At 37.2% G+C, this 115,343-nt stretch carries 105 protein-coding genes, 1 pseudogene and 1 riboswitch (1 of these 107 running past the window's edge); of the genes and pseudogenes, 48 read left to right on the forward strand and 58 right to left on the reverse strand.

Annotated elements, in window-relative coordinates; translation table 11 throughout:
- Nucleotides 1-78 precede the first annotated feature (78 nt).
- From ACG9ZL_RS14025 to ACG9ZL_RS14050, 6 genes are all read right to left on the reverse strand, one after another.
- Nucleotides 79-1,008 (reverse strand): Ig-like domain-containing protein, encoded by a 930-nt coding sequence (locus ACG9ZL_RS14025; RefSeq protein WP_419360474.1) that lies wholly within the window; start codon nt 1,006-1,008, stop codon nt 79-81.
- A 609-nt stretch (nt 1,009-1,617) separates the two neighbouring features.
- Nucleotides 1,618-2,361: an LPS export ABC transporter ATP-binding protein gene (gene lptB / locus ACG9ZL_RS14030; protein WP_336953962.1), complete on the reverse strand. Its 744-nt coding sequence runs from the start codon at nt 2,359-2,361 to the stop codon at nt 1,618-1,620.
- On the reverse strand, nt 2,361-2,903 hold the full coding sequence (lptA, locus tag ACG9ZL_RS14035) for a lipopolysaccharide transport periplasmic protein LptA (protein ID WP_336953963.1): 543 nt from the start codon (nt 2,901-2,903) through the stop codon (nt 2,361-2,363). The genes lptB and lptA overlap by 1 nt, the downstream gene beginning before the upstream one ends.
- 10 nt (nt 2,904-2,913) lie before the next feature.
- Nucleotides 2,914-3,459 (reverse strand): LPS export ABC transporter periplasmic protein LptC, encoded by a 546-nt coding sequence (gene lptC, locus ACG9ZL_RS14040; protein ID WP_336953964.1) that lies wholly within the window; start codon nt 3,457-3,459, stop codon nt 2,914-2,916.
- 39 nt (nt 3,460-3,498) lie between these two features.
- A complete protein-coding gene (locus tag ACG9ZL_RS14045) occupies nt 3,499-4,038 on the reverse strand; it encodes a KdsC family phosphatase (protein ID WP_004822583.1) in 540 nt (179 codons plus the stop codon).
- A 3-nt stretch (nt 4,039-4,041) separates the two neighbouring features.
- Entirely contained in the window at nt 4,042-5,034 is a 993-nt protein-coding gene (locus tag ACG9ZL_RS14050) for a KpsF/GutQ family sugar-phosphate isomerase (protein ID WP_419327953.1), read from the reverse strand.
- A gap of 197 nt (nt 5,035-5,231) precedes the next feature.
- On the opposite strand from ACG9ZL_RS14050, the gene cysS reads away from it, so the two are divergent.
- Both cysS and ACG9ZL_RS14060 read left to right on the forward strand, forming a co-directional pair.
- Nucleotides 5,232-6,653 (forward strand): cysteine--tRNA ligase, encoded by a 1,422-nt coding sequence (gene cysS / locus ACG9ZL_RS14055; RefSeq protein ID WP_419360475.1) that lies wholly within the window; start codon nt 5,232-5,234, stop codon nt 6,651-6,653.
- 322 nt (nt 6,654-6,975) lie between these two features.
- Nucleotides 6,976-7,596 carry a TetR/AcrR family transcriptional regulator gene (locus tag ACG9ZL_RS14060; protein ID WP_004822589.1) on the forward strand — a complete coding sequence of 207 codons (621 nt, stop codon included), beginning with the start codon at nt 6,976-6,978 and terminating at the stop codon, nt 7,594-7,596.
- 457 nt (nt 7,597-8,053) lie between these two features.
- Here ACG9ZL_RS14060 and ACG9ZL_RS14065 read toward each other — a convergent pair whose 3' ends face one another.
- From ACG9ZL_RS14065 to ACG9ZL_RS14095, 7 genes are all read right to left on the reverse strand, one after another.
- A complete protein-coding gene (locus ACG9ZL_RS14065; protein ID WP_336953968.1) occupies nt 8,054-9,004 on the reverse strand; it encodes a LysR family transcriptional regulator in 951 nt (316 codons plus the stop codon).
- A 146-nt stretch (nt 9,005-9,150) separates the two neighbouring features.
- The gene (locus tag ACG9ZL_RS14070; RefSeq protein ID WP_336953969.1) at nt 9,151-9,978 is read right to left on the reverse strand and encodes an SDR family oxidoreductase; all 828 of its coding nucleotides are present in this window, start codon (nt 9,976-9,978) and stop codon (nt 9,151-9,153) included.
- Between the two features lie 182 nt (nt 9,979-10,160).
- Nucleotides 10,161-11,417 carry an acyl-CoA dehydrogenase family protein gene (locus tag ACG9ZL_RS14075; RefSeq protein ID WP_419327951.1) on the reverse strand — a complete coding sequence of 419 codons (1,257 nt, stop codon included), beginning with the start codon at nt 11,415-11,417 and terminating at the stop codon, nt 10,161-10,163.
- A 32-nt stretch (nt 11,418-11,449) separates the two neighbouring features.
- A complete protein-coding gene (locus ACG9ZL_RS14080) occupies nt 11,450-12,700 on the reverse strand; it encodes an SfnB family sulfur acquisition oxidoreductase (protein ID WP_419360477.1) in 1,251 nt (416 codons plus the stop codon).
- A gap of 329 nt (nt 12,701-13,029) precedes the next feature.
- A complete protein-coding gene (locus ACG9ZL_RS14085; RefSeq protein WP_336953973.1) occupies nt 13,030-14,421 on the reverse strand; it encodes an LLM class flavin-dependent oxidoreductase in 1,392 nt (463 codons plus the stop codon).
- A gap of 759 nt (nt 14,422-15,180) precedes the next feature.
- Entirely contained in the window at nt 15,181-16,089 is a 909-nt protein-coding gene (locus ACG9ZL_RS14090) for a DMT family transporter (protein WP_419360479.1), read from the reverse strand.
- 203 nt (nt 16,090-16,292) lie between these two features.
- Entirely contained in the window at nt 16,293-16,793 is a 501-nt protein-coding gene (locus ACG9ZL_RS14095; RefSeq protein WP_336953975.1) for a YaiI/YqxD family protein, read from the reverse strand.
- Nucleotides 16,794-17,038: 245 nt separating this feature from the next.
- On the opposite strand from ACG9ZL_RS14095, the gene ACG9ZL_RS14100 reads away from it, so the two are divergent.
- Complete coding sequence (locus ACG9ZL_RS14100; RefSeq protein WP_419360542.1) at nt 17,039-17,968, forward strand: hypothetical protein; 930 nt, start codon at nt 17,039-17,041, stop codon at nt 17,966-17,968.
- Nucleotides 17,969-18,838: 870 nt separating this feature from the next.
- Here ACG9ZL_RS14100 and serC read toward each other — a convergent pair.
- A complete protein-coding gene (gene serC / locus ACG9ZL_RS14105) occupies nt 18,839-19,918 on the reverse strand; it encodes a 3-phosphoserine/phosphohydroxythreonine transaminase (RefSeq protein WP_419360480.1) in 1,080 nt (359 codons plus the stop codon).
- 349 nt (nt 19,919-20,267) lie between these two features.
- On the opposite strand from serC, the gene ACG9ZL_RS14110 reads away from it, so the two are divergent.
- Complete coding sequence (locus ACG9ZL_RS14110; RefSeq protein WP_336953977.1) at nt 20,268-21,080, forward strand: AraC family transcriptional regulator; 813 nt, start codon at nt 20,268-20,270, stop codon at nt 21,078-21,080.
- Nucleotides 21,081-21,120: 40 nt separating this feature from the next.
- On the opposite strand, the gene ACG9ZL_RS14115 is transcribed toward ACG9ZL_RS14110, so the two are convergent.
- Both ACG9ZL_RS14115 and ACG9ZL_RS14120 read right to left on the reverse strand, forming a co-directional pair.
- Nucleotides 21,121-21,717, reverse strand: a complete 597-nt coding sequence (locus ACG9ZL_RS14115) for a LysE family translocator (protein ID WP_419360482.1) — start codon at nt 21,715-21,717, stop codon at nt 21,121-21,123.
- A gap of 85 nt (nt 21,718-21,802) precedes the next feature.
- Nucleotides 21,803-22,213, reverse strand: a complete 411-nt coding sequence (locus ACG9ZL_RS14120; RefSeq protein ID WP_336953979.1) for an SRPBCC domain-containing protein — start codon at nt 22,211-22,213, stop codon at nt 21,803-21,805.
- 197 nt (nt 22,214-22,410) lie between these two features.
- Between ACG9ZL_RS14120 and ACG9ZL_RS14125 the strand changes: the two genes are divergently transcribed.
- The 5 genes from ACG9ZL_RS14125 (at nt 22,411) to gltP (ending at nt 28,979) form a co-directional block, all read left to right on the forward strand.
- A complete protein-coding gene (locus ACG9ZL_RS14125; RefSeq protein ID WP_336953980.1) occupies nt 22,411-23,904 on the forward strand; it encodes a TolC family protein in 1,494 nt (497 codons plus the stop codon).
- Between the two features lie 13 nt (nt 23,905-23,917).
- Complete coding sequence (locus ACG9ZL_RS14130; protein WP_419360484.1) at nt 23,918-25,174, forward strand: HlyD family secretion protein; 1,257 nt, start codon at nt 23,918-23,920, stop codon at nt 25,172-25,174.
- A 2-nt stretch (nt 25,175-25,176) separates the two neighbouring features.
- Complete coding sequence (locus tag ACG9ZL_RS14135; RefSeq protein WP_419327942.1) at nt 25,177-26,310, forward strand: ABC transporter permease; 1,134 nt, start codon at nt 25,177-25,179, stop codon at nt 26,308-26,310.
- The gene (locus tag ACG9ZL_RS14140; protein ID WP_419327941.1) at nt 26,303-27,412 is read left to right on the forward strand and encodes an ABC transporter permease; all 1,110 of its coding nucleotides are present in this window, start codon (nt 26,303-26,305) and stop codon (nt 27,410-27,412) included. The genes ACG9ZL_RS14135 and ACG9ZL_RS14140 overlap by 8 nt, the downstream gene beginning before the upstream one ends.
- Before the next feature lie 277 nt (nt 27,413-27,689).
- Nucleotides 27,690-28,979, forward strand: a complete 1,290-nt coding sequence (gltP, locus tag ACG9ZL_RS14145) for a glutamate/aspartate:proton symporter GltP (RefSeq protein WP_262086234.1) — start codon at nt 27,690-27,692, stop codon at nt 28,977-28,979.
- A 138-nt stretch (nt 28,980-29,117) separates the two neighbouring features.
- On the opposite strand, the gene ACG9ZL_RS14150 is transcribed toward gltP, so the two are convergent.
- Nucleotides 29,118-29,438 carry a hypothetical protein gene (locus tag ACG9ZL_RS14150; RefSeq protein ID WP_419360486.1) on the reverse strand — a complete coding sequence of 107 codons (321 nt, stop codon included), beginning with the start codon at nt 29,436-29,438 and terminating at the stop codon, nt 29,118-29,120.
- A 271-nt stretch (nt 29,439-29,709) separates the two neighbouring features.
- Here ACG9ZL_RS14150 and ACG9ZL_RS14155 point away from each other — a divergent pair, with 271 nt between their 5' ends.
- On the forward strand, nt 29,710-29,997 hold the full coding sequence (locus ACG9ZL_RS14155) for a hypothetical protein (RefSeq protein ID WP_419360487.1): 288 nt from the start codon (nt 29,710-29,712) through the stop codon (nt 29,995-29,997).
- 152 nt (nt 29,998-30,149) lie between these two features.
- Here the strand turns inward: ACG9ZL_RS14155 and ACG9ZL_RS14160 are convergent, their stop codons facing one another.
- The 4 genes from ACG9ZL_RS14160 to ACG9ZL_RS14175 form a co-directional block, all read right to left on the reverse strand.
- A complete protein-coding gene (locus tag ACG9ZL_RS14160; RefSeq protein WP_336953986.1) occupies nt 30,150-30,275 on the reverse strand; it encodes a KGW motif small protein in 126 nt (41 codons plus the stop codon).
- A gap of 124 nt (nt 30,276-30,399) precedes the next feature.
- Nucleotides 30,400-30,924: a hypothetical protein gene (locus ACG9ZL_RS14165; protein WP_419360489.1), complete on the reverse strand. Its 525-nt coding sequence runs from the start codon at nt 30,922-30,924 to the stop codon at nt 30,400-30,402.
- Nucleotides 30,925-30,977: 53 nt separating this feature from the next.
- The gene (purL, locus tag ACG9ZL_RS14170; RefSeq protein ID WP_419360491.1) at nt 30,978-34,811 is read right to left on the reverse strand and encodes a phosphoribosylformylglycinamidine synthase; all 3,834 of its coding nucleotides are present in this window, start codon (nt 34,809-34,811) and stop codon (nt 30,978-30,980) included.
- Nucleotides 34,812-34,996: 185 nt separating this feature from the next.
- Complete coding sequence (locus tag ACG9ZL_RS14175) at nt 34,997-35,737, reverse strand: hypothetical protein (RefSeq protein ID WP_419360493.1); 741 nt, start codon at nt 35,735-35,737, stop codon at nt 34,997-34,999.
- Between the two features lie 491 nt (nt 35,738-36,228).
- On the opposite strand from ACG9ZL_RS14175, the gene ACG9ZL_RS14180 reads away from it, so the two are divergent.
- From ACG9ZL_RS14180 to ruvB, 4 genes are read left to right on the forward strand one after another with little or no spacing between them, the layout of a single operon-like run.
- Nucleotides 36,229-37,569, forward strand: a complete 1,341-nt coding sequence (locus tag ACG9ZL_RS14180) for a deoxyguanosinetriphosphate triphosphohydrolase (protein WP_004724400.1) — start codon at nt 36,229-36,231, stop codon at nt 37,567-37,569.
- Nucleotides 37,569-38,231: a hypothetical protein gene (locus ACG9ZL_RS14185; RefSeq protein WP_336953992.1), complete on the forward strand. Its 663-nt coding sequence runs from the start codon at nt 37,569-37,571 to the stop codon at nt 38,229-38,231. The genes ACG9ZL_RS14180 and ACG9ZL_RS14185 overlap by 1 nt, the downstream gene beginning before the upstream one ends.
- A 9-nt stretch (nt 38,232-38,240) precedes the next feature.
- Nucleotides 38,241-38,843 (forward strand): Holliday junction branch migration protein RuvA, encoded by a 603-nt coding sequence (gene ruvA / locus ACG9ZL_RS14190; RefSeq protein ID WP_004724404.1) that lies wholly within the window; start codon nt 38,241-38,243, stop codon nt 38,841-38,843.
- Nucleotides 38,844-38,860: 17 nt separating this feature from the next.
- Nucleotides 38,861-39,862: a Holliday junction branch migration DNA helicase RuvB gene (gene ruvB, locus ACG9ZL_RS14195; RefSeq protein ID WP_262086242.1), complete on the forward strand. Its 1,002-nt coding sequence runs from the start codon at nt 38,861-38,863 to the stop codon at nt 39,860-39,862.
- A gap of 224 nt (nt 39,863-40,086) precedes the next feature.
- Here ruvB and ACG9ZL_RS14200 read toward each other — a convergent pair whose 3' ends face one another.
- A complete protein-coding gene (locus ACG9ZL_RS14200) occupies nt 40,087-42,276 on the reverse strand; it encodes a TonB-dependent receptor domain-containing protein (protein ID WP_419327934.1) in 2,190 nt (729 codons plus the stop codon).
- Between the two features lie 920 nt (nt 42,277-43,196).
- Between ACG9ZL_RS14200 and ACG9ZL_RS14205 the strand changes: the two genes are divergently transcribed.
- From ACG9ZL_RS14205 to pal, 8 genes are all read left to right on the forward strand, one after another.
- A complete protein-coding gene (locus ACG9ZL_RS14205; protein WP_419327933.1) occupies nt 43,197-44,606 on the forward strand; it encodes a short-chain fatty acid transporter in 1,410 nt (469 codons plus the stop codon).
- 853 nt (nt 44,607-45,459) lie between these two features.
- Nucleotides 45,460-45,867 (forward strand): tol-pal system-associated acyl-CoA thioesterase, encoded by a 408-nt coding sequence (ybgC, locus tag ACG9ZL_RS14210; RefSeq protein ID WP_004724526.1) that lies wholly within the window; start codon nt 45,460-45,462, stop codon nt 45,865-45,867.
- 24 nt (nt 45,868-45,891) lie between these two features.
- Nucleotides 45,892-46,590, forward strand: coding sequence for a protein TolQ (tolQ, locus tag ACG9ZL_RS14215; protein WP_336953995.1), 699 nt, complete (start codon nt 45,892-45,894; stop codon nt 46,588-46,590).
- The gene (gene tolR / locus ACG9ZL_RS14220) at nt 46,590-47,039 is read left to right on the forward strand and encodes a protein TolR (protein ID WP_336953996.1); all 450 of its coding nucleotides are present in this window, start codon (nt 46,590-46,592) and stop codon (nt 47,037-47,039) included. Before tolQ ends, tolR begins: the two co-directional genes overlap by 1 nt.
- Before the next feature lie 3 nt (nt 47,040-47,042).
- On the forward strand, nt 47,043-48,473 hold the full coding sequence (gene tolA, locus ACG9ZL_RS14225) for a cell envelope integrity protein TolA (protein WP_419360495.1): 1,431 nt from the start codon (nt 47,043-47,045) through the stop codon (nt 48,471-48,473).
- Between the two features lie 67 nt (nt 48,474-48,540).
- The gene (locus ACG9ZL_RS14230) at nt 48,541-48,987 is read left to right on the forward strand and encodes a hypothetical protein (RefSeq protein WP_419360497.1); all 447 of its coding nucleotides are present in this window, start codon (nt 48,541-48,543) and stop codon (nt 48,985-48,987) included.
- A gap of 281 nt (nt 48,988-49,268) precedes the next feature.
- On the forward strand, nt 49,269-50,552 hold the full coding sequence (gene tolB / locus ACG9ZL_RS14235; RefSeq protein ID WP_419360499.1) for a Tol-Pal system beta propeller repeat protein TolB: 1,284 nt from the start codon (nt 49,269-49,271) through the stop codon (nt 50,550-50,552).
- A 51-nt stretch (nt 50,553-50,603) separates the two neighbouring features.
- Nucleotides 50,604-51,173: a peptidoglycan-associated lipoprotein Pal gene (pal, locus tag ACG9ZL_RS14240; RefSeq protein WP_004822680.1), complete on the forward strand. Its 570-nt coding sequence runs from the start codon at nt 50,604-50,606 to the stop codon at nt 51,171-51,173.
- Between the two features lie 162 nt (nt 51,174-51,335).
- Here pal and ACG9ZL_RS14245 read toward each other — a convergent pair whose 3' ends face one another.
- From ACG9ZL_RS14245 to ACG9ZL_RS14255, 3 genes are all read right to left on the reverse strand, one after another.
- Nucleotides 51,336-51,545: a hypothetical protein gene (locus ACG9ZL_RS14245; protein ID WP_419360501.1), complete on the reverse strand. Its 210-nt coding sequence runs from the start codon at nt 51,543-51,545 to the stop codon at nt 51,336-51,338.
- Nucleotides 51,520-51,936, reverse strand: coding sequence for an SMI1/KNR4 family protein (locus tag ACG9ZL_RS14250; protein ID WP_419360503.1), 417 nt, complete (start codon nt 51,934-51,936; stop codon nt 51,520-51,522). Before ACG9ZL_RS14250 ends, ACG9ZL_RS14245 begins: the two co-directional genes overlap by 26 nt.
- A 73-nt stretch (nt 51,937-52,009) precedes the next feature.
- Nucleotides 52,010-52,195 carry an NF038105 family protein gene (locus ACG9ZL_RS14255; protein WP_004724542.1) on the reverse strand — a complete coding sequence of 62 codons (186 nt, stop codon included), beginning with the start codon at nt 52,193-52,195 and terminating at the stop codon, nt 52,010-52,012.
- Between the two features lie 175 nt (nt 52,196-52,370).
- Here ACG9ZL_RS14255 and ACG9ZL_RS14260 point away from each other — a divergent pair, with 175 nt between their 5' ends.
- The 5 genes from ACG9ZL_RS14260 to ACG9ZL_RS14280 all read left to right on the forward strand — a co-directional run bounded on the left by ACG9ZL_RS14260 (nt 52,371) and on the right by ACG9ZL_RS14280 (nt 55,718).
- Nucleotides 52,371-53,345, forward strand: coding sequence for a class 1 fructose-bisphosphatase (locus ACG9ZL_RS14260; RefSeq protein ID WP_314338101.1), 975 nt, complete (start codon nt 52,371-52,373; stop codon nt 53,343-53,345).
- A gap of 110 nt (nt 53,346-53,455) precedes the next feature.
- Nucleotides 53,456-54,232 carry a TrmH family RNA methyltransferase gene (locus tag ACG9ZL_RS14265; RefSeq protein ID WP_336954000.1) on the forward strand — a complete coding sequence of 259 codons (777 nt, stop codon included), beginning with the start codon at nt 53,456-53,458 and terminating at the stop codon, nt 54,230-54,232.
- 155 nt (nt 54,233-54,387) lie between these two features.
- A complete protein-coding gene (locus tag ACG9ZL_RS14270) occupies nt 54,388-55,002 on the forward strand; it encodes an RNA polymerase sigma factor (RefSeq protein WP_336954070.1) in 615 nt (204 codons plus the stop codon).
- Nucleotides 54,995-55,321 (forward strand): hypothetical protein, encoded by a 327-nt coding sequence (locus ACG9ZL_RS14275; protein WP_336954001.1) that lies wholly within the window; start codon nt 54,995-54,997, stop codon nt 55,319-55,321. The genes ACG9ZL_RS14270 and ACG9ZL_RS14275 overlap by 8 nt, the downstream gene beginning before the upstream one ends.
- Nucleotides 55,311-55,718, forward strand: a complete 408-nt coding sequence (locus ACG9ZL_RS14280) for a DUF3106 domain-containing protein (RefSeq protein ID WP_336954003.1) — start codon at nt 55,311-55,313, stop codon at nt 55,716-55,718. Before ACG9ZL_RS14275 ends, ACG9ZL_RS14280 begins: the two co-directional genes overlap by 11 nt.
- A gap of 342 nt (nt 55,719-56,060) precedes the next feature.
- On the opposite strand, the gene glnA is transcribed toward ACG9ZL_RS14280, so the two are convergent.
- From glnA to ACG9ZL_RS14295, 3 genes are all read right to left on the reverse strand, one after another.
- Nucleotides 56,061-57,476: a type I glutamate--ammonia ligase gene (gene glnA, locus ACG9ZL_RS14285; protein WP_336954004.1), complete on the reverse strand. Its 1,416-nt coding sequence runs from the start codon at nt 57,474-57,476 to the stop codon at nt 56,061-56,063.
- Between the two features lie 433 nt (nt 57,477-57,909).
- Nucleotides 57,910-58,443 (reverse strand): GTP-binding protein, encoded by a 534-nt coding sequence (locus ACG9ZL_RS14290; RefSeq protein ID WP_336954005.1) that lies wholly within the window; start codon nt 58,441-58,443, stop codon nt 57,910-57,912.
- Nucleotides 58,444-58,577: 134 nt separating this feature from the next.
- Nucleotides 58,578-59,519, reverse strand: a complete 942-nt coding sequence (locus ACG9ZL_RS14295; protein WP_419360504.1) for a hypothetical protein — start codon at nt 59,517-59,519, stop codon at nt 58,578-58,580.
- A gap of 2,065 nt (nt 59,520-61,584) precedes the next feature.
- Here ACG9ZL_RS14295 and ACG9ZL_RS14300 point away from each other — a divergent pair.
- Nucleotides 61,585-61,968, forward strand: a complete 384-nt coding sequence (locus tag ACG9ZL_RS14300; RefSeq protein ID WP_419360505.1) for a hypothetical protein — start codon at nt 61,585-61,587, stop codon at nt 61,966-61,968.
- 313 nt (nt 61,969-62,281) lie between these two features.
- Here the strand turns inward: ACG9ZL_RS14300 and ACG9ZL_RS14305 are convergent, their stop codons facing one another.
- A complete protein-coding gene (locus tag ACG9ZL_RS14305; RefSeq protein WP_336954008.1) occupies nt 62,282-62,764 on the reverse strand; it encodes a hemerythrin domain-containing protein in 483 nt (160 codons plus the stop codon).
- 394 nt (nt 62,765-63,158) lie between these two features.
- Here ACG9ZL_RS14305 and ACG9ZL_RS14310 point away from each other — a divergent pair, with 394 nt between their 5' ends.
- The 9 genes from ACG9ZL_RS14310 to ACG9ZL_RS14350 all read left to right on the forward strand — a co-directional run bounded on the left by ACG9ZL_RS14310 (nt 63,159) and on the right by ACG9ZL_RS14350 (nt 70,568).
- Nucleotides 63,159-63,737 carry a TetR/AcrR family transcriptional regulator gene (locus ACG9ZL_RS14310; protein ID WP_336954010.1) on the forward strand — a complete coding sequence of 193 codons (579 nt, stop codon included), beginning with the start codon at nt 63,159-63,161 and terminating at the stop codon, nt 63,735-63,737.
- Entirely contained in the window at nt 63,734-64,639 is a 906-nt protein-coding gene (locus ACG9ZL_RS14315) for a DMT family transporter (RefSeq protein WP_336954011.1), read from the forward strand. The genes ACG9ZL_RS14310 and ACG9ZL_RS14315 overlap by 4 nt, the downstream gene beginning before the upstream one ends.
- A gap of 544 nt (nt 64,640-65,183) precedes the next feature.
- On the forward strand, nt 65,184-65,768 hold the full coding sequence (locus ACG9ZL_RS14320; protein WP_004724599.1) for an anthranilate synthase component II: 585 nt from the start codon (nt 65,184-65,186) through the stop codon (nt 65,766-65,768).
- Nucleotides 65,769-65,786: 18 nt separating this feature from the next.
- Complete coding sequence (gene trpD / locus ACG9ZL_RS14325; protein WP_004724601.1) at nt 65,787-66,833, forward strand: anthranilate phosphoribosyltransferase; 1,047 nt, start codon at nt 65,787-65,789, stop codon at nt 66,831-66,833.
- Between the two features lie 18 nt (nt 66,834-66,851).
- Nucleotides 66,852-67,658, forward strand: a complete 807-nt coding sequence (gene trpC / locus ACG9ZL_RS14330) for an indole-3-glycerol phosphate synthase TrpC (protein WP_262086256.1) — start codon at nt 66,852-66,854, stop codon at nt 67,656-67,658.
- Between the two features lie 192 nt (nt 67,659-67,850).
- A complete protein-coding gene (locus ACG9ZL_RS14335; RefSeq protein ID WP_419327842.1) occupies nt 67,851-68,552 on the forward strand; it encodes a Smr/MutS family protein in 702 nt (233 codons plus the stop codon).
- Nucleotides 68,553-68,678: 126 nt separating this feature from the next.
- Nucleotides 68,679-69,227, forward strand: coding sequence for a GTP cyclohydrolase I FolE (gene folE / locus ACG9ZL_RS14340; protein WP_171064926.1), 549 nt, complete (start codon nt 68,679-68,681; stop codon nt 69,225-69,227).
- A gap of 76 nt (nt 69,228-69,303) precedes the next feature.
- A complete protein-coding gene (locus ACG9ZL_RS14345) occupies nt 69,304-69,663 on the forward strand; it encodes a cupin domain-containing protein (protein WP_336954016.1) in 360 nt (119 codons plus the stop codon).
- A 158-nt stretch (nt 69,664-69,821) separates the two neighbouring features.
- Nucleotides 69,822-70,568, forward strand: coding sequence for a hypothetical protein (locus ACG9ZL_RS14350; protein WP_336954017.1), 747 nt, complete (start codon nt 69,822-69,824; stop codon nt 70,566-70,568).
- Between the two features lie 174 nt (nt 70,569-70,742).
- On the opposite strand, the gene ACG9ZL_RS14355 is transcribed toward ACG9ZL_RS14350, so the two are convergent.
- The 4 genes from ACG9ZL_RS14355 to eat form a co-directional block, all read right to left on the reverse strand.
- Complete coding sequence (locus ACG9ZL_RS14355) at nt 70,743-71,612, reverse strand: metal-dependent hydrolase (RefSeq protein WP_004724615.1); 870 nt, start codon at nt 71,610-71,612, stop codon at nt 70,743-70,745.
- Nucleotides 71,613-72,085: 473 nt separating this feature from the next.
- A complete protein-coding gene (gene eutC / locus ACG9ZL_RS14360; RefSeq protein ID WP_336954019.1) occupies nt 72,086-72,901 on the reverse strand; it encodes an ethanolamine ammonia-lyase subunit EutC in 816 nt (271 codons plus the stop codon).
- Between the two features lie 15 nt (nt 72,902-72,916).
- Nucleotides 72,917-74,299, reverse strand: a complete 1,383-nt coding sequence (locus ACG9ZL_RS14365; RefSeq protein ID WP_419327840.1) for an ethanolamine ammonia-lyase subunit EutB — start codon at nt 74,297-74,299, stop codon at nt 72,917-72,919.
- Nucleotides 74,300-74,301: 2 nt separating this feature from the next.
- Complete coding sequence (gene eat, locus ACG9ZL_RS14370; protein WP_336954022.1) at nt 74,302-75,732, reverse strand: ethanolamine permease; 1,431 nt, start codon at nt 75,730-75,732, stop codon at nt 74,302-74,304.
- A 662-nt stretch (nt 75,733-76,394) separates the two neighbouring features.
- On the opposite strand from eat, the gene ACG9ZL_RS14375 reads away from it, so the two are divergent.
- Entirely contained in the window at nt 76,395-76,871 is a 477-nt protein-coding gene (locus ACG9ZL_RS14375) for a hypothetical protein (protein WP_419360507.1), read from the forward strand.
- A 74-nt stretch (nt 76,872-76,945) separates the two neighbouring features.
- On the opposite strand, the gene ACG9ZL_RS14380 is transcribed toward ACG9ZL_RS14375, so the two are convergent.
- The 4 genes from ACG9ZL_RS14380 to hemE form a co-directional block, all read right to left on the reverse strand.
- The gene (locus ACG9ZL_RS14380) at nt 76,946-78,862 is read right to left on the reverse strand and encodes an Lnb N-terminal periplasmic domain-containing protein (protein ID WP_419360509.1); all 1,917 of its coding nucleotides are present in this window, start codon (nt 78,860-78,862) and stop codon (nt 76,946-76,948) included.
- 167 nt (nt 78,863-79,029) lie between these two features.
- Complete coding sequence (locus ACG9ZL_RS14385; protein WP_336954027.1) at nt 79,030-79,500, reverse strand: DUF3015 family protein; 471 nt, start codon at nt 79,498-79,500, stop codon at nt 79,030-79,032.
- A gap of 143 nt (nt 79,501-79,643) precedes the next feature.
- The gene (locus ACG9ZL_RS14390; protein ID WP_419327836.1) at nt 79,644-80,450 is read right to left on the reverse strand and encodes a DUF817 domain-containing protein; all 807 of its coding nucleotides are present in this window, start codon (nt 80,448-80,450) and stop codon (nt 79,644-79,646) included.
- A gap of 21 nt (nt 80,451-80,471) precedes the next feature.
- Nucleotides 80,472-81,545 (reverse strand): uroporphyrinogen decarboxylase, encoded by a 1,074-nt coding sequence (hemE, locus tag ACG9ZL_RS14395; RefSeq protein ID WP_336954030.1) that lies wholly within the window; start codon nt 81,543-81,545, stop codon nt 80,472-80,474.
- Nucleotides 81,546-82,154: 609 nt separating this feature from the next.
- Between hemE and ACG9ZL_RS14400 the strand changes: the two genes are divergently transcribed.
- Together ACG9ZL_RS14400 and ACG9ZL_RS14405 are read left to right on the forward strand one after the other, a co-directional pair.
- Nucleotides 82,155-83,384 carry a L,D-transpeptidase family protein gene (locus ACG9ZL_RS14400; RefSeq protein WP_336954031.1) on the forward strand — a complete coding sequence of 410 codons (1,230 nt, stop codon included), beginning with the start codon at nt 82,155-82,157 and terminating at the stop codon, nt 83,382-83,384.
- Between the two features lie 171 nt (nt 83,385-83,555).
- A complete protein-coding gene (locus ACG9ZL_RS14405) occupies nt 83,556-84,245 on the forward strand; it encodes a pirin family protein (protein ID WP_336954032.1) in 690 nt (229 codons plus the stop codon).
- 80 nt (nt 84,246-84,325) lie between these two features.
- Here the strand turns inward: ACG9ZL_RS14405 and ACG9ZL_RS14410 are convergent, their stop codons facing one another.
- The 10 genes and pseudogenes from ACG9ZL_RS14410 to ACG9ZL_RS14455 all read right to left on the reverse strand — a co-directional run bounded on the left by ACG9ZL_RS14410 (nt 84,326) and on the right by ACG9ZL_RS14455 (nt 93,239).
- Nucleotides 84,326-85,078, reverse strand: a complete 753-nt coding sequence (locus ACG9ZL_RS14410) for a class II aldolase/adducin family protein (RefSeq protein WP_336954033.1) — start codon at nt 85,076-85,078, stop codon at nt 84,326-84,328.
- A 326-nt stretch (nt 85,079-85,404) separates the two neighbouring features.
- Entirely contained in the window at nt 85,405-85,644 is a 240-nt protein-coding gene (locus ACG9ZL_RS14415) for a hypothetical protein (RefSeq protein WP_419360510.1), read from the reverse strand.
- Between the two features lie 471 nt (nt 85,645-86,115).
- On the reverse strand, nt 86,116-87,474 hold the full coding sequence (gene rutG, locus ACG9ZL_RS14420) for a pyrimidine utilization transport protein G (RefSeq protein WP_419360512.1): 1,359 nt from the start codon (nt 87,472-87,474) through the stop codon (nt 86,116-86,118).
- Nucleotides 87,475-87,498: 24 nt separating this feature from the next.
- Complete coding sequence (gene rutF / locus ACG9ZL_RS14425; protein ID WP_419360514.1) at nt 87,499-88,068, reverse strand: NADH-dependent FMN reductase RutF; 570 nt, start codon at nt 88,066-88,068, stop codon at nt 87,499-87,501.
- 92 nt (nt 88,069-88,160) lie between these two features.
- A complete protein-coding gene (gene rutC / locus ACG9ZL_RS14430; protein ID WP_336954038.1) occupies nt 88,161-88,544 on the reverse strand; it encodes a pyrimidine utilization protein C in 384 nt (127 codons plus the stop codon).
- 82 nt (nt 88,545-88,626) lie between these two features.
- Entirely contained in the window at nt 88,627-89,388 is a 762-nt protein-coding gene (rutB, locus tag ACG9ZL_RS14435) for a pyrimidine utilization protein B (protein WP_419327956.1), read from the reverse strand.
- Nucleotides 89,389-89,408: 20 nt separating this feature from the next.
- Nucleotides 89,409-90,524, reverse strand: coding sequence for a pyrimidine utilization protein A (gene rutA / locus ACG9ZL_RS14440; RefSeq protein WP_419360516.1), 1,116 nt, complete (start codon nt 90,522-90,524; stop codon nt 89,409-89,411).
- 371 nt (nt 90,525-90,895) lie between these two features.
- Nucleotides 90,896-91,482: pseudogene (locus tag ACG9ZL_RS14445) on the reverse strand (malonic semialdehyde reductase).
- Nucleotides 91,479-92,279: a pyrimidine utilization protein D gene (gene rutD, locus ACG9ZL_RS14450; RefSeq protein WP_336954042.1), complete on the reverse strand. Its 801-nt coding sequence runs from the start codon at nt 92,277-92,279 to the stop codon at nt 91,479-91,481. The pseudogene ACG9ZL_RS14445 and the gene rutD overlap by 4 nt, the downstream one beginning before the upstream one ends.
- 348 nt (nt 92,280-92,627) lie before the next feature.
- A complete protein-coding gene (locus ACG9ZL_RS14455; protein ID WP_336954043.1) occupies nt 92,628-93,239 on the reverse strand; it encodes a LexA family protein in 612 nt (203 codons plus the stop codon).
- A 277-nt stretch (nt 93,240-93,516) separates the two neighbouring features.
- Between ACG9ZL_RS14455 and ACG9ZL_RS14460 the strand changes: the two genes are divergently transcribed.
- The 6 genes from ACG9ZL_RS14460 to ACG9ZL_RS14485 all read left to right on the forward strand — a co-directional run bounded on the left by ACG9ZL_RS14460 (nt 93,517) and on the right by ACG9ZL_RS14485 (nt 98,336).
- Complete coding sequence (locus ACG9ZL_RS14460) at nt 93,517-93,750, forward strand: hypothetical protein (RefSeq protein ID WP_004724652.1); 234 nt, start codon at nt 93,517-93,519, stop codon at nt 93,748-93,750.
- A 444-nt stretch (nt 93,751-94,194) separates the two neighbouring features.
- Nucleotides 94,195-95,139: an ABC transporter permease gene (locus ACG9ZL_RS14465; RefSeq protein WP_336954044.1), complete on the forward strand. Its 945-nt coding sequence runs from the start codon at nt 94,195-94,197 to the stop codon at nt 95,137-95,139.
- Nucleotides 95,139-96,020 (forward strand): ABC transporter ATP-binding protein, encoded by an 882-nt coding sequence (locus ACG9ZL_RS14470; protein WP_419327833.1) that lies wholly within the window; start codon nt 95,139-95,141, stop codon nt 96,018-96,020. Before ACG9ZL_RS14465 ends, ACG9ZL_RS14470 begins: the two co-directional genes overlap by 1 nt.
- 78 nt (nt 96,021-96,098) lie before the next feature.
- A complete protein-coding gene (locus ACG9ZL_RS14475) occupies nt 96,099-97,103 on the forward strand; it encodes an isopenicillin N synthase family dioxygenase (protein ID WP_419360518.1) in 1,005 nt (334 codons plus the stop codon).
- The gene (locus ACG9ZL_RS14480) at nt 97,100-97,987 is read left to right on the forward strand and encodes a hypothetical protein (RefSeq protein WP_336954047.1); all 888 of its coding nucleotides are present in this window, start codon (nt 97,100-97,102) and stop codon (nt 97,985-97,987) included. Before ACG9ZL_RS14475 ends, ACG9ZL_RS14480 begins: the two co-directional genes overlap by 4 nt.
- A 16-nt stretch (nt 97,988-98,003) precedes the next feature.
- Nucleotides 98,004-98,336, forward strand: a complete 333-nt coding sequence (locus tag ACG9ZL_RS14485; protein WP_336954048.1) for a DMT family transporter — start codon at nt 98,004-98,006, stop codon at nt 98,334-98,336.
- A 610-nt stretch (nt 98,337-98,946) separates the two neighbouring features.
- Here the strand turns inward: ACG9ZL_RS14485 and ACG9ZL_RS14490 are convergent.
- The 8 genes from ACG9ZL_RS14490 to ACG9ZL_RS14525 all read right to left on the reverse strand — a co-directional run bounded on the left by ACG9ZL_RS14490 (nt 98,947) and on the right by ACG9ZL_RS14525 (nt 109,231).
- Nucleotides 98,947-99,969 carry an ABC transporter substrate-binding protein gene (locus ACG9ZL_RS14490; RefSeq protein ID WP_336954049.1) on the reverse strand — a complete coding sequence of 341 codons (1,023 nt, stop codon included), beginning with the start codon at nt 99,967-99,969 and terminating at the stop codon, nt 98,947-98,949.
- Nucleotides 99,966-101,777, reverse strand: coding sequence for an allophanate hydrolase (atzF, locus tag ACG9ZL_RS14495; RefSeq protein WP_419360521.1), 1,812 nt, complete (start codon nt 101,775-101,777; stop codon nt 99,966-99,968). The genes ACG9ZL_RS14490 and atzF overlap by 4 nt, the downstream gene beginning before the upstream one ends.
- A 12-nt stretch (nt 101,778-101,789) precedes the next feature.
- The gene (locus ACG9ZL_RS14500; protein ID WP_336954051.1) at nt 101,790-102,224 is read right to left on the reverse strand and encodes a CopG family ribbon-helix-helix protein; all 435 of its coding nucleotides are present in this window, start codon (nt 102,222-102,224) and stop codon (nt 101,790-101,792) included.
- A 4-nt stretch (nt 102,225-102,228) separates the two neighbouring features.
- Complete coding sequence (locus ACG9ZL_RS14505; protein WP_419360523.1) at nt 102,229-102,354, reverse strand: hypothetical protein; 126 nt, start codon at nt 102,352-102,354, stop codon at nt 102,229-102,231.
- Nucleotides 102,355-102,674: 320 nt separating this feature from the next.
- Nucleotides 102,675-106,280 (reverse strand): urea carboxylase, encoded by a 3,606-nt coding sequence (gene uca, locus ACG9ZL_RS14510; protein WP_419360525.1) that lies wholly within the window; start codon nt 106,278-106,280, stop codon nt 102,675-102,677.
- Between the two features lie 2 nt (nt 106,281-106,282).
- Entirely contained in the window at nt 106,283-106,951 is a 669-nt protein-coding gene (locus ACG9ZL_RS14515) for an urea amidolyase associated protein UAAP2 (protein WP_419312842.1), read from the reverse strand.
- 11 nt (nt 106,952-106,962) lie between these two features.
- Nucleotides 106,963-107,718 (reverse strand): urea amidolyase associated protein UAAP1, encoded by a 756-nt coding sequence (locus ACG9ZL_RS14520; RefSeq protein ID WP_419360527.1) that lies wholly within the window; start codon nt 107,716-107,718, stop codon nt 106,963-106,965.
- 30 nt (nt 107,719-107,748) lie between these two features.
- Nucleotides 107,749-107,850: riboswitch (guanidine-I (ykkC/yxkD leader) on the reverse strand.
- 466 nt (nt 107,851-108,316) lie between these two features.
- Nucleotides 108,317-109,231 carry a LysR family transcriptional regulator gene (locus ACG9ZL_RS14525; protein ID WP_336954055.1) on the reverse strand — a complete coding sequence of 305 codons (915 nt, stop codon included), beginning with the start codon at nt 109,229-109,231 and terminating at the stop codon, nt 108,317-108,319.
- Between the two features lie 377 nt (nt 109,232-109,608).
- Here ACG9ZL_RS14525 and ACG9ZL_RS14530 point away from each other — a divergent pair, with 377 nt between their 5' ends.
- Entirely contained in the window at nt 109,609-110,271 is a 663-nt protein-coding gene (locus tag ACG9ZL_RS14530) for an epoxyqueuosine reductase QueH (protein ID WP_419327826.1), read from the forward strand.
- A 22-nt stretch (nt 110,272-110,293) separates the two neighbouring features.
- On the opposite strand, the gene ACG9ZL_RS14535 is transcribed toward ACG9ZL_RS14530, so the two are convergent.
- The 3 genes from ACG9ZL_RS14535 to ACG9ZL_RS14545 form a co-directional block, all read right to left on the reverse strand.
- Nucleotides 110,294-111,682, reverse strand: a complete 1,389-nt coding sequence (locus ACG9ZL_RS14535; RefSeq protein ID WP_419360529.1) for a methylenetetrahydrofolate reductase C-terminal domain-containing protein — start codon at nt 111,680-111,682, stop codon at nt 110,294-110,296.
- A gap of 380 nt (nt 111,683-112,062) precedes the next feature.
- The gene (locus ACG9ZL_RS14540; protein ID WP_336954058.1) at nt 112,063-114,165 is read right to left on the reverse strand and encodes a TonB-dependent siderophore receptor; all 2,103 of its coding nucleotides are present in this window, start codon (nt 114,163-114,165) and stop codon (nt 112,063-112,065) included.
- Between the two features lie 211 nt (nt 114,166-114,376).
- The gene (locus ACG9ZL_RS14545) at nt 114,377-115,156 is read right to left on the reverse strand and encodes an AraC family transcriptional regulator (protein ID WP_419360530.1); all 780 of its coding nucleotides are present in this window, start codon (nt 115,154-115,156) and stop codon (nt 114,377-114,379) included.
- Nucleotides 115,157-115,252: 96 nt separating this feature from the next.
- Between ACG9ZL_RS14545 and ACG9ZL_RS14550 the strand changes: the two genes are divergently transcribed.
- Nucleotides 115,253-115,343, forward strand: partial view of a sulfite exporter TauE/SafE family protein gene (locus ACG9ZL_RS14550; RefSeq protein ID WP_419360532.1) — the 5' portion only. 728 nt of this gene lie beyond the right edge of the window; only the first 91 of its 819 coding nucleotides appear in the window; the start codon lies at nt 115,253-115,255; the stop codon falls past the right edge of the window.

Genomic DNA, 115,343 nt, shown 5'->3' on the forward strand with positions numbered 1-115,343 from the left:
TCAAAGTTAAGATGATGGTATGACAATTTTATATACTCCATAAACCCTTTAAATTAATTAGGTGGTTTATGTCGCACTTCAAGTTTTACTCTGCCCTTTTTCTGTTTGATTACCTGCTGCATCAATAACATCAACAATAACCTTACTACCGTCATTTAAAGGTGTGTTTAAATCAACTGTTAATTTTCCATCAGCACCAATTACACCCTCAGCAATTGTTTGTCCAGCTTCATTTTTAATTATAACTTTACTACCAGGTTCATTTGAAGTGACTTGAATTGTGTCATTATCAACAATATTTACTTCAACATCAGGTTTTGTAACATCCCCAACATTTATTGTTTCAGTTGTTTTATTTCCCGCATTATCTGTTGCTGTAATTGTAATTTTTTCATTATCAACTAAAGGTCTTGTTAAACTAACTTCAAGCCCACCTGCTTGATTTAGTTGTCCTGATCCAATTATTTTACCACTCGCATCCACTATTGTAATTTTACTTGCTTCATCTGCAGTGATTTTGATTTTCTGATTATCTAAAATATCATAGCTTAGTTTTGGTCCTGTTTTATCACCACTTCCCGAATGACTTGAACTACCACTGCTCCCTGATGCGGCTGCAATACCGATTACTCCAGCTGCAGCTGCGACCCAAGCCCATGCTGGCACAGCAGAGTGTTCACCAACAAGGTATTCATGAAAATCAGCAATCCCCAAATAATCAATTTTAGTTACTGTACCACTTGCATCAAACTCAAGAAAGTTAAGTAAATAATGCTTTCCATCTGAAGTTTCTATTGTAAATTCTTTTGGTTTTTCACCAATAAAGAAATCCTCAATAACGACTTTTTCTCCATTTTGTAAATAAACCTCCAAATTATTATTAACTTTTACAATTTTGGCTATTTCTGCGCTATCAAGATTTACTTTATACACTGAGTAGTGTTTATTAACTAAATCCTGAGTAAGAACCTTAGCCGTTCCTTTTTCATAAATAGTGATATTTTTCATAATATTTTTTCCGTCTTATAATTTACTGTTATGCAAAAAAGATAAATAAGTGAGATAAATTTCACAAGTGTATATTTTTGATATTAAAATCAGATAAGCATATAAAAAACAGCATTTGTCTATAATGGCTAAATGATTGGTCTTTTTAAAACCATTAATTTGTGATGTAATTATCATTTAATTAAAATCATACTTGTTTATTTTACTAAATTATTTCGATTCAATTTAATTATCACTTTATATTCATTATTAATATTCATAATGATCAATTTTATAAATTTATTTAAATTTGTTTAATAATCCTGCCTATTTTAAAAACAATAAACTATTATTTTCATACCACTCATAGTATTTAAAAGTATGTAATTCCCATTTAAATTTTATGGGTATTATAGAAACTTAAGAATTTAGCTTAGATTAATTTTTAAACAAAACATGTAACACATTTCTTAATTAGTGATAGATGTCACATTAAAACTATGTTGTTAAATTTTAATGAAATAATAATTAATAAAATATTCAATCAAAACTGATCTTTTTTCAAATATACCGCACAAAAAGCAAAAAAAAATGAAGGAGTTCCTTCATCTTTTTAAAAAGGCTGAGTAGTTAGACGGTAAAATCATCACCTAAATATACTTGGCGCACGGTTTCATCTGCCAAAACATCTTCTGGTGTACCTTCCGCAATCACAGCGCCTTCGCTCACAATATAAGCATGCTCACAAATCGCTAAAGTTTCTCGAACATTATGGTCAGTAATCAAAACACCGATCCCACGATCTTTTAACTGGCGAATTATATCTTTAATATCACCTACAGAGATTGGATCGACACCTGCAAAAGGTTCATCCAAAAGCATGAATTTTGGATCTGCTGCAAGCGCACGTGCGATCTCAGCACGGCGACGCTCACCACCCGATACGCTCATTCCAAGTGAATCTTTAATATGGGTGATTTTAAAATCTTCCAATAATTCTTTAAGACGTTGCTGGCGCTGCTGTTTATCTAAGTCTTTTCGTGTTTCAAGAATCGCCATGATATTTTCAGCAATCGTTAACTTTCTGAAAATTGAAGCTTCCTGAGGAAGATAACCAATTCCTTTACGTGCTCGCTGATGCATAGCTAAATCAGAAATATCTTCATTATCTAGATGAATTTCTCCCTTATCCATTCGCACCAAACCAACGACCATATAAAAGCTGGTAGTTTTCCCTGCACCATTCGGCCCAAGCAAACCCACAATCTGTCCACTTTGCATACTAAATGAAACGTCTTTAACCACCCAGCGTTTACTATAAACTTTAGCTAAATGTTTAATACAAAGTACTTGAGGCTGATTTGATGCTGTCATTAATCACGCGCTCCAGGAAAAGACTTGGTACTATTTGGCGGGATAATAATTTGTACACGTCCTTTCGGTGAACCTGTGCTATTTGAACTACCGGAAGCTTCAATATCGCCTTTGTTCATACTATATTTTAATGAACTACTGCGAATACTTGCTCCATCTTGATATAAATAAGCATTACCAATTAAATTAATAATACCTGTTTCAGCATTATAAATAATTTTTTGTGCTTCCCCACGAGCAACACCCTTTGCCGTATCAACTTGTTGTTGAAACTTTGCTGGGCCCCCAGTGGCAGTAATGGTGCTAATTTGCTTATTTTTATTTAATTGAGCCACAATTGAAGCAGCTTGAAGCTTCATTGTACCTTGCTCAATGATGACATTACCAGTATATGTCGTTACACCCGCAGCTTCATTATAGGTTGCTTTATCTGCAACCAATGAGATTGGTTGATTACGATCTGATGGTAATGCAAATGCTGCTGCAGACAAGCCCATTAAACCGGCAGTGCAGATCGCTTTTATTAGGAAAGATTGTTTCATTAAAAAAGGCTTAGTTAGGTACATACTTTCCTCGAATATGTGCAAATTCATATTGACCTTGGTTTAAATCAGCTTTTAAACCCTGACTAATAAATTCTGCATCAGGTGCATTAACAGTCACTTGGTGAGTCGTTTCAAACTGACGTATTTTAGGATACCCCGTTAACTCGTCTGTCTGAAATTCCATGGTCCCTCGTTCACCAATCTTGGTCGCTTTAACTTGTCCAGATAAAACGACTTTTTCATTGTCATTAAATCCTCGTGCTTGTTTTGCAAAAAAAGTTGAATCAACTTTATTTTGATGAAACATCGAAGCATTGAGGTTACTCAGTGTTGAAGTTTTTCTTTGTAAATCTTGTTCTAAACGATCCACTTGAGCACGAACATAAAGATTGCCCTTTTCATCTGTTTGGACCAACTGGATACCCTCAGCAGTATACGTCATGCTTTTTGCTGAATTCGCATCCAACTTTTTGCTTTTCCCACTGTAATAGTAATAGCCACCACTGATTGCCGCGATGACAACTGCAGTCACATATAAAACCTTAGTATCCATAAATTACATTCAACATTTGATCAATCTGAATTTACGCTATTAATGCGGTATAGCTGTATATTTTTCAAGTAATTCTTGGTAAGTGCCTTTAGCCATCAGCAACATATCACAGACTTCACGCACAGCTCCACGCCCACCCATCGCCTGAGTGACTAAATCTGCTCGACGACGCACTTCAACATGCCCGTTGGGTACAGTGACTTTCATCCCTGCAATTGCAAAGGCTGAAAGATCTGGCCAATCATCACCCATATATAAACAGTCTTCAGGATCTAAATTGAATTGAGCACAAGCTTCTTTAAGTGCAGCACCTTTGTCTTCACGACCTTGAAAGACCAAATCCACGCCAAGATCAGCCATACGTTTTTCAACAATATTGCTTTTACGTCCTGTGATAATGATGACTTTAATTCCAGATTTTTGCACCAGTTTCATACCTAATCCGTCGCGAATATCAAAGGATTTAATTTCATCCCCTGTATTGGTCAATGTCACAAAACCATCACTCAAAATACCATCTACATCTAAAACCAATGCTTCAATATGACGCGCTTGTTCCAGTAAAACATAAGAAGCCATTGATTAATTTACTCCAGCTTGAATCAGGTCATGCATACTAATTACACCAATCACTTTATTGGCATCATCAACGACGATAAATTGACTAATTTTCTTTTCATTCATTTTTTCTAAAGCTTCAACTGCACGTGCTTCTTTTGAAATGGTTGAAGGGTTTTGAACCATGACCGCGGAAACAGGCAAGTTCACATCAAAACCTTGCTGTCTGTCAATTAAACGGCGTAAATCACCATCAGTAAATATGCCCAATAAGCTGTCATTTTCATCGACAACCGTGGTTAAACCTAAACGCTTATTGGAAATTTCGTACAAAACTTTATTCATTGGCGTATCAGGAAATACTTTTGGTAAATCAGTGCCTGTACGCATCAAATGTTTTACATGTAACAACAGACGTTTGCCTAATGCACCTGCAGGATGTGACATTGCAAAATCATCCGCAGTAAAACCACGTGCATCTAATAGCGCCACAGCCAGTGCATCGCCCAATACCAATGTTGCAGTAGTACTTGAGGTTGGCGCCAAACCTAATGGACATGCTTCTTTAATATTTCCAAGTGTCAACGCAACATCTGCATTTTGTGGCATAGGTCCTTTGTCATCACCACTGATGGTGATCAAAGGTACTTCCAAATACTTAATCAGTGGCATCAACATCATAATCTCATCACTCTTTCCTGAGTTTGAAATTGCAATCAACACGTCACCTTTGACCAACATACCTAAATCGCCATGCCCTGCTTCACCAGGATGCATAAAGAATGATGGTGTGCCTGTTGATGCGAAAGTTGCTGCCATTTTTCGCCCAATATGCCCAGATTTCCCCATACCCGTAATCACTAAACGACCTTGGCACTGTAAAATAATTTCACATGCGCGCGTAAAACGCTCATCAATTTGAGTCGCTAAAATCTCTATGGCATGTTCTTCAATGCGTAAAGTTTCAAGTGCAACTTTTTGAAAATCAACTTGATTTGATTTATTTTCAGGATTCAAAATGGGCTAACCTTAACTCTATAAAGAGTTTTGAATATCGAATGGAATATTTTTGCTATTTTAGCATAGCAATACAATAGGCTGCTTTCCTAAATGTATAAATTTCATTTTCTTAGAAAAATAACGTATAAAACTTTATGAAATATGGAGCTTAGGTTAAGATTAATCATCATTTTGTTGAAGCCTTTAGAAAACCTATGCAACCATTTGTTCTTTACAACTCTGAGCAACGAAAAAAAGTTGAATTTGTTCCCCGTAAAGAAGGACATATCGACATGTATGTGTGCGGTATGACAGTTTATGATTACTGTCATATAGGCCATGCTCGGGTGATGGTTGCTTTTGACTACATTATTCGTTTTTTACGTAGTCAAGGTTGGAATGTTAAATACGTTCGTAACATCACAGATATCGATGACAAAATTATTGCGCGTGCCAATGAAAATAGTGAAAGCATTACAGCTTTGACCGATCGTTTTATCAAGGCGATGAATGATGATGCCGAAAATTTAGGATGCTTAGCACCCGATGAGGCACCCCGCGCAACAGATTATATCGATCAAATGCAGAATATGATTGGCAACCTTGTCAATAAAGGCACGGCTTACCCTTCTGCAAATGGCGATGTCTATTTTGAAGTTGAAAAATTTAAGAACTATGGCCGACTTTCAGGACGTAAACTTGCCGATATGCAAGCTGGCGCTTCTGAACGTGTTGATGTTGAAGTTGAGAAGAAACATCCATTTGACTTTGTGCTATGGAAACATGCTAAAGAAAATGAGCCTTCATGGGCTTCACCTTGGGGCAATGGCCGTCCAGGTTGGCATATTGAATGCTCAGCAATGTCAACTTGCTGCTTAGGCAATCATTTCGATATTCATGGGGGCGGTTCAGATCTTTTATTCCCACATCATGAAAATGAAATCGCGCAATCAGAAGCTGCAACAGATGAACAATATGTAAACTACTGGATGCATGTTGGCTTTATCAATGTCGATGGCGAAAAAATGTCTAAATCTTTAGGCAACTTTTTTACCATTCGTGATGTGATGGAGAAATTTCATCCTGAAGTGATTCGTTATTTTATTGTGTCATCACACTATCGTAGCCCTGTAAACTTTTCGGATTTTGCACTAAAAGAAGCAAAAACTACGCTTTCTCGTTTTTATCATGCATTTAAAGCGTATCAACAAGTCTATGGCGATAAAACCACAGACCTGTTAGATGAAACGCTAGTCGAGCGCTTTAATTCAGCAATGCGTGATGACTTCAATACATCTGAAGCAATTGCAGTTTTATTCGAAATTATTAAAGAATTGAATCGTGCGGTTAAAGAAGAGAATGCAGCGCAATCTACGCTTTATTATTCTACGTTACGCCACTTGACCAATATCCTTGGCTTGGTTCAATACAATGTAGATGACTTTTTAAAATCAGATATTGGTCAAGAAGCACTTGGCTTATCTCAAACGGATATTGAGGATTTCATTCAACAACGTGTTGATGCCAAGAAAAATAAAGACTTTGCCCGTGCAGATGAAATCCGTCAGTCTTTGCTTGCTCAAGGTGTAGTACTGGAAGATACACGTCAAGGTACCATTTGGCGCCGCGCAGATTAATCTCTAAGAGCTTTATTAAAAAGAAAAACCTGATCAAACGATCAGGTTTTTCTTTTTAAAGTCGTTGCTAACTAAATATGTTTTAAACGGTATATCTCTTGCCATTTTTTTAGTCGTAGTGTGACCTTACTTAAGTTTAGTTTTATAAATGGTTCATTAAAATTTTTAACATCGCTAATTTGCTTATATAAAATCTAAATTATTAAATATATTGAAAAAATAAATATTTTATTGAATATGATGGACTATAGTTTTATTGAATCAGCGAAATAGCTGATATACTCTGAGTCCAGTTCTTCATCAGCAGTTTTGGATCAATAGAATGAGTTCAGTGCGCCAACAGAATTTTCTTCTTCGCAAAGAGAAAATTTTAGCAATGGCAGAAACCTTATTGCTTGATAATAATCAGGATATTACGTTAAGTGAGCTTGCTGCTGAACTTGATATCGCAAAAGGAACGATCTATAAACATTTTAAAAGTAAAAACCAACTGTATCTTGAACTGATTATTTTGAATGAAAAACGACTTTTAGATATTTCTAAAGCCTACCATCACGATATTAAAATCTATGTATCTGAATACATGTTATATAACATGTTAAATTCGAATCGAACAATTTTACTGCATGTGATTGAAGAGCGTCTAACCAATAATGAACGTAAACTCAAAGACTTATTCGAAGAACTTTATAGCATACGTGAACAACGTATTTTAGAAATTAAAGATCTTTTCGGAGCACATCTCAAAGCCTTAAACAGTAGTATGTCTATCCGTGATTACTTGTCCTATATCTGGACAGTGACTTATGGCGCATCATTATTGTTAAATTCTACGCACTATCAAAAATCCATTGGTTCACGTGAACGCTTAATCAAACTCTATGTCAATCAAGCATTGATGACACCTGATAAGCTAACCGATTCAGAGCACCAAGCAAATTAATGTTAAAAGGATAACTGTTCTTAAGCTATTTAGTTTTAAAAAGTCCTTTTAAAATTTATTTTGATTTTTTTCTAAAAGCTACAGTTCTAAATTATTATCTAAAGACCGTTAAACAACAATTAATTACACTTTTAAGTTGATACTGTTGAACTGGTGATAGCTCTTCTAAGTCACAATATAGCTGTTTAAAAAATGATATACGTCATACACTTTCGTCATATAACTCGAGTTCAATACATCAAGATAAGCTTGAACAACTTGATGGGAAAAATGACCTAATTGCAAAAGATATTCCGCTTTCCTGTGCATATTGTTTATACACACATCCATTCAACTGCTGACCTGCGTATAAATCTCGTTTAAACTTTCTGAATCAAAAATATTAAGCTTTTTCATCAATAATATTTTATCAAGTTGTTGATACCAATCATTCTGGATGTATCAATTCGAGAAACCCTTAAACTTCTGGCTGATCAGCATAGTTCAATAACTGACTGGGTAAAGGCATTGAATTCACCTGACTAAAAATCTCATAACACATATGTCTTAACCACTGATGGCTAGTTTTATGATGACATGACATATGCCAATACTGCTTAATCGAATAAGTCGGAAACGAAATGGGTGCTGGGAAAATTTGTAAGTTTCCTCGTGACAACAAGACTTCACTCAAATAATAAGGAACGGTTGCAATCGAGTCAGTATCTTGCACCACCAATCCAACGCCTAGATAACTCGGGATACGCATCAACACATTACGTTTTAAATCTAAATTTAACAGCTCATTGGCGATGTGGTAATGCCCAACACCTGCATCAATATCGATGTGTGATTCACTCAAATACTGTTCAACGGTCATGCTTTGTTGAGTTAATCGTGGATGATCTTTTGATGCAATCACCACATAAAATTGTTCGAATAATTTTTGTTGATAGAAACCATTTTCTAATTGCGGTAAAAACCCAATCGCCAAATCAATTTCACCATTTGCCATCTGATAACTGGTTTCAGAGGTGATGGCGCGAACATTTAATTTAACATGTGGTGCATGTGCTTTGAGATATTGAGAAATTTTAGGCAATAAAACTAAGTGAGAAACATCTGTCATCGCGACAGTAAACTGTTGCTGAGATGCTGTTTCATCAAAATCCACACTAAAATTATTAATAATTTCAACTTTGCTCAGCGCTTCACTGATCAAGGGATAAAGTTGTTTAGATAATTCTGTAGGCACCATTTCATTACCAATCCGTAAAAATAACGGATCGTTATAATGAACACGAATTTTATTTAGAATATTGCTTACTGTAGGTTGGCTCATCGCTAAATGATCTGCGGCAACAGAAACACTTTTAAACTTGTAGATATAGTAAAAAATACTGAGCAACTTACAATCTAACTCATACACGAAATTACATCTCACTCATTTTCTAGATTCAATATTATATCTTCTGCTTTTTTATAAAAATTTCCAATGTTTTAATGTACCGATTTTAAACAATCAACTCAGGATTTTAAAATCGGCACGGATTATTGGCGTGATCAGCTCAGCAATTATTCTTTAACAAACAAATCAACCATTAACTCATCCTCTGAATCAGCATAGCGATATTCATTAAAATCTGTAATACCATACTCTCGGAGGATTTCTTCATCAATCAATAAGCGTCCTGTTAAGGCGCGTTTTTCACTGTTTAAAATACGATAAGCGGCATCTGCCATAATGTTCGGTTTACGAGCTCTGCTAAATAATTGCTTACCGCCTAAAGAAAACTCAATTGCAGCTGTGGCAATAATCGTTCTCGGCCATAGTGAATTTACACTCACCCCATAACCGGAAAACTCTTGATTCATCCCTAAAGTCAACATACTCATGCCATATTTAGTAATGGTATACGGTGCATAGCTAGCAAACCATTTTTCATCCAAGTTTAACGGCGGTGAAAGATTTAAAATATGCGGATTGTCACTGTTTTTTAAATAAGGTAGTACAGCTTGACTACATACCATCACAGCACGTGTATTGATCTGATACATTAAATCGAAACGGTTTGGGTCAAGCGTCTCTACGCCAGACAGTTTAATCGCACCAGCATTGTTAATTAAAATATCAATTCCACCGAAATGCTTTGCTGCTTGTTTCATGGCAAGCGCAACCGCATCTTGATCACGTACATCCAGTTGAAGTGCTAAAGCTTGACCACCTACCGCCTCAACTTCTTGAGCAACAGTAAAAATCGAGCCCCCTAATTTAGGATGCTCTTGTGTAGATTTTGCAGCAATCACAATGTTCGCACCATCTTGTGCAGCTTTTAGTGCAATCTCTCGCCCTATTCCTCGGCTTGCACCGGTAATAAAAAGTGTTTTTCCTTTAAGCGACATGATTTCCTCGTTGTATTTGTTTTTTGCTGTACTAATCTACTTAACTTTGTTTTCACCTCATAGTACCAAATCTACCATTTTGTATACTCATGAGTACAATAATTATTATTCTTTATAGTCTTTATAAAAATCAAAAGCTTGCATAAGCAAGCCTTGGACTAAAGGTGGTGAAAATTTAAATTCTAGGCAGCACCAACTTTTGGACTTGTTCCAATTTGCCAAACAAAAGGCAATGGTTCACGATTAACTTCCCAATCACCAATCACTTTTTCCTTATATACGACTGGATTATGTGAAGATACGACCCGTGCATTGCGCCAGAAGCGATCAAGTTGTTTTGTGGTGGTACTTGCAGATGCACCAAGCGCATTAAATAACTTACTGGTTAACTCCAAGACTAAATCAGAAATAACCACCTGCCCTTGTGCTGCCTCTAATTCAGCATCATTATTTGCTTGAATATTTTTTACTTCGGATTCACTAAAGTGACTAATATATGCACGCTGCAAAGCTTCTGCTGTTTGCGTGGTGATACTTTGACTTGCATAGGCTTGTGCGGAAGCTTTACCAATCACCTGTAAAATCTGTGGATCATTACGTACTAAGTCAGCATTGCCATGACTAAAAATACGATCACGCTTTTGTACTTCATGAATAAATGTTGCAACTGCTGACTGTGCAATACCCGATAAGGTTGCCAAATGAATGACTTGGTAGAACGCAGTCTGATATTTAAAACGTTGCTCAAAAGGCAAAATATGGTCTGCTTCGATTGCAACATTGCTTAACGTTAGAGTGCCACTTCCCGTGGTTTTTTGACCAAAACCATCCCAATCATCCAGTACTTCAACACCAGAAGCATGTCGAGAAATCGCAGCAATAACATGCTGATCCGTACGTTCATCATAGGCAAATAAATCAACCCAATCCGCAAAGATTGTGCCTGTTGAATAGTACTTCTTCCCATTGACCAGCAATTGATTATTATTTTGAGTTACACGGGTAATCACATCACCAATTTTTACATGACCGATTTCAGTCCATGCATTCCCCACCAAATCACCTTGAACAAAGCGTTTAAACCATAATTCTTGATTCTTAAACTTATGTGCATTTAATCGATCTTCAACAAAAGCGAAATGTCCCCGCAATGCTTGCACAATATTTGAATCGGCCTTTGCAAGTTCAGTGAGCAATTGAAATAACTGAGGTAAAGACACCCCATCTCCACCAAACTTGACTGGCACACGTAATGCACCAAAACCCGCATTTTTTAGCCAATCTATTTGCTCATACGGCAATATACGCTGTTGCTCGCGTTCAACGACACCCTGTGAAATTTTTTCAAAAATTGCACGATATTTTGACGCAACCGTCTCATAGTCTGCTGAGATTGATAAATCTTCAATAAAACGGTTTTGAATATCTAAGTTACCCATTTTTTCTCTCCATCATTTGCTTATTTTTATTCTTAGCTCCACGCATGGCGTGGTAAGTGAATGTTATTGAGATAATAATTACCGACTAAATTAAATTTCCAACGTACAGGATCATGCAAAGTATGGGTACGTGCATTACGCCAATGGCGATCTAAATTTAATTCAGACAATGTTGAACGAGTACCTGATAATTCAAATAATTTGTTAGAAGCCAGAATGGCAATTTCAGTTGTTAATACCTTGGCTTCTGCAACCAGTAATGCCGCCTGATTAGCATTCTCTTCAGATGGATCGGCAATTGCTTGATCAATTGCATCACCAGCCAAGTCTAAAACGGCTTCGGCTGCACGTAATTTAATTTTTAACTCCCCTATACTTGCAATGGTATACGGATCATCGCTCGCTTTTTCTAAACCTGAGTCAATCCAAGGGCGTGAATGTAAGCGTACATATTGAATCGTTTCATCAATTGCACCACGCGCAATACCAGCATCCACAGCGGCTTGAATGAATTGAGAAATCGCACCTGCTGCTGTAGGTCTTTCAAAGGCTTTATGGATCGGCACAATATATTTTTCATCAACTTGAACTTGTTTTAGTACTACAGTTCCACTCGCTGTAGTTCTCTGTCCAAATCCAGACCAATCATTGACAATTTCCAGACCTGTACTTGTTCGTGGCGTTAAGGCAACCACAGGTAGCCCATCTTCATTCACTGCTACGACAGGTACCCAATGTGCCAATAGAGCCCCTGTAGCAAAGAATTTTTGACCATTAATTTCATAGCCTTGAGTTGTTTTATGTATTTTGGTTTCTAAGTCAGCAACGGTCTTGCTACCTTTTTCTGAAAAGGCATTACCCAGACGTCGACCTTTTAAAATTTCAGCAAAGAAAAATTGTTGCTGTTCAATACTGGCATCTAAACGGAGATGCTCTATAAAAGCCCAATGATTTTGCGCAATTTGTCCAAGTGAAGGATCTACACTAGAAATAGTTTTAACCACATCTGCTAATGTACGATATTTCACTTCAGCCCCACCAAAAGCATGTGGAATATTAATCCCCCATAAACCACTTTGTGAGTAGAGCTGTATCTCCTCAAGTGGCAAACGTCGTTCATAATCACGTTGTGATGCTTCTTTGGCAAACTCTTTGGCTAAATTTTTCGCTACTTGAATAGCTTCTTCATCCGATTGAATAACATGTGCATCATGATTCAATTCAAAAAATTGCAAAGGAACGGCCGTCTGAGAAGAAAAGTTTTTTTGGTTTAAATCAGTCATTGTTGTTACTCTTTTAAATAAGCATGGATTTAAACTAGCATTATTTTTTTATGCTATTTATACAAATAAATGCATTTATTATTCAAAACAAAATTATAAATTTATCACTAAAATTCATATCCATTAAAACCATAAAAAAAGCCCACATTATGTGGGCTACGTTCTGACTAACGAGCTAAATGATTATGAAATAAATGACTAATTTAAAAACCATTTAAAGATCAATTTTAAAACAATATCAATCAATACAACTCATATTGTTAGATAATGGCAATGTATGCTCTACAATCAGATGAATTAATATTTTATCTCAGAGTATAATTTTAAGATTAACTGGCTTGTGCCAATCTATCCGTATTCGCTTTGCGATATTGTGAGCCTCGATGATTCTTTGATAAATAAGCACCTTGTTCAAATAGTTTTTCTCGTAAAGTACCCTGACGATATTCTGTTTGATAAGCACCACGACGTTGTAGCTCAGGTACAATAAAATCTACAATATCTATAAAAGTTTGATGTGCCAAAATATAGGCTAAATTAAAGCCATCAACATCTGTATCTTCTGCCCATTGTTGTAACTCATCAGCAACCGTTTGTGCTGAACCGACCAACACAGGACCATTTCCCCCCACACTATTCCAATGGGCAATTTCTTCAATTGTCCAAATACGGTTAGGGTCCGCATTGACATAAGCATCTAACATCGATTGAATCGCATTGGTTTCAATATACTCAACCTTATCATGAGGTTGATACTGTGAAAAATCTACACCAGACCAACCAGACACTAAGGTCAAAGCACCGTTATAACTTCCATACGACTGATATTCTTTAAATTTTTCCTGAGCTCTTTTATCCGTTTCATCAGTTACAATTGACAATAAGGTGTAAATTTTAACAGAATAAGGGTCACGTCCTTCCTGTTTTAATTTTTCACGAATACTTTGAACAATTTTCTTGGCTGCTATTTTTGATGGTGGTGCAATAAAAATACATTCAGCATTTTGGCTTGCAAATGTTTGCCCTCGAGCAGAAGCACCTGCTTGATAGAGTACAGGTGTGCGCTGTGGTGAAGGTTCACAAATATGAATACCAGGAACTTTAAAGTATTTCCCTTCATGTAAAATGGGATGCACTTTTGTATGATCTGCAAAGATTCCAGCCTGTTTATCTCTTAAAACCGCATCATTTTCCCAAGATCCTTCCCACAACTTATATAGCACCTCTAAATACTCATCGGCAATATCATAGCGATCATCATGATTTAATTGCGTATTTAGTCCTAAGTTTTTAGAACCACTTTCCAAATAGGAGGTGACAATATTCCACCCCACTCGACCTTTGGTGAGATGATCTAATGTACTGATTCTTCGCGCAAAAGGATAAGGATGTTCAAAAGATATTGATGTTGTCACACCAAAACCTAAATGTCGGGTCACCGCAGCCATCGCTGGGATAATTTGCAAAGGATCATTGACTGGGACTTGCACTGCACCAGTCAATGCATGTTCTGCACTTTGGTGGTAAACATCATATATCCCAAGTACATCCGCAATAAAAATGCCATCAAATAGCCCGTTTTCCAAGATTTTAGCGAGGTCAGTCCAATATTCAATATCTTTATATTCTGTTGAGCGATCTGAAGGATGACGCCATAAACCAGGAGATTGATGTGCAATACAATTCATTTCAAAGGCATTAAAGCGGATCTGCTTAGTCATTTCTCTTCAACTCATCTTGAATATTATTTTTATCCTATGCCATTTATCTTTATTCTTTTATCTCAATATCTTCAATTATTATCATGATTGCTTTTATCTAAAATAATGAAATAAATATACTTTTTTATACAAATTGGTTTATTCACCATAATTATCGTCAAACTAACTAATTATTCATATAAGTGATTTTCATCAAATTCCTGATCATAAATGAAGCCTATCTTTTTGTATGCGCTTTATGGAACTGCTGGTTATCAATTCATTTTTTGTATTTTTGAATCAAAGATGGTGATCCTACCGTGAGGCGACAGAGAAGCCGCCATTAGGTGGGGGTAGAGGACGTCCCCCTCGCTCTACATGAGCAAAAACAAAGCAGAGTTTTGTTTGCAGCGCAAAGTTTGGCATCCCCCTACGAAATGTGTGGCATTGCCAACTTTTTATAACCAAATAACTTATCCGCCATGTATTTGATTTAATTTAAAATATTATTTGAGGGAAATTATATTCTTGTGTTTGAGTTTTTTGATAAGTTGGCTATATATTGGCTTTCATCAATCTGTAAGCATCGATTAACATTTTAAAAAATTAAAAACACATCTTCTTTAAAAAGCATCTACATAGCTTCAATGAGCTGTACAAATAAACTATGCAAAAGCCTGAATCTAAGCTTAGTTGAAGGTTAATCACTTAGCATAAAATCTAAAGAAAAAAGAAAAAAGAAAAAAGAAAAAAGAAAAAAGAAAAAAGAAAAATTCGATGCTAATTTTTAATCTTTTTGGCTAGCAATTGACGTGCTTTAAAATCTTTGTAAAAGTATAAAAATAACCCGAAAATCAAAACTACCGCGCCGATAAACACATTCATAGTTGGTTTTTCATTATTGAGCATCGCGCCTAAAAACATGGCAATCATTGGGGTCATCACTGTAGTCAATGATAAAGTTGTGGCTTTAATATTTTGAACCAATTTAAAATAACAAAACATTGCCAGCAATGAAGCCATAAATACGGTATAAATCAATGCCAATAGTGATTTAGTTTCTGGAATATGCGTAGGCGCATACTGCCAAATAAAAGGAATAATACACATTGCAGCCAACGTAGAAACCAAGATTGAACCTGTTGCTTGCGCCATTGGGACGACATCTGCATTCACTTTTTTTACCCAATAGATGGAAAAAGCATAAGTAAATACACTCATCAACATCAGCATAATTCCAACGGGATGCACATGTTGGCTGGCCCCGCTACTGGTACAAATAATAGCTAAACCGACAACAGCAACCAGCATGCCAAGCCATTGAATCCCATGTAATCTCTGACCAAAGCCAAAACGACCAATAAGTCCTGCCATAATCGGGGCTAATCCAAACATCAAAGCAATAATACCTGAACTTAAATAACTGGTTGCGGCATAGGTAAAAATTTGTGAACCAATCAGACTAAATGAACCAGCTAAATAACTATGTAAAGCAATTTTATTACACGGTAATTTAACTTTTAAAATCAGCAACAAAAATAAAGCAATCGGCAAGGCGATAAAAAACCGCAAAACCAAAGCCCACATCATATGTAAATCTGCCACACTCCATACAATTGCCAAAGGCGTACTTGCCCAAATGAAGACCAATAAAATATAGGTCGTCATCAGGTTGGATTTAGAGGGCATATGGATTCCTAAATGACTGCTGGGTGTGAATTAAATTGTTGGATTCAAAAATGAATTTTACATTGATCTTTGCAAATTCAATTAAATCTTAATCAAGCAACGGGAAGCTCTATTGATATAAATATCTATTGAAAAGCAAGTTCGATTAATTCAAAAGGTCGAAAAAATTCAGTTGCAGATGATTTTTAAATCAAGCATTAGACTTATATCGAAGTCTTACGTTTCTGCTTGAGAATCGTCTGGTCTAAGCTACTCGAAAACTCACGTTTATCACGCTCAGAAATCGGTGGCGGCCCACCCGTTTGTACACCAGCACCACGCAAGGTATCCATAAAATCACGCAAATGTAAACGAGCTTTGACATTGGCTGATGTATAAACCTCTCCACGTGGGTGAATTGCTACACCACCCTTTTCAATGACCTGTGCTGCCAAAGGAATATCCTGAGTAATCACAATATCATGCTCACTCATACGATCAACAATTTCTTGATCAGCTTGATCTGCACCCGACATTGCTTGAATTGAGTTGATCCGTACAGACGGTGTAATACCCACAGGCTGGTTTGCAACAAAAGTAACTTCTAATTGATAACGGTCTGATGCACGTAAGATCACTTCACGAAGAATTTTAGGTAAAGCATCTGCATCGACCCAAAGTTTAAATGGCAGCACACAACATCTCTGATAAAGATTTTTAAACATTTTAGCAAAATGCCGTTACGCTGTCCTATGCATATTCTTTTATTTATTGCGCAAATCTTTAACGACTTCGAAATCCAATCAAACTTTTCATCTGTATTTTGGTGATTAAAAGTACAATTTAAGGCGTAGTTGATGGCAATTGAGTTTAATATTCTGGTTTTTCTTATGATTTTACATTTCAGGACTTGAAATCTAGCAATCATCCTCGATTTAATAGCATAAGAGAGGCATTTAAAATCGTGAAAATGAACAATCAAAACAGACCTGAAACAATTATCATAGAAGATCAGAATTTTGGTAGCCATGTCGAACATTGGAGTCTATTGACAGAAAACCCAACGTCCGAAGTACCCAAATGGTTAGGTTTGGCTTTGGATGCACCAGTGATGCCCATGGGGCTTTGTTCAAAAGAATGTGATATGGATGTATCAACTTGGTTAATCCAAGGTCCAAACGGTTCTTCTGTACAGCTCTGTCAAGTGATTGATGTTGAGAATAACAAACCTAAAGCTGTAAAAACGGCTTTCCCCAGTTTTGAAAGTCCGTATCAATTAAATGCTTCTATCGACCGTATCATTACCTGCAAAACCAACACTCAAGCAGTGCTTAGCTTAAAAGTAGGTGAAAATAGTGTGGTCTATGCATTTGACAGTTTATACAGTGTAAATGGACACCAATATTCTCAAGATCAACAGTATAAAGTTCAACTGAATGCATGGGCTTATGAGCTCGAAAAAGTTTCAGACCATGAACAAATCATTGTTGATGATCCTGCTTCAATCAAACACCATCGTGCATTAAACGATATCCTTTCACAAAATAATGGTATTACGCCTGAAAATCTTCAAGAACAAATTGATGCATGGGAAGCGAAGTCAGAAGATGACAAAGCTCCTGTTACTGTTGATTTTTCTAAAATGGTGGCATACCTATACGGAGAAACTTTAGGACAAGAGGATGAAGCTTGGTTTCAAGGAAAAGTTGTTGGCAAAACTGAAATGCAATTTATGCAACAAAACTACACACTTTATGATGTCACTTTAATTCTTGAAGAGAACCAACCAGCAATCTTAATCCGTATTGCAACTAAAGATCCTGCTTTCAAAGATTTTGAAATTGGACAATATATTCGTGGCAATATTTGGATTCAAGCAAACATTTATTCAGCTGCTTGATTCAAAAACAGATTGATCAGCATGATGGAAAACCCATCATGCTTTTTTATTACATGTTTTGTAACATTTCTATTATATCTAAATACATCCCTGCAATTTTTATGTTTTTGAATTCAAATTTACTACTTATCCACAGTTTAAATTCAAAATCAAATAATCAGGTCTGTTTAAAACTATTTAAGCTGAAGAATATTGACTGTTTATTTAAATAATAAATACATTCCCCCTATTTAAAGAATCCCCAGAAAATAAATTTAAAAACAGAAGCTTAAACATAAAAATTAAACCAATAAATATCATGATCTTGTTAAAAAATAGACTCTATTTTTATACTTAATTCGGATTATTTTTCATATAAAGACTAAAAAATAGGCAAGTTATCCACAATGTACCCACAAAATCATAATTATAAATTCATAATATTTTTATTGATCGCGAGATAATAAATACCTCAACATATTAATAATGTAATTTAGCACTTTATTTAACCAGTCAATTATGTTAAAAATACGACGAACCAATAGGATTTAAACAATAATTTAAAAATCTAGGCTCAGTAATGAAAATTATACCTGAACAATCGACTAGTCTAATCAATCAAGTGAGTGGTTTTCACTTACGCTTGGATAAAGGAGCCTGCTGCTTTTTTGTTCTAGGTATGTTTTTAGCTGCAATGATGATCCATATATTAGGCATATTCCCGACGACTTAATGTTTTACCGCATTTATCTCATAAAAAAAATCCCTCACTCTGGAGGGATTTTTTTTATGTCTAGGGCTTTAATTCCCTCCTCCTCTGTTTACTCAATCAAGGGGGGGAAATTAAGGTTCTGATCGCACAACAAATCATTTAAATGTTTTGAAGTATGATTAGCCGTTACGTTGAGCAAAGTCATCCATAAAGTTGACAAGTGCTTGTACACCTTCTACAGGTACAGCGTTATAAATACTAGCTCGCATACCGCCTACTGAACGATGGCCGGCAAGATTGAGTAAATAATTTTCTTCAGCTTCTTTCAAGAATAATTTATCCAGTGCTTCATCTGCCAAAGTAAACGGCACATTCATGATTGAACGGTTTGGAAGTGCGATCGGATTGTTATAAAAATCACTAGAATCAATATAACCATATAGTAATTTAGATTTTTCAAGGTTGGTTCTATACATTGCGTTTACACCGCCCTGCTCAAGCAACCATTCAAAAACCAAACCAGACAAATACCAAGCATAAGTAGCGGGTGTATTCACCATAGAATCATTCTTCGCTTGCGAACCATATTTTAACAAGCTTGGAATTTCAGGTTTTGCTTGATCCAATAAATCATCACGCACGATCACAAGGGTTAAACCTGCAGGACCAATATTCTTTTGCGCTCCAGCATAGATCAAACCAAACTTAGATACATCTAGTGGCGCAGATAAAATACTTGATGAAAAATCAGAGACTAAAGGTTTATCTGTTTCTGGAATATTGGCAAATTGAATACCGCCAATTGTTTCATTTTCAGCATAATGGACATAAGCCGCGTCGTCTGACAAGTTCCAGGTACTTTGCTCAGAAATTGCAAGCTTTCCATTTATGCTTGTTGCCGCCTCAACGATATTGATATCGCCGTAGCGTTGCGCTTCTTTAGTGGCTTTTTCTGACCAAATTCCCGTATGGATATAATCAGCTTTGGAATTTTTACCCAATAAATTGAGCGGAATTGCAGAAAACTGAAGTGATGCACCACCTTGTAAGAACAATACTTTATAATTCTCTGGAATGTTCATCAATTTACGTAAATCTGCTTCTGCTTTTTCAGCGACAGCCACATAGTCTTTGCTACGATGGCTCATTTCCATGATGGATAAGCCTTTACCATGCCAATCCAATAACTCAGCCTGAGCTTTTTCTAAAACGGCAGTAGGTAATGCAGCAGGACCAGCACAGAAATTGTACGCGCGCATGATTTTTCCCTTTTTTAAAGTGAAACGAATGAAATAGGCGCATTTAACCACAAATCGACCTTTCTTGCAGTAGCTTTGTCAGTCAATATTTCAATATGTTTAAAGATTTAGAGTTGATAATTCTATTAACTATAGACAATTAGAGAAGCAAAATATTGTAGCTAGACTGCGCATTGATATTTTAATCATCATCCTGAAACAATGATTTATTGCCATTCTGATTTTATTACTGACTGCACAGGGCTAGAATATCCGTTACTCATATCCATATACGGATAAAAACTCAATTTATAAGCTTAACTCAGTTATAATTTATTCAGCTTAAACTTTATTCATTGGTAGATGGTAAATGCCAGCCTCAAATCATCAGGATTGGATTCGGACAGCATCAGAAACAGATCGATTTGAACGTATCGAAGCATTTTTTAATGATCATGCCTATGAACCGCATCGGCATGATACCTATGCCATTGGTCGCACCCTTTCAGGCGTTCAAAGTTTTCATTATCAAGGTGTCATGCAACATAGCCAGCAAGGTATGACAATGGTGCTGCATCCAGATGAAAAACATGATGGCGAATCAGGTACACAAGAAGGTTTCCGCTATCGCATGGTGTATATAGAACCTGCAAAAATTCAATCTATTTTAAAGGGTAAACCTCTACCCTTTATCGAACATGGGATCAGCACAGATCCTCGATTATTTAAAGCCACCAATACTTTTCTACAAAGTATTGAAAATCATATGGAAGTCTTGGAAGAAGAAGATGCGCTGTATGATCTGGCCATGGCTTTAAATGAAATTTCTTTTCAACCATTATCACAACGGCTAAGTTTTGATTATCGTGCAGCAGAAAAAGCCAGAGAATTTATTCATACATTATCTGAACGAAATATCAGCTTGGATGATTTAGAAAAAAATATTGGTCGCGACCGGTGGAGTTTATCACGCGACTTCCGTTTATTGTTTGGAACCAGCCCACATCGTTATTTAACCATGCGCAGGCTGGAAAAAGTTAAAATCAATTTAATCAAAGGGGCTTCTTTAGTTGCAGCTGCAACAGATGCAGGCTTTTATGATCAAAGCCATATGACTCGACATTTTAAACAAGCATTTGGACTCAGCCCTGCGCATTGGAAAAAGATCAATCATTTGCCTTAGGTGTAAAACACATACAGATTCAGTTCAAGATTTTGATTTATCAAAACAAATGCATTCCTATAATAAAATCTCGAAGCATTCCAAGTCCTGTAATAATCAGCATGATTGCCATAATTTTATTTAAATAATTAAACCATTTAGGATCAGAAATTTTATCCCCTAAAAATTTACCCGCCAAAGCATATACGAACGGCGCTCCAGCAGCACCAATAGAAATGATTAAAGATACAACGAAAATCATCACGCCAGTAATTTTAGCCGCAGGATACATAATTGTCGTGACGGGTAAAATCACCAGAATTCCTTTAGGATTAAATAATTGAATTAAGAAACCATTTAAGAAAGTCAGTTGGTATTCGGCTTTTTCAGTTGTTTCTAAATATACTGTCAACATTTTAACAGCGATATAAAAGGTATATACCGCCCCGACCAAAGAAATATAGTCTAGCCAATTGTGAGGAATAACAGCCTCACCAACATAGCCCAAGGTCAAAAATAGAAATAACATTGCACAACCCACCCCAATGAAAAAACCAATGGATTGTTTAAGCCGCCCAAGCAGTCCTGAATTCAATCCAATGAAATTTACAGGACCAGGGCTATACATCACACTCAAGGTATAAAGAAAGATTTCCACAACAACACTCAACTTTGATCTAGACGAATTTCAAAAGATCAAAGTAAGTCTGTGGAAATATTTTGTATTGTACGTTTGTGCAGAACTAGCTTTTATTTTCTACATAGCGTGCAAAATTATCTAAAATTGCTTGCCAACCTGCTTGCTGTTGTTCAATTGGATATACCGTTTCAGGATCAAAACTAATCCTCACCACAACAGCATCATTTTTCTGTTCAAAGTAAACTTCAGCATTTCGTTCGCCAAAAGAATAAGCAATTTTTTTAAGGGGAATAATTTCAGTATATGTACCCGAAAAATCAAAGCCCATACTTCCATCTTTAGCTTCCATACGATTTGAAAATTGACCATCCACACGTAGATCATTTTTAGAATTGACTGTGTGCCAATCTGCTGAAGCGGTATTCCATTGTTGTATATCCTCTGGATTATTATAAATATCCCAAACTAATTCGATTGGTGCTGTCACCACAGACTCAACGGTAATTCTTGCCATTTTTTTCTCCTTATATCTATTTTGAGATTCAATTTATTGATTGAATTATCATGGTTTTGATTATAATTTAATCACATCTATACTCATTATCGAAACTACAAAAACCACACATATTAAAGTATACATTTAGATTATTTATTCTAGTCATTCAAGGTTAGAATAGTCTCAAATTTAAACAAATGCTGATGATTTTTCAGATGAAATTTAGAACTTGCTATTCACTTAAAGCATTATCAAAATTGATACAAGTAAGCAGCTTTGTAGCCTTAAATACGGCCTTTGTATCCGTCACGTTTGCTGAAAATCTAAGCTATGTACAAGCAGAACAATATTTACTTGAAAACTCTTATACCACCCAAGCCAATCAAGCACTCAGTCAAGCTTCTAAACTTCAAGCAGAAGCCGTCAAAAATATTGGTCTACCTCGCATCGATTTAAATGTACGTGCCTATAAGTTTCATACTGAAACAGATATTCCACTAAATGGGGTCAAAAATAATCTAGAACAGACGCTTTCACAAGGGGTGAATGATCGGGTTGATCAATGGCAATCTGAACAGAACATTCCATCGAATATCACAGATCCTTTAAAACAAGGACTAAACCAAGGAATTCATAGTGGTATTGGCTTAATTCCAGATACAGCCAATGTTGTCCTTGAAGATCAAGTTGTTCGCCCTACAGTTTCTGTGATGATGCCAATTTATACTGGCGGGATTACCTCGACAACAAAGCAGATTGCCAATTTAAAAGTTGAACGTAGTCAACTCGATGCTAAACAACAGCAAGATACACAACGTTTTGAAGTGATTCAGGCGTATTTTAATGTGCAATTACAACAACAGCTATTCAATGCCAGTCAATTCAATCTGAGTGCAATGCAACAACACTATGACAATTCACTCAAACTTGAAAAACAGGGATTTATTAGCAAAGGACAACGCATGCAATTTGAAGTTGCGCGCAATAATGCCCAGCGTTCAGAACAAAATGCTTCGGCAAATTTACAAGCCAGTCAGTTCCAACTTCAAAATTTATTGCATAAATCCAAAATTGATCAATTGACGACACCTTTATTTGTCAATCGTCAGCAAAGCCAATCACTCAACCAACTCCTTGCTTCTTATCCTGAAACTTCAAGCCTAGTTCGAAAAATGCAAATGGATACACAGCTTGCCAATCAGAATGTCAAAATCCAGAGCGCCGCAAAAAAACCAACCCTTTTTGCGTTTGGAGAATATAGTTTAGATCAAAACCAAAATTGGATTGTGGGTGTTGCTGCTCGCTACAACCTATTTTCAGGGATTGATAAGAACAAAAATGTCCAAGCCGCTGAATTACAGAGATATGCAACAGAGCTTATGACAGCGCGCACCCAACAAGAGATTGAGAATATTATCTACAAATCCTATAGTGAGCTCGCCACAGCACAGCAGTCCAATCAATTACTACAACAAAATGAACAAGCAGTGTTAGAGAATTTAAGAATTCAACAATTATCATTTAAAGAAGATATGGGCACCGCCACTCAAGTCATCGATGCACAGAATCAACTCAGCCTACTCAAAACCGAAAAAGCACTCAATGCCTATAAATACGTGCTCTCCCTAGCAACTTTGCTACAAAGCCATGGTTCTATTGAACAATTCAAAGACTACGTCAATCAAACTAATACAGATTATATTCGTTAAGATGGAGCATAAAATGACAAAACAGCATGACCATCACAATGGACAAAATGATTCATCTTCAACTTCGCAAGCTGATGCAAACTCAGATATTTCATTAAATGAAAATTTAGTTCATCCAGAAATGAATACACAAAACAATACAGATCCGACCGCTTTATCTGATGCAACTGTAGCGCAACAACCTACAGCCGACCAAATTGAATCTGAAAAAGACACACCAATCAAAGATTCGGCACAGGAACAAAGTGCTGCGACAAACATCAACAACGATCAAAAACCTTCTAAAAAGAAAACTATTCTGGTCATTGGCGCAATAATTTTTATTCTATTATTGGGATTGATTGCGTTTGGTCTATGGAAAAGTTATCAGCCTAAAACAGTAGATGTTCAAGGACGTGTTGAAGCTGAAACATTACATGTCAGCACTAAAGTTCCGAGTCGGATAGAAGGCATCTTTGTCAGCGATGGTCAAAAAATTAAAAAAGGACAACTGTTAGTTACTCTAAGTAGTCCAGAAATTGCTGCAAAAAAACAACAAGCCCTGGCAAGTTTACAATCCGCCTTAGCCTTACAATCGACAGCAGACAGAGGTTCTCAACAAGAAAATATTGATACCTTATATGCCAATTGGCAAAGTGTAAAAGCGCAAGAAAATCTTGCAAAAATGACCTACCAACGTGGTGCTAACCTCTTTGCACAAGGGGTTATCTCGCGTCAACGACGTGATGAAATGCATGCCGCTGCACAATCAGCCACTCAAATGAGTGAAGCTGCTTATCAGCAATATGCACGTGCAAAACGCGGCAGTACCGCTGAACAAAAATCTGGGGCTGATGCACAAGTCGAGATCGCGAAAGCCGCTGTTGCGGAAGCCAATGCTTTAGATGCAGAAACCAAACTATACTCTCCTGTAAACGGCACTGTATCTAAAACTTACGGTAAACCCTCAGAACTGGTGGCTATTGGTGTTCCTGTTGTGAGTATTATTCAAGATGAAGAAAATTGGGTCAGTTTAAATGTCCGTGAAGATCAATACACCCAAGTTTATCAAGCAAAAAGCTTAGATGGTTTTATACCCGCACTCAATAAAACAGTGTCATTTAACATCAAAAATATAGATGCTGAAGGTGAGTTTGCAACCATTAAAACCACACGTCAGACAGGTGGTTATGATATTCGTAGTTTTAAAGTTAAGCTTACACCCGCTGAAGCCGTACCTGAATTAAAAGTAGGCATGAGTGTGATCTTTAAATTAAAAGAGAGCCAATAAGCATGTGGACGGGCATGTTAAGAGAGCTTCAATATTTGCTCAAGCATAAATGGGATTTATGCTTAGTCACACTTGCCCCGCTCTTTGTGATTATTTTATTCAGTAGTATGTTTTATGCAGGAAAAGCTGAACATTTACCGATTGCAATTATTGATCAAGATCAAAGTGAACTTAGTCGCAATATAGAAAAGTATCTTAGTCATAATCATACGGTTTCAATCTACACTGTATCAGATAATCCCAATGAAGTTGAGTATCTGCTCAATCAGACCAAGATTTGGGGATATGTGCATATTCCAGCAGGTGCTGAACAACGTCTGGTTCAAGCACAAGATTCACAGATCAGTATTGCTTTTAATCAGTCTTATTTTAGTATTGGCAATGGGATTTCTTCAGCGATGCTTCTCTCTACAGTTGAAGCGATTGCTGATTTTGCAAAGAATTCATATTTTGAAAATAAAATTCCTTATGCTGAACTTTCCACAGCAAATATAAAAATTTCTCCCCTGTTCAATCCCAATCTCAGTTATGAGTTCTATTTAGAACCCTTTATGATTCCAGCAATTTTGCACTTATTGCTGTGTTGTTGTGTGGCTTTTGCAGTGGGTCAAGAATTGAAATACGGCACATTAAATCAATGGGTTCAAGACAAATCTGTATTAAATGCACTTCTGGCAAAAAATATGGTCTATGTGTTAATTTTCTGTTTTTGGACTTGGGTATGGCTGTTTTGGCTGGTGGTAATCCGAGGTTGGTTCATTGCTGGTAGTCTATGGATGATTTTACTTGGACAGTTCTTACTTTATTCAGCCTATGCACTCATCAGTAGTAGCGTCGTTCTCGCAACTAAAAATTTATCTAAAACTTTTGGATTTATTGCAGTCTATGGTGGCTCTTCGCTAAGTTTTGCAGGTGTCACGCTTCCCTTAAATAATGCACCAATTTTTACCAAATTTTGGGCCAACATTATTCCCTATACACCTTATGCGAAATTACAAACTGAGCAATGGGTTGTTGGCAGTCCTAGTTTTATTTCGATGGTTCCTTTAGCCATCCTTGCTGCATATTGTATTTTCTATTTTGCATTATCAAGTTTACTCCTCAATAAAAATTTAAGGGGCGTAAAACATGATTAAATTCTTTAAAGAGCTCGCTCGATACTATGTAGACACTTTTAAAAATATTGGGAAAAACTCGTCTATTTTGACCACTATGGTGCTTTCAGTATTTTTTTATAGCATTTTTTATCCTACAGCCTATAAAGCGCAAACTGCTGAAAGTTTGCCGATTATTATTGTTGATGAAGAACAAAGCTATCTGAGTAATACCATCATTACTGAAGTTGCCAAAAGTCCCAATATAAAAATTACTGAAATCACTGGAAATTTTGAACAAGCAAAACGGATGGTTCAAGAGCAAAAAGCCGATGGTATTTTGTTATTACCTGAGAACCTATCCAATAGTGTGGTTCGAGGTGAGGCTGGTGGTATTGGTCTATATCTCAGTAGTGCTTATTTTCTTAAAACCAAACAGATTGGTTTAGGCTTAGCCACTGCAATTGAAAATGCCGTTGCAGAACAAGCCGAAAGGTTTGGCAAAATTTCACATTTCCAAGTCGCGCTTCCGATCCATCAAATTCCGCTGTTTAACACACTTTCAGGATATGGCAGTTATATCTTTCCTGCAATTGCGCCTCTGATCATTCACCAGACTATTGTTCTAGGATTGTGCATGTTGATTGCGGGGTATCGTGAAAGACGATGGCGAGCCACAACTACTGAGTTTTTGGGAATCTATTTAGCAGCACTCACGATTGGTTGCCTCGGCTGCTATTATCTATTTGGTTTCACTTACTGGATCAATGACTATCCGAGAGGCGGCAATTTTTGGGGCATGTTGTTTTCCGTTCCGATTTTTATTAGTTGCGTGATTGCAATGGCAATGCTTTTAGCCAGCTATCTAGATATTTCAGAACGTGCTGGACATCTGATCGTTTTCACCTCAATTCCATTGTTTTTACTGTCAGGTGCTGCTTGGCCCTTGCAAGCAATGCCAACTTGGATGCAGTATTTTGCTCATCTCTTCCCGTCCACTCAAGGAATTAATTTATTTATTCAGTTAAATCAAATGGGTGTGCCGATTCAGGTGGTTATTCCAAAGTTAATTTATCTCGTATGCTTAACAGGAATTTTGATGATATGGGCATATATACGCCTAATGCAAACATATAAAAAATAAAAATAGTTGTGTGAAATTTAATTTATATAATGAATTAAAATTAACAATAAAATCGAATCCTTTAATCAAACTGAACTATTTTTAATCATTTGAACGCATTTTTGATAAAAAAGTTAGTACTGCTGACGCAAATAGCGTCAGAATAGGCCATTTTCGAAATACTCTGAATACTCAGAATCTCCCACCCTAAGGCGCCCACATGCTTTAGCGGGATTTCTTTTGTGTTTTTTTGATAGAGTTTTCCTTTTCGCCAAAATCTGAATTTTAAGGGCTCAGTATGAAGAAAATGAGAATTAGCCTTGCTTGGCAAATTGTTATTGCGCTCTTCTTAGGTATTCTTGTTGGTGCTTTTTTGCACAACGCACCTGAAATTCGCGGTGACATCATTGCAAACTTTTTACAACCATTGGGTAAGATTTTCATCAATCTGATCAAAATGATTGTAATTCCACTTGTGCTTTCCATGCTGATTTTAGGAATTGCCAATGCGGGTGACAGTAAAAGTGTCGGTAAACTTGGCTTTAAAACCATTGTTTATTTTGAGATTATTACGACAGTTGCAATTATTGTAGGCTTAGTTGCTGCCAATGTATTCCAACCTGGTGCAGGCATTGATATGTCTACACTGACAACCTCTGATATTTCGCAATATAAAGAAACGACACAGGAAGTCAGCCATGAAGCTCATGGCTTAGTAAATACTGTTCTTTCACTTATCCCACCGAATATTTTTGCTGCAATGGGTGATGGGCACATGTTGCCGATTATTTTCTTTGCAGTCATTTTCGGTATTGGTCTAGGTTCATTGTCTAAAGAAACCAAGCAACCGTTGATTGACGTGTTAAAAGCTGTTTCTGAAACAATGTTCAAAGTAACTCACATGATCATGATGTTTGCACCATTTGGTGTATTCGGCTTGATCGCTGCGACTGTAGCAAACTTTGGTTTTAGTTCATTATTACCATTAATTAAACTTGCTGTTTTAGTTTATGGGGCAATCCTGTTCTTTATCTTTATTGTGCTTGGTTTTGTGGCTAGATTCTGTGGTTTTAGTATCTGGACAATTATCAAAATCTTAAAAGATGAACTTATTCTTGCCTACTCCACTGCAAGCTCTGAAACCGTTTTACCACGTATGATGGAAAAAATGGAAGCTTATGGTGCGCCAAAATCAATTACCAGTTTTGTTGTTCCTATCGGTTATTCATTTAACTTAGATGGTTCAACACTCTATCAAAGTATTGCTGCTATCTTTATTGCACAACTTTACGGTATTGATTTAACCATCACTCAACAGCTTGTTTTGGTCTTGACCCTGATGATTACCTCTAAGGGTATCGCAGGCGTTCCTGGTGTGTCTTTCGTGGTTCTATTGGCAACTTTAGGCAGCGTGGGTATCCCACTAGAAGGCTTAGCATTTATTGCGGGTATTGACCGTATTTTAGATATGGCTCGTACTGTATTAAATGTGATTGGTAATGCACTTGCTGTTCTTGTAATTAGTAAATGGGAAGGCAAATTCGATACTGAGAAACAAAAATCTTATAATTTTGATGCCACACATTAATTTTTTAAGATCAGAAAAACCACCTTCGGGTGGTTTTTTTGTACATGCTTAACTGAGATTACCTACCTTTTAGACTACTTTCAATTCCACTAATCGCTCCAAAAGATTGAATATATGATATGCAGAATAATTAACTTTCTAGCATTGATCAAGATACTGTTTTAATGGCGTTTTACCCTTCTTTAAAATGATTTTAATCTGCGCTTTTTTACCTACTTTGACAAATTCTTGGATGATATAACCATCTTTTTCAAGGCATAAATTCCAATCATAAACTTGCACCCCATGAATTACTAAGCTTTCAACTTTCCATTCGGCCTGTTTTTCAAAATTCACTATCCCCAATTTATTTGTGAATTTTTCATCGTATTGATCATCTATTTTTGCAGGATGTACTGATGTTACTAACACGATTTTTACATCAGGAATTGCTACTCCCTGCTCATTTACAACAGTCACAGTCACTTGAGGCTTCTGTGTTTTATATATCGGGTAACAGCTAGTTAAAGAAATCAGTATTGGTACTAGAAATATGCTTCTTTTCATGATCTCATCTATTTAAAAAAATTTTGATTTTTCTAAATCAATTCTCTCATATTAATAATTTTTTTATTTTCATCATCTGACATTTTTGTATTCCCATATAAGCTATCCAAATAAGGCGGCTTATATTTACTTTAAATTATTAAATAGTTACCTTTATATTTTAGATTTCATAGAAGAAAGACCAATGAGAAACAGCTATTTAATTGCAGTCATGCTATCAAACATATTTTTAAGTCAAGCACATGCTAAAAACGATGATGTAGCACAATCTTCTGAATATATTTCTAGTGGCGCAGAGGCTGGAATTGTATCTATTGATGCTATACAGGAAGCAGCTTTGGAAGCTGAAAATGTTGATTTTGACATATCAACAAGTACAGCTGCTTCAGATGCGGCGGCTGCAGCCGCTGATGCTGCAGAAGCTGCTGAACGAGAAGCACAAGCAACAGAAAAACCATCTAAATCAAAATGAATAGAAAGTGCTATTTGCAGTAAACATGCAAATAGCTTGCTCTTGTGTTTATCTCATGAACATATCTTTATCAGAGATAAAAACCACAATAAAGTGCCTTTTGTCATTAGCAACTAAAAACTCTCAATCAGAGAACGTACTCATTTCGTTAGCTACGCGATTAAATATGCACTGAGAATAATCAGCATTTGTATAGCTAAAATAACACTAAACCATTTCCAGCCTTTTTGGCGAAGGATGACCTTATCTGCTGTTGAATAATTGACTGTTCTTATCATTTTATCACCTCATTCTTGCTACATCATGGAACATCTTTGGGGCAAAACATCGGTCTTTTAATAGACAATTTATAACATGCAAAAAATAAACCAACCCTAAAAGTGTAACAAATTTCCAATACCTTCATTGATGTTCATTCGAGGCTTCCCAGTAAAATTTTTTTCCGAATGACAATGAGTTAATCAATTTTCTTTGTTGAATCCACTCAATATGAGGAAAACAATAACCATCCGATTCAGCAAAAAAACGCTGACCTTTTTGATCTATCAACTCGACTTGCACACAAAAATAATCCCCATATAACGTCGAGGGCTTTAAAAGATGACCGTGATCGAAGTCAATTTTAACCATGGCTAAACTTAAATCAGTAAGAAATTTATGATGGACACTTAAGTAATCAACTAAATATTTAGAAAATCTTTGATGGACTTTCTCTAAAAAATTATCGTTAATGTCATGGTGCTGATTCAATAATCTAAAAGTAAAACTAAAGGTATTTAAATGTCTTGCATGCGTATACAGTACGCCTATACCCCAAAAGCCATAATAATCATGATAGCGATTGCTAAACTTATCCAAAATAACTCTTGTCACATCCAATAATCTTTTTTTCATTTTTAGTAAGTATTCAATATTTTCAACCATCATAGATTAAAAAAGCCCCTTACGGGGCTTTTACAATTCATTGACCTAGGATTTAATTAACCAATAAACTTACGCGCATTACGGAACATACGTAACCATGCACCATCTTCCGTCCACTCTTCAGGCTTCCAAGAATGCTGAATTGCACGGAAATTACGTTCAGGATGCGGCATCATAATCGTTGCACGACCATCTTTTGAAGTCACCCCAGAAATCGCTTCAGGAGAGCCATTTGGGTTCAGTGGATATTGTTGAGTCGCATTACCCAAGCTGTCTACATAGCGTAAAATCACTTGATTACCTGCATTTAACGCAGCAAAGTTTTCAGCAGAAGTTTCTGCACGACCTTCACCATGTGCAACAGCGATTGGTAAAATAGAGCCTTCCATACCTTCTAAAAGAATCGATGGAGATTTCTCAACTTTCACATTCACAACACGGGCTTCAAATACTTCTGAAGTATTACGGCGGAAACGTGGCCAGTTGTCTGCACCCGGAATGAGTGGCGCAAGCTGAGCCAACATTTGACAACCATTACAAATACCTACAGAGAAAGTATTGTCCCGGTTAAAGAATTTCTCAAATTGATCACGAAGTTTAGGATTAAACAGCACAGACTTAGCCCAACCACCACCAGCACCTAAAACATCACCATAAGAGAATCCACCACAAGCAACCAGACCTTCAAAGTCGTCTAAATCTACACGACCTGAAAGTAAATCACTCATGTGAACATCAACAGTATTAAAACCAACTTTATCGAATGCCGCAGCCATTTCAACATGACCATTCACGCCTTGTTCACGTAAAATCATCATGTTTGGACGGCGTTCATTGATATAAGGAGCTTCAACAGGCTCATTTAAATCAAATGTTGGTAATGCAATTATACCTTTATGATTTTTATCACCAATTAATGCAAATTCTGAATCAGCTGTTTCTACATTATCACGTAAACGTTGAATTTGATGAGAAACTTCAGTCCAAGCTTGTTGCAATTCAGCGCGATCAAGTATCAAACCGTTCACTGACAATTTATCAGAATCATTGACAGTACCAACAACGCTAATCGCTTCTTTTAAACTTGAAGTTGCAACTTCATCTGTCAAACTTGCCCAGTCTGCTTTAGAAATTTGCAATACTGCACCAATTTCTTCGGCAAATAAGCTTTCAGTAGATTGATCTTCAAGTGCTACACCTAAGCGTGAAGCAAACATCATTTCAGCAACAGTTGCCAATAAGCCACCATCACCAATGTCATGATACGCCTTGATCAAACCGCGATTATTCCAATCTTGAACCAATGCAAAGAATGCTTTGAACTCATCAAAGTTATCAACATCAGGTGTAACAGAACCAATTGCCTTATACACTTGTGCAAGGATCGAACCGCCTAAACGGAACTGACCTTTAGATAAATCAATACGTACTAGAACTGAATCTTCATTTTTCAATTCAGGTGTCAATGTTTTACGAACATCCAACACAGGTGCAAATGCAGTGATGACACCAGACATTGGTGAAGTCACAGATTTATCTTCGCCTTCGTCATTCCAAGTCGTACGCATCGACAATGAGTCTTTACCCACTGGAATTGCGATACCCAATGCAGGACACATTTCCATACCGATGGCTTTTACACCTTCGAATAATGCTTGATCTTCACCTTTTTGACCTGCGGCCGCCATCCAGTTAGCAGACAGTTTAATATCACTGATCTGTTCAATATTGGCACACATGATATTGGTGATGGACTCAGCCACGGCCAAACGTGCAGAAGCAGCAGGATTTAACAATGCAACAGGAGGACGCTCACCCATTGCCATTGCTTCACCGGTATAGCCTTGTAAGCTTGTTGTGGTTACCGCAGCATCCGCAACTGGAACTTGCCAACGGCCCACCATCTGATCACGCGATACCATACCCGTGATTGAACGGTCACCAATGGTGATTAGGAATGATTTTGAAGCCACTGTCGGGTTTTTCAATACACGGAAGATTGCATCTTTTAAATCGACTTTAGATGCATCAAACTCATCACCTTTACGTTGAATCGTTTCGTATGTACGACTCATACGTGGCGTGCCACCAAGCATGACTTGCATTGGCATATCCACTGCTTTGTTTTCAAACAATGGATCGTTTACAGTCAATTGACGTGCTTCAGTCGCTTCTCCCAATACCGCAAATGGGCAACGTTCACGGGCACAAATCGATTCAAATAACTCTAATGATTCTGGTTTAATGGCAAGCACATAACGTTCTTGTGCTTCATTTGACCAGATTTCCATTGGTGACATGCCTGGTTCAAGCGATGGGATTTTACGAAGATCAAGAGTTGCACCCAATTCGTGATCATTCACAAGTTCAGGCATTGCATTGGAAACACCACCCGCCCCCACATCATGTACAGATACGATCGGGTTAAAGTCTTCCATTCTCCAACATGCATCAATCACTTCCTGACAACGACGCTCCATTTCTGGGTTTTCACGTTGTACAGAAGCAAAATCTAGGTTTTCACCTAATTTACCGCTATCTACAGAAGAAGCTGCACCACCGCCCAAACCAATGAGCATCGCAGGACCACCCAGTACAATCAGTAAATCGCCGGGCTGAATTGCATCTTTTTCAACATGGTCAGGACGAATATTTCCGTAACCACCCGCAATCATAATCGGTTTATGGAAACCTTTTACTTCGCCATTAACATTTTGCTCAAAAGTACGGAAGTAACCATTTAACGCAGGGCGACCAAACTCGTTGTTAAATGCTGCACCGCCTAAAGGACCATCAATCATGATCTGAAGTGGTGATGCCATACGAGATGGTTTACCGTAGTTTTCTTCCCAAGGCTGTTCAAAACCTGGAATATTAAGGTTAGAAACCGTAAAGCCTGTTAAACCTGCTTTTGGTTTACCACCACGGCCTGTTGCACCTTCATCACGAATTTCACCACCAGAACCTGTCGCAGCACCTGCAAATGGAGCAATTGCGGTTGGATGGTTGTGGGTTTCCACTTTCATAAGAATGTGGGCAGCTTGGCTCTTATATTTATAAATATGGTGACCCGTGGCTTCATCTTTTTTCGGATAGAAACGCTGTGTGTCAAAACCAACAATTACAGAAGCATTATCTTTATATGCTGACAAAACATCTGTAGGTGATTCTTTATAGGTATTTTTAATCATTTGGAACAATGATAATGGTTGTTTTTCACCATCAATTGTCCACTCTGAACCAAAGATTTTATGACGACAATGTTCTGAGTTTGCTTGAGCAAACATCATCAACTCGATGTCATGTGGGTTACGCCCCATCTTATTAAATGCTGCAGTTAAATAATCAATTTCTTCATCTGACAATGCAAAGCCAAACTCAGAGTTTGCTTTAACCAGTGCATCTTTACCTTGCCCCAAAATATCAATTGAGTTTAAAGGTTTAGGCTCAGTTTCAGAGAATAAAGCTGTTGCGTCATCAATTTTATTGAAAACGCTTTCTGTCATACGGTCATGTAAAATTTGTTTTACTTCATCAGAAATTTCAGAAATTCCCTTTAAAGTAAACAAAACACCGCGTTCTAAGCGGTGTACAGGTGTATTACAGTTGGCAAAAATATCGGTTGCCTTAGATGACCACGGTGAAATTGTACCGACACGTGGCGTGACTAAAATCTGGACTTCGTCACTTGCAGCCTGACGAACTTCAAACGATGCGCCATCGTTTAAAAGCTGTAAAGCAGATTGCTGTTGTTGCTCGTTGAGCGTTTGGTCGAAAAGGTAAACCCATTGGCTTTCTATTGATTGAACAGAACTGATCGACGCAAGGCGTGTTAATAGTTGTGTTTGCTTAAAAGAAGAGTGTGCAGGTGCACCGGCAACGATAAACATGCTGTTTTTGGCTCCACGGGCAGGTTTTGGCAACCCACCTCAATGTGACTTGAAGAGAGCGCATATTCTACTGTGAAAGCAAGATTTCAGCTAGTCATATCCCACTTAAAAAACGCTGAAATCTTGGTTTTAAATATCCGATTTACTTTGACTTTCGTCTTTAAACATGATTCGTAACAATTGAATTATTGAGCTGTATAATGAAACTCAGCCGTTTTAGGATCTTCTTTCGCAATGATTCCGCTTTTTTGATAAAAGACTTTCCCACAAGAAATCTCAGGATCGATTTCACCATCAATATCATAGGATAATCGGACATTGATATGTTCTAAATATGAGTTTTGGGATGCAGAGTCAATGAAAAATACATCTAAACTTTCCATGTTATAGCACACATAGATTTTTTCAGGATGCGAGTTTTTATTCAGATCAATTGTATAGGTATGATCCGCATTTTGAGTCATTCGATCAAGCTTGAGGGCCACCGCATTAACCAAATCGCCACTTTTATTAATCGCATACGCATAGTTTGCCGTATCATTTTTATAAGCTTCGTTGCAGTTTTTAGTTGGTTGCCCAATCTTTACCTTGCTAGGTGTAAGATCCTCTATTGTAAATTTAGCTTTTCCATTCAACATACTGCTCGGTAAGATACTCCAATACTGTTTATTTTGAGCATTTGGATCATCTGTCCAAATACAATTATTTGTCAGATGACCATCTGGCGTTTCTTGAAAAGCAAAAGTCGCGAAAGCTTGATCTACTGGTTCAGGCTTGGCAGGAATGCTTTCTTCGATTTCAGCTTTGCTCGCTTCATTTTTTTTCTGAGTTTCGATTTCTTTGTTTTGATTAGATAGATTTTTATCAGTTGGGCTACACCCTGCAAATAGAATAATCATAGTTAATAAGAAGAAATTTTTATTCATGCTTTACTCTTTTTTTAATGATACAAGGATAATGTTTATTCATTTTAATTGTTTATAGGGATAAACATATTAACTTTAATCATGGAAATTTTCCTAATGTTTGGACTATCTAGATTATAAATTGCTTTACAGATCATTCAAAAATTTACTGCTCAATATTTAGTGGATTGAAAAGATCAAAAATTAACAGGCGATTGTATTATTGGATAATTTTTAGATGATGGTGAACAGCTTTTAATTCGCCTTGATTCTGAAACACCTGATTATGGCTCTGTTGCTGTCGTGAATCCAATTACAGCGAGAGATGATTGGTTTAGTGTTGAAGCCAACTTTTATAACTTCATTATGAATTATTTTGGATATAAGGGTGAAAAATACTGGGAAAATATTTCTCAAATATAAACCGACCAAGACAACGTATGTCGCCCGCCCCTAGTACATTTTCAATAAATTTGGCATCATACGATTAACGAAAGAATGAATAATGATAAATGACTCAAATGCGTTGGTTAGAACTCCTTTCAACAGTTCGTTTAGGTAGTAAAAAGCAAAGTACAGAACAGGCACGAAGTCCATTTCATAAAGATTATGACCGCATTATATTTTCGCAAAGTTTTAGACAACTCAATCGTAAAACTCAAGTTCATCCACTGACCCAACATGATGGTATTCATACACGGCTCACGCACTCTTTAGAGGTGTCATGTATTGGCCGTTCTTTGGGAATGCTCGCTGCTGAAAAAATCAAAAATGAACTCCCCGTTTGGATCTCCCCAGCAGATGTAGGGGCAATTATTCAAGCTGCATGTTTGGCACATGATATTGGTAATCCACCCTTTGGGCATGCTGGTGAATATGCGATTCGTGAATGGTTTGATGATGCTGCACATACAAATTTTTTACAAGACCTGAGCCCTGAACAACAAGCAGATGTACGACAGTTCGAAGGTAATGCCCAAGGTTTAAGACTGCTTACTAAAATTGACTATCATCCTCATGATGGAGGTATGCGTCTTACTTACGCAACGTTAGGAGCTTACTTAAAGTATCCTTGGCTCTCTAAGACCATCGAATCTCAAGGAAATACTCCTGCAAGCAAACGGGCTAAATTTGGCTGTTATCAAGCTGAAAAAGAAATTCTTAAACAGATTGCAGATCAACTCGGTTTAATTCAATTGGGTGAGTATCATTGGTGTCGTCATCCGCTGACGTATTTACTAGAAGCTGCTGATGACATTTGTTATGCCTTAATTGATTTAGAAGACGGTATTATTCTCAATATGCTCAGCTATGAAGAAGTTGAACCTATTTTTCTTGATTTGTTAGGAGATTATGGCGTTCCCGCTGAACTTAGTATGCCGTATATGACTTGGCAACAAAAAATTGCCGCTTTGCGTGGTCGTGTTATGAAACGTTTGGTCGATGAAGTAACCACTGCTTTCGCAAAACAACATTATCAAATTTTGTCAGGCCAGCTAAAAGGTTCATTACTGCAATACTGCGCTGAGGATATTGAGATTGGGATTGATCGAGCAAAAAACCTTGCCCGTGAAAAAATATTTGAACACCCGCAAAAATCAGGTTTGGAAATTATTGCCCATCAGAGTTTACAGCATATTTTAGATGCCTTTATTCCCCTTACCACACCGAATAAAACATTAAGTTTTAAAGATGGTCGTTTACTGTCTATATTAGAACGGTTTGGTGCACGCTTTAGTGATCATCACTATGACAATATTATGCAAGTCTTAGATATTGTGAGTAAATTTTCAGACCATCAAGCCTATAACTTAGCGCAAGAACTTCAAGGTAATAAGGTTGGTTTTTTCTGATGAAACGGTTTGTAGATGATGGAATCACATTGAATAAATTTTCTCGGCAACCTATTTTAGTAGAATGTCCATTTTGTTTAAAAAATGCCACCGTCTATACGAAAAAAATTGATGATGTTGATTTTGAGCAACCCTTTTTTAGTTGCCAAAATTGTTGTAAATCATTTGACCAAAAAGCCAAACAAGAAAATAACTTAGGCTATTTCTCTGGGGTTTATTTAGATATTGAAGAAACTTGTCGTTGTAAACGTGGAAAATTTCAGTTTCATCAATACTATGCAAAAAAGAGTTTTGTTCCTCAATTTATTGAATTGAATTGCAACTTTTGCCCAATTTCCAAACGGATCTATCCTAACCAATTTGATATACGCAAACAATTTAATCGCGGCTTCAATACAGATCCTTATTTTGGTTATTGCCTAACACTATGTGTAGCAACAAGAAATGGACTTGTTTTCGCCTATAATCAAGAACATATTAACTGTTTAAAAGATTATATTTCTGCAAACCTTAGACAAAGAACTTATTTAAATACCAATAAAACCTATTTTAATCGTTTACCTGCTTGGATAAAATCTGCCCGAAATCGCAAAGAAATTCTTAAAGCAATTTTGCGTTTAGAGCAAATGGCATCTACTATTCAACCATTAACAAATAAGTGAACAAACTCAATGATCGGATGTCTTATTGGTGAAGTCTTAGCTTTAGAAGCACCTACCGTACTTTTAAATGTAAATGGCGTAGGTTATGAGATCGACACGCCACTCTCAACATTTTGCCAATTACAAAAAGGTCAAAAAGTTACCTTATGGACACATTTAGCCGTACGTGAAGATGCTCAATTGCTATATGGCTTCTCTAACGCTCAAGAAAAAACCATCTTTCGCACCCTGCTAAAAGTGAATGGTGTAGGTCCTAAAATGGCTTTAGGCATTCTCTCTACACTGAGTGTGGAAATGTTGGTACATACTGTTGAGAATGGTGATGTGAAAACTTTAGTTAAAGTCCCTGGCGTTGGTGCAAAAACAGCCGAACGTTTAATGATCGAGCTGCGTGATCGCTTTAAAGCCTTTGCTACAGGTACCACACCGAGTAATTCGACTTCAACTCAAATACAATTTACGGGCAATTCTGCTGTTGCTGAAGCTGAAGCGGCATTGCAATCTTTAGGTTATAAACCTTTGGAAGCACAAAAACTGATTAATGCCGTGAAAGCAGACTATACTGAAGCAAGCGACATTATCCGTGCTGCACTTAAATCCATGAATAAATAAGATAGATTAAGACACTCATGCAAGACCGTTTAATCAGTGGGGCTGAAAAACCCGAAGATCATTTTGATCGTGCCATTCGTCCAACCTCTTTGGATGATTATATAGGCCAACCTGTTGTACGAGAGCAAATGGAAATCTTCATTGGTGCTGCTCGTGGTCGTGGTGAAGCACTTGATCATACCTTGATCTTTGGCCCACCCGGTTTAGGTAAAACCACATTGGCCAATATTATTGCCCGTGAAATGGGGGGGAACCTTAAATCTACCTCTGGTCCTGTCCTAGAACGCGCAGGTGATTTAGCTGCAATGCTGACCAATCTTGAAGAAGGGGATGTGTTATTTATCGATGAAATTCATCGCCTCTCTCCAGTAATTGAAGAAATTCTTTATCCCGCGATGGAAGATTACCAACTCGACATCATGATTGGTGAAGGCCCTGGTGCACGTTCGATAAAATTAGACTTACCACCATTTACCTTGGTTGCTGCGACAACGCGTGCAGGTCTACTCACCTCACCTTTGCGTGATCGCTTTGGAATTGTGCAACGTTTAGAGTTTTATTCAGTAGAAGATTTAACTCATATTGTGGCGCGTTCAGCAACATTAATGAATGTTCCCACAACAGCAGATGGGGCAAAAGAAATAGCTCGTCGTGCACGTGGTACTCCCCGTATTGCTAACCGTTTGTTACGTCGTGTCCGTGACTATGCACAAGTTAAAGGTACTGGTGAAGTCACTCAACACATGGCACAACGTGCATTGGATATGTTAAATGTTGATAAAGATGGTTTAGATACTTTAGACCGTCGTTATTTATCGATGTTATTAGAACGTTTTGATGGCGGCCCTGCTGGTGTTGAAGCTTTAGCCGCAGCAATGGCTGAAGATTCAGGCACCTTAGAAGATGTGATTGAACCTTATTTGATTCAGCAGGGTTATGCTATGCGTACCGCTCGTGGGCGTATTGCAACCAACCAAGCCTATTTACAGTTTGGGATGACACCACCTGAGCCAAAATAATCAATAAATGGGAATATTCAATATTCCCATGTTCTTCTTATTTTTTCTAAAAGGCTTTAAGTTTTATAGAGAAATCTCTTCTCGTATATTTTTAGCATCTAACCCCTAACAATCTGTGTCGATTTATGTAAATATTTTTATAAAAATTAAATACATAAAAGAAGCTACATACAAAAACCCTATAAAAATAGGGCTTTTGTATTGCTACTCTAAGCTGAGATTTATTAGAATTTAAATGTTGTACTCAATTGAACACGACGCCCCTCTTGAGTATTGCTATATTGATTGTAATAAAGTGAACCTACTTTCTCATAATCAATAAAGTTTTTATCAAAAATATTATATAAAGCAACGCCAATATCCCACGCATCATTCACATTAAAATTTGACCCTATATGCATCAAACTATATGCCTTAAAATCACCCAATGCATCATAGACCCCTTTTTCTGTTGCAGACAAATTATTATATGTAGCGGCGTAACGAGCACGTTCACTACGATATTCACCACGAGCCCATAATTGGATATTATCATCAGCTTGCCATTTTAACGACGCGTTAACAATATGTTTAGGCGTATCGTTTAAAGGCGGATTACCCAGTGCATTATCCTGAATTTCTGTTTCGGTCCACGTATAGTTCAAACCAAATTTCCAAGTCGGTATAAATTCCCAATTTAAGCCTGTTTCAATACCATAGATATTTGCTTTTTGAGCATTGGTCGGACGTCTTACACTCCAGGCACGGGAGCCAGTATCTCCAGGTTGCATTAACCAAGGCGTACCCACACTTGCCATAAAATCTTCACAAGCTTTTTTGTCTTTAGAATCCTTGGCATCACATGTTCTTTCAATTGGGCCAGTGACTATTTTATCCTTCACCTGACTATAAAATGCTGTGATATTAGCATCAAAATTAGAATCATTATTAAAATAAGTACCTAATTCAAAGTTATTACTTGTTTCAGGTTTTAAATCTGGGTTACCAAAAAGAGGGGTTCGTCCTTGCCCACCTACGTTATAAATTCCATGGGTCAGGCGTTCTAAGCGAGGTGCTTTATAGCCTTCACTATAGCCACCTTTAAACGTCCAATTGTCATTTGCGTTCCAAACTAGATATGCTCTAGGGGTCCAAAACGTACCAAATGTATCATGATCATCAAATCGTAAACCCAACGTTAAAGCTAAATCAGGGCTAAGCGCCCATGTGTCTTCAGCGAAAAGACCCAATTGCTTAAACGAAACTTCTTTATTCACTCTTAATCCATCTTTAATGCTCGCATCCCACCATTGTCCACCAAAGGTAATATTGTGCCCATCAAGATATTGGGTTGCGAATTTAGTATCAAAAATCGTGTCTTCGCTTTCTAAACGACGGGGAGTCATCACATTTAAACCAGCTTGAGCACGTGATGGAATAAGGCGACCAACTGTTTCAGTTTGAGTATTACTAATACTGGATTCCAAGCTTCCTAATTTATTACGCCATGTATGTGCAAGCGTGAGTCGATCTCTATTATATTCTTGTGCATTATCATAGCCACCATTGGCCCCAAGCGTACCAAGTTGCCCTTTACTATTGTCATACCATTGCTCAGTTTTTTCATACTCTACGGAGAGATCATGTTGCTTAGTTGGTGTGAATGTTATGCGAGCCCCTATAGTTTCTAAATCCGATTTGGTTGGATTATTTCCCATACTCAGTTCTACTGAATTATTATTGTTATCAAGATAGCCTACATTGGATTGACTACGTTGCGCTTTTCGAGCACGAAGTTGTACTCCCAACAAATCTTGAACAATCGGACCGGTAATAAATGCATCAGCAGCACGTTGATTGCCAAAACTTGAGCTACTAGGGAGTAAAGTACCTTCTAATGTTATTGAGCCTGTCCATTCATTTGAAACTTTTTTTGTAATGATATTGACGACGCCACCCATTGCATCAGAACCGTACAATGTAGAAGCTGGTCCACGAATAATCTCAATTCGTTCAATTGCTGAAATTGGAGGAATAAAACTGTTATTTGATTCACCAAAACCATTTGGTGTGATGTCTCCTGTGCTGTTCTGACGACGACCATCAATCAAAACCAGAGAGTATTCAGAGTCCATCCCTCGAATACGTATATTTAAACCACCTGTTTTCCCAGCGCTAGGGCTAATATCGACACCCTCAACATCAGTTAAAGCGTCTGCAATTGAGTTTATTCGTTTGTCTTTTAAGTCTTTTTCTGTAATCACAGTAATACTTGCTGGTGCATCTTTAAGTTTTTGCTCATAACCCGCAGCAGAAACAACAATTGTAGCAAGTTGTTGTGCATCTGCAGATTCAGTATTGCGTTCAGCGAAAGCTGAAGTTGTTGTAATTCCTAAAAATGCAATTGAGATTGGATAAAGGTTAAACTTACTCATAAATAGAATTCCAATAGATGGACGAGATAAATAATTGACAAAATAAAAACAAATAACACAAATACTAATGATAAGAATTATCATTAGTAATAAAAAGCATACAAAAAATAACCTTCCCAGTAAAGACTTATTACACTTAAAATTAACTAAAACTTAATAAAATATTTATTGGTTTTCACAAAGCGATTTAACGACACAGATCCAATTAAAAATTTTACTATTTTATAAAATTCATCTTCGATAAGTCATTTTTACACAGCGCTAAATATAAACTTCTACTGTCAGATTAAATCTTCAAACAAGTCTTTTCTTAATTTCCATAACATGTTGTAAGGCTTATCAAAAACTTTAATGATTTAAATATATACTTATTGGTTATTTTAAAGAATTTCTTATTAATATTTTTAGAAAAATATAGTGTATCTTAATATTAGGCACTTATAAGTAGGCAAAAATAAAGGATCATATATATAACTTTTTTTAAACAATCAGAAAAAATATTTCAGGAATGAGCTGACAGTGTTGATAGTTGGAAAATATGGCATATACATTAGGTGCTCAAACGTTACTGCCTATAACCCGCTATTACAAATAAATATAAGCAAGCCATTTTGATTAATGAGTTTTTCTTATTGTATGTTTAAAACTTTAAATTTATAAAAAAGCTAATTCAATGTTAATAATTTAATAAAAGGATAGTTGAAGATTTTGACTGAGTAACACAAAAAGGGAATCAAATTAAGTGAACTTGCATGGAATGTAAGTTTAGAAAAATTTTAACAGTGCATATATCTAAAGCTCATCCGAGAGTCTTTTATACAAATATTCAAACTCACTGATAGTGATGGTTATCGCCCGAAAATCAATATTTTCAACATGGATGTGCTCGTTTCATAATCAAATAAATAGGATATTTAAATATGGATAACACCCAGAATATATTACAAAAATTTGCAATAAAAGTCAGTGATTGGTCAGAAAAATGGTTTCCTGATTCCTATATCTTTGCCCTGTTAGGTGTCATCATTGTCGCCATAGCTGCGATTGGAATAGGAGCATCTGTTCAAGATGTCGCAATTTCATTTGGCAATGGTTTCTGGAGCTTGATTCCATTTACGATGCAAATGTGTATGTTGATTGTCGTTGGTTATGTGGTTTCAGTATCTAAACCCGTCGAAATGCTCATTCAAAAAATGGCTCAGATTCCAACATCTGGAAGGAATGCTATTGTTTTTGTAGCGACGGTCAGCCTCTTTATTTCACTGGTTAATTGGGCCATGAGTACAGTTTTAACTGCCCTTTTGGTGATTGCACTATCCAAGCGTAAAGAGCTGAATATGGATTATCGTGCAGCTGCCGCAGCCGCTATTATTGGTATGGGAGCAACTTGGGCACTTGGCATTAGTTCTTCCGCTGCTCAGTTACAGGCAAACAAGGCGAGCTTACCAGAACCACTTTATAACTTAACTGGTATTATTCCTTTTACTGAAACGATCTTTTTACCACAGTCTATGATTATGACTGCAGTATTGATTATTGTGTCAATTGCCATTGCATTCTGGTCTGCACCTAAAGGCAATAGTATAAAAACCATTGATGAATTTGATATTCATTTTGAAGATAAAGAGACCGAAGTTCAAAGCAAAAAACGCCCAGGTGACTGGCTGGAAAACTCTCCAATTCTCAGTATCTTAATTGTAGTTTTAGGCCTGATCTGGATGTTTAATGAGTTTACAAAAAGCAATCCGATTATTGCGATTTCCAGTTTAAATACTTATAACTTTATCTTCTTAATGCTGGGTATTGCTTTACACGGAACTCCTCGAAATTTTTTAAATGCAGTATCTAAAGCTGTCCCTGCGGTTTCTGGCGTACTGATTCAGTTTCCACTCTATGGAAGTATTGCTTTTATTATGACAAGTGCAATGAACGCACAAGATTTATCTCTATCTCATTATATTGCTGAATTTTTTGTATCAATTGCATCTAAGGAAACTTTCGCAATTGTCATGGGGCTGTATTCAGCTATTTTAGGTTTCTTCATTCCGTCTGGTGGTGGTAAGTGGATTATTGAAGCACCTTATGTCATGCAGGCTGCACACGATCTGAAAGTACATTTGGGCTGGTCTGTTCAGATTTATAATGCAGCAGAAGCTTTACCTAACTTAATTAATCCCTTTTTTATGTTACCCATGCTGGGAATTTTAAAATTAAAAGCCAAAGATGTTATTGGATTTACAGTTACTCAGCTTGTCTTCCATTTACCCTTAGTTTTATTCTTATTGTGGATTCTTGGTCGTACTTTAACCTATATGCCACCTACTTTTTAGAATGTAATATCTTTTCCTTGCCCTCCTTCTAACTTTAAGCGTTTAGGGCAAGGATATCACTAAGCTATTGATATAAATAATCTAAAATTGCGTATAGTTGTAGTATGTTAATTTCAGGGAATATTATAGATTACTTATTATTTTCATAAATTTGCCCTCTATATTTATTATTCATGTTTAGATTTAAGCTCCAAATTATAATGGATAATTTCGTATCGCTCTCTTATTTAATATAAATTTTATTTAGATGAGCTAAAACACTAAAGTTCTCTCTATTCGATTTAATATAATGGTCATTATATGAAATACTTCTCACTCAATCTTTCTGCATCAACTACTTTATCATTGCGTGATATTCTATAATTTAACTTTTGAGTATGACAGTGAGGGTAATACAGTACTCACTGATGCCACTTCATTCAAAGAATCCTCAAGCTAATCTCTGTCAGCCCTTCTTAGCACATTCGGATTGTAATCTTGTGCCATTTGAGAAAGCATGCCTTGTGCTAAAATTCGCGCCAAAGTCAGTGTTAAACTCTTGTGCAAATTTATAAGTGGGTCAAATCGATTTAATTTTTCTACTATATAGCCTCTAAAGGCTATATACACGTACTGTTTAATCAACCAGGCCTCTGTTCATGTAGATTTCCGTTTCTCTCAAAAGATCTCACAGATGCTTTTGGCATAGTTGATAGGTTCCCTTATAAGTATTGTAAAATTCAATGAAGCAATCAGATCAGCGATATAAAGCTCATCTTCTTCCAACTGAATCATTTTAAATTGAAACAGCACAAGTGAATACTGGCAAGCAATTGATAGATATGCAATAAACAACACAGGAATGCATAGCAACATGAGTAATAAATTCGAATTCCAAATCCGTGTATATATCGAAGATACAGATGCTGGCGGTATCGTATACCATGCCAATCATATCCGCTTTATGGAACGTGCACGGACAGAATGGCTACGTGCATCTGGTATTGACCACTATTGGCATCAAAAAGATTACAATTTTGTCGTGCATAAAATTGCATTGAAATATTCTCGCCCTATACTCATGGACGATCTTATTACTGTTACAGCAAGTGTAGTTTCATGTAAAGCTTCGTCATTTGTGTTGCAACAGAATATATATCGTGGTGAAATCATGCTTGCTTCTGGCGAGGTAGAGTTGGCATGTTTAAGTACAGATATGAAACCTCGTAGAATTCCTGACGAAATCCGTGATTTAATTCTTCGAGAATTAGCTCACGAATAAAAAATACTTTTGGCACATGTAACTATGGCAACACAACTAGAATCTTCTTTACACATCTCTGATTTAATTTTACAAGCGAGCCCTGTGGTTCAATTGGTGATGCTAATCTTAGTACTCGCATCCGTTTTTAGTTGGTATTTGATTGCCAAGTTGCATATGGGCTATAAGAAAGCACATCAAGGCGATGAGCATTTCCAAAAAATCTTCTGGTCTGGTGCTGAACTCAATACCTTATATAACAATGCTCAGCTTAATTCTAAGCGAAACGGTTTAGAAGATATTTTCTATCAAGGTTTAAGTGAGTTTTTAAAACTTAAAAAACGCCATGCAGAAACTGCATCGATGATTGAAGGTACTGAACGTATCTTGCGTGTAGGACTCAGTCGTGATCAAGGCCGTTTAGAGCAAGGCTTAAGCTCTCTCGCCAGTATCGGCTCTGTCGCACCTTATATTGGTTTATTTGGTACTGTTTGGGGCATTATGAGTGCATTCATTGGCTTAGCTCAGGTTGAACAAGTTACCTTAGCCACTGTTGCACCAGGTATTGCTGAAGCATTAATTGCAACTGCGATTGGTTTATTCGCTGCAATACCAGCGGTATTAGCATTTAACCATTACACAGCAAAAGGCGAAGAAATTTATTCAGATCGAGCATTATTTGCAGAAGAAATGGTGGCGCTATTACAACGTCAGTCTGTGGGAACTACACAGGAAGATGAATAATGACAATCCAACGTTCTGGGCGTTTTGAACGCGTCAAAAAACCTTTAAAAAGTGATATGAATGTCGTTCCATATATCGATGTCATGTTGGTTTTATTGGTTATTTTTATGGTGACAGCACCCATGATTACCACGGGTGTTAAAGTTGACCTACCTCAAGCAAACAATAATCCGATTCAATCTGAAGACCGACCAGCCATCGTAACTTTAGAAGCAGATGGTTCGATTAAACTTGAAGACAAAAACCATAAAAATGAGGTTTTAACTTTAGATGAGTTGAAAACCGTACTTACAGAAAATCAGCAACAAGCTCAAGCAAATAACAAGCAATTGAGTGTCTTGATCAATGGTAGTGAATCACGCCCTTATGGTGAAGTCATGAAACTCATGTCTACACTGCAAGATGCTGGTTTAAGCCAAGTGGGTTTACTGACAGAGTCTGTAAAGTAAGTTATGAAAAATATTCAAAAGCCACAATCTAAAGAAAAAGCGATTGCACTTGGATTTACCCTAGGTATTCATGTGGTGGCGATTACTGGCTTACTTTTTCTCGGTTTAAGTCAACCACCTGAGCCACCCAAGCAAATTAAAACCATTTTAATTAAGCCTGAAGATTTACCACCACCTGAGCCCAAGCCCTTAGTCGAAACTGATGCCACTGAAACGGCAGATAGCAAGGTTGCAGAAAATACTCAGCAAACAGCAGAACCTGATCAAACAGCACCAGAAATTCCAACTGAAGCAAATAATCCCCCTGATACAAAGGCTATAGAAGCACAAAAAGCTGCCGAACAGGCCAAGGCAGCTGCATTAGAACAGCAATTGGCTATGGTAGCGGCTAAAGCAGCACAAGAAAAAGCCTTAAAACTTTCTCAAGCTAAAGCAGATGCTGCGGAAAAAGCCAAACATGAGGCAGCTGAAAAAGTAAAGCAGGCTAAAAATGCTGCTGAGAAAGCTAAGGCTGAGGCTGAAGCAAGATCTAAAGCAGATGCAGCAGCTAAGGCCAAGCAAGAGGCGCTTCAAAAAGCCAAAGCCGATGCTGTTGAAAAAGCTAGACTCGCAAGACTCAATGCCGAAGCAAAAAGCAAAGCAGAAGCTGCTGAAAAAGTCAGAAAAGAAGCCGCAGATAAGGCCCAACAGGCTAAAGTCGATGCTGCTGCAAAAGCCAAGGCAGATGCTGCTGAAAAAACCAGAGCGGATGCTAATGCAAAAGCTAAAGCAGACGCTGCTGCAAAGGCTAAAGCTGATGCTAATGCAAAAGCCAAAGCGGACGCTGCTGCAAAGGCTAAAGCGGATGCTAATGCAAAAGCCAAAGCGGACGCTGCTGCAAAGGCTAAAGCGGAGGCTAATGCAAAAGCCAAGGCAGATGCTGCTGAAAAAGCCAAAGCGGATGCAAAAGCTAAAGCAGATGCCGCTGCAAAAGCCAAAGCGGATGCTAATGCAAAAGCCAAGGCAGATGCTGCTGCAAAAGCCAAGGCAGATGCTGCTGCAAAAGCCAAAGCAGATGCGGACGCAAAACGTAAAGCTGATCTAGCACGTGAATTAGATGAAGAAAAAGCCTCTGCTGCTGAAAAAGCAAAAGAAGCTGCTGCAAATAAAAAGGCAGAAGCGAGAAAAGTTGCATCTTCTGCGAAAAAGGACTTCGAAAGTAAAGTTCGGAATGCTTGGCGTATGCCGGCTGGCTCAACAGGTCAAAAGGCATCAGCTCGTGTCACACTAACGGATAGCGGTTCTGTGGCCTCGATTATTGTCAATGCATCAGACCCAGATGTAAAAGCAAGTGTGGAACAAGCAGTTCGTAATGCTGCACCTTTCCCAATGCCATCTGATCCAGATGCAAGACGCGAAGCTCGAAGTTTTAGTGCAAATTTTACAGTGAAATAATCTTAAAATTACACCCTGTCTTGGCAGGGTGTAATTTAATGCAAAAACAATCACTCGGAAAAATCAAATGCGAGTTAAACCCATATTTGTAGCAATTTCATTATTTATTCCAACTGCATTTTTATTTGCAAATAAAATAGAACAACAAAAAATACTTGAAGTAAATACGCAACAACGCCCACCTTCTGCGTCATACGAAAAAAAACCGTCTGTACCAACAACGGAAGCATTACTTCAACAAAGTCAAATGGCTCAGCGGATAAATACCGCTAGAGTCAATCGAATTGTTAAAAAGTTAAGAAATTTAACAATTATCCAAGAAAATGCCAATGTTATTATTTACTTAGATGACAGCGGAAATGTAAAAAATATTTTAATCACAGGACAGTACAGCGAAGCTTTTTCAAACGCAATCAAAACAGCGATTCAACAAGCAGCGCCTTTTGAAGTGTCTAAACAGTCATCGCTCAATCAACTATTAAAAGTGATTCGCATCAAATTTCGTGTTGAATAAGTCCATATTCAGCATGAAATAATATATTTTAATGACAGGAACAATGACATTAGTTGTCAAGTCTTTTAAAAAAGCAATTTTTAAAGCTACACCATTTGCAATACCCAAAAAGATCAAGCCGAAATTCATTTATGTAATAAATTTGAATTTAATTTTTTTAGTAAATCTTTTCAATGATAATCTTTTGTTCACAATTACATGCTTTATATAGATTAAAATCATGTCTTTGTGCTACAAAGCTAAGCATAGTTAAAAATTGATATTTGAGTACATGAAGTCCAATGAAAATCATGCCTAAACATCTATTAGGATTCGCAATTATTGTTGCATTTAGTCCAGCATTGATTACAACATCATATGCACAATTGCAATTAGAAATTGCCAAAGCACCTGAGTCTGCGCCTAAAATTGCCATCATTCCATTTAGTAATGATCAATCTATCTACCCTATTGTTGAACAAGATTTAAATCGCTCTGGGCGCTTTACCAGTTCATCAAAAAATCTTCCTGCAACTGCAAACATAAATAATATAAATGCAGAAGCATGGAAAGCGGCTGGGGTTCCTTATGTGGTTTTAGGTGACTCTAAAACAAATGCAGATGGTTCATTGGCAGTACATTACCAACTCTATGATGTTGAAAAGCAGAAATTCCTATTAAATGAATTACTTTCAATCCCCTCATCACGTGTGCGTTCTGCGGCACATATGATCAGTGATGCAATTTATCAAGCGCTTACAGGGATTCAGGGTGACTTCACCGGACGTATTGCTTATGTGTTACGTAATCCTGCAACACCCGATAATCGTTATACCTTACAAATTGCAGATACCGATGGTGAGCAACCTAAAACAGTATTAAGTTCAAGAGACCCTATTCTCTCACCTGCTTGGACACCAGATGCGAAAAAAATTGCATATGTTTCATTTGAAACCAAGCGTCCTGCTATTTATATCCAAGATTTAGCGACAGGTGCACGTGAAAAACTCGCTGCATTTCGTGGTTTAAATGGTGCGCCAAGTTTCTCTCCAGATGGTAAATCAATGCTGTTTACTGCATCTATGCATGGAAATCCTGAAGTTTATCAAATGGATTTAGATTCACGCCAAGTGAAGCGCATGACCAACGATAGCGCAATTGACACAGAAGCACGTTATGCTCCGGATGGAAAATCATTTATTTTCACATCTGACCGTGGTGGATCAGCACAAATTTACCGTTATAGTTTTGATGATGGCTCTACTAAGCGTTTAACTTTCCGTGGTGCATTTAATGCACGTGGTACATTAAGTGCCGATGGTAAATATGTGGCTTTGGTACACCGCCCTTCTGGTAGTAACTACAAGGTTGCCATTCAAGAAATTTCTACAGGTATCACCAATATTTTGACACCAACAAGTTTAGATGAATCACCAAGCTTTTCTCCAAACGGGCAAATGGTGGTTTATGCAACACGTGAGGGTAATCGTGGCTTATTGGCAATCATGTCTACAGATGGTCGCTTCCGCATGAACCTACCAAGCGAACAAGGTGAAGTACGTGAACCTGCGTGGGCCCCTAAGTAATTTAATCAAGATGTAAATCACTTATTTAAAATTGAAATACCGGAGATCAACATGAAGTCAATTCAATATCTAGCTTTACCCTTATTAGCAGCAAGCTTGGTGATGACAGGTTGTGCAAGCCGTAAACCTGCTGCCACTGTAGAATCAGGAACCAATCCAAATAGTGCGACGACAGTAAATACCAGTGGTTTAAGTGAAGATGCTGCTTTAAATGCACAAAATTTAAATGGTGCTTCATCTAAAGGCGTGACTGAAGCCAATAAAGCATTTTTAGCAAAACGTGTGGTACATTTTGATTATGACAGTAGTGATCTTTCCAATGATGACTACCAAACACTACAAGCACATGCGCAGTTCTTAATTGCCAATGCCAACTCTAAAGTGGCATTAACAGGTCATACAGATGAACGTGGTACGCGTGAGTACAACATGGCTTTAGGTGAGCGTCGTGCTAAAGCTGTTGAAAGCTACCTGATCACCAATGGTGTTAAAGCAAACCAATTAGAAGCAGTAAGCTACGGTAAAGAAATGCCGATCAATGCTGGTCATGATGAAGCTGCTTGGAAAGAAAACCGCCGTGTTGAAATCAACTACGAAGCTGTTCCTCCTCTTTTGAAATAATGCCAAAGTTACATTATTAAAATAGACCATAAAAAATGCCCAATTGAATTGGGCATTTTTACCAGAAGTTATTCTTATTCAGCGCTTTCCCATTTCAAGATAAAGACCAGATTTAGTAAGGTAAATTAAGAAAACTTCTTACCATGTTCAAGGTGATTTATATTAATAACGCCATTTCTTAAGTATTTTCTCATTAAATAACACAATAAACCTTTCTTCTGCCCATTCATCCACTTCATCTGGATGCGCTTCAGCAAAAAACTCAGACTGCACTAAAATCAAACAACCTTTAATATAGTCATCCACGCAGTCCAGTATTCTACTTAAATAAGGCATATCATCATGATCAAAGAAATAGATTTCTTTGATCATGAAAGCAAAACATATTGCCATTACCAAGATAATCACTAAATGTAATCAGATGAGGTAAAACTGCTAAATCGACCTGACTAAATTCAGGCGCATATTGCGGCGCATTTGCCCAAATATCTTTTAAGTAGCCAATATCATCAAATTGCTGCAATTGTTCACCAATATCAGCAATCCCAAAGTGTTGATAGAAGATCTTTAAAGATTCAGGTAAGCGACAATTTAAACGCTGTTCAAGTTTTAAAATTTTCTCATCATCAATTGCAGGTGCGATCTCATCATTATTTAAATCAGCAAGAGATTCTAAAATTAGGTGAGTTTTAACTTCCCACCCCGGTTCACCAATTTTATTAAACGGAATGATAATGTCTGTTTTGTGATCAATCTCTATCATGAAGATTTATTGTTCGGAATGAATATGAAATAAATAGAAAAAGCGCTCATATCGCAATGAACGCTTTTATTGATTAAGCCTTTGACTCATCTGGCTTGGGGCTTTGCATAGATTCAATCATGTCATGCTTATTGAATTCCTTGAATTCAGGCTTAGCTTCGTAATTCTTCCATGCTTCTTTCACTTTTTCAGCACTAATATCTTTTAAATCAATGCTTTCATTTGGAGTCGGAGTCGCTTCAAACTTTGTCGTTGTCATGTCAGTGCTCCTATACGCTATTGTACGTATATTCAACATAACACTTTCTAAAATACTTTCAAGGGTAATTTCACGACAAATAACACAGGATAATTTCTATTTTGAGCTGAACTCATCTAAAATAGCCTCCATTATTTGGTTTGTAAAAATTTATCGCTTTTGGAGCACCTCTGATATGTCATATCGCACCCTATCCCAATATTTAGAACAACAACAAGGGAACCTAACACCTGAACTTGCCAATGTGATTGAAACAATTGCCAATACCTGCAAAACCATCGATCAGGCTTTACAGAAAGGTGCTTTAGCTGGTGTCTTGGGGAGTGCACAACATGAAAATGTACAAGGTGAAGAGCAAAAAAAACTTGATGTGATTTCAAATGATTATTTGATTGATGCTTTAAAAGCCAATCCAAATGTAGGTGGACTCGCATCTGAAGAATTAGATGAATTTACCCCAGCTCAAGAAAATGGTAAATATTTGGTTTTATTTGATCCATTAGATGGTTCAAGCAATATTGACATTAACATGTGTGTAGGAACAATTTTTTCTATCCTTCCTGCGCAAAATGCCGTAACGCAAGCTGAAGACTTCATGCAAGCAGGGATTCAACAAGTTTCAGCAGGTTATGTACTTTATGGCCCATCGACAATGATGGCTTTGACCGTTGGTGCGGGCGTTGTGTTCTTCACTTACGACCCTGAAGAAAAGCAATTCTTACTCACTTCTGAAAATATTCAAGTGGCTGCGGATACCAAAGAGTTTGCGATTAACTCTTCAAACCAACGTCATTGGGAAGCGCCTGTAAAACGTTATATCGATGAACTACAAGCAGGTAAAACATCTATACGTGAAAAAGATTTCAATATGCGTTGGGTGGCGTGTATGGTGGGTGATATTCATCGTATTTTATGTCGTAGCGGTATTTTCTTATATCCATACGATACTAAAGATCCTAAAAAAGCAGGTCGTCTACGTTTAATGTATGAAGCCAACCCAATGAGTATGTTAATGGAACAAGCTGGCGGCGCATCGACTACTGGTCGTACACGTATTTTAGAGATTCAACCGACTGAGTTACATCAACGTGTTCCTGTTATCATTGGTTCTAAGAATGAAGTTGAGCTTGTTACCAGCTACCACAACTAATTCTTCTCTTTTCTTACTCTCTATTTAGGGAGTAACGCCAGCTAGGGTCTGTTGCAATTTCTTTATAGAATGATCACAGACCCTACTTAATTTTTTGGACGTACTCTCCCATGCCTACAATTTTCCTTGAATCAAAAGATAATCCCAAAATTAAACATCTCAGAGGTTTAATTGAACAAAATACTTACCGTAAAAAACAAGGACAAACTGTACTTGAGGGAACGCACCTTACGCTTGCATGGTTAGAAAAAGGTCGAAAAATTAATTCAATTTTCACCACTGAACATGCCTTAGATCATGAAGATTTAGGTAGTATCCTTGACCAATATCAAGGTATTGTGTTTGTGGTCGGTGAATCTTTATACAAGGATTTAAGTACCCTTGGAACCAGCCTTGCATGTCTAGCCATTGTGGATTTACCGAGTTCAACTCAGGCACTGAACTTTACTGAAGACACGCTAATTCTTGAAAATGTCCAAGACCCAGGCAATGTAGGTACATTACTCAGATCAGCGGCCGCTGCGGGTATTGAACAAATTGTCTGTACCAAAGGTTCCGCATCATTATGGTCACCACGGGTATTACGTGCTGGTATGGGGGCTCATTTTTCATTACAAACTTATGAAAACGTGATCCTTGAAGACTTACTCAAGCAATTTAAAATTCCTGTGTATGTCACCAGTTCACATCAGGCAGAGAGTCTTTACACTAAAAACCTACGCAAACAATGTGTTTGGATTTTAGGTAACGAAGGTCAAGGCGTTTCAGATTTCGCCCTTAAACGCGCAGAAGCCGTATCTATTCCACAACCTGGTGGTCAAGAATCACTCAATGTTGCCGTTGCTGGATCGATTTGTTTCTTTGAAATGGTTAGACAACGACTATAAGGTTAATTTATTTTAAATATTGCCCGTTATTGGAAAAAATCATTTAAACTGAAAAAAATAATTGATTTACATGTCAACCCAAACCATTTTTTTAACGTTATATAGGTATGAAGTTAAAATAATGGTGGGTACCCATGACGGGATTTTCCATCTCTATGGACTTAGCACCAAAGAAGTCACAGTCTGAAACAGCAAGTGCTCAAACGAGTACGAGTGAACAGCGCCTGCGTTTTTTCATGCAGGACGTGACGGGTCGTGCCTTAGTGATGATGGAAAATGCAACCCAAGGTCACAATGGGATTGCGATGGATTTGGTTCAGGAAGCGTTTATTTCCTTACATAAAGCTTATGCAGATAAATCTACTGAAGAATGGTATCCACTGTTCTATACAATTTTAAATAACAAATTACAAGATTGGCGACGTAAGGAAGCACGACGTGCTTCTCCATTTTCGTTATTTCGAAAAATTGATTTAGATTCTGATGATGAAGAGGCCATGGAAATTGTGGATGAATCCACACCCAATCCACTTCAATTTCTAGATCAAGATGTCACCGTTGAGGAAATTCAAGAAGCCATTAGCCGCCTCCCGGTACGCCAGCAACAAGCATTTATGTTACGCGCTTGGGAAGGATTTGATACTCAAACCACTGCATCTATTATGAACTGTACAGAAGGTAGTGTAAAAACTCATTATCACAGAGCTATTCAAGGACTAAGAACTTCGCTCTCACATTTAAATCCGTATGGAGGTTCATCACATGAATAATGATGATTTCACCAAACAAGTGACGGCAAAATTGGATGAGGTTGCACGTAATCACCGCAATAAAGCAGTGGTGATGAATAATGTGCTTGACCATATTCAAGACAAGCAAACGTCACGTTTTGGTCACTGGAAAATGACAGGCTTTGCACTTGCTGCAGCTATTACTGGTTTTGTTGTGATTCCAAACGCTTTTGATATATCACCAGAATCGCAAGCCCCACAACAAGTGGTTATTAGTCCTAAACTTTCACCCCAAATGATGGAAGATTTAGATATGTTGTCTGTATTTGGTGAGGATAAAAATTCTCATGGCAGCTAGAAAATTAGCTTTGGCATTTTGTGCTATTGGTTTTCTACAAACAAGTTTTGCTGGATTTGAACGTTTTTGGATATTTTCTAAAGATGCAACTAGTCAAGTTAACGAAACATGGGATGCCCTTTCTGAGGAAGAACAAAAGGCATTGATTAAGCGCTATCAAAATTTAAAAGAAATTCCCACTGATCAAAGTGCAGCACTGCAACAGCGCATGGATTGGTTTACTCAGCTTCCTGAACAAGAAAAACAAAAAATGCGTGAAGTATGGCAGCAAATGAGTACATCTGAACGTAATGAGATGCGCAAAAAAATGCAAAAAGCATCGACCACTGATGAGCGCAATGAAATTCGTGAACAATATATGGTGAAGTATCAACAAAGTATAACGGGTTCACATTAAGCATTCTTTTTTATATTTTATTCATCGCCAGTTAAAGTTTAACTGGCTTTTTACCCTTTAAAATCCTCCTCAATCTCTGAAAAGAGAGGCATCACCTTCGCAAATTTATTCAAACTTTCTAAGCAAATATGGCATTGCAAACTTTTTATAATCAAATAATTTAATTTCTTCACCAATTGATTTAATTAAAAAAATATTCATTAAGAGAAATTATATTCTTATGTATGTGTTTTTTAACAGGTTGACTATTATCTGTTTACTAAAAACACTCCTATTTCTAATTTTCAGGCATAAAAAAACCTGCACAAGGCAGGTTTTTCATCACTTAAATTCGAAAACGAATTACAAGCTATAGTACATATCAAATTCAACTGGGTGAGTCGTTGTATTTAAACGACGTACATCTTCAGTTTTAAGTTCGATGTATGCATCCAACATTTCTTTTGTGAATACACCACCTTTAAGAAGGAACTCATGATCCGCTTGAAGTGCTTCAAGGGCCATATCAAGACTATGTGCAACTGTTGGGATTTTAGCTTCTTCTTCAGGAGGAAGATCATATAAGTTTTTATCAGCTGCTTCCCCTGGGTGGATCTTGTTTTGAATACCATCAAGACCAGCCATCAATAATGCCGCAAAACCTAAGTATGGGTTCATCATTGGATCTGGGAAACGTGCTTCAATACGTTTACCTTTAGGGCTAGAAACGTATGGAATACGAATCGAAGCAGAACGGTTACGTGCAGAATAAGCAAGCATAATTGGAGCTTCGAAGTGAGGAACCAAACGCTTATACGAGTTAGTAGAAGGGTTTGTGATCGCATTCAATGCACGAGCATGCTTGATGATACCACCGATAAAGTAAAGCGCCATTTCTGAAAGACCAGCATATTCATCACCAGCAAACAAGTTCTTGCCATCTTTAGAGATAGACATATGAACATGCATACCTGAACCGTTATCACCAACCATTGGTTTAGGCATAAACGTCGCAGTTTTTGCATATTGATGCGCAACGTTCCAAACAGCATATTTGAACTGTTGAACTTCGTCAGCTTTACGCACCATAGTATTGAAGCTTACACCAATTTCTAATTGGCAAGATGCAACTTCGTGATGGTGTACTTCTACACGGCCAGGGCCCATGATATCTTCAATACGAGCACACATTTCTGCACGCATATCTTGTGAAGAATCTACTGGAGGAACTGGGAAGTAACCACCTTTAACACGAGGACGGTGACCTGAGTTACCTGCTTCGTAGTCTTTACCTGTAGACCAAGCAGCCTCTTCAGCGATTAATGTATGGCGAGCGCCAGACATATCGATGTCCCATTTAACTTCATCAAAAACGAAGAATTCTGGCTCTGGACCAAAGAATGCAGTATCACCAATACCTGTTGATTTTAGGTATTCTTCCGCACGACGAGCAATCGAACGTGGATCACGGTCATAACCTTGACCAGTAGACGGTTCAATAACATCACAAGTAACGACGATGGTTGCTTCAGCAAAGAACGGATCAAGGAAAGCAGTTTCAGGATCTGGACGTAAAATCATGTCAGATGCTTCAATGCCTTTCCAACCAGCAATTGAAGAACCATCAAACATTTTACCATCTTCAAAAGTATCTTCATCGATAGTATCTGATGGGTAGCTTACGTGCTGCTCTTTACCCTTAGTATCAGTAAAGCGAAAATCGACCCATTTTGCGCCACTTTCTTGTATGAGTTGAAGGACCTTGTTCGCCATGCTCATTTTGCTCCAATGAATTTTTGTTGCACTTGTGAAGTGCGTGTTAGTAGTTGGTATTTATATAGCAAGTAGCATACCAACTTTTAAAATAATTGCTAAAATATTGAATTTCTTATCAGAAAATAAGCTTAGCAATACTTAAATTCCGTCTATTATACTGAGTGCAAATAGAATTGCACCATATTCAAACATACTTATCATTTTAAAATTATTACGCACAATTTAAACGCACTATTTTCGTGCAAACTAAATAAAATGTTTTATCTTGGTGCTTATATTGCGCGAACAACGCTTTTTATCGACTATTTTTTAAGATGATGACAATTTTTTATTTCAAAAGCATTAAAATAAGGCATATAAGGTAGCAATACGCCTTTAACATTTATCTATATCTCCCTCTATACAGCGATGTAATTATATTACCTACGATCTACAATTAGCCAAATTCTACTTCAGCTCTTGCAATGAGTGCTTCAACCATTACCAATACATCATCTTTTTTTCTGGCATCCACCGCAAAAATTGGCATGGTTAATTGATTTAATTGCATCCAATCTTTATAAGGTTTTAACAGATATTGAGGATTTTCATCTATATGGGTTATACCAACCACAATATTGTTTAAATGTTCCTTAAAACTTTGAAAATAAAATTTTAAATCTTCAAGTGCATCTTTTTGCGTATGGTCAATCAGCACAACTGCTCCGATTGCACCTTTACATATCACTGACCAAACAAAATCAAAGCGATTCTGCCCTGGCGTTCCATATAATCCAACAATAACGCCTTCATCTAATTTAATTTCACCATAGTCAATCCCGACAGTGGTCAATGCCTTATTATGTGCTTGCTCATCTGTATTTTGTGCTTCTGTAGATAAGACTGAAATTTCAGATAATGATTTTATTGCTTCTGTTTTACCTGCGCCCATTTTACCGCCAAAAACAATTTTATACTTTTGTAAGATCACATCATCACCTATTTGGAACTGATCACGGCATCATATAAACTGGTTATACATTTACTTATCGTGTCAGTATAAACAAACTTGATTAAAAGGTTAATTTTTAGAAGCCTTATTGGGTTCGCATACTCTTTACACAGTTAAAGCCCTAATTTTTTTCTTAACTTACCAAAAAAGCCACCTAAAATGCCTGAAGATGGTTTTTCTTCAGTAAGTAATTTTGCATCTTCCACTGCTATTTTTTTCAACGCATTGGTCATTATGCCAATTGAAACAAATTTAGCTAATTGCGCTTTGCTATAGCCTGTTTTCTGAGCCACCTGAGCAATACTTGCCCCCAATTCAAAACACGCTGCAATTTTAAAAACCATTTGGCGTTCATTTTGATGATTCGGTTGTGGCCAATCTACGAGTTTATAATAATCACTAGAACTGATTTGAATATTGACATCATCTGAATACCACAATAAATTCCATAACCATGATTTTAGCTCTACCCCTTGGAAAATACTGACAGACTGCGCCATTTGCATAGTGGCATAAGTAAAATTTAAAGAAACATCCGTCCCTTGAACTTTTCGTAGCGCGTCTACCCAAACTTGTTGTGTACGAATATTGACTAATGCGATGTTGCCTTTTGAGTCGAATACTTGAACGTTACCATTCCGTTCATTAGAAAGCTCAGCTACCACCTTGTTTAAATCAGCTTTTTTTGAAATTTGATTGACAATTTTGACGGTTTTTTCACTGACAGGTACGTGTAAATAACGGTCTTTAAACCATTTTCGAATTTCATCTGAAGCTGAAAAAGGTAGATATAGTTTATCTCCTTCGATTTGCCCTGATTTTTCGTTCTTATTAATCAGACGCAAGTATGGGACTTTCTTAACACCAATCAAATTCTGAATTGTTGGCGAACTAAAAAACATATCATTCACAAGAAGAATATCTAAATGAGGATCAGCAATATTCGCCCAACTTACTTGAAGTGAGTCATCATACATAGATCGTATCTTTTGCTTAATTGCATCAAGCACATTTAAACTTAAACCGAATATAGCGATTTTTACTTCTTCTTTCATTTAGCCCTCACGGCCTTATATAAAGTGTGAACAGTTTATCATTTTTATTAAAAAATAAAATATAAAACACTATAGATGCGGTAAAAAATATCTACAAATTTAATATACTATTAAGCGTATAAATTACAAGAATAGTTATTAAAAACATTTGAAGTAATCATGAAACTCAAGCAGTCAAGATAATATATAGTATTAAATTTCAATAGTTTAATTTAAAAATAGCTAAAAAAGTGACATCACGGGTTAGAAACAATTCCGATTAATTTTAATAAAACTAAATATTTTATTTAAAAATATTAATAACATTTGTATATTAATATCGAACTCATGCATAAATTGTGTTTTAATAAGTTAACCTTATTTCTTAAGCTACTCCATTTCCAAAAAGAGCAGTTAAATGAATATCAATGTATTCAACAGCACCAGCATATCTCACACTATTTAACGGGTGAATAAAGCCTAGACTCGTTAGGGCTTCAGTCGTTGTATTTGCTTGAATTGCTAGATTTTAAATATAATCATGATTATTATTATTTTTAATATCAGATTGATCAGGAATATAATAAGTGTTACTCGGATTGGAAGCGTGTAAATACTAGATTTATAAATACTGTTAAGATTTTAATGTGACGACGCAGTTATCCCACATGTTATGGCTGCATGAATTTAATTAGATACAAATAACAACATTAAAGCATCTATTATATTTTCACTTATTTACCTTTTTATAATTTTGCTCTTACTTATTCTTAATAAATAATTGAAAATAATATGTTTGAATATTTCAACTTTAGAAAATATCAATTAAATCTCCTTCAATTAATTAAAAATTTTCTATAATTTAACAATATATGACAAACAGAGAAGTTTCAAATTTTTAAGTATTAAAATGAGTAAAATAAACTTAATAAAATTTAAGAAATAGGTTTTTAAGCATAGTTATAAAAGAGTATTTAGCTAAACAGTAAATCTTATATATTGAACTTTATCAATTTTCATATACTAATTATAACGAGCACCTTTAAAATTTAGTAGTAAAAAGATGTCTAATCACCCTTTAAAACTATTTTCTTTTTAACTTGTCAGCTTATCAACCTTACCCTATACGTCCTGAAAGCTAAAATTTATGCGTCTTTACATTAATTAAGATTGAATGCGAAAAATAGCCATCACGTGGGCTTTTTTCTATAAGTTGACCGAATTTTCAAGCACTAACTGTTCATCTTTCCTAATCTTCAACAACAATTTAACATTTATGAATTGTCGTAGGCTGATATAAAAAAACCCACCTTTCAGTGGGTTCTCGGAGATAAAACATGAAGTGTGTGAGTCATACACATATATACTATAGCTGAATTTCATAGGCAGAAATCAAAAACAAATACGTTATAACGTAACAAAATAATTCCCTAAAATTAATTCAGAGTCTCTGTAAATGCGAAACTATAATTGCTGATAAATAATGATTCGACCAATCGAGAGAACTGATCAGAAATAATCTAAACCTAACACAATGGCCAATAAAATAGAGGAGAGAATCAAATAGGTATTAATAGTATTAAAGCTCTTAAGATAATTTAACATTCGTCATTTCCCATAAGAATTTAATAAAATACTACATAGATGACTGAATCAAAAAAGCTTAAGAAAAGAAAAATAGACAAAAAAACACTCAATGAAATTGTTCACTGCACTTATGAAACATTAAATCTGTTTGGATTAATTTGATCTTGTATAATTGAGATGTGACACATTCCCAGTACTGATATATAGCAACCAGTGTTACATATTTGACTTTATTGTACCAATTTGAAAGAGTTTGCATGAATATACCAAGCTGTCTTGCGATTTCTGAAGCATTTTCCTCATTTTTTCGATTAATTTTTATGTTTTCAGCTTAAACTCCACTGTATAAAACTTTTGTTTTGCTTATGGTAAACTCCTGATAAGTGTGTTTAGCTTATCAAGTTAAAGTCTTTATTTTTTAACAAAACACATCATTATTTTATAGATTCGCATAAATCATATTATATTAATTTTAGAAAAAGTTTAAATAACATAAATTATGAATGTAAAAATAATTATACTGCGCAATTTTCCTAATAATGACTTTTATGATAAATTATCATTTATAGGAATGTTGCATGAAGAAAAAATATGGGATATGGAGGAATATTGGCTTTTAGAATGGAGGATTTATAATCTTAAAAAAAATTCATCTGAAAAATTAGATTGGGAAGTTTTTAGGATTTATAGCTTTATTATGCTTTCCCTAAGCTCTCATTTAGATAAGAATGACTCCTTTAAAATAAGGAGTTTGGAACTAGCATTAATTTATGAATTTAGGGAAAGAATTCAACTAGTATTTGAGGGTTATTTCTCCCAAATAATGCCAAGGCAAAGCATTTTTGAAAAAACTAATCCTTTACTTGCTTTTACTTCAACATAATCAGTGTTAAATGAAACGTCCCTCACTTAAAGGATCATGCTTTACTCAATCTTTCAAGATCAGGTACATGTTCATCAGTTGTAAATCAAAAATTTATGTAAATCCAAGTGATTTCAAAGATCGAAAGTGATCTATGAGCCGAGATAAGCTGTCTAAGAAATTAATTTACTAAAAATTGGACGATTAAAGTTTATTAAATCTATTTCTAAACTGCCTATGTACCCGTGAACCGAAGCAACTGAGAAAAGAGCTAAACCAATTAATTTGATTTTTCATTTTCAAATCTGCCCTATCTAAATTTAATACGTTCAAATCATTGGTTTACTAAACTCATTTTGTCTTTATCAATATATTTATCGTATTCATGTTGATACTTTTTCGCTAAGCTTACTTTATCATCATCTTTTAAAATTTTGCCAGATTGCTGGAAAAATTTATGCTCTTCTTCATCTAAATGATGATGTACCAGCTTACGTAGCTGTTTTGCTATACGTAACCAACTGGGGTTATTGAATTCATTTTCAGTCAGTTGTTCAAGTAGCTCATCTATTTCATGATGCTCAGACAAAGCATGCCTTGTTATATTTAAACCTGCATCTGTCATCATAAGAGGTATGTAAAAATACCTGTCTTCAGCCACAGCATGTGCAAATAATTCATTTTTTAATAATGAAAAATAATGTTTTCTTTCTTCTGAGTTACCAGTGGTTTCAATTAACTTATCAGATAACTCTCTTTGTTTTTCATGACTAAATTTTAAGACATCAAATATGGTGAGTTGCTTACTATGGCTCATACTTTTATCCTATTGATGGAAAAATTAATTTCATATTCAATCTTAATGGATAAACTTATATTTATTATTTGATTCTTGTTTCAATAGTATTTTAATTGTAATTACTAATTATATAGTATGATCTATAAAATTTAAAAATCAATTAAAAAAACATCGACTTAAGGCTTTATTCTGCTCATCATTCAAAGTACTACACTCATTGTATGTCCAAACAGTATCAATGAGCCATAGCGTGATTTCGTTACCCTACCCTAATTCTAATTTTAAGAGTTTAGAGCAAGCCTGCCTTAAAAACCGCTTCGCTCTGCTCCCTAGGTCATATTCCCAAAATAAAAATGTTGAAATTAATTGCGACAAGTTTATATTAGGTATATCGGTCTACCTAATTTTTAATATGAAAACTAAATCTGCTAAAGAAAAAATCTTAGAAGCTGCAGCTACATTGTTTTATAACGATGGAATTGCTAACACAGGAATAAATACAATTACTGATAGGGCTGGTGTTGCGAAAATGTCACTGTATAACAACTTCCCAACTAAATCCGCTCTAATCTCTTCATACGTTGAATTTAGGCATCAAGAATGGCTGGATCTGTATCAGAAAAGGAATGCTCAAGCTAAATCTCCCCTCGAAAGTATTTTAGCTGTTTTCGATGCATATCAAGATCATGCTGAGTTTGCTTATGAAAAAGGATTTAGAGGATGTGGATTACTGAATGCAGCTGCTGAATTTCCTGCTAATAGTGTTGAAAGAAAGGCAATAAAATCACATAAAGATGAAATTGAAAATATTATTTTAAATCAACTCTCACTGCTTATTTCAAATCACGAAAAAGCTCATGAAATAGCATTAATGTTTTCTTTTATTTTAGAGGGTTCAATTGCGAGAGCTGGTTTGGAAGGTTCTAGTCAAAAAATTAAAGCAGCCAAAAAAATTGTAATTAGCATTCTAGAACAAGAGGCCATTCAATGAATCATTCAATTTCGAATTCTTCTAGTTATGGTTTTATTGCAGTTCTTTTAGCGGCATTTCTTTGGGGAACTACAGGTACAATAGCTACTTTTGCCCCAAATCTTAGTCCTCTTGCTATTGGTGCAGCAGCAATGGGCGGTGGTGGCCTTTTACAGGCAATTTTAGCTAGAAAGAACATTAAAAATAACATAACTCAGATAAATTCTAATTTAATCATTCTTTCCATAGGTGTCATTTCTGTTTTCATTTACCCATTAGCATTTTATTCTTCAATGCATCTAGCGGGAATTACAGTCGGGACAGTCGTTTCGATTGGCACAGCACCACTATTTACAGCTCTTTTAGAAAGATTTTTTGATCATAAAAAGCTTTCTATTAAGTGGTTTATTTGTTTTGTGTTGGGTATTAGTGGTGTAATTTTATTATCAATTGGAGAAAGTCATTCATCGATTTCGTCAAAACAGATTACAAATGATAGACAAATTCTAGGAATATTTTTAGGAGCTCTGGCAGGACTTACCTATGCGTTATATTCTTGGATTGCCAAAAAACTGATAGATAGAGGTATAGATTCAAAAGCCTCTATGGGCCTAATATTTGGTATTGGATCTCTATTTTTACTGCCAACATTATTTTTTACTGGTGCAAATTTGTTTGAGGAAAATATAAATATTTATGTGGTTGGCTATATGATGCTCATTCCAATGTTTTTAGGTTATGTCTTATTCGGATATGGATTAAAAACTGTCCCAGCAAGTAAAGCGATTACCTTAACGTTATTTGAGCCATTAGTTGCTGCCATATTAGCTATTGTTTTAGTTGGGGAAAAATTGGCACCCATTGGTTGGATTGGCATGATTTTTATTTCATTGTGCTTAGCGCTTCTTTCTAAAACTAAGTAGCCCTCAATCTAAGAGCCATGCTTCATCTAATTTTTCTTTATCAATTCGCTCTGTATCAGCTCGTTTCGTTCTGCCACTTTTGTATATCTCTTTATGTAATCAGTGATCAGCCAGCTGAATCGAATGATTTGCCAAGTGAAGTGGTTAATAGTTTGGGAGAAGTGGTGTAAATCAAACTAAACAATGTATATGGACTGAATATCTGGATGGTAAAGAAGGAAGGTTAATGGAAATTGATCGTCGTGTCCGAGAAAAGGTTTTTATTGATTACTTGGATATGGTCGCAAAAAGTTCTACTCTGAAATTAAGCAAGTAAATATCAAACAACCCAATCGAATTTCGGAAAAGATGTGTTCGGATATGACTCCTATGCAAAGTAAAAAGTGGAAGAATTTAAACAAGAATCTGATATCATAGCCTGCACCTAGCAGGCTTTTTTTATTTTGTGCTGTAACTAGGTACTTTTTTCAAAATGGGTAACCTAATGGGTATCCAAATTCATCAAACAAAATAAATTGATAAATTTCTATAGGTTAATATCAATATGCTTCTAATGATCGATAATTACGATAGCTTTACGTATAACATTGTCCAATATTTTGGCGAGTTAAACCAAGACGTTAAAGTTGTTCGCAATGATGCCGTGACCTTAGAGGATATCGAACGATGGCAACCAAAGTACTTAGTGATTGGTCCCGGTCCTTGCTCACCATCTGAAGCAGGAATTTCTATCCCTGCAATTCAGCATTTTGCAGGAAAAATTCCAACACTCGGTGTATGCCTAGGTCACCAAGCGATTGGTCAGGCTTTTGGCGGCGAAATTGTGCGTGCCAAAACAGTGATGCATGGTCGTTTATCTGACATGTACCATAGTGACCAAGGGATCTTCAGCAACTTACCTTCTCCATTTTCAGCAACACGTTATCATTCACTTGTGATTGATCAAGCCAGTGTGCCTGAATGTCTTGAAGTCACTTGCTGGACCAATGAAGCAGATGGCTCTATTGAAGAAATTATGGGTGTCAAACATAAGACATTGCCAATTGAAGGCGTGCAGTTCCATCCAGAATCCATTCTGAGTCAACATGGTCATCAGATCTTTAAAAACTTTTTAGAAATTTATGCTTAATGTGTGTAGTACAAGATAATGAATATTCAACAAGCTTTAAATAACATCACTAAAAATATCGAACTCACTCAACCTCAAATGGAAGAAGTGATGCGGACCATCATGCGTGGTGAAGCCACAGATGCCCAAATTGGTGCATTTATGATGGGACTTCGTTTAAAAGGTGAAAGTATTGACGAAATCACCGCTGCAGCACGTGTAATGCGTGAGTTTGCAATTAAAATTGATGTGGGTGATATCCCGCATTTAATTGATATTGTTGGTACGGGTGGTGATGGACAGAACCTATTTAACGTCTCTACTGCCTCTTCATTTGTTATTGCGGCAGCAGGTGCAACTATTGCAAAACATGGAAATCGTGGTGTTTCCTCTAAATCAGGCTCGTCTGATCTTTTAGAACAGGCCGGGATTAACCTTGATTTAAATATGCACCAGACAGAACGATGCATCCGTGAAATGGGGGTTGGTTTCTTATTTGCCCCAAATCATCACAAAGCAATGAAATATGCTGCTGGTCCACGTAAAGAATTGGGATTCCGCAGTATTTTTAATCTCCTTGGCCCGCTTACGAATCCGGCTGGGGTACGACGCTATGTGATTGGTGTATTTTCTACAGAATTGTGCCGTCCTTTAGCGGAAGTTCTAAAACAATTGGGTGCTGAACATGTCATGGTGGTTCATTCAAAAGATGGATTAGATGAAATCAGTTTAGCTTCATCAACCTATGTTGCCGAACTAAAAAATGGTGAAATCACGGAATGGATGATTCAACCTGAAGATGTAGATATTGAGTCTCAGACCTTAACTGGTCTTTCTGTTGATAGTGCTGCTGAGAGCCTAGCATTAATCAAAGATGCGCTCGGTAAGAAGAAATCAGCAAAAGGTGAAAAAGCAGCCAGTATGCTGGCATTAAATGCAGGTGCTGGAATCTATGTTTCAGGTCTGACCAAGAGTTATAAACAAGGTGTCGCTTTAGCGCATGATATTATCTATGGTGGGCAAGCTTTAGAAAAAATGGGCATTTTGTCTGAATTTACCAAAACACTCAAAGAGTATGAAGCTTAAGGATTAGAGGACGTTATCATGGTGGATATTGCCAATACAATGTTGGGTAAAATTGTTGATCGTAAATACGAAGAATTTGCTCAACGTTTAAAACAACGTAGTTTAAACGATGTAGAAGCGCTTGCCCAAGCTGCAACACCTGTGCGAGGTTTTGCAAAATCTTTATACAGTAAACGCCCAGGTGTGATTGCTGAAATTAAGAAAGCCTCACCATCAAAAGGAATAATTCGTGAAAATTTTAACCCTGCTGAAATTGCTCAACAATACCAGCAAGCTGGTGCAGCCTGCTTATCTGTTTTAACAGATTTAGATTTCTTTCAAGGTGCTGATGAAAATATTCAGATCGCACGTAGTCACTGTGAATTGCCTGCGCTACGTAAAGATTTTTTGATTAATCCTTACGGCGTTATCGAAGCGCGTGCTTTACATGCCGACTGTATTTTATTGATTGTGGCTTGTTTGTCAGATCAACAACTTGAAGAAATGTCAAAGACCGCATTTGAGCAGAACCTTGATGTTTTGGTCGAAGTTCATGATGAAGCTGAACTGGAACGTGCATTGCAACTTTCAGAGCGTTGTTTACTGGGTGTGAATAACCGTAATTTAAAAACCTTTGATGTCGATTTAAATACCTCATTGCGTTTGAAGAAGTTACTTCCACCATCACGTTTACTGATTACTGAAAGTGGTATTGCAACACCAGATGATGTGCGCATGATGCAAGAACACGATATTCATTCGTTCCTTGTGGGTGAAAGCTTTATGAAGCAACCACGCCCTGATCATGCATTTAATGCTTTATTTGGTCTGCCTGAAACAGTGTAATTAAAAGTCAAAGGGTGAGTTCGCTCACCCTGTTTTCATATTTCTCCCACTCCCCCTATAAATTTTTCAACTCCCAACATTCAGGTCATGATCAAAGCAGATATAACTGTGTGAATTCAATTCAGTTCAAATTTGACAAGATTCAGACTATACTGAGCGCCTAATACCGTCCATTTACTGTTTTTTGCAATTATGAGTAAATCTGATTCCACATTCTCTAAATCACAGCTTGATTTATTAAAACAATTCAAAAAACAAATCACTCCTCCTCACTCTTCAAAAGTTGCAGTGCAACCTGAAAGTAAGAATGCCCAAGTAACAGTACCTGAGGAGTTAGATGATGCTGATTTGTTTAAAACCGCACTTGGCGGTGTAACCAAACTTGATAACGGCAATATTGCAAAAATCGAGCGTAGTGATTTGCGCAAAAAACCTGATGCAAAAACCCTTGCCAAACGCGCGGCGGCTGAAGGTGCATTTGAAATTAATGATGCAGAATTGTCAGATACTCAAGCGATTTTAAATCCTGTTGCAAGTCAGGCGGCTTTAAGCTATCGCATCGCAACACTACAACATAAAGTTTTTGAAGACTTAAAAGCTGGTAATCTACGCTGGTTTGAAGCTGTTGATTTACATGGTTGTACTGTTGAAGAAGCGCGCTCTGCTGTATTGCAAATCATACAAATGGCAAAAGATGAAAACCAAAATGTCATTAAAATTGTCCATGGCAAAGGCCCAGAAGCCATACTCAAAACTTATGTGAACGGCTGGCTTCGTCAACATCGTGATGTTTTAGCTTTTGTAAGTGCTCCTGAAAAACAAGGTGGCACAGGCGCAGTTTTAGTTTTACTGAAACGTGCTGAAAGAAATCCAAAATTAAATGGAAATCCATGATCATTCGTTTTAAATGATCAAAACTCTCATAAGTGTCGGTTTATCTTGTAATTAGAAAATATTATTCATTTTTCTGATACAATGCCGTCCTTGTTCAAACCGTATAAGTGAACACGTTTTATGTCTATGCAGCAATCCTACGCGAATATTTTAACTGCCGTTGGCGAGGACTTAGACCGTCCTGGTCTGAAAGATACGCCTATGCGTGCGGCTAAAGCTTTTTCGTACTTGACGTCTGGCTATAGCAAAACGCTAGAAGAAGTGACCAATAATGCGGTCTTCCCTTCTGATAATGATGAAATGGTCTTGGTAAAGAATATTGAATTTTATTCTTTATGTGAGCATCATTTATTGCCTTTTCATGGTCGTGTACATATTGCCTATCTCCCTTCTGGCAATGTTTTAGGACTGTCTAAATTTGCCCGTATCACAGAAATGTTTGCTCGCCGTTTACAAATTCAAGAACAGTTGACCAAACAAATCGCAGATGCCGTGGCTGAAGTTACCCAAGCACGTGGTGTTGCTGTGGTCATTGATTCAGCGCACATGTGTATGATGATGCGTGGTGTCAGTAAACAAGAATCGACCACACGTACTGTGTCATTTGTTGGTGATTTTAAAACAGATAAAGAAGCACGTCGTGAATTTTTATCTGCCGTGCCTGAAGCACATTAAGACGGATCATTCAGTAAGCAATATAAATATCAAAGCCTCATTTTATTGAGGCTTTATTTTACGATAGGGTTTTACAATGTCTTTAATTTGGTTGGCAGGTCATGGTTTAACGCACAGTGAAACCAGTATCGACTATCCTCGTGCAGAACGGTTGGTTAAAGGAAATCCCAAACGACTCACGCAAAGTTTGTATGAACATCCCAATATGAATTGTGGTATTTGGCAATGCGAGGTTGGTGCATGGGATATTCAATTTGCAGACAATAAACAGGAATTTTTTCAGCTAATTGAAGGTATTGTTCGTTTGCACGATAAAAACACCTCATCATTTGTAGAAATTAAAGCTGGTGAAGCAGGAATTATCCCGCCTTCATTTATCGGTACATTTGAAGTTATTGAGGTAGTTAAAAAATATTTTGTTGTGGTTGAAGTTTGAGTCAGTAAAACTGGTGACTTTTTTTGATGATCAGTGCGTTCAAATATAAGCTTTTTTATATTTTTTGCTTTCCTATAACTTATATTTGTAAAACATTCGCTTATTGTCCACTTAAAACTATATGATTTAAATTATCTTAGCCTTATGCCATATTTTAAATGAAAAATTTACTGATCTTTATTTCAGCGTTAACTGCCACTAGCGCCTTTGCCGACAATCTAAATGCCAACGAATTAAAAGATGTGCAAAGTGTCATTAAATTATTTAAAAATAAAAATATCACCGCGATTTCAAATAACATTACCTATCCCTTACATCGTGAAGAACCCATCCCAAGTATTGCCAATGCAACTCAGATGAAACAACGCTTTAACCAAGTGTTTGATACTCAACTTATTCAAGAGATCGCCAACTCAAAACCATCACAATGGGAAAGTATGGGTTGGCGTGGTGTGATGCTCAATGGTGGCACACTATGGTTAGATGGTCATAAAATTAAAGCCATTAACTACAGTAGTGATGCTGAACAAAAATATAAAGCACAGCTGATTTCACAACAAAAAAATCAATTACATTCATCACTTAAAAATTTTAAAACACCTGAATTACAGTTTAAAACAGCCAAATTTCAAGTGCGTATAGATGCCATGCCCAATGGTAAATACCGTTATGCATCTTGGGGAACAAAACAGTCGCAAGCGACAAAACCTGATCTGATTTTAAATCAAGGTCGTGTTGAAATGGATGGTTCAGGCGGCGATCATCACTACATTTTTAACAGTGGTACATATCAATATGTAGTTTATCGTAATGTTTTAGGTACAAGTGAAACACCAGATGTCACATTAGAAGTCACTCAAAAAGGCAAAAAGATCCTTTCTCAAGCAGGCAAATTATTTAAATAGTTTGTATCAATGATTGAGCTGAATCATTTTTCTCAAGTTTTTTTAATTCATACAGATTTAAAGCTTATCGAGCAAATCACCATAATGAAATGAACTGCTCGATAAGCTGTTCAAAATCATGTGCTGTGCGATATATCACAAACACACAGCCAATCCTTTAAATATGATATTTGATTATTTTTTTTCAGCCAATTGATAAATCAATTGCTCCATTTGTTGCATGTATTGACGATTCTCATGGTCCCACGGATGGAAGTTTGGACGGAAATAATCGATATAATTTCCCAATTGCTTTCTTAATACGCCTATACCGCCAAAGGTATAATGATAGGTCTTTTTCCAGCTGGATAAATCGCTTAACTTCCCTTCTCCTTTAACAATGGTCAAAAATACAGGAATCACTAAGCCCCAGAACACAATCGTTGCGACCACCAATCCAAAACTACGAACAGCATAGGCATAAGGACCATGCCCCATTGCAGTATTCCATACATCAAAAGCTACAGCTTTATGTTCGGTTTCTTCAAAAGCATGCCAACGCCAAATATTGGCATAATGTTCTTCAGCGCCTTCAAATAACTCAGGTGTGCGTAATACAGAATCTGCCAATAAAGCGGTAAAATGTTCTAATGCAATTGTTCCACTGAGCCAAAAATATGCAGGTAAATGCTGTTTAAGCAGACCAAAAATCTCTAAAACCAATGCTTCAAATTTTGGTGCAATCGGTGAGCGTGCAAATAAGGCTTGGTTATATTCTTCATGCTCACGTCCATGCATCGCTTCTTGACCAATAAATGCAGTCACTGCTTTTTGTAATTCAGGGTCTTGGACTAAATCACGATGTGCCCTTACCGCATCAATAAAGAAACGCTCTCCAATCGGCAAGACGATAGAAAACGTATTTAGCAATGCGGTAAAAATTGGACCTGCGGCGGTATGCCAATCTGCGATTCGCTCCGCAGGTAAGTTAAATCTGACATCACGGCGAATAGGTAATGGCTCATGATATACACTCGATTTAATAAATTTTTTTAAAATGCCCATGGTTGATCCTGCCTCTGGCTGATTATCATTTTTTTAATTTAGCTGGTGCGCTTATTAGAATTTTACTTAACTGGGTATAATTCCATAGGTCATTTCGACTCATTTACATGTCATTGCATCTCTTTTTTTCTGATATTTCGATCGAATAAGTCTCTCGAAGTATGTCGATATATGCTTGCGATACCATCAACAGCATGATCTAAATTGTGTAAAAAGTTGTTCGTCCAAATGCCTTTTTCTGTTCAAAAATAGACTTTGCTAAAATGCCACATCAAGCATATTTAATAAAAATACTGAGTTATAACGTGGATTAGTTATGCAACATTTAAGTGAGATGCTTGCCATTATTCAGTTTATTTTTCTAAATTTGGCCATGTCCAAGAAGCTCACTCTTGAATAAATTTGTGCATTAAGAAAGCCATGCCTTATAAAACTAAAACATTGCTTTCCTGAAGGTATAAAGAATTTAACAATTAAAATAATAATTTTTTTAGATGCTCATCGCTTTGTAATGGAACCACATGGTCATCTTTTAAATCTACACCCGAAAGTTGTAATTTGAATGAATTACGCATCAATGCCATTAAACGCTGTGTGGCAATTTGAATACTCAGCCCCGCAGGTCTTACATTGGAAATACAGTTTCGGCTGGAATCCAAACAACCTTTTCTCGCTTTCCACGTATAATAGATACCCATACTATCAGGTGAACTTAAACCAGGCCGTTCACCAATTAACATAATTAGCAACGGCGCATTAAAACTTTGTGCCACTTCATCACCTAATGCCACACGGCTACCTGTCGCAATCACAATAGGGGCAAGTTTCCAACCCTCAGTATCAATATGTTCACGTAAAGAATTGATATAAGCAATCGCATTCTCCTCTATTGCTCGCGCAGATAAGCCATCACCAACCACGATACATACATCACATTGCTGTGGGTGCTGCTGCACATAAGTCTTGAGCTGAGTTTGAGCCTGTTCCGATAACTCACGTCCCAAATCGGGACGTTTTAAATATACTTCTTTGTCAGTTGCTTTACTTTCCACAATGAGACTTTCAAATTTTAAATCTCTAAGCCGAGCTTGCATGTTTTCAGTATCTAATTGGTGAAAAACAGCATCTTTGGCCTGTGCGTGAGAGAGTTGAAACTTAAGCAATTCTTGGGTTGGAATGCTACATCCTACTCTTCCCATCGCAATTCGGGCATCAGTATATTGTTTTAACTTATGCCAAGGATCTTCGTGAAAACCATTTGGAAAAGTTTCAAGTTTTGAGAGCTTCATGATTTACTCTCCTTTTTATGATAATAATTTAGCAAAGTTTTTTGGCATGCTACTAGGCCAATGAATTTGCCGTTGTTCTTGGTGCAAAATTCCTTGCTGATCTAACCAAGCCGAAAACTCAGGGGCAGGTTTTAATCCCATTAACTGACGTAAATATAATGCATCATGAAAAGATGTGGTTTGATAATTCAACATCACATCATCCGAACCTGGAATTCCCATGATAAAGTTAATTCCCGCAGCGCCAAACAAGGTGAGTAGTACGTCCATGTCATTTTGATCTGCATCAGCATGGTTGGTATAACAAATATCACAACCCATAGGTACACCCAGTAATTTGCCACAGAAGTGATCTTCTAATCCAGCACGAATAATCTGCTTACCATCATACAAATACTCTGGTCCAATAAACCCGACCACAGTATTAACCAATAATGGATTGTATTTACGTGCGACTGCATAGGCTCGCGCTTCGATAGTTTGCTGGTCAACACCATGATGTGCGTTACTGGATAAAGCACTGCCTTGTCCAGTCTCAAAGTACATCACATTTTGACCAATTGTGCCTCGATTGAGTGCTAAAGTGGCCTCATAACCTTCCTGAAGTAAATCTAAAGTAACTCCAAAACCTTCATTAGCCAGTTGCGTACCCGCAATAGATTGGAACATCAAATCAATTGGAATATTACGTTCTGCAAGTTGAATCCCTGAACTGATATGGGTTAACACGCAAGATTGCGTCGGAATTTCATATTCTTGAATAATATGGTCAAGTAACTTTAACAACTCTGACAAATTATGGAGATTGTCTGTGGCAGGATTAATCCCAATGACAGCATCACCATTGCCATACATCAGACCATCCAATAAGCTGGCTGAAATACCCAATATATCATCCGTTGGATGATTCGGTTGCAAACGAGTAGATAAATGACCTTTTAAACCAATTGTATTACGAAATTGGGTGACCACTTCGCATTTACTCGCAACCAGAATTAAATCTTGATTACGCATAATTTTACTCACAGCAGCAACCATTTCAGGGGTTAAACCCTTAGCTAAATTGGTCAATTTTTCGGAAGTTGCATCTTCACTCAGCAACCAATTTCGAAAATCACCCACAGTAAAGTGTGAAATCGGTGCAAATAAATCATCACAATGTTCATCAATAATTAAACGCGTAATATCATCTTTGTCATAGTCAATAACCGTTTCATTTAAAAAATTTTTTAAAGGGACTTCTGCCAAGGCCATCTGCGCTGCCACACGTTCTGTTGCATTACTGGCAGCAACACCAGCCAATTCATCTCCAGAACGTAATGGCGTTGCCTTTGCCATTAGGGTTTTTAAATCTTGAAAAATATATTGTTGCTGAGCAACGCTATAACGATAACTCATAATTATAATTCCTGTTCTGCTGCCTTAATGCTGGCAAATTCTGCTTCAGGTGTACCTGAAATCAGATGATGACGACTATAAACAAGAAAATAAACAATGAAGACCACATAAATACCCAAAGCAATAAACCAGACTTTAGGATCGACAAGAAAACCTGCAACCACCGCGACAATTGATAAGATCAACGCAATACTTGAGGTAAAAATACCACCTGGTGTTCGATATGGACGATATACATCAGGCTGTGAAATACGTAATTTGATATGTGCCATCATCATTAAAACATAAGAAATCGTCGCACCAAATACCGCAATCAAAATCAGTAAGTCACCCTGTTTAGTCAATGATAATATGAAGCCAATAATCCCTGGAATAATCACGGCTAAATACGGTGATTTATTTTTGTTGGTCAGCGACAATGATGTTGGCAAATAACCCGCACGAGAGAGGGCAAAAATTTGACGCGAATATGCATAGATAATCGAGAAGAAACTTGCGATTAAGCCTGCCAAACCAACAAAATTTACAAAGTTTGCTAACATGCCATGCCCATATACTTTAACCAAGGCATCCACCAAAGGGGCACCTGAATCTTTGAGTACACTTGCACCTGCGGCACCCGCACTCAGTATTAAAATTAAAATGGCGAAAGCAGCCAAAATCAACATTGCACCCATCAAACCGCGTGGTAAAGATTGTGCTGGATCTTTTGCCTCTTCCGCGGCCAAAGGAACGCCTTCCACTGCAAGGAAGAACCAAATTGCGTACGGAACTGCTGCCCAGATTCCTATATAACCTTGTGGTAAAAAACTACTCGCGCCTGCTTTAGCTAAATCTGGTGCAATATCAAATAAATTGGCGCTGTTAAAGTGAGGAACCATCGCGACAAGGAAAACCACAACTGCAACAACAGCAATAGCTGTGATCACAAACATGATTTTAAGTGCTTCACCTGCACCTTTTAAGTGAATTCCCATAAAGACCAAATAACAGATTAAATAAATTAGCCATCCGCCCACTCCAAATAATGATTCGCAATATGCACCAATAAAGGTCGCGATTGCTGCCGGAGCGATGGCGTATTCGATCAGAATCGCTGTTCCTGTTAAATAACCTCCAAATGGTCCAAAAGCCATACGCGCAAAACTGTATCCACCGCCTGCTGTAGGAAGCATAGTCGACATTTCTGACATTGAAAGGCATAAACATAGATACATAATCGCAGCAAAAATGACAGCGACAAACATACCGCCCCAACCACCTTGTGCAATACCAAAGTTCCATCCAGCAAAGTCACCTGAAATCACATAGGCAACCCCTAAACCGACCAATAGTAGCCAGCCAACTGCGCCCTTTTTTAATTCTCGTTGAGCAAAATATTCTTTGGAATCTTCTGTTTTTACGATAGTTGATTGTTCATTTCGAGCGTCCATCATCGTACCTTTAAATTTGCCTTTTTTTGTATAAGCAAAAAAAGTGCCTTTCCTTGGATGACGTCAATATTTTTTGTTCAATCCTATGAACATAACGCCTTCTTAGTCGTATAAAACTGCTTTTAGATAAATCTATCAAACAAAGGTAGGAGAAAAGTTGAATAGCTTATAATAGGAAATCGAAAAATTTATGAAAAATGAATAATTAAAAGAAAAGTAATGAAATTAATATATTTTTTTACTTTGTTATTTGTTTTTTTAATTTAAGATATTATTTAGTATATATGCATAAATGGATTATGTGATGCATTCAAAACCACATGCTAAAAAAACAAGAATCAAAAAAGAAAAATTAAACTCCACTCAACCAAACTCAATTTTCCAACAAGCTTTACAATCCGCACTGATTCAATGTCAGCAGGATTTACTCAACACGGCCCACCTAGCATCTGTCGTGGTACAGATCAAGGATATGCAAAAAAAATCAACTCTGGTGTTCAGCCAATACAGATCAATTCGCAGGATTCCAGCAAGATCAAGATTTAAAAACAAAGCCAGATCAGTATATTTATAGTGCACCTATTCTTGATTTAACATCAGGGGAAGCATGTGGTGAAGTAGTTTTATTTCACAGCTTAAATCAAGCAAATATTTTTGGACAATTGGCCGTTACACAATGCGCTGAGATCATTGCACAAAAATTATATGCACAACCCTTCAATCATTTAACCATCCATGCATTTTCAGTGCCACAGAAAATAATAATCAATGATCAATCAATTCTTTTAACACCTCGGCAGTTTGAAATCATATGTATTTTGATTCTGAATCCTATGGGCTTGACCCTAAAGCTACTACATATTTATCTCTATAGTGATGAACAAATCAGCTTAAATACACTTAAATCTGAGATTTCATATTTAAAAAATAAGGTGGGCGAATTAATTTGTGCAAGGACCTATCAGATACAGACAGAAATTCACGCAGATTTTAAAGAGCTGGAAGAAGCTGTCGATGCGGATTATCTTGATACAGTGAAACAATTGTATCAAGGTGGTTCATTCATTAAAACCAAAAGTCCTTTTCTAAACAATTGGCAACAAATTCTAAGTTTGAGAATCAATAATCTACTTATATAAAGAACCTTGGCTTGCGATTGATTAATACTTATCGCAGTATGTCATTCTCAAAATCCGATTTGTCAGATCCCTCTTTAAAAATAATGTACAAAGCCTAAACCAATTTTTTGCCAATCGAGTTGGTTTTGTTGTTGGTATTCCCAATTGACGTTTAATGAATTTTGACGATTGAGTGAATATTGCATTGTGCTCTGGATCCGTAAATTCCACTTACTTGAATCTTGCCAATAAGGTAATTCAACTTGAACAATACTGTTTAAACGATCTGACCATACATTTTGACAGCCCAGTGTTGGTCCTAGACCAACACGCCAGCCTTTATCTAATGACGTACCTGCTTGAAGCTGTGTTTGCAGCTCTGCATAACAAAGATGCTTACGATCATCATCTGCAAGAGTATAACCAGATTGGGCTTTTGCACTGACCACCCCATGTTGTTGCTGATCGCTGAATTGTCCATTTTGAATGGCTTCCTGCTGCCAGCCCAAAGTAAAACCCCAGGTGATTGGCATTTTAAATGGGGTGATGGGGTTATAAGAGTTTACCGTTAATAAATCAAGATGTTCCAATTTCAGTCGATCATCACGCCATTGCGCGGCACCATCTAGAAACATCAATTGTGTGCCTGTACGGAAGCCGCCCTGCGGATCTTTTAGTTCGTGATAGGCCTGACGATGACCAATTTGTACATATTTTTCACCTTGAACCTCACCCGCTTCCATGGACCACTTACGCGAATCATGTCCATTGACTGGATCAACTTTCGGACGTACAGGTGCTAAACGTTGTTTCTCTATAGGAATTTGACTACGTAAGCCTAAGAGTTGTCTAAAGCGCGGTTGGGTAAAACTTGCATCGACCTGACGAGCAACAAATTGTAAATATAAATCGTCATAGGCCATTTCTAATATTTTTGCGCGATCTTGATCATCGTAATTAATTAAAGCCTCTTGCATCTGCTGCGGTTCTAACACCGTAATTGCATGGGCTTTTTTTGCCAAAGCATGACCATGTTGTTTGGCCTGCGAATTTAATTGTGTTTCTAATGCTGGACGATATACCGCTTCTCGTACTAATCCCTGTTGCTCTACGGCTTTAATGGTTTCAATCGGGATCGCTGCATACGTAAATTGCTTGCGTAAATTCGAGCTTGGGCGGACTAAATCAATCAATCCCAATAAACGATAGGCACAATTATCACTGACAAAATAATAAGGAAAACTGACTTTTTGCATTTCCCAAATGTGTTTTACCAAAAATGCAGTCTCTTCAGGATCTAAATTCAGTTCATACTCCCAAAGATCACGGCTTTCAAAATCACCATACTCTTTCACTTTGCGATAATAAGGCATTAAAGAGTATTCACCAGGATATTTGCCAACCACCCCTTTCCATGCATAAGACCAATTATCATCACTGTTTACTGTGGCTGCGTAATTCACTGCATAAGAGACTAAATTGAGCTGCTTTTGATCTTTAGGATCAAGACGTAGCAAAGTATGCCCAAACATTGAGCTTGGATTACCCATAAAATCAGTCGCATAAATCAACGTCACTTGATAAGGTTTGATCTGTGCATACCATTGATCAAATTCAGGACAAGATACAACTGGTAATTGTTGTTGTGAAATATTCAATTGTTGCATCAGCCATTGGCTACGTGCAGGAAATTTACAACGAATAGATTGATTGGCATCGGCGAGTTGAAACAGTGCAGTGATATCCGCATTCATTTCATTTTGAATATTCTGACGGCCATCTTGAGCAAAAAAATAACCCAAATAACTGACTTCACTTTGATTTACATTTTTGACAGAGGCATCTTCTGCATAAAGTAAACGTTTCCATGTGATATTGCTGGCTAGTTGTTTTTGTTGTGCCAGTTTTAATGCATTTTCTAATACATGCGATTTCTCTAAAGATGATTCTGCATGCAAATGAGTTGTAAAAAATGAACTGAGTAAGCTTAAGCTAAATACTAAATATTTCATTCAATCATCAATTTATATAGATATATTATAAAACTGTGCAATTAAAAAATGTCGGTTCAATACAGGAGTTAACTTAAGATTTACTCATGCAAAATTCATTTCTCAATAATGGGTATTCGATAAAATTTAAATAAAAAAACCCTGCAACAAGGCAGGGTTTTGGCGCATTAAACGTATGCTTTTAACACTTCGTCTTTTGCCATCACTTGCTGAAGTGATGCTAATACTTGTAGAGAATTTTGATTTTCTGCTGAATAGATACTGGCAAAGTTTGACTTCGCCACAGCATTGAAACGTGCTTTATCTGCATCTTTAACATTTAATAATGAAGCAAGTACATTTAGGCTTTCACCTTGTCCTACAGCCATATCACGTGCAAGAGATTCTGAGTTTTCATTGGTAAATGTCACGACTTGAGCAGTTACTTTGCCATTACCATTACATCCTAAAGTACCAAATGTAATACCTAATAATTGGTTAGTGAAAAGACCATTAGTGGTTGCCGCTAAAATCTTAGGTACTTTTCCAGACTGACCAGCCCAAACTTGCGAGCCGACACCACAACCCACATCTGGATCAGCCATAGCAACACTTGAACCCGCAGCCAATACAGCAGCTAAAGCGATTTTTTTTAACATATAATTCTCCAGAATTTTCATATGCATTGTTTTAATTCAACATATGTAAATTGTTATTTTCCATTATGTGTAAGTTTGATTACACCTATTTAGATTTATCACATAAATTCAGATATGCAAATCTAAATGTGACAATTACGAAATTATTTATTGTACTTTTTTAGTGACCATTCACCTTCTTTATTACGTACTCCAAGAATTTTAAGGACCAAAACTAGACTTAAAAGTAAGAGTAAATACCAAGAGCCTAGCTTCCCCCATCCCACCATATGCCATGCATCTACTTGACTTGGGTACAACCAAATTTTATTAAAAGTGCTAATATTTTCAGCAACCCAAATTAAAAATGCCAAAACGACCAGTACTGGTAACATCGGAAGCTGAAATTCATGTTGCTGTAACTTAAAACGAACTTTTGTTTTCCAAAAAATTACCACACTCCAAATAAATAGTGCATTTCGAAAATCTGGAATAAAAAATTTGCTCATAAAATTGAGATAAGACAAAACTGCTAGACACAACATATTGGCAAAATTGGGCAAATTTAAAAAAGAAACCTGATACAAACGTAAAGAACGGGCAAAAAAACTGCCAACTGCAGAATACATGAATCCTGCAAATAAAGGCACAGTCAAAAGTTTAAAAACGGCAGGTTGTGGATATTGCCAAGAAGCAATCTGTGGGTGGGTTAAAAAAATTTCCATACCCATAGCCATAATATGAAATAAAGCAATGACTTTGGCTTCTGCCCAAGATTCAAGTTTTAAAAACAATAAACAGGCTTGAATGATCAGCGCATATAATAATAAATAGTCATAACGGAATAAACCATAAAATTCATGGCTGCCCATATTCGCCGTAGTAATAAATGCAATCAACAATAAAATACCAAATAAGGCAGCCGATGCTGCCTTAAGTAGAAATTCAAATAATGATTTAAAATAGATCATAAATACATTTACAACAATAAGTTAACCTAAATATTTGGCACTGTATTGGTGTACAGTATCAATAAATGCTTTGGGTTTTTCAGGATCAACCCACTGCGTAATTCCATGACCTAAGTTGGCAATATAACCTGTTTTCTCTCCATTAGCATAAGCATCATCAAGCATAGCTTTGGTTGCTTTTTCAATAGAATCAGCTGAACCATACAAGGTTGCTGGATCTAAGTTCCCTTGTAATGCTGCACGTCCATTAACTGTTTGACGAGCCACGTTTATTGGCGTAGTCCAATCTAAGCCAAATCCATCTGCACCAGTTGCAATCATTGGCTCTAACCATTGACCACCACCTTTGGTAAATAAGATCACAGGCACTTTACGTCCTTCATGCTCTCGTTTTAACCCAGCAACAATTTTCTGCATATATTTGAGCGAAAATTCTAGATATTCACGGTGCGCCAATGCGCCACCCCAACTATCGAAAATTTGTACGGCTTGAGCACCCGCCTCAATTTGGGCATTTAAATAGTCAATTACAGCATCGGCTAAACGATCTAATAAAGCATGTAAAACTTCAGGTTGTGCATACATCATGTGTTTCGTAAAACGGAAGTCTTTGCTTGAACCGCCTTCCACCATGTATGTTGCCAAGGTCCATGGACTACCTGAAAAACCAATCAAAGGCACTTGACCAGCCAAAGCTGAACGAATGGTTGAAACAGCGTTCATTACATAAGCCAGATCAGATTTGGCATTGAATTTCGGTAAATTAGCCACATCTTGTTCTGTACGAACTGTTTTATGGAATTTAGGACCTTCTCCAGTTTCAAAATAAAGTCCTAAACCTAAAGCATCGGGAACAGTCAAAATGTCTGAAAATAGAATTGCAGCATCAAGCTCATAACGGCGCAAAGGTTGTAAAGTCACTTCACAAGCAAATTCTGTATTTTTACAAAGAGAAAGAAAATCACCTGCTTTCGCACGTGTTTCACGATATTCTGGTAAATAACGCCCAGCCTGACGCATCATCCAAACTGGAGTCGTATCTACAGGTTCACGCAATAAGGCACGTAGAAAACGATCATTTTTTAAGGTCGTCATTTACTTTCCCAATCAAAAATTAAATTCGCCCCATCATAGCAAAAAGGTTTGCTCCATAACCATTTCTAGAAAATTTTTCTCAACAAAGTTTAGGGTCTGTTGATATTTCATAAATGGCTTGCGTTGTAGATTAAAATTGAGCATGAGACGTATACGTCGTAAAGCATGAAGAGAATAGCGAGACTATTTTCGAGTTTCATAACGAAGGCTGAGATAAATTTAGCCACTACCCTAAGCAAGAACAAAGCACTGCTTTGTTTGTAGCGCAAGGCGCAGCAGAGGGCTAGCGTGTTTTTTGACGCTACGTCGTTACCTTGCGAAACAATGTTCCTTATCACTTAGAATGACTAAATTTCATACTCCGCTCCTAGTATCGCCTAAAAAATACACGTAGTCGCAAACGTAGACGAATTGTCAACTGACCCGATTTGATTACTTAGATTTAAATTCCCACGGGTATACGAAAATAAAACAAAACTTGCAGACTAGGAAAATGTCTATAGAAAAAAATGATTAACACAAAACAAATACTGCAACACCTTATAATTTCTGCAATACTTACACAGATTTTTAGTTATAAATTATGAATAATTCTTAAGGTTGATCTACATGTTCGTTCGCTCAATTCTTGCTTTGAGTTTAAGCTGTTTATTAACAGGTACAGCTTTTGCTGCATCTACAGCTGAGCAACCTCTAACGCCTAAAAAAGTTGCTGCTCCTGTTGAAGATCCTATTGATCCACTTGCTATTGATGATTCTGCTTCAAGTGTAGAAACACAGATAAGTCAGCAAGAGCAACAAGACTTAGACAAAGCTGCAAATACGCTACAAAATTTAGAAAAAACTGAGGATAAAAACTCAGGTACCGCTATCTCTCCATCTTCACCACAGACCACGACTGCAAAAACGGCAAGCAATCCTAATGCACCTAAAGCGTCATGGACTTTAGATGGAATAAACAATGCACAATGGTACGAAAATATTGGTAAGGGTCAATTCCCTGTCTATGCCCGTGCCCATGTCATGTTAAATAATGCCCATGCTTCACCTGGTGCCATTGATGGTTCAAGCGGTATGAATACGCTTAAAGCAATCGCTTCATTCCAACAAATGAATGGTATTAAACCTACTGGTGAATTGACTCAAGAAACTTGGGATGCTTTAGTTTCTCAACAAGGCAATAAGCCTGCTTTTGTGGAATATACGATAACAGCTGAAGACCTAAAAGGTCCTTATGCAAAATCGATTCCGCATGATTATGCATTACAAGCAAAAATGCCAGGCCTGTATTACACTCGTGTAACAGAAATGCTAGGTGAAAAATTTCACATGGACGAAGAGTTTTTAAAGAAACTGAATCCTAAAGCGACATTTAATAAAGTTGGTGAAAAAATCGTTGTGACGAATATTCGCAATGAATTACCTGAAAATATTCATTTGATTGTCGCGCATAAAGGTGCGAAGCAATTATATTTGTTTAATGCACAAAACCAAATGGTTGGCTCTTTCCCTGCAACAATTGGTAGTTCTGATACACCATCTCCAAAAGGAACTTATAAAGTTACTGGAGTTGCACGAAACCCATGGTATAGCTATTCACCTAGTAACTTTGTACAAGGTAAAAACTTAAAACCATTATCATTACCACCTGGTCCAAATGCTCCTGTAGGGAATATCTGGATTGGATTGAGCAAAAAATCATTTGGTATTCATGGTACACCAAATCCATCTGCAATTTCGAAAACAGCTTCACATGGTTGTATTCGTTTGACCAACTGGGATGCCAATGACTTAGGTAAAAAAGTTAAATCAGGTGTAACGGTTAAATTCTTAGAATAATCTTATACTTGATGAAATAAAAAACCAGTGTGCATACACTGGTTTTTTATTGCAAAGATAAAAATTTATCGTTCCAAAAATAAAACAATATGTTGCTTTTTTGCTATTTCATCCCAATTACTTAAATATTAAAATTCATTCATGTTAAAAATAAAGAATTGGAGATTTGAGATGAATACTTTTTTACATCACAGTGAAAACCGTGGTCACGTAAAAATGGGGTGGTTAGATACCAAACATAGTTTCTCTTTTGGTAGTTGGTATGATCCTAAATATATGGGTGTTGGTTCTTTACGTGTAATCAATGACGATACCATTGCAGCACATAAAGGTTTTGGTACTCACCCACATGACAACATGGAAATTTTGACTTGTGTGCTTAAAGGTACTATCTCACACAAAGACAGCATGGGAAATGAACGTCATATCCATGCGGGTGAATGGCAATTGATGAGTGCGGGTACAGGTGTACAACACAGTGAAATCAACCAAGGTGATGAAGCAGTTCATATGCTACAAATTTGGGTAATTCCAAATGTTCAAGATGCCGAACCGAATTATCAACAAATTGAACGTGATCCTAAAAAATCACCCAATGAATGGCAATTGATTGTTGGCCCAAATAACAATGCGCCAATGCATATTCGTCAAGATGCTGAAATTAAAGCGGCATATCTGGAAAAAGGTCATACCCTTGAAGTTAAAGCAACCCAAAAATTTAACTATGTACATGTAATCGATGGTGAGATTGATATTGCGGGTCAAGTCGTTAAAGCAGGTGATGGTTATTTATTTGACGAAGATTCGACACTCACTGCACATGAAGATAGCCAATTTATTTGGTTTGATTTAAACAGCTAATTCATATGCAATAAAAAACCTCCGCATGTATAGATGGAGGTTTTTTATGTCGAGCTTATTGAACAAGTTAGAAGCCGTGTTTAAGCACAAAAATCTTTTTTCTGATCTTTAATCAATGATAAAGCAGCATTCCAAGCAGCCTGAACAATCGGTTCAGCAGCATCACTTTCAAATTGCTTCACCGTATATTCGCATATTTGCTTACTCGGATAATGAAGTTTTGAGCTGCTCATGGCTTTAATTTGAACCTGACAAGCTCGCTCTAAAAAATAAATTTCATGAAATGCTCTTGCAATACTGTTTCCAGTGGCTAACAAACCATGATTGCGTAAAATCATGCAACGATAATTTCCCAAATCCTGAACCAAACGTTCTCTTTCAGCTGTAGAAAAAGCGATACCCTCATATTCATGATAAGCAATATTGTTATAAAATTTCAGCGCATGTTGTGACAAAGGCAATAAACCTTTTTCTTGTGCAGAAACAGCTATGCCATCCGCCGTATGGGTATGAATGACACAGTGAATATCATCTTTAGCATGATGTAAGGCAGAATGAATGACGAAGCCTGCAACATTGACCATTTTGCCTTGATCATAATCTGCCACAATATTCCCTTCATGATCAATTTTCACCAAATCTGAAGCTTTCATCTGATCAAATGTTACACCATAGCGGTTAATCAGAAAATGATCAGGCTCATGCGGGACACGTAAACTGATATGGGTATCTATCAAATCAGTCATTCTATAATGTGCAATTAAACGATAGAGTGCTGCCAACTGGCAACGCGCTTCCCATTCAGTCTTATCAATATACTTTGGGCGTTTCATCATAAAATCCTTTTTATTGCCTATGTATAAAACATCCATAGTTTTAGCGAGAGTTCAGCAAATAAACAAGTCTTAATTCGTGAATGAAGACTAAAAAATTATTTTTTGGGTTGCATAATATAAAAAATCCAAACCAATAATTGAATATTGATTTGGATTTAAATTATTAATTATCATATTTCATACTATTATTTATATTTATTAAATTATTATAATAATTTTTTATTTTTTGTTTATTTTTATTAAAATAAAAATTAAATTATTATTTATTTTAATTCTTCATTATTATTATAAAACACCCTCATTATCTATTATAAAAAGTAGATTTAAATACTTAACTGATAAAGTAATTTCTTTCCTTTAAAAGTTAAATTCTTAATAAAAACAATATCTCCATTATCTAAGTAAGAAATAGCATCATCAATTTCAATGTAGTCTTCATCAATCAACCATGAAATATCCAATTCATTTAAATCAACCATACCGACTAAGTAAATAGTCTGTTTTTTATTTTGCCGATTTTGAATATTTTTTAAAATTTCGCGTATCTTAATCCAGTCTTTCATATTTTAAATCTCATCGTGCTTACAGGTTCTATTATATTTATTGGAGAATTAAATACTAGATAGAGAAATGCCCTGTGCGACAAAATTTGTCGCACAGGGCAGCACCCTAAAAAACCAAATATCTGTAAAAATTTCAGCCACCAATATGGATACGAATTTCCCCGATAATCGCTTTAAAATTGCAATACTAAAGCTTGAATTCATACCCTATATTCAATTCTCTTGCTTATAGTCAAACAAGGAAAAATCACCTATGCTGTAACGCTTTTTACAAACTCACTGCAAGCGTCGCAAATTTTTGTGCATGTGATTAATCTTTGCAAAATCTTGATTCCATACTTTCACTCAGGTACAAACTTTGCTCAAGGACATGCCGTATATCATCTCATTGTCCCTAACCTACTAAATGCCACACCGTTCACTATAAAATCTACTGTTCAATCACTTAAAATCTCAATCTGCGCCTTTAGTTTAAGAGGACTGCGATAAGGACTTTGCAGCATCACTTGATTCTAGCTTGATCTCATCGGGCTGTTTTTCTCTACGATTTAAAACTAGATTCAATAAAATTGCAGCCAAAGTTGCTGTACCAATTCCACCAAGATCAAATGAACCAATATGTACACTAAAATTACCTGCGCCCATGATCAAGCTGACCGCAGCAATAATTAAGCTACTGTTTTTAGTGAAATCAATTTTATTATCAATCCAAATCTTTGCACCAGCCACTGTGATTAAACCAAACACCACAATTGAGGCACCACCTAAAAGAGCAACAGGAATAGTACTAATCACAGCACCGAATTTAGGTGATAAGCCCAACAAAATTGCAAAGATCCCAGCGATTACGAAAACTGTGGTTGAATAAATTTTAGTGACGGCCATAACCCCAATATTTTCAGCATATGTGGTCATACCTGTTCCCCCAACAGAAGCTGACAAGCTGGTACATACCCCATCTGCAAAAAATGCACGGCCCATATAAGGTGATAAATCACGACCCGTCATTGCAGATACAGCTTTAAAGTGACCTAAGTTTTCAGCGACCAGAATTATTGCTACTGGCGCAATTAACAACATGGCGTTTGCATTAAACGAGGGTGCAACAAAATGCGGGAGACCAAACCACGCCGCATTGCTAATGACTGCAAAATCGATCGCTTTGCCAAAGCCCATTAAATTGGCAAGGATAAAATATAGAACATATGCACACACCAACCCCAGTAAGAGCAATAAGCGACGCATCATGCCTCGGGTAAATACAGCAATCGCACTGATACAAAGGATTGTCAGAATTGCCATCCAAGTATCAAATGGGTTTGCAGAAACACTTTTAATGGTGACAGGTGCTAAGTTTAGACCAATAATCATCACGATTGCACCCGTAACAATCGGTGGCATCAACTTTTCAATCCAACCAGTTCCCGTCTTCATGACAATTAAACCAATTCCGGCATACACCAAACCACAAGCGATGGTCCCCCCTAAAGCCAAGGCAATATTTGGATTTGACCCCACACCTGCATAGCCCGTTGCAGCAGCGACAGCGCCAATAAATGCAAAACTAGATCCGAGGTAACTCGGCATTCTTCCACCCGTCATCAGGAAAAATAAAATCGTGCCGATACCCGTGATAAATATAGTCAAATTGGGATCAAAGCCCATCAGCAAAGGTGCGAGAACCGTTGCACCAAACATTGCAAATGCATGTTGCAAGCCCAAAACGATACTTTTTCCAACAGGTAAATATTCATCAATTTGCACAGGGTTTTGATCTAAATTACCTGTGTATGGTTTGAATGATGTAAACCATGGTTCTTTTGTCGCCATTTTCTAATTCCCCATATTTAGAGATCAACATACATTTTGAGGTTCACAATAACTGCGTTTGAAATATAGAAGCGCATTTAAACTTGGGTTGTGACGAATTGCTTTGACCCGACAAAACAATACATCATGACTACCGACCACCTGACTTGATACCACTTCACAATCAAATGAAATTAGGGCGTTATCTAACACTGGAGAACCTGTCACGAGTTCACTCCATTCACCTTGTGCAAATCTGTGTTGCATGGGTGTTTTGCCACCAAATAAATTAGACAATGCGGCTTGATTTGAACCTAATGTATTGACACACAAAACTTTATTTTCAGAAAAAACGCGATATACCGATGCGGCGCGATTAAGGCATACCAATAAGGTTGGAGGTGAATCCGTTACACTACACACTGCAGATGCGGTAAAACCTGCCTGTCCTGCATCACCTTTAGTAGTGATCACATTGACTGCTGCACCCAAATTAGACATACCTTGTCTAAAGATATCTTGATCAATTTCTAAATGGACTTTAGTTTCACAAGGCTTGGTAAATTCAATAATTTCACTACTAACTGTACTTTCCTGTTTGACCATTTGCATCATAACTCTCCCACCCCAATGCGCAAATGTTCATCGAGGTTAAAATTCATTTTTTAAAAAAATGACTAAAACACATAGACAAATTTAGACATGCATTATCCCACATGTGCTATTGATGCAATTTCAACAAGGGCTTCAGGTTTAACCAGTCCGACCTGTACACAATAACGAGCGGGTTTGTCATTGGGAAAATATTCAGCATAGACCACATTTATTGCGGCATAATCTGCCCAATGTTTGACGAATATTGAGTTAAACGTCACATCATCCATCGTGCCACCTGCAGTTTCGATGACGTTTTTAATGGTTTCTAAAATATGTCGGGTTTGGCCTGCGGCATCACCGACACAGACCACCTCATTATTTTCATCAAATGCTAAAGTCCCAGAAACATAGACAATATTGTCTGCTTTGGTTGCAGGCACATAAGGTGCAAGGGGTTTAGCTGTACCTACTGGGATCACAACTTGTTTGGACATTTTAAATTCCTTTATTTTTTCCTTAAAGCATCTTCGCCATAGACTTAAACTCTAAAAAAGACACTTGATCTGGTTAAAAGCATTAAGCTGATTTACTAAAAGTGACTGAATTTGGCTGCTCTTGTTGGGTTTTGAATGTCTGTACAAATGATTCCGTATCAGATACCCATCCAAAAAAGGTTTTAATATTATATAAGGCTGCCTCTTGTGCTGATTGAGGGCCAGCTTGATAACATGCATCTTTTAGCGCTATACCAAAATATTCCAAGAAAAAACCATCTCTAAGGGTTGATTCCACACAAACATTGGTGGCAATCCCAACGAAAACTAAATTTCGGATGCCACGAGTACGTAAACTACTGTCCAATGCTGTATTAAAAAAACCGCTATAGCGTGATTTCTCGATCACAATGTCTTGAGGTTGAGGCTTTAGTTCATCAATTAATGCAAAATCCCAACCACCTTTTGCCAATAATTTGCCTTGTAAATCAGGATTTTTACGCATGGTTTTTAAAGCATTGGATTTATGAAAGTTAGGAGAACCTATGCCACCGGCTTCTACATATTGTTCATCCCATCCATTTTGAAAATAGATCACTTGGATACCGGCTATATGTGCTGCATCAATGCTTTTTTTAATATTGGCAACCACAGGTTGAGTAGTGGAAACATCAAAACCAGCCAAATCCAAATAGCCACCAATTGAGGTATAGGCATTTTGCATATCAATGACGATAAGCGCCGTTTGTTCAGGTGCGAGCTGAATCGATTCTGGCTCCGCTTTTAAAATTTTGCCTGTTCCTGCATGAGTCGTGAAATCTGTACAAACCAGATTTTCTATCATTTTCGAGTTTTCAACTATACTCATGCGCTTTTCTCCAAAACGGGTTGAGCTAGCTGTTGATAACTTGCAACAACCTCCTCACGACAAGCCATCAACGGTTGGACGCGCTGTCCAAAATCCTCAACCCCTTGGATAAAATCATCAAATGTTAAAAGAATTCCTTCAGTGCCTTTAATGGTAGAAATTTCATCCAGCATCATGGCAACATTTTCATAAGAACCGACGATTGTGCCCATATTAATATTGACGGGTGAAACACTAGATGCCATTTGACGAATATTGGTATCTGTACCTGATGTTTGATCTTTACCGCCTTGATTCATTAACCAGTTAATTGCTGCTAGGTCTGCGCCTTGGTTATAGTTCTCCCATTTCGCCATTGCTTCTTGATCTGTTTCAGCTGCAATCACCATAAACAAAACATAGGTTTGAACATCTCTTCCTGTCTGATCAGTATGTACTTTTAGACGTTCGTTGATTTCAGCATAGGCCGTTGGTGTATTGAAACCTTTTCCAAAAACAAAATTATAATCTGCATATTTTGCAGAGAATGCTAAGCCCGCATCAGATTGACCAGCACAAATAATTTTCATGTCGGATTGTGGTATTGGCTTTACTTGGCAATCATCCATTTGGAAGAAATCACCTTTGAAATCAGATGTTCCAGTTGCCCAAAGCTCACGTAAAATTTCGACATATTCAGATAAGTAATCATAACGTTTAGAGAAATAATCATCCCCTGGCCACAACCCCATTTGGGTATATTCTGGTGGTTGCCATCCAGTCACAACATTTAGCCCAAAACGTCCATTTGAAATCGAGTCAATCGTTGATGTCATACGTGCCACAATGGCTGGTGGCATCACCAAAGTCGCTGCCGTAGCAAAAATTTTTATTTTACTGGTCACTGCCGCTAAACCCGCCATTAATGTAAAGCTTTCTAAGTTATAATCCCAGAATTCAGTTTTTCCCCCAAAACCACGCAGTTTAATCATCGACAATGCAAAATCAAAACCATAATGTTCTGCACGTTGTACAATCTGTTTATTCAATTCAAATGTTGGCTTATATTGCGGTGCATTTTCTGAAAGCAACCAGCCATTATTTCCAATCGGACAAAATACACCAATTTTCATAGCTAAACCTCACTGTACAAAAAATATTCTAAAAATATTTAATATAAAACTAAAAACCAAAACCACCTTGTAATTATAAATAATGCATACAACATGCCACTAAATTTAATTAGTTGTTTTTATTATTAATTTTTTTATGTTTATTTTTTATTTTACCTTTTGGTAAAATATATGAATTTTTAAGTCATGAAAAATAAACTAAAATAGTGCATAAATGCGTCATTTTAGATCATTTATAATTTTAAAATTAACCGACACTATAAATAAAAAACCGCATATGGTATGTGGTTCAATAAGATAAAATTCTGACGAAATACAACACTGGTTCAATAAAATTAGTAATCTAATAAAATAGTTATTAAAATAAATCTTTATAATATTTTACAAGCATCATCAAAATCTAATCTTGGTAATCTTGTATATATTTTTGTATGATCCCCATATCCTATGTTGACAATCATATTAATCGAATAATCAGTTTCTTTAAAGAAAGTCTCATTCACTTGCATATCATCAAATCCAGACATTGGCTCTGTGTCCAAACCTAAACTTCGACATGCCATAATTAAATACGCGCTTGCATCGAGCTATTTCTTAAAGCTGTTTCATTGGCAAGTTTGGGATTTGAGGTAAACCAAGATTTAGCGTCTGTATGCGGAAAAAGTTTAGCAAATTGATTATAAAATTTCTGATCCGTTGCTACCAACACTGTCAAAGGCGCTGTCATGGTTTTCTCTATATTTCCCGAGGATAGCGCAGGCTTTAGTTGTTCTTTCGACTCAGATGTCATTAAAAATATAAATCGAGCAGGGCAACAATTGGCAGAGGTAAGTCCCATTCTCACTAAATCATAAATTTGCTGAATCTATTCAGTGCTGACTGCCTTATCCAACCAAGTATTGTGCGTTCTGGCATCTGGAAACAATTGGTTTAAATCTATGTTGAGGCTCTGGTTCATAGGGTTTCTTCTACTAAATTTTGAATTAAAATCTGATTGACTGTATTACTTTCTGTTACAGATGAAGCATGCGCACCGGTTTCCAATAGTGTTAATTCGCCATGCCCCAATATTGCTTTAAGGTCTATACTCTTTTGATAAGGCACTAAAAAATCATCTTTGTTGGCAATGTAATACACATCAGTGTTCGCCAAAGCAGCGATATGTTGCGGTAAAATTTTAAAATTCATCAATGCATTTAAGCGTAGCAACACGTTATTAATCGGTGGGAAATCTTTAAATCCCTTGCTTTCGATCTCTTGAATTTGTTGAATATGCTTTGAAATATAAGCAGGTGGATATAGAAATAGAGCTTGTGCACGTATATAAGCTTCAGCACCAGCATTTTCTAACAAGGCAATACGGGTTTTGAAACATTTATCTGTATGTGGATCAAGAGCATCCCAGGCATTAATAAAGGTTAGACTCGACAGTGAAATTTCGGTGTTGTAGATCAAAACAGCCAATTCAGCTCCAATTACCGCACCTAAGGCATGCCCAATAAAATGGCATTGTTTGATTTGTTGTTGTTGAAGTATGTCTAATACTTGCTTTGCCATATTCTTTATTGAATATGCTGTGGGTAATGCTTCAGAGTCTGCATGACAACCTTCTTGGTCATAAACAAGCACCTGAAAATATTGAGTTAAAGTTTTAATTTGTGGTTGCCAAAAAGATGCATGCCCACCTAAACCAGAAGATAGAACTACAGTTTCAGCATCTGGTTGCGCTACACACGGGAAAATTTGATAGCTCATTTTTGACCATTTGATAAATTAATCACTTTGATGACAGCAAAAAATATGCCGAATAATATTTATATTTAGTTTTGAAGGGTTTTTGATGGCGAATGTGAATATGAGGATTGTTATGTTATTGGCTACTTGCTCAGTAGCTATAGGTCTATTATTGATAAAACACACAATGAGCTTTTGTAATAAAGCGAGTTTATATTCAAAATAATCTGATTTCACAACTAGAAAACTACACGCTCAAATTTTGATGTGTCCTTAGTATTCTTAAATTGATCATAAAAAAAGCAACAAAAATGTTGCTTAAAAACACGACAGACTTAAAGCGTTATCCTCAAATATCTTCTCTATCAATCAACGCATTCGCTTTAAGTTATAAGTCACAACTCCCCATATTTCGAATTCTTGCCCTTCTTCAATATAAATATTTTTAAACTCTGGATTCTCAGCTTTTAACCAGACTTTCGGTGGATCAAACTGTTTATCAATCATCAAGCGTTTCACCGTAAAATCATTATCAATACGGGCGATGACAATATCACCAGATTTTGCAGAAATGCTACGATCTACAATCAAAGGGTCTTCGATATCAATCCCCACATCTTGCATTGAAAGCGAATTTGCTTTAACAATAAATGTAGAACTCTCATTTCTGATTAAATATTCATTCATATCTAAAGATTGTTCTATACTATCTTGAACTGAAAATGGTACACCAGCAGCGACCCTTTCAGTCGCAAGTGGAATCTGATAGACCTTATCATTCTTAGGCTGTATGGTCTGGATCTTCATGCTCGCTGTTAAATCACTGAGCTGACCATTTTTGAAATTTTTCAGTAACCAGTTTTTGATAAAATCGACTTGTGACTCTGGTACACGGATGACTTTGGTTGGCTCACTAAACTGTGCCTTACGCCCAGCATTTGCTCTAGCACCTCCATGTTCAAATTCTACTTTCTTAGACATTATTTATCCTATATGCTTCATAAAAGCCTGTAAAATCAATATAGCTTGAAAAAGTTACAAATTCAAGTTGACGGCAAGTTTTTTTTGAATAACAATAACTCTATCGATCAGTTTTGATACATCTATTTGAACAAGGACAACAAAGATAATCAATATACTTATCATAAATCAATAATTTAGAATACAGATATCTTGTTAATTTATTGATACTTTTGAATAAGTTCTCTGATCTCACTTAAGCACTTAATTGATTGATTTTCTATGTGGAGACATAAAAATGGCGACTCAACGTGATGCAATTCTTGGTTATGCAGACGAACAACATGCTTACTATATTCGTTTGATTGAAGACAATAATGTGTTAGGCAGCCAATATGGTTTATTTTGTGAAAATACCAATAGTGATATCGCTGAAAGTATAATGACTACATTATTTTTAAAGAAATCATTTTGGCTAAATGGCTCTGAATTTAGTGATATTGTAAAAGGTTTAGAACCTCTTCCCCTTTAAACAGATGCTCACCTGATAAAATTGAATATGCTTAAATATTCAACTGAAGTTTATGATTTGATATGTATTTAATAATTAAAATGTCGTTGTATTCCCCTCGATACAACGACGATTTAATTTCAATTAATCATCAGATCAATAGGTTTGAATGGCAGAGCTAAGCATTCAGAATTTTATTAAATCAGCACCTAATCTTGCACGATTACTTTACTTTTATTCCTTTCATATTTTTTATTTCCTTGTAGTTCTCTTCCTGTTTGGGTATTTTCAGCATGCTTTAGCGCGATGAGCTCCTGCAGATCATTTATCACCGACGACTCGAGCGTTAATGATAAATTCGAATTAGCCTCGCCTTATTATATTTATTCATGGCACTTATTTTGCTTAACAAATATTACGTTTTTCAACAATCGTAATACTCAAGCTAAAATGAGGACGGTAAATATGGGTTATGTTGTAAAGGAAATTGGTCAAAAGAATAAGCTATTACTGAGCTTGTGTTCTTTTCTGATCCCTATATTGCTCTGGTGCGCTGTCAGTTATTTACCTTTTATTTGGCATCCTCAAGTCCAAATCACAGATTCAGGCAGTGTCTCATATTTACAAGTCGGTAGCCGTATCGAAAAAAGTGTGTTCTATAGTGAGGCACAAAATGCGGTTGCTCATGATTCTGCACCACCACAAGGTATTTTAGTCAATCCCATTTACTTACCTGCACCACATGAAGTGGCTAAGGCCTTGGTCACTGCATTTACCACACCGCCAGAACAACCAGATACCCCATGGTTTCATCAAAGCTTATGGCACAGTATTAAAATCGTATTTTCAGCTTTTTTAATTTCTTCAATTTTTGGTATTCCATTGGGTATTCTCTGTGGTTTCTCACAAAAAATATCACTGCTCACAGAACCTTTTGTTGAATTTTTCCGTTACTTACCAGCCCCTGCTTTTGGCGCGCTTGCTGTTGCCATTTTGGGAATCAATGATGCACCTAAAATTGCAATTATTGTGATTGGTACGCTTTTTCAACAAATTCTAATAATTGCCAATACAACACGTATGGTCGATAAAGGCTTAATTGAAGCCGGCTATACCCTAGGAACCAATAAGCTCAAAAGCCTATTCAATGTGGTTATTCCTGCTGCTTTTCCAGATATTTATCGTGATTTACGCGTGCTACTAGGTTGGGCTTGGACCTATTTAATTGTCTCTGAATTAATTGGTACTACTTCTGGTATTACATGGTTTATTACCCAACAAGCACGCTATCAAAACTTTGACAATGTCTATGCTGCGATTTTGATTATCGGGGTGATTGGACTGGTTTGTGATGTGTTATTAATGAAATTAGGCGAGCGTATGTTCGCATGGAAAGCAGGGGCCAAATAATGAATGACTCAACTTTTAATTCACATGAATATTTTCAAAAAATTTATGCACGCCCTGTCATCTTAGAAGCCAAACAACTGAGCCAAGTATTTAAACATGGTAAAAACGAACGAACTGTTTTAAATCAACTGGATCTTAAAATCCATAAGCGTGAATTTATTTGTGTGATTGGCCCATCAGGTTGTGGTAAATCAACGTTAAGTCGCGTAATTGCAGGTTTAGATCCTTATCATAGTGGTGAAATCTTAGTCGATGGCCAACGCATCACAGGACCTAGCCCTGAACGGGGCATGGTGTTCCAAGGGTATACCCTGTTTCCATGGAAAACGGTTAAAGAAAATGTCATGTTCGGACCACGGATGAAAGGTGCCAGTCAAATGACTGCGGAAGCCCATGCACGAGAATGGATCAATATTATTGGCTTGGACAAATATGAAAATCAATATCCACATCAACTTTCTGGTGGAATGAAACAGCGTGTTGCGATTGCTCGAGCTTTAGTCAATGAACCTAAAATTTTACTGATGGATGAACCTTTCGGCGCGCTCGACCCTCATACCCGTCAAAAGATGCAAAAACATTTAATGGATTTATGGCAAAACATTGATATCACCATTATTTTTGTTACCCATGATATGGATGAAGCCATTTTATTGGCTGATCGTATTATTGCGCTAAAAGCCAATCCCGGTGAAATTAAAGAAATTATTGAAGTGGATTTACCTCGCCCACGTTCATTAGCTCTCATGGCAACTCCTGCTTTTCAACAATTAAGGGCACGTGTTGATCAGTTGGTACACGCTCAGGAAGATGAGCTTGATCCATCACTTCAAGACTTACCCAAAATACCGAGGATGACCCAAGTCAGCACGGATAAATAAACAAACAGATTTCTTATAGCCTTTGGGACGACCCAAATCGCTTAGTTCATTGTTGGACGGCCAACCTTGGTGATATTCATGTCAAACACATATTTTTTACCAATTGTGGACATTTCCCTATTATCCAGTCCTGACCTCGAAGATCGTCTAGTCGTGGCACACGCTTTAGATCAGGCATGTAAAGATGTGGGTTTCTTATATCTAAAGGGAGAACAATTTAAACCTGCGTTATTCAACAATCTTTATCAAACCGCACAGCAATACTTCGCCCAAGATACTGCAATTAAGATGAGGAATTATATTGGCTTATCTGAAAATCACAGTGGTTATGTACCGATCGGTGAAGAACGTTTTGTAGAAACGAGTTATGATCTTAAAGAGGCCTATGATGTCAATTATGATCATCAAAGCCCCGCAGATCGCCGCCCTTTGATTGGTCCAACCCAGTGGCCAGATGACCCCATTTTTAAACAGCATGTTTCAGATTATTATCAACATATTAAAAATATTGGGCACACAATTTTCCAAAGTTTTGCGCTAGCACTTGGCTTAGATGAGCATTATTTTGATGCACATAATTCCAAAGCACCCAGTCAACTTCGCCTTATTCATTATCCTTATCATCCTGAAATTCAGGATAAAGATGGTATTGGTGCACATACCGATTATGAGTGTTTTACTTTGCTCTTACCCACAGCACCTGGATTACAAGTCCTCGATAAAACAGGGCAATGGATCGATATTCCACTGCTTGAAAATACATTGGTTATGAATATTGGCGATATGATGGAAATTCTGTCTAATGGGCGATATTTGGCAACCAAACATCGTGTTAAAAAAGTTTCCGAAGAACGTTTTTCATTTCCCTTCTTCTTCTCTTGTGATTATGACTATCTGATTCAACCTTTGCTTAAAGATCAGCCTGCAAAATATTCCCCTTTAAAAGGCGGTGAGCACCTTTTTAATCAAACCGCACAAACTTTCCAGTATCTAAAAGAAAAAGTAGCCCGGGGTGAAATTCAACTTGAAAATCCCCGCCCGCTTTATTCATTTGGTTTAAGTCAAAACGAGGAGTCACTATGAACTTATTAGAACTCTGTGCACAACTTAAACCGAGTGATGATTCAGCCTGCGTATTACCTCGGTATTTATTGGGTGCTTTTCGCCGTAAGAGTATTACTTTTTCCAATGGTTTAACTGATGAAAATACGCTGGTCTATTGGTTTCAATCTAAAACCTTTACCATTGATTTACGCTTAAAAGACCCCATTTCAACGCCCGTTTTAGAACGACAGGGCTGGGTTGGCGATACAATTTGGGATGCTCAAAATCAATTACTTTCATGGAATGTCAGCAGTAATTATCAAAATCATGTGCAATGGCCCGAACCAGCAAAATTGTATTCAATTGGCAATGCCATATTAGAGTTTTCACCAAGCCATGCTTATGTTGAAGATTGGCGGCAACAAGCTACCCGTGGGCTATATCTTGGCCTACGTTTATTTAAAGTTGAAAATATCGATTTAAGTATCAGTTATCCTGCAGATGGTGGCTTCATCCTTTGTGATCATTTTATTGCCTTTGCCAAGTCTCGACATCCAGATATACAACAGGCTTTTCACTCCACTAATGCTTTAAAAGATGCTATTTCTCAACAACAGATTAGTCTAGAAGCAATTCAGGACTATGAGGTTTCGATCAGTTTTGATAAGCAGATCATCGATCTTAGCACCATCAGCAACAAAGTTGGAACTATGATTGATCTTGAAAATTTCCAACAACTCGATCACAACACACTTGTCCAACAGCAACTGATCAATGGTGAACATTGTCGTTTATTTTTTACACTTGATGTATTTCAAAAAGATTTTTGCTTTACAACGCTTACGGGCACTTCAACTGAAAGTCAAAATTGGTTTGATCATGAAGAAAATCATCTTTTTCATCATGCAAAAATAGCGTTATAAGGGATATTCTCAATCAATGTCTTTTTTATATTTAATGATTGCCATTGTTGCAGAAGTCATCGCGACTTCTGCAATGAAGGCTTCAGATGGTTTTAGCCAGTTATTTGCATCGATTATTACCGTGATTGGATATGCGGTTGCCATTTATTTTTTATCACTGACCATGAAAACGATTCCTGTCGGTATTACTTATGCGCTTTGGTCTGGCGCAGGCATTATTTTGGTGTCCTTGGTCGGCTTCTTTTACTATAAACAACACTTAGATTTAGCTGCAATCATCGGTTTGGCTTTTATGATTATTGGGATTTTAATTATTCATCTTTTTTCAACGAGCACTGAAATATCATAGACTTCTTGTGTTAGTCAAAAATAAGCACTCGATACATGTAAACTTTTAAATTTTGATGAAACATAGATGGTGTTTCTATCGTGATGCGACATGGATGTCGCCTTATTGGGTGGGGATACAGAACGTGCCCCTCACTCAACATGAGCAAAAACAAAGTACTGCTTTGATTGCAACGCGGGGTTTAGAATCCCCTATGAAAAGTGATACATCGCCTACACAAAGCGATTTAAACTTTAAATGTAAAGCGCGGCATTGCAAATTTGATCCTCATACACTTAATTTTTATGTAATAGTAAAATTTTCATGATTCATAAAGCTTAACCACATTTAAATATCATCTCTAAGTTTATTTTGGCAAGAGCTCTAGTGAATAGAAAATCCTCTTTTAATGTGATTAAAGTGACGCCTTTGTAATCAATTTAAATTTAATTTGTTAATCTTTAAAACAGATCTACCACCATAAAAATTTCACTGATTTGGTTAGTTTTCCTGCATTCAAATCTGTTCAAAAATTGCGTCTAGGCTCTATATAAAGCTTTTGCACCTAAAATAAAATAGCCCAAGACATGCTTAGGCTATTTTTTCCAACGATCTAATTCTTTTAAAACCGCTATTTCAACTCTTGCAACAATGTCGGATAAATCAGACCATCGACATTTTGTTCAGTTTTATAGATGCCATTTTCCACGTTAAATTTATTGACGTGATAGGACGAGCCATAGATCGAATCAAAACCATTGCCTTTGCTAAAGACTTTTTGATTGGCGTCTAGATCAAGTAAATGGGTGCCATTCACCATCGTTTCGTATTGTTTTGGATCTACCCCTGAACGGATTGCCATAATTTTTACAGCATCTGCATGTGTTGCAGGATCATTAATATATTTCACTGTCTTGTCCCACACTTGAAGGATCTTTTTCCATTCATCTTTATGGGCAGTTAAATGACTCATATTCACAGTTAAGGTGTCATAAATTAACCCCGGTTTATCCTTGGAGGTATAAATGATTTTTGACCCTGCAACAGTTTTCAATGCTTGACTGGCAACAGGTTGCCATACCGCAATAGCTGAAACATCTGGGCTCGAGAATACTTGTGGTAATTGATTGGTAGCTGAATTAACCAATTTTATTTCATTGATGGGAATCTTTTGATCTGACATTGCCGTTGCTAGAAGCAAATGATCGACTAGACCTTTTTCAACGCCGACAGATTTACCTTTTAAATCTTCAATACGATTGATCCCCTCTTTGGCAATAATCACATCATTGCCCGCAGAGTAGTCAGTCGCCATGATCATCATGCCTTGAGTACCACCCGAGGCCGTCACCAAGTTATCACCATTGGTAACAAATACTGCATCTAATTGATTGGCAGAAAATGCTGAGAGTGATGCTGAATAATCAAACCATTTAAAATCAACATTGAGACCTGCTTCTTTTAGCCAACCTTTTTCAATTGCAACTTGCCATGCCACAAATCCGGGCCAATCACTATAGCCAATGGTAATAGGTTTAGCATCTGCTGAAGCTTGCGCACCCTCTTTTGCTTGAGGAATTTTTGCCGTGTTGTCACAACCAGATAACAGCATTGCTGATAATAATGATACGGATAAAAAAGATTTATAGATCATACAGAAACTCCCCCGATTTTCTCGCTTTTAAATTGTGTATTGGTTTGATTCAGCGACTGTATATATGCACGCCAACCACCTAAATGGCTGATATCTATAGCGTCTTTAATTGCATAAGCTTCGCAAATAAAACCTTTTACCCAACTGCCATCTTCAAGTTGTAAATTGCCGATTCCCAACGGTGCTGGAACCTCAGCAACGATTGCGCCAAAGTTTGCCAATGGAATTTCCCAAACTTCAACTTCAATAGACGTTCCTGTTGCATCACATTGCAGACCAGGTTTTGGTGGACTGGTATTTTTTAAAGCAAATAATTTGTAATTTTTAGCGGTATAGGTTTTCTTTAATAAAGTCCCTTGGCGTGTAGTGAGCTGAAAATTAAGTGGCATCGCTGTTAAATGCGCTCCCACAACCGCCAACTTGACTGAATTTTTTGAAGCAATCTCAAGCATTTTTTGATAGTGCTGCTGAGATTTGCCTAATGTAAGGGCTGTTAGTGTTTGCCATTTTTGAGCAAAATTTGCCAAAGCTTGATCATGCCAAGCAGGTGCAATAAATGTTACTCCGCTCGGCAACCCATCTGAGCGAATTGTATTGGGTAATGCTATGGCTGCTAAATCGGCAAAATTGACAAAGTTGGTATAAGCTCCCATATGTGAGTTCTTTACGATTGGATCTACTTCAACATCGACAATACGATAAATCGTGGGTGAAGTCGGTACCATTAATGCATCATAGGCTTGTAAAGCCAGATTAATTTTTCGTGCCAGCACAGCACGTTTATATTCAGCTTGAAGTGCATCCGTGGCTGTAAATTTATCTGCTTGAGCTATGATTTCAGCAATGACCGGATGCGCTTGGTCACGTGTTACAACTTTTTCCACAGCAACAGTCCGTTCCGCTACCCAAGCCTCGTTATAGAGGGCTTTGGCAAGTTCATTAAAATCTGTGAAATCAATAATTTCAACTTTATAACCAAGTAATTTGACTCGTTCTACTGCGGTTGCAAAAGCTTTTTCAGTTTCTGTGTCACCATAAAACTCAAGCTGTGCAGGTATGGCAATTTTGCCTTTAGAAAACTGAGAGGGAACATTGGCGGGATGAATACGTGAATATTCATCTGTTTCATCATAGCCTTGCATAACACTGGCAACCGTCCAAGCATCATCACTAGTCAATGCAAAGATAGAAATGACATCAATCGTTCTACATGCAGGCATCAAGCCTGTGGTTGAAAACCAGCCTTTGGTCGGTTTAAGACCAACAATATTGTTATGCCCTGCTGGCACACGACCCGAACCTGCTGTATCGGTCCCTAAGCTAAAGGGCACCATACCATTTGCAACTGCAACGGATGAACCAGAGCTGGAACCACCGCTGATATATTCTGGATTAAAACTATTTTTGACCGCGCCATAAGGTGAACGTACCCCGACTAATCCCGTTGCAAACTGGTCAAGGTTAGTTTTTCCAATAACCACAGCACCAGCTTTTTTTAACTTGGTAATCACCACAGCATCTAGTGTTGCTAAATATTCAACGTCTTTACAAGCAGCGGTGGTATGGAACCCTGCGACATCGATATTATCTTTGACGGCAAATGGCACACCGTATAAAGGTAAATCATCTCTATCTTGCAGTTTTAAGGCTTCAATTTGGGTTTGAATTTGCGTTTCAGATGCGATTTCAATCCAAGCATGATCATCATTATGAATGGTTTTAACATAATCGATTAACCCCTCAATCTTGATTTTCTGGCTGGTATACGCCTCTCGCCAGTCTTGAATTGTCCATAAGTCTTGCATCACCCTACTCCCGATTTAATCATTTTGCAGAATTGGTGGCATTACAGCATCCATCAGCTCTAGATGCCCTTTGATCACACCCTTGAGTGCTGTAAATTGTTGGCTAATATGTCGAAGCTCAGAACTTGCGCCCTGCATCAGCATGACTTGTAATATTTTTTGTTGATCTAGCTGGATATGCAGTGAGCTAATCACTTGAGTTAAAAACTTTTGTTGCAAATCAATCAGTTGGTTTCGAAGTGGCATTTGTCCTGCATCATAAAGTAGGGTCAGAGTACCCACCATAACCTCATTGGCCTGTGCCTGTTCCGCAATCAGATGTTTATTGATCATGTCGACAATGGCTTGAGATCGACTTTCATAGTGCTGATCGACAATTTTCTGATCGAGTGCATTCAACGTTGCTTCTGGTACAGTAATGCTGATCCGAGCCAACTTTTGTTTAGCCACACAGTTATCCTTTTATCTTATTTACAGGAGTGTTTTGTTTGATATACACACCTGCTCGTACAGTGAATAAATCAACAAAAAATCTTTTAATCGAATGTGTTTTTTTGACTGTTGTTTTGACCTGATTCATAGCACAACTCCATCTCAGTATTACCAAATTAGGTTTTTGTATTACCAATATAACAATGCAGAAAATGTGCCAGTTTTTAACCAAGTTTTTGCTGGTTTTAACGTGTATTTATGGACGATTTGTGGGCAAAAACAGTGTAAATGCACAAGCATAGCGCGTAGGGTTATATGCGCTTAAAATCCAAAGTTTTTACTAATTTTATTTTAGTTGGCTAAGTATTTGTAAATTATTACAATCCATAGAGTTCTGCTTATAAAGTAAAACAAACCATACTTACAAAAAAAGGAGCATCATCATTGATGCTCCTTTGCTGACTTTTATCAGGCTACAGGTGCCAAAGTAAACAATACCTGTCCGATCTTGACGGTCTGACCTTTTTCAATGGAGATGGCTTCCACCTTCATCCGTTCAGGTGCAACAATCGGAATTTCAATTTTCATCGCTTCAATCACTGCAAGGGTTGCACCTTCTTCAACAATATCTCCAGAAGCACATTCGATTTTCCAAATTGAACCTGGCATATGTGATTCAACAGCACAACCACCTTCTGGGATACTGACTGCTTCACCATCCTCTACAGTATCTAAACTTTCAGAGACATACTCTTGTAAACCTGCAGCATGCCAACGAAGGCGCTCTGCTTTAAAATTGGCTTGTTGCCTCTGTTTAAAAGCATGAATACTGTCCTGATTTGCAGCAAGGAAATCATTGTATTCTTTTAGATTAAGCACCCCGTCTTCAATACGTAGTTGCAACCGCCCTGCTTTAAAATCTTCGCGCATCTGTAGCAATTCTGCTTCTGAAACCTCATAGAATTTAACCTGATCAAAGAAGCGTAATAACCACGGCTTGCCAGCTTCAAAATTGGCGTTTTTACGATAACGGCTCCACATTTGTGTAGTACGGCCCACAAATTGATAGCCCCCGGGACCTTCCATACCATAAACACACATATATGCCCCACCGATACCAACAGCATTTTCCGGTGTCCAAGTCCGTGCAGGGTTATATTTTGTTGTGACCAAACGCTGTCTCGGATCAAGTGGTGTGGCAACGGGTGCGCCTAAATACACATCACCCAATCCCATGACCAGATAATTGGCACTATAAACCACATCTTTTACCGCTTGCTTGGATGCTAGGCCATTGATACGACGAATAAACTCGATATTATCAGGGCACCACGGTGCATCAGGACGGACGATTTGCGTATAGCGCTCAGTCGCCAATTGGGTTTGTGAATCTTCCCATGCCAGTGGTAAATACACCGTCCGTGAAGGGACTTGCATATTGTGTATATCTAGCAGTTCCGCTTCCGCGTGTTGAAGTTTTTCCAAGAGCTCAAGTTGATCAATTTGAATTGAATCAAAATGAATCTGTAATGAACGAATCCCCGGTGTAAGATCAATAATTCCGTGGATATTCTGGTCTTTTACCCATTGCATTAAAGCATGAATACGGAAACGTAGATTTAAGTCTAAAACCAGATCACCATATTCAACTAATACATAGCTATTTCCCGCAGGTCGGTAAGTCACACTGGGTAAATGTGCTTGTCCTACGCGTGTGGCTAAAACAGCATTTTCTAATGTGTCATTTTCTGCGTGGAATACAGGATTAAAATTCACTGCATCTGTGTCAGAAGCGATAATACTTTGATGATATGTTTGATCCAAGGCTTTTGCTTGGGCATAACTCACAGGAATAAATTTAACTTTATCCCCTGCTTTAAGCTGACCAATTTTCCAAAGTTCTGAATGAATCACCACAGCTGGACAAACAAAGCCACCTAAGCTTGGACCATCAGGCCCTAAGATGATCGGCATGTCGCCTGTAAAATCAATCGCACCAATTGCGTAAGCATTGTCATGAATATTTGAAGGATGTAGACCTGCTTCACCGCCATCTTCACGTGCCCACTCTGGTTTTGGGCCAATCAAGCGAATGCCTGTACGACTGGAATTATAGTGAATCTCAAACTGGTTACTAAAGAAGTTATCTATATCGTTTTTGGTAAAGAAATCTGGTGCGCCATGCGGACCATACATCACCGCAATTTCCCAATGACGCGCAAATTTAGGGATTTGATCTGTGGCTAAACTTTTGCTTTGATCAGATGAATATTCAGTAATCGCAAGCATATCTCCAATTAATAAATTACGCCCTGCATGCCCACCAAACTGCCCCAGAGTAAAGGTTGCTTTTGATCCTAAATATTCGGGAACATGAAAGCCACCTTTGATCCCAATATAGCTTCGACATCCCGTACTCATTGTTCCACACTTTAACACCTGACCTTTTTTAACATTCACGGTTTGCCACATTGGAACCAGTACGCCATCCAGCTTAGATGGCATATCGCCGCCGGTAATCACAATTTGACTATCACAATGAAACTTTAAACTCGGGCCTTGCAGCGTACATTCCAATCCAGAAGTATTATAAGGATTACCTAAAAGTTGGTTGGCGACATTTAAACTCAAAGGATCAATCGCTCCTGATGGTGGAACACCCACATCCCAGTAACCTAAACGACCTGTAATATCCTGAATTGCGGTTTGAATGCCCGATTGTAAAACCTCAATTTTTTGGGTTTTCCATACAAATGTATTTAAGAAGCGTGTGGTTTGTGTCCCTGAATTAAACACCTCACCCGCAATAATATTTTGTAGATATTCCAAATTGGTTTCGATGCCTGCAATCTGTGTATCTGCCAGACTTGATTGCATGGCTTGAATTGCTGAACCTCGATCAGATGCTGTCACGATGATTTTGGCAAGCATGGGATCATAAAATGAAGACACATTTGAACCAGTTTCGACCCATGTTTCGACCCGTGCATTTTGATCAAATTGCACATAGGTGAGTAAGCCTGCGCTGGGTTGAAATTGTTTAATTGGATCTTCCGCATATAAACGAACTTGAATTGAATGTCCTTTTGACACTAATTTTTCAATGGGTGCTGTCCAATCTCCACTGGCCAAAGTCACCATCCATTCAACCAGATCCACGGCATAGACTTGTTCTGTCACACCATGCTCAACTTGCAGACGGGTATTCACCTCCAAGAAATAGAATTGCTCAGTTTCAGTATCCATCACAAACTCAACTGTACCTGCTGAACGATAATTCACAGATTGCATAAGTTGAATTGCGACAGTTTGAATATAGTCACGTTGCTCATCGGTTATATGCGGTGCGGGTGTTTCTTCTATGACTTTTTGATTACGACGTTGTACAGAACAATCGCGTTCCCCTAAAGCCAACACCTGCCCTTTTCCATCACCAAAAATTTGTACTTCAATATGTCGAGCATGCTGCACAAATTTTTCTAAATATAACCCTGCATCTTTAAAGTTGGCTTGAGCCAAATACGAAACGGTTTGATAAGCGTCTTTGAGTTCAGATTCGTTCCAAACTAAACGCATACCAATACCACCACCACCCGCAGTACTTTTTAACATCACAGGATAGCCAATACGTGCAGCTTCCGTGACTGCTTCTTGCTCACCAGAAAGCAAAGAACTCCCCGGCAACAACGGCACTTGGCTTTTAATCGCCAGCTCACGGGCAGTATGTTTTAGACCAAAATCCAGCATTTGACTAGAGGTTGGTCCAATAAAAGCAATACCCTGATTTTCACAGAGATCACAAAACTCCGCATTTTCAGATAAAAATCCATAACCTGGATGGATTGCTTCAGCACCTGTTTGCTTGGCAATTTCAAGAATTTTTGCAATGTTTAGATAACTTTGTTGTGCTGGTGCAGCACCAATGCAAAATGCTTCGTCGGCTAAAGTCACATGTAAAGAATCTTGATCAGCTTCTGAATAAACCGCAACTGAACCAATCCCAAGTTTTTTTAGCGTACGAATCACGCGACATGCAATTGCACCACGATTGGCAATGAGAACTTTTTTAAACATAATTATGCTCCCATACCATTATGTATCAGCAATTGAATTTTCGTTGGGTTATAGCCATTACACGGATTATTTAATTGTGGGCAATTTGAAATCAGTACGATTAAATCCATCTCAGCTTGAATTTCGACATATTTACCAGCGGCAGAGATACCATCAGCAAAGGTTAAATGTCCGTCCGAGCTGACAGGCACATTCATAAAGAAATTAATATTGGGGCCGATGTGCCGAACGTTTAACTGATGTTTTTGTGCAATGGGATGTTTGGCTAATGCATACATAAAATTATTACGGCAACTGTGCATCGGATAGGTGTCATGTGCATAGCGAACCGTATTACTTTCACATGAACAAGCACCGCCTAAGGTGTCATGACGACCGCAGTTATCATCGACAATCACTGCAATTGGGCGGCCTAAATTACTGTATAAGGTTGTCCCTTTTTCAAGGTAAACATGCTGATTAATGGCCAAAGTATCTGTTGCGCTATAACGTTCTGCTGGGTTTTCTGCTGACATAAATAAGGTATCGACGGCTTGATTGCCTTCTAAATCAACAATACGGAAATATTGGCCTTTTTTTACTTCGCCCATCCATGCTTCACCCGCAGGACAAACTTCATTTAACAAGGCTTGATCTAAAATAGGTTTTTCGATTGACGTTAAAATGCTCATGATGATTGTCCTTAAATGCGTGTGTTATTAGATGAACTCAGCGCGTAATAACGCTGGTTATTGTCAAATGCACGTTGATTTTGCGGACATGAGTCTCGACAAATATCGTTTTCCGTTAAGGGCAATGCAGTAAAAAGTCTCATTTCTATATCAGCAGGGGAATATTGCGCTGAATGATCTAAGCCATGCAGTGCAGCCGATAAGAATACAAAGCAATCCATTTCAAAACGCAGCTCAATGAATTGCCCAGTATTGTCTGAGCGGATATAAGACAAAGCACCCACATCATCTGGGGTCACTTTTGAAAATAAATTCACTGTTGCGCTGAGATCAATTTGCCCAAGTGAATATTTACTCATTTCAACCAGCAAACCATCTAAACCATTTTGAATCATTTGATTTCGGGCATCTTGGAATGTCTTTATTCCAAAAGTAGCTTGGATTTGTTCTGGACGACTTGGACCACACAAAGCGTCATTCCAGCCATGATCATCATACATAATTGAGGCCATAACCCGTCCCAAATCGGAATACAACACATGACCTTGAGTTAAAAAAGCAGTATGTTGCCCTTTTAAACTATCTGGCATATTAAAACGCTCAAGTCGATCATGGGCATTCACACAAAATAAAGAGACATTGGCATCGGCAGATAAAGCTTTAAATTGAAGTACGCTTCCTTTGGGAATGCGACCTGACCAGTGATGTCCACCGGGTAATTTTTCAGACCAAATGACCTGTTGATCATGATAATTTGTCGTATGCATAGCCACTCCTGTTCGGATAGTTTATTGACTTCCTCCCGGGCTTTTATCCCTCCGTGTAGTTCTTTCGAACCGCGAACTCTCGGTCCAGACATACTCTTTTAGACAAGTATCGGAACCCTAGATCACTTTTTATAATTTTATTTGATGCAAAGGATGTGCCAATTTGGTATTACGATTTTAGGCTTTAGTAATACCAAATTTGTGCAATAAGAGTGCATTTCAGGGCATAGAAAGCAAAAATGAGTTATTAATGATCTAAAAAATGGCGATGTGCTAAATAAAAACCCGTTCTAAATTAAAACGGTCTCTAATTGAAAGCCATCTCTAATAAAATCCTTTTTAAAAAAACGTGTCATAGAAACAACACGGCGCAAAAATATTTAGGTTCGTCGATAGGTTGACTTAGGGCATGGCAAACCTTACGCTGCAAACAAAGCCAAGCTTTGTTTTGCTCATATTCTGCTTAAGAAGTTAATTCAGGGATATAGCGAAAACACCCGATAAAAAACACGCGCTCATTTAGGCCAAAACCAGCCTGAGTAAGCGCGTGTTAAAATGATTCATCGTATTCAGCAAGCAGGTGCTACAGGATGAATCATTAATAATACGTTGCTCTTTTTTTCGAGAATTTATCCAGTTGCTTAAGAAAACCATCAAAATAATCTTTTTCTTTTTCTTCTACACGATAACCTGCATATAAAGTTCTACGTAAACCTTCAGGCGCGACACAATCTAAACGGCGAGAAACCACCCAGCCCTTCTGCTCATATTCATTGACCACCCAATCAGGCAGTGCTGCGATACCATGACCACTTGCCACAAGTTGAATCAACATTTGAGTTAAATCTGTAGTTCGAATATGTTTTGGCTGAATATTGGCAGGAATAAATAATCTCGACATGATATCCAGTCGATGCTTATCCACTGGATAGGTCACCAAGGTTTCTTCAGCCAACTCTTGTACCGTAATTTGTTTCATTCGTGCTAAAGGATGCGTGATTGAGAGCACCAATCTCGATTCATATTCAAAAATTGGAAAATACTCTACCCCTTTTAGCGCAATTGGATCTGCTGTAATTAACAAATCAAATTCACCGGTTTGTAATAACTCATGCGGATTGGCTTCAAATCCTGAGGCAAAATCCAAATCTACATCTGGGTATTGCTGACGATACTGATTCAGCAACGGCATAAGCCAATCAAAACAACTGTGGCATTCAGAAGAGAAAACGATTCGTCCCGTTTGCCCATGCACAATACGGGTAATATCAGACTGGGCAATTTGCACTTGTGGTAAGATATCATCAGCAAGTTTCAGTAAGCGTTGACCAACATTAGAAAAACTCACAGGACGTGAGCGACGATTCACCACTTCGACACCAAACCATTGATCTAACTCTCGAAGCTGGTGTGATAAGGCAGAAGGTGTTAAACACAAATCTCCTGCTGCTGCAACCAATGAACCATGTTCACGTAAAGCAGTCAGTGTTTTTAGATGTCGAAGTTCTAACATTCCATCATTACCAAATTAATATGTTAAAGGTGATCTGGCTATAGCATAACGGATTGATGGCATTTATGTTTAATTATTTTCACTTAAATTTAAAATTTGTTATTTTTATTCATTTTTAAATGATACGTAAAACATGAGGATACTTTTACTCATCCATACAATTAAATCGCTCGATTTTTGGAATGAATAAATTGTACAGTTGCATACTTCATCTATACAGCTATATAAGTTTCTTTGTGAATGAACTAAATCTGGCTTTTTAAAATATCATCCTTAAAAACTTTCAGCTTAGACTGAAAACATTTCATTGAATTCAAACACCACAAGACTTTAAAACTTTTACAATAGAAGATTATTCCTTTTTTATATTGTTTAGCATGACTCTGGAACGCCAAAAGCTCACACTCCCCCAAGGCCACGACAAATTGTTGCTGCATTCATGTTGCGCGCCGTGCTCAGGTGAAGTCATGGAAAGCTTAATTGAATCAGGCATCGACTTTTCAATTTTTTTCTATAATCCGAATATTCATCCAGTCAAAGAATATTTAATTCGTAAGGAAGAAAATATTCGATTTGCTGAGAAGCATAATATTCCATTTATTGACTGTGACTACGATACAGATAATTGGTTTGAACGTGCCAAAGGTATGGAAAATGAGCCTGAAAAAGGCATCCGCTGTACCATGTGTTTCGATATGCGTTTTGAGAGAACCGCACTCTACGCACACGAACATGGATTTAGTTTAATCAGCAGTTCATTGGGCATATCGCGTTGGAAAGATATGCAACAAATTAACGGCTGTGGAATCCGAGCTGCCGCACATTATCCACACATTGAATATTGGGATTATAACTGGCGTAAAAGTGGCGGTGCACATCGTATGATCGAAATCAGCAAACGTGAAGAATTTTACCAACAAGAATACTGTGGCTGTGTTTATTCACTGCGAGATACCAATCGCTGGCGTATGAAAAACGGTCGTGACCGAATCAAATTAGGTGAAAAGTTTTATACCAATGCGATGGACGAGGAAAATTAATTTATTCAGACTCGTCCCTTTATCACTGCTTCACATACCAGTTTTTCCAAGAGCTGGTTCCACGTACTTCTATCGGTACAGTTGGAATCAGCTGTTTTTTTAATATCTGAATTTGATCGACCTCTTCAGCCAATCGAGCTTTGACAGAGTGTATACACTCTCGATCCCCAAACTCACAACGGTCTAAATGTGTGCCACCGCATGGCCCATTTGCTAAACCTTTAGGGCAAGTTTCAGGGCAAATATATAAGGTTTCAGCCAGCCGACACTGACCACAGCTCTCACACCCGACAATAAAGTGCTTACTCAAATATTCCGCTTGTAATAGTAATTTTGCTGCAAGGGCTTTATTCCAAAAACCCGCACTAAAAATATAAGCACCCAGCCCTTTGACCAAACTAGAATTAAACATGGTACTGTGAATAGTATCTAAAAATTGATATTTCACTTTCTGATGCAAATTACTCAGCTTAGACTTTTCTACAGCAGCTGGGCGTAATTCATTGCCCGTTTTAAGCTGCCATAATTGAGTCCATAATTGTTCACATTGTTTAAGATCAAGATGTCGATACTGTTCAATATAACTAGTTAAAATCGCTTGCTCATCGGCTTTATGGCACGCAGAAAGATGCACACCAGCATAACCAATATGCTGACAAATCAAAATTTGTAAAGCACAACGTAAATAAGTATTTTCAGTTTGATCAGAATCATGTTCTTGAGCCAATACTTCAAGCATATGTGGTGTAATCACAATACCTGCGACATTATGTTTAAGCATAAATTTCGCTCGTGCTAAAGTCAGTGGCATCACACAAGCAAGAATTTTTTGTGTATAGTTTTCTTCAATTAAAAACTCATGTGCTTGTTTAAGTGCCACGAGGTCAAAGCCCAACTGGGTAATAATATAATCAGCGCCTGCTTGTAGTTTTTTATGTAATTTTAAATACTGCGCTTGTTTCTCTGCTTGGCTATATTTAAACGGATTCAAAGCAACGCCAATATGAAAGCCGCCCTGTTGTTTGGCAGCGATGACCGCATTCACCGATTCTAAATAGCGTGTTCGAGCGTGGCTACCTTGTCCATCATGATGTCGTTTTAACTTATCGCCAGTCAGTAACAATAAATTTTGCTGTCCGTGTTGTTTGGCTTGCGTTAAAAACAGATTGAAATCATGAATATCTCGGCCTTTACCTGCATAATGTAATACTTTTTCAATCTGTTGCGGATAAGATTGTGCAGCGATTAAAGGCGCAATATCGTCATCTGAACGTACTCGATCTGACAAAGTCATACATACAGGAAAGCCCGCCAGTTGTGTTGCTACAGGCAATACCTCTTGCATCGAAGGTAAATATTCTACTAAACAGCAAAATTTGTTTTGAGCAAAGTATTGGGAAAGCTGAGACATAAAAAAATTTAGATAAATACAGCAAAATAAATAGGCCTGAATTATAGAATGTTTTAAATCGAATTGCTGTAATCATAAAATGCTTTTCAAGCAGATCTCTGCATAATCGACATCATTCATTGCATCTTAATTTAAGCTTTTTTATCACTTCTCTATAGGAGCAATGGTTTTTATTACGATGGTAGAAATTAGACATAGTGTTGTTCTAAATTGAATATCTTAAGGTTTTCACTCGATTAGCCATTATTCTAATAAATCCGAGTATCTTTAATTCCAACTTTTTTATACTGAAAAAAGCGGGTATTGTTTCCAATACCCATAAAACTTAGGTCTGAGCATTAAATTCAAATAGTGAAAACAACATCTAAACTAAGCTACTGTTAATATTTAAATTTTACATTCAGACGAACCATCATAGGATCTCCCCAATTGACCAATTGTGCATTGGGTGTGGTCCCTGCCAGATACTCTCGATCAAATAAGTTTTTAATTGTTAAACCTGCGCCCCAATTCTTGGCTTCGTAACCCGCATTTACATCAAATAAGGTATAACTTGGTAAATAGACAAAATCCGTATTGCGCTGTGCTGTTCTAGAACCTTGATAACGAATTCCAGCACCGATGTTCCAACCTAATTTATCTGGGCTAAAATAATACTGGGTGGATAACGAACTGGCATTTTTAGCTACATGATTGGTCCGTTTGCCAATATCACTGGCAATCACACTTTCAGTGACTTTTGCTGTTGGGATATAGCTATAGGTTGCTGTGGCATTCCATTGATCGGTTAATGCCGCTGCGATTTCTGCTTCAAAACCTTTGGTAACTTGCTCACCTGTTTGGATTGAAAATTTTTGAGAGATATCTGTTTCAGTTACATTTTTACGGGTTAGATCATAATAGGCAATATAACCTTGTAGACGCTGATCCAGTGCTTGTAACTTAACCCCGACTTCGGTCTGTTTACCCTCTTCAGGATTCAGCAATTGACCATTTTCTCCAGCATCTGTTACAGGCATAAATGAGGTCGAATAACTGATATATGGTGCAAACATATCATTGATACGATACATCACAGATGCACTGCCCGTAAAAGCATTGTCAGAGTTTTTGCTGTTGCTATTTTTTAATACATCGTCAATTTCAACCTGAGTCCAATCATGTCGACCAGACAATCCGATAATCCAGTGGTCATCTACTTTAATTGTATTGCGTAGATAGAGACCCGTAAATTGGCTATAGGTCAATTGTTGTGTTGGCGTCCCCAATTTGGTACTGGTAATTCCATAGGCTGGATGGTCAGAATTAAAAGAATTGATGGTATCGTTTCTACGATAGTAATCACTGCGCTCTCGCATCATATCGATACCCACCATCACATCGTAATTGATCTTTCCAAAATCAAAATTACGTTGCAGGTTGCTGTCCAAGGTATAGTTGGTATCTTGCTTATCTTGATTATTTACAGCGCGTTTAATGATTGGCAGTGTGTTTGTACCTGATGCCAATATCGGATTGCCTTGGGTATCAGTTTTGGTAACCGCAAAGTTTTGTTTAAATACCCAATTATTGTCAAAGTAGTGCGCATAATTTGCACCAAGACGATAAACATCGATATCATAACCATGATCAGGTTCACCAAAGAATAGACTTGAAGGGTATTTTTTATAATCGCCTTTGCTATAAGGAATGCCCTGTTGACGGATGTATTCACGGTGTTGATAACTGGCAATGACGGATAAATCATCTTTATCGCCTAGATCAAAATTGTAAGATGGAGCAATATATTGATTTTTAAAATAAACATGGTCAGTCGGGTCATCTTGATCAGAGACCCGTCCTACAATACGAAAAGCGCCTTTTGCACGATTGTCAGGGGCATAATTTAGGTCAAATGTACCTTCTTTTAAAGCATAGCTTCCATAACTTAATGTGCCTTTGTAAGCGGTTTCTGCTTGTGGTCGTTTGGTGGTTAAATTGACTAAGCCCCCTGGCAGCGCCAAACCAAAACCAACTGAGGTTGGCCCTTTGACCACTTCAATAGACTCCAAGCCTGAAATATCTTCCGCTCGTAAAACATTATCCGATGCTTGGATACGCAACCCATCAATATAAGTTTGTGAACTGGATATTTGTCCACGAATAATAAAGTCATCCCAGCCTCTTCGTCCATATTGACCAGAGGTCACGCCTGCCACACCTTCTAAAGCTTCTGCTACTGTTTTTGCTTGCTTTTGTTCAATTTGCTGATTGGTGATCGCACTAATCGACTGAGCTGTTTCAAATAAAGGTGCTTTAGATCGCAATACCGCGCTTGCTGTTTTTGCTGCATAGGCTTTTTTATCACTGTCTGCTTGTACGGTAATTGTTGGCAATTTATTGCTTACAGCATTTTGCGTTATCTCTGATTCTGACTCAGCATGAGCGGTGGATAGCATGATGGCAAAAACTGAAAATGCGAGGGAGGATTTATTAAACTGCATTAAACAATGACCTAAAAACTTGAAGCATAATTATAATCATTTTCATTTATATTTATCACTATTTTTTACACTTTCCTTTCACTGATATATGTTTGAAAAGCAACATGCTTTAAATAAAACGTGTTTTTTCTAATGATTCGACTGTATCAATCAGGTCACTGATAAGTTAGGCTTATTTTTATAACGTTCAGTCAAAAATCAAAAATACAGTTTATCTAGATGTTTTATTTTGCAGATGCCCCATATATTGAGTCGGGCTTAAACCTAGAACTCGGTGAAACATGGTGGTGAATGCAGCAGGATTTTTAAAGCCAAAATCATAAGCAATTTTCTGGATCGGCTGATTTTGGAGCAATTTTTCAAGACTTAACAGTACACAAGCATGTTGTCGCCATTTTGAAAAAGACATCCCGACTTCACTTTTAAACAGCCGACTAAAATGCCGTTCGCTGATATAAAGTTGTATCGCAATTTCTTCAGGTGATAAATGAATATTTGGCTGCTTTAAGAACTTTTGGCAAATTTCTAACATGGCTTTATCTTCTGGTAAAGGTAAATGCAGTTCAATTGTTTCAGAAATTTCCAGCTCGGTTAAAATCAATTCTTGAATCAGCTCATCATGTCTTGAAAGCGGTTCATTTAACTCTGGTGCTTTTAAGAGTAATTGTCGAAGCAAAGGCGAAATTGACAGAACTTCACAGCATTCAATCTGCCTAGGGACGTATTCAGGAAGAATATACAAACTACAGGTTTTAACATTAAACAAAGTCAATTGATGCGGAACTTGTGGTGGAATCCAAACTGCCCTTTCTGGAGGAATGATCCAGTTTCCTTGTGGTGTTTCAACATGCATCACGCCCTGAGCTGCATAGAGTAATTGTGCTCGTTTATGGCTGTGCATCTTCAACACATAGTACTCAGCGTACTGCGTTTCTATCGCAATCATTTTATGTTTTAAATGCTCAACACTATGAATCGAGATTTGTTTCATATCTGTGTCTGATTTGAGTAATTAAATGCGGAATATAACAAATTTTACTGATTGGGAAATCCTTAAACTGGTATTTATTTTCAAAGATCTATGCTTATGGACCTCTATCTTATTTTATTGGTTGCAGGATTTGTCAGTGGCATACTCACCATATTATTTGGTTTTGCTGGGGGCTTTGTGGTGGTTC

The organism is Acinetobacter legionensis, assembly GCF_048551735.1.
Lineage (GTDB): Bacteria > Pseudomonadota > Gammaproteobacteria > Pseudomonadales > Moraxellaceae > Acinetobacter.

Excerpts from the sequence above, each read along its gene's own strand:
- ACG9ZL_RS14025 (WP_419360474.1), bottom strand. The coding sequence starts at position 1,008 with ATGAAAAATATCACTATTTATGAAAAAGGAACGGCTAAGGTTCTTACT.
- lptB (WP_336953962.1), bottom strand. The coding sequence starts at position 2,361 with ATGACAGCATCAAATCAGCCTCAAGTACTTTGTATTAAACATTTAGCT.
- lptA (WP_336953963.1), bottom strand. The coding sequence starts at position 2,903 with ATGAAACAATCTTTCCTAATAAAAGCGATCTGCACTGCCGGTTTAATG.
- lptC (WP_336953964.1), bottom strand. The coding sequence starts at position 3,459 with ATGGATACTAAGGTTTTATATGTGACTGCAGTTGTCATCGCGGCAATC.
- ACG9ZL_RS14045 (WP_004822583.1), bottom strand. The coding sequence starts at position 4,038 with ATGGCTTCTTATGTTTTACTGGAACAAGCGCGTCATATTGAAGCATTG.
- cysS (WP_419360475.1), top strand. The coding sequence starts at position 5,232 with ATGCAACCATTTGTTCTTTACAACTCTGAGCAACGAAAAAAAGTTGAA.
- ACG9ZL_RS14060 (WP_004822589.1), top strand. The coding sequence starts at position 6,976 with ATGAGTTCAGTGCGCCAACAGAATTTTCTTCTTCGCAAAGAGAAAATT.
- ACG9ZL_RS14070 (WP_336953969.1), bottom strand. The coding sequence starts at position 9,978 with ATGTCGCTTAAAGGAAAAACACTTTTTATTACCGGTGCAAGCCGAGGA.
- ACG9ZL_RS14075 (WP_419327951.1), bottom strand. The coding sequence starts at position 11,417 with ATGGGTAACTTAGATATTCAAAACCGTTTTATTGAAGATTTATCAATC.
- ACG9ZL_RS14080 (WP_419360477.1), bottom strand. The coding sequence starts at position 12,700 with ATGACTGATTTAAACCAAAAAAACTTTTCTTCTCAGACGGCCGTTCCT.
- ACG9ZL_RS14085 (WP_336953973.1), bottom strand. The coding sequence starts at position 14,421 with ATGACTAAGCAGATCCGCTTTAATGCCTTTGAAATGAATTGTATTGCA.
- ACG9ZL_RS14090 (WP_419360479.1), bottom strand. The coding sequence starts at position 16,089 with ATGCCCTCTAAATCCAACCTGATGACGACCTATATTTTATTGGTCTTC.
- ACG9ZL_RS14095 (WP_336953975.1), bottom strand. The coding sequence starts at position 16,793 with ATGTTTAAAAATCTTTATCAGAGATGTTGTGTGCTGCCATTTAAACTT.
- ACG9ZL_RS14100 (WP_419360542.1), top strand. The coding sequence starts at position 17,039 with ATGAACAATCAAAACAGACCTGAAACAATTATCATAGAAGATCAGAAT.
- serC (WP_419360480.1), bottom strand. The coding sequence starts at position 19,918 with ATGCGCGCGTACAATTTCTGTGCTGGTCCTGCTGCATTACCTACTGCC.
- ACG9ZL_RS14110 (WP_336953977.1), top strand. The coding sequence starts at position 20,268 with ATGCCAGCCTCAAATCATCAGGATTGGATTCGGACAGCATCAGAAACA.
- ACG9ZL_RS14120 (WP_336953979.1), bottom strand. The coding sequence starts at position 22,213 with ATGGCAAGAATTACCGTTGAGTCTGTGGTGACAGCACCAATCGAATTA.
- ACG9ZL_RS14125 (WP_336953980.1), top strand. The coding sequence starts at position 22,411 with ATGAAATTTAGAACTTGCTATTCACTTAAAGCATTATCAAAATTGATA.
- ACG9ZL_RS14130 (WP_419360484.1), top strand. The coding sequence starts at position 23,918 with ATGACAAAACAGCATGACCATCACAATGGACAAAATGATTCATCTTCA.
- ACG9ZL_RS14135 (WP_419327942.1), top strand. The coding sequence starts at position 25,177 with ATGTGGACGGGCATGTTAAGAGAGCTTCAATATTTGCTCAAGCATAAA.
- ACG9ZL_RS14140 (WP_419327941.1), top strand. The coding sequence starts at position 26,303 with ATGATTAAATTCTTTAAAGAGCTCGCTCGATACTATGTAGACACTTTT.
- gltP (WP_262086234.1), top strand. The coding sequence starts at position 27,690 with ATGAAGAAAATGAGAATTAGCCTTGCTTGGCAAATTGTTATTGCGCTC.
- ACG9ZL_RS14155 (WP_419360487.1), top strand. The coding sequence starts at position 29,710 with ATGAGAAACAGCTATTTAATTGCAGTCATGCTATCAAACATATTTTTA.
- ACG9ZL_RS14160 (WP_336953986.1), bottom strand. The coding sequence starts at position 30,275 with ATGATAAGAACAGTCAATTATTCAACAGCAGATAAGGTCATCCTTCGC.
- ACG9ZL_RS14165 (WP_419360489.1), bottom strand. The coding sequence starts at position 30,924 with ATGATGGTTGAAAATATTGAATACTTACTAAAAATGAAAAAAAGATTA.
- purL (WP_419360491.1), bottom strand. The coding sequence starts at position 34,811 with ATGTTTATCGTTGCCGGTGCACCTGCACACTCTTCTTTTAAGCAAACA.
- ACG9ZL_RS14175 (WP_419360493.1), bottom strand. The coding sequence starts at position 35,737 with ATGAATAAAAATTTCTTCTTATTAACTATGATTATTCTATTTGCAGGG.
- ACG9ZL_RS14180 (WP_004724400.1), top strand. The coding sequence starts at position 36,229 with ATGACTCAAATGCGTTGGTTAGAACTCCTTTCAACAGTTCGTTTAGGT.
- ACG9ZL_RS14185 (WP_336953992.1), top strand. The coding sequence starts at position 37,569 with ATGAAACGGTTTGTAGATGATGGAATCACATTGAATAAATTTTCTCGG.
- ruvA (WP_004724404.1), top strand. The coding sequence starts at position 38,241 with ATGATCGGATGTCTTATTGGTGAAGTCTTAGCTTTAGAAGCACCTACC.
- ruvB (WP_262086242.1), top strand. The coding sequence starts at position 38,861 with ATGCAAGACCGTTTAATCAGTGGGGCTGAAAAACCCGAAGATCATTTT.
- ACG9ZL_RS14200 (WP_419327934.1), bottom strand. The coding sequence starts at position 42,276 with ATGAGTAAGTTTAACCTTTATCCAATCTCAATTGCATTTTTAGGAATT.
- ACG9ZL_RS14205 (WP_419327933.1), top strand. The coding sequence starts at position 43,197 with ATGGATAACACCCAGAATATATTACAAAAATTTGCAATAAAAGTCAGT.
- ybgC (WP_004724526.1), top strand. The coding sequence starts at position 45,460 with ATGAGTAATAAATTCGAATTCCAAATCCGTGTATATATCGAAGATACA.
- tolQ (WP_336953995.1), top strand. The coding sequence starts at position 45,892 with ATGGCAACACAACTAGAATCTTCTTTACACATCTCTGATTTAATTTTA.
- tolR (WP_336953996.1), top strand. The coding sequence starts at position 46,590 with ATGACAATCCAACGTTCTGGGCGTTTTGAACGCGTCAAAAAACCTTTA.
- tolA (WP_419360495.1), top strand. The coding sequence starts at position 47,043 with ATGAAAAATATTCAAAAGCCACAATCTAAAGAAAAAGCGATTGCACTT.
- ACG9ZL_RS14230 (WP_419360497.1), top strand. The coding sequence starts at position 48,541 with ATGCGAGTTAAACCCATATTTGTAGCAATTTCATTATTTATTCCAACT.
- tolB (WP_419360499.1), top strand. The coding sequence starts at position 49,269 with ATGAAAATCATGCCTAAACATCTATTAGGATTCGCAATTATTGTTGCA.
- pal (WP_004822680.1), top strand. The coding sequence starts at position 50,604 with ATGAAGTCAATTCAATATCTAGCTTTACCCTTATTAGCAGCAAGCTTG.
- ACG9ZL_RS14245 (WP_419360501.1), bottom strand. The coding sequence starts at position 51,545 with ATGATCAAAGAAATCTATTTCTTTGATCATGATGATATGCCTTATTTA.
- ACG9ZL_RS14250 (WP_419360503.1), bottom strand. The coding sequence starts at position 51,936 with ATGATAGAGATTGATCACAAAACAGACATTATCATTCCGTTTAATAAA.
- ACG9ZL_RS14255 (WP_004724542.1), bottom strand. The coding sequence starts at position 52,195 with ATGACAACGACAAAGTTTGAAGCGACTCCGACTCCAAATGAAAGCATT.
- ACG9ZL_RS14260 (WP_314338101.1), top strand. The coding sequence starts at position 52,371 with ATGTCATATCGCACCCTATCCCAATATTTAGAACAACAACAAGGGAAC.
- ACG9ZL_RS14265 (WP_336954000.1), top strand. The coding sequence starts at position 53,456 with ATGCCTACAATTTTCCTTGAATCAAAAGATAATCCCAAAATTAAACAT.
- ACG9ZL_RS14270 (WP_336954070.1), top strand. The coding sequence starts at position 54,388 with ATGGACTTAGCACCAAAGAAGTCACAGTCTGAAACAGCAAGTGCTCAA.
- ACG9ZL_RS14275 (WP_336954001.1), top strand. The coding sequence starts at position 54,995 with ATGAATAATGATGATTTCACCAAACAAGTGACGGCAAAATTGGATGAG.
- ACG9ZL_RS14280 (WP_336954003.1), top strand. The coding sequence starts at position 55,311 with ATGGCAGCTAGAAAATTAGCTTTGGCATTTTGTGCTATTGGTTTTCTA.
- glnA (WP_336954004.1), bottom strand. The coding sequence starts at position 57,476 with ATGAGCATGGCGAACAAGGTCCTTCAACTCATACAAGAAAGTGGCGCA.
- ACG9ZL_RS14295 (WP_419360504.1), bottom strand. The coding sequence starts at position 59,519 with ATGAAAGAAGAAGTAAAAATCGCTATATTCGGTTTAAGTTTAAATGTG.
- ACG9ZL_RS14300 (WP_419360505.1), top strand. The coding sequence starts at position 61,585 with ATGAATGTAAAAATAATTATACTGCGCAATTTTCCTAATAATGACTTT.
- ACG9ZL_RS14305 (WP_336954008.1), bottom strand. The coding sequence starts at position 62,764 with ATGAGCCATAGTAAGCAACTCACCATATTTGATGTCTTAAAATTTAGT.
- ACG9ZL_RS14310 (WP_336954010.1), top strand. The coding sequence starts at position 63,159 with ATGAAAACTAAATCTGCTAAAGAAAAAATCTTAGAAGCTGCAGCTACA.
- ACG9ZL_RS14315 (WP_336954011.1), top strand. The coding sequence starts at position 63,734 with ATGAATCATTCAATTTCGAATTCTTCTAGTTATGGTTTTATTGCAGTT.
- ACG9ZL_RS14320 (WP_004724599.1), top strand. The coding sequence starts at position 65,184 with ATGCTTCTAATGATCGATAATTACGATAGCTTTACGTATAACATTGTC.
- trpD (WP_004724601.1), top strand. The coding sequence starts at position 65,787 with ATGAATATTCAACAAGCTTTAAATAACATCACTAAAAATATCGAACTC.
- trpC (WP_262086256.1), top strand. The coding sequence starts at position 66,852 with ATGGTGGATATTGCCAATACAATGTTGGGTAAAATTGTTGATCGTAAA.
- ACG9ZL_RS14335 (WP_419327842.1), top strand. The coding sequence starts at position 67,851 with ATGAGTAAATCTGATTCCACATTCTCTAAATCACAGCTTGATTTATTA.
- folE (WP_171064926.1), top strand. The coding sequence starts at position 68,679 with ATGCAGCAATCCTACGCGAATATTTTAACTGCCGTTGGCGAGGACTTA.
- ACG9ZL_RS14345 (WP_336954016.1), top strand. The coding sequence starts at position 69,304 with ATGTCTTTAATTTGGTTGGCAGGTCATGGTTTAACGCACAGTGAAACC.
- ACG9ZL_RS14350 (WP_336954017.1), top strand. The coding sequence starts at position 69,822 with ATGAAAAATTTACTGATCTTTATTTCAGCGTTAACTGCCACTAGCGCC.
- ACG9ZL_RS14355 (WP_004724615.1), bottom strand. The coding sequence starts at position 71,612 with ATGGGCATTTTAAAAAAATTTATTAAATCGAGTGTATATCATGAGCCA.
- eutC (WP_336954019.1), bottom strand. The coding sequence starts at position 72,901 with ATGAAGCTCTCAAAACTTGAAACTTTTCCAAATGGTTTTCACGAAGAT.
- ACG9ZL_RS14365 (WP_419327840.1), bottom strand. The coding sequence starts at position 74,299 with ATGAGTTATCGTTATAGCGTTGCTCAGCAACAATATATTTTTCAAGAT.
- eat (WP_336954022.1), bottom strand. The coding sequence starts at position 75,732 with ATGGACGCTCGAAATGAACAATCAACTATCGTAAAAACAGAAGATTCC.
- ACG9ZL_RS14380 (WP_419360509.1), bottom strand. The coding sequence starts at position 78,862 with ATGAAATATTTAGTATTTAGCTTAAGCTTACTCAGTTCATTTTTTACA.
- ACG9ZL_RS14385 (WP_336954027.1), bottom strand. The coding sequence starts at position 79,500 with ATGTTAAAAAAAATCGCTTTAGCTGCTGTATTGGCTGCGGGTTCAAGT.
- ACG9ZL_RS14390 (WP_419327836.1), bottom strand. The coding sequence starts at position 80,450 with ATGATCTATTTTAAATCATTATTTGAATTTCTACTTAAGGCAGCATCG.
- hemE (WP_336954030.1), bottom strand. The coding sequence starts at position 81,545 with ATGACGACCTTAAAAAATGATCGTTTTCTACGTGCCTTATTGCGTGAA.
- ACG9ZL_RS14400 (WP_336954031.1), top strand. The coding sequence starts at position 82,155 with ATGTTCGTTCGCTCAATTCTTGCTTTGAGTTTAAGCTGTTTATTAACA.
- ACG9ZL_RS14405 (WP_336954032.1), top strand. The coding sequence starts at position 83,556 with ATGAATACTTTTTTACATCACAGTGAAAACCGTGGTCACGTAAAAATG.
- ACG9ZL_RS14410 (WP_336954033.1), bottom strand. The coding sequence starts at position 85,078 with ATGAAACGCCCAAAGTATATTGATAAGACTGAATGGGAAGCGCGTTGC.
- ACG9ZL_RS14415 (WP_419360510.1), bottom strand. The coding sequence starts at position 85,644 with ATGAAAGACTGGATTAAGATACGCGAAATTTTAAAAAATATTCAAAAT.
- rutG (WP_419360512.1), bottom strand. The coding sequence starts at position 87,474 with ATGGCGACAAAAGAACCATGGTTTACATCATTCAAACCATACACAGGT.
- rutF (WP_419360514.1), bottom strand. The coding sequence starts at position 88,068 with ATGATGCAAATGGTCAAACAGGAAAGTACAGTTAGTAGTGAAATTATT.
- rutC (WP_336954038.1), bottom strand. The coding sequence starts at position 88,544 with ATGTCCAAACAAGTTGTGATCCCAGTAGGTACAGCTAAACCCCTTGCA.
- rutB (WP_419327956.1), bottom strand. The coding sequence starts at position 89,388 with ATGATAGAAAATCTGGTTTGTACAGATTTCACGACTCATGCAGGAACA.
- rutA (WP_419360516.1), bottom strand. The coding sequence starts at position 90,524 with ATGAAAATTGGTGTATTTTGTCCGATTGGAAATAATGGCTGGTTGCTT.
- rutD (WP_336954042.1), bottom strand. The coding sequence starts at position 92,279 with ATGAGCTATCAAATTTTCCCGTGTGTAGCGCAACCAGATGCTGAAACT.
- ACG9ZL_RS14455 (WP_336954043.1), bottom strand. The coding sequence starts at position 93,239 with ATGTCTAAGAAAGTAGAATTTGAACATGGAGGTGCTAGAGCAAATGCT.
- ACG9ZL_RS14460 (WP_004724652.1), top strand. The coding sequence starts at position 93,517 with ATGGCGACTCAACGTGATGCAATTCTTGGTTATGCAGACGAACAACAT.
- ACG9ZL_RS14465 (WP_336954044.1), top strand. The coding sequence starts at position 94,195 with ATGGGTTATGTTGTAAAGGAAATTGGTCAAAAGAATAAGCTATTACTG.
- ACG9ZL_RS14470 (WP_419327833.1), top strand. The coding sequence starts at position 95,139 with ATGAATGACTCAACTTTTAATTCACATGAATATTTTCAAAAAATTTAT.
- ACG9ZL_RS14475 (WP_419360518.1), top strand. The coding sequence starts at position 96,099 with ATGTCAAACACATATTTTTTACCAATTGTGGACATTTCCCTATTATCC.
- ACG9ZL_RS14480 (WP_336954047.1), top strand. The coding sequence starts at position 97,100 with ATGAACTTATTAGAACTCTGTGCACAACTTAAACCGAGTGATGATTCA.
- ACG9ZL_RS14485 (WP_336954048.1), top strand. The coding sequence starts at position 98,004 with ATGTCTTTTTTATATTTAATGATTGCCATTGTTGCAGAAGTCATCGCG.
- ACG9ZL_RS14490 (WP_336954049.1), bottom strand. The coding sequence starts at position 99,969 with ATGATCTATAAATCTTTTTTATCCGTATCATTATTATCAGCAATGCTG.
- ACG9ZL_RS14505 (WP_419360523.1), bottom strand. The coding sequence starts at position 102,354 with ATGAATCAGGTCAAAACAACAGTCAAAAAAACACATTCGATTAAAAGA.
- uca (WP_419360525.1), bottom strand. The coding sequence starts at position 106,280 with ATGTTTAAAAAAGTTCTCATTGCCAATCGTGGTGCAATTGCATGTCGC.
- ACG9ZL_RS14515 (WP_419312842.1), bottom strand. The coding sequence starts at position 106,951 with ATGAGCATTTTAACGTCAATCGAAAAACCTATTTTAGATCAAGCCTTG.
- ACG9ZL_RS14520 (WP_419360527.1), bottom strand. The coding sequence starts at position 107,718 with ATGCATACGACAAATTATCATGATCAACAGGTCATTTGGTCTGAAAAA.
- ACG9ZL_RS14525 (WP_336954055.1), bottom strand. The coding sequence starts at position 109,231 with ATGTTAGAACTTCGACATCTAAAAACACTGACTGCTTTACGTGAACAT.
- ACG9ZL_RS14530 (WP_419327826.1), top strand. The coding sequence starts at position 109,609 with ATGACTCTGGAACGCCAAAAGCTCACACTCCCCCAAGGCCACGACAAA.
- ACG9ZL_RS14535 (WP_419360529.1), bottom strand. The coding sequence starts at position 111,682 with ATGTCTCAGCTTTCCCAATACTTTGCTCAAAACAAATTTTGCTGTTTA.
- ACG9ZL_RS14540 (WP_336954058.1), bottom strand. The coding sequence starts at position 114,165 with ATGCAGTTTAATAAATCCTCCCTCGCATTTTCAGTTTTTGCCATCATG.
- ACG9ZL_RS14545 (WP_419360530.1), bottom strand. The coding sequence starts at position 115,156 with ATGAAACAAATCTCGATTCATAGTGTTGAGCATTTAAAACATAAAATG.